This window comes from Paraglaciecola marina (assembly GCF_004360155.1).
GTDB classification, from domain to species: Bacteria; Pseudomonadota; Gammaproteobacteria; order Enterobacterales; family Alteromonadaceae; genus Paraglaciecola; species Paraglaciecola marina.
On the sequence record NZ_SAIS01000016.1, the window covers coordinates 1 to 98,730 of the forward strand.

At 39.7% G+C, this 98,730-nt stretch carries 93 protein-coding genes, 1 tRNA gene and 2 pseudogenes; 61 read left to right on the top strand and 35 right to left on the bottom strand.

The features are described 5' to 3' along the window. Positions 1-6: 6 nt before the first annotated feature. Positions 7-207, bottom strand: a complete 201-nt coding sequence (locus tag EOK74_RS21115) for a pyridoxamine 5'-phosphate oxidase family protein (protein WP_239024160.1) — start codon at positions 205-207, stop codon at positions 7-9. A gap of 479 nt (positions 208-686) precedes the next feature. Here EOK74_RS21115 and rpsF point away from each other — a divergent pair, with 479 nt between their 5' ends. From rpsF to rplI, 3 genes are read left to right on the top strand one after another with little or no spacing between them, the layout of a single operon-like run. After that, positions 687-1,100, top strand: a complete 414-nt coding sequence (gene rpsF / locus EOK74_RS17455; RefSeq protein ID WP_133471477.1) for a 30S ribosomal protein S6 — start codon at positions 687-689, stop codon at positions 1,098-1,100. Further along, positions 1,100-1,327 carry a 30S ribosomal protein S18 gene (rpsR, locus tag EOK74_RS17460; RefSeq protein WP_133471395.1) on the top strand — a complete coding sequence of 76 codons (228 nt, stop codon included), beginning with the start codon at positions 1,100-1,102 and terminating at the stop codon, positions 1,325-1,327. The genes rpsF and rpsR overlap by 1 nt, the downstream gene beginning before the upstream one ends. A gap of 15 nt (positions 1,328-1,342) precedes the next feature. Then, positions 1,343-1,795, top strand: a complete 453-nt coding sequence (gene rplI / locus EOK74_RS17465) for a 50S ribosomal protein L9 (RefSeq protein WP_133471396.1) — start codon at positions 1,343-1,345, stop codon at positions 1,793-1,795. A 65-nt stretch (positions 1,796-1,860) separates the two neighbouring features. On the opposite strand, the gene EOK74_RS17470 is transcribed toward rplI, so the two are convergent. Both EOK74_RS17470 and EOK74_RS17475 read right to left on the bottom strand, forming a co-directional pair. After that, entirely contained in the window at positions 1,861-2,499 is a 639-nt protein-coding gene (locus EOK74_RS17470) for an MOSC domain-containing protein (RefSeq protein WP_133471397.1), read from the bottom strand. Between the two features lie 45 nt (positions 2,500-2,544). Then, on the bottom strand, positions 2,545-3,075 hold the full coding sequence (locus EOK74_RS17475) for a DUF5655 domain-containing protein (RefSeq protein WP_133471398.1): 531 nt from the start codon (positions 3,073-3,075) through the stop codon (positions 2,545-2,547). Positions 3,076-3,235: 160 nt separating this feature from the next. Here EOK74_RS17475 and EOK74_RS17480 point away from each other — a divergent pair, with 160 nt between their 5' ends. From EOK74_RS17480 to EOK74_RS17490, 3 genes are read left to right on the top strand one after another with little or no spacing between them, the layout of a single operon-like run. After that, the gene (locus tag EOK74_RS17480; protein ID WP_133471399.1) at positions 3,236-3,802 is read left to right on the top strand and encodes an RNA polymerase sigma factor; all 567 of its coding nucleotides are present in this window, start codon (positions 3,236-3,238) and stop codon (positions 3,800-3,802) included. After that, on the top strand, positions 3,795-4,292 hold the full coding sequence (locus tag EOK74_RS17485) for a hypothetical protein (protein ID WP_133471400.1): 498 nt from the start codon (positions 3,795-3,797) through the stop codon (positions 4,290-4,292). The genes EOK74_RS17480 and EOK74_RS17485 overlap by 8 nt, the downstream gene beginning before the upstream one ends. A gap of 24 nt (positions 4,293-4,316) precedes the next feature. Continuing rightward, entirely contained in the window at positions 4,317-5,267 is a 951-nt protein-coding gene (locus tag EOK74_RS17490; protein ID WP_133471401.1) for a DUF4097 family beta strand repeat-containing protein, read from the top strand. 44 nt (positions 5,268-5,311) lie between these two features. On the opposite strand, the gene ispB is transcribed toward EOK74_RS17490, so the two are convergent. Beyond that, entirely contained in the window at positions 5,312-6,283 is a 972-nt protein-coding gene (ispB, locus tag EOK74_RS17495) for an octaprenyl diphosphate synthase (protein ID WP_133471402.1), read from the bottom strand. Between the two features lie 248 nt (positions 6,284-6,531). On the opposite strand from ispB, the gene rplU reads away from it, so the two are divergent. The 4 genes from rplU to folA all read left to right on the top strand — a co-directional run bounded on the left by rplU (position 6,532) and on the right by folA (position 9,040). Continuing rightward, entirely contained in the window at positions 6,532-6,843 is a 312-nt protein-coding gene (rplU, locus tag EOK74_RS17500; RefSeq protein WP_133471403.1) for a 50S ribosomal protein L21, read from the top strand. Positions 6,844-6,858: 15 nt separating this feature from the next. Continuing rightward, complete coding sequence (rpmA, locus tag EOK74_RS17505) at positions 6,859-7,116, top strand: 50S ribosomal protein L27 (protein ID WP_133471404.1); 258 nt, start codon at positions 6,859-6,861, stop codon at positions 7,114-7,116. A 140-nt stretch (positions 7,117-7,256) separates the two neighbouring features. Next, the gene (cgtA, locus tag EOK74_RS17510) at positions 7,257-8,426 is read left to right on the top strand and encodes an Obg family GTPase CgtA (RefSeq protein ID WP_133471405.1); all 1,170 of its coding nucleotides are present in this window, start codon (positions 7,257-7,259) and stop codon (positions 8,424-8,426) included. A gap of 86 nt (positions 8,427-8,512) precedes the next feature. After that, a complete protein-coding gene (folA, locus tag EOK74_RS17515; RefSeq protein WP_239024156.1) occupies positions 8,513-9,040 on the top strand; it encodes a type 3 dihydrofolate reductase in 528 nt (175 codons plus the stop codon). Here the strand turns inward: folA and EOK74_RS17520 are convergent. Beyond that, positions 9,009-9,539, bottom strand: a complete 531-nt coding sequence (locus EOK74_RS17520) for a hypothetical protein (RefSeq protein WP_205964690.1) — start codon at positions 9,537-9,539, stop codon at positions 9,009-9,011. The two genes, folA and EOK74_RS17520, sit on opposite strands and share 32 nt — an antisense overlap. 121 nt (positions 9,540-9,660) lie before the next feature. Here EOK74_RS17520 and tpx point away from each other — a divergent pair, with 121 nt between their 5' ends. Beyond that, positions 9,661-10,155 (top strand): thiol peroxidase, encoded by a 495-nt coding sequence (tpx, locus tag EOK74_RS17525; protein ID WP_133471406.1) that lies wholly within the window; start codon positions 9,661-9,663, stop codon positions 10,153-10,155. Positions 10,156-10,207: 52 nt separating this feature from the next. On the opposite strand, the gene rpoS is transcribed toward tpx, so the two are convergent. From rpoS to EOK74_RS17580, 11 genes are all read right to left on the bottom strand, one after another. Continuing rightward, entirely contained in the window at positions 10,208-11,179 is a 972-nt protein-coding gene (rpoS, locus tag EOK74_RS17530; protein ID WP_133471407.1) for an RNA polymerase sigma factor RpoS, read from the bottom strand. Between the two features lie 62 nt (positions 11,180-11,241). After that, complete coding sequence (locus tag EOK74_RS17535) at positions 11,242-12,093, bottom strand: peptidoglycan DD-metalloendopeptidase family protein (protein WP_133471408.1); 852 nt, start codon at positions 12,091-12,093, stop codon at positions 11,242-11,244. 3 nt (positions 12,094-12,096) lie between these two features. Then, positions 12,097-13,035, bottom strand: coding sequence for a polyprenyl-phosphate transporter (locus tag EOK74_RS17540; RefSeq protein ID WP_133471409.1), 939 nt, complete (start codon positions 13,033-13,035; stop codon positions 12,097-12,099). Next, positions 13,032-13,670, bottom strand: coding sequence for a protein-L-isoaspartate(D-aspartate) O-methyltransferase (locus tag EOK74_RS17545; protein WP_133471410.1), 639 nt, complete (start codon positions 13,668-13,670; stop codon positions 13,032-13,034). Before EOK74_RS17545 ends, EOK74_RS17540 begins: the two co-directional genes overlap by 4 nt. A 145-nt stretch (positions 13,671-13,815) precedes the next feature. Next, on the bottom strand, positions 13,816-14,862 hold the full coding sequence (truD, locus tag EOK74_RS17550; protein WP_133471411.1) for a tRNA pseudouridine(13) synthase TruD: 1,047 nt from the start codon (positions 14,860-14,862) through the stop codon (positions 13,816-13,818). Beyond that, positions 14,862-15,347 carry a 2-C-methyl-D-erythritol 2,4-cyclodiphosphate synthase gene (ispF, locus tag EOK74_RS17555; protein ID WP_205964692.1) on the bottom strand — a complete coding sequence of 162 codons (486 nt, stop codon included), beginning with the start codon at positions 15,345-15,347 and terminating at the stop codon, positions 14,862-14,864. The genes truD and ispF overlap by 1 nt, the downstream gene beginning before the upstream one ends. A 30-nt stretch (positions 15,348-15,377) precedes the next feature. Then, positions 15,378-16,088 carry a 2-C-methyl-D-erythritol 4-phosphate cytidylyltransferase gene (gene ispD, locus EOK74_RS17560; RefSeq protein WP_133471413.1) on the bottom strand — a complete coding sequence of 237 codons (711 nt, stop codon included), beginning with the start codon at positions 16,086-16,088 and terminating at the stop codon, positions 15,378-15,380. Positions 16,089-16,097: 9 nt separating this feature from the next. Further along, positions 16,098-16,376, bottom strand: a complete 279-nt coding sequence (ftsB, locus tag EOK74_RS17565; RefSeq protein WP_133471414.1) for a cell division protein FtsB — start codon at positions 16,374-16,376, stop codon at positions 16,098-16,100. An 84-nt stretch (positions 16,377-16,460) separates the two neighbouring features. Continuing rightward, positions 16,461-18,215 carry a TIGR03545 family protein gene (locus EOK74_RS17570; RefSeq protein WP_133471415.1) on the bottom strand — a complete coding sequence of 585 codons (1,755 nt, stop codon included), beginning with the start codon at positions 18,213-18,215 and terminating at the stop codon, positions 16,461-16,463. Positions 18,216-18,218: 3 nt separating this feature from the next. Further along, entirely contained in the window at positions 18,219-18,722 is a 504-nt protein-coding gene (locus tag EOK74_RS17575; RefSeq protein ID WP_133471416.1) for a TIGR03546 family protein, read from the bottom strand. Between the two features lie 101 nt (positions 18,723-18,823). Next, entirely contained in the window at positions 18,824-19,426 is a 603-nt protein-coding gene (locus EOK74_RS17580) for a TIGR04211 family SH3 domain-containing protein (RefSeq protein WP_133471417.1), read from the bottom strand. Between the two features lie 42 nt (positions 19,427-19,468). Between EOK74_RS17580 and EOK74_RS17585 the strand changes: the two genes are divergently transcribed. The 3 genes from EOK74_RS17585 to EOK74_RS17595 all read left to right on the top strand — a co-directional run bounded on the left by EOK74_RS17585 (position 19,469) and on the right by EOK74_RS17595 (position 23,987). Next, positions 19,469-20,647, top strand: a complete 1,179-nt coding sequence (locus EOK74_RS17585; RefSeq protein WP_166638798.1) for a CYTH domain-containing protein — start codon at positions 19,469-19,471, stop codon at positions 20,645-20,647. Positions 20,648-20,904: 257 nt separating this feature from the next. After that, entirely contained in the window at positions 20,905-22,545 is a 1,641-nt protein-coding gene (locus EOK74_RS17590; RefSeq protein WP_133471419.1) for an acetolactate synthase large subunit, read from the top strand. An 11-nt stretch (positions 22,546-22,556) separates the two neighbouring features. Further along, entirely contained in the window at positions 22,557-23,987 is a 1,431-nt protein-coding gene (locus EOK74_RS17595) for an aldehyde dehydrogenase family protein (protein WP_133471420.1), read from the top strand. Positions 23,988-24,100: 113 nt separating this feature from the next. On the opposite strand, the gene EOK74_RS17600 is transcribed toward EOK74_RS17595, so the two are convergent. After that, on the bottom strand, positions 24,101-24,850 hold the full coding sequence (locus EOK74_RS17600; protein ID WP_133471421.1) for a substrate-binding periplasmic protein: 750 nt from the start codon (positions 24,848-24,850) through the stop codon (positions 24,101-24,103). A gap of 169 nt (positions 24,851-25,019) precedes the next feature. Further along, the gene (gene mutH, locus EOK74_RS17605; RefSeq protein ID WP_133471422.1) at positions 25,020-25,700 is read right to left on the bottom strand and encodes a DNA mismatch repair endonuclease MutH; all 681 of its coding nucleotides are present in this window, start codon (positions 25,698-25,700) and stop codon (positions 25,020-25,022) included. Positions 25,701-25,802: 102 nt separating this feature from the next. On the opposite strand from mutH, the gene rppH reads away from it, so the two are divergent. The 7 genes from rppH to EOK74_RS17640 all read left to right on the top strand — a co-directional run bounded on the left by rppH (position 25,803) and on the right by EOK74_RS17640 (position 33,683). Then, positions 25,803-26,333 carry an RNA pyrophosphohydrolase gene (gene rppH / locus EOK74_RS17610; protein ID WP_133471423.1) on the top strand — a complete coding sequence of 177 codons (531 nt, stop codon included), beginning with the start codon at positions 25,803-25,805 and terminating at the stop codon, positions 26,331-26,333. 43 nt (positions 26,334-26,376) lie between these two features. After that, positions 26,377-28,665: a phosphoenolpyruvate--protein phosphotransferase gene (gene ptsP, locus EOK74_RS17615; protein WP_133471424.1), complete on the top strand. Its 2,289-nt coding sequence runs from the start codon at positions 26,377-26,379 to the stop codon at positions 28,663-28,665. 34 nt (positions 28,666-28,699) lie between these two features. Further along, positions 28,700-29,500 carry a sulfite exporter TauE/SafE family protein gene (locus EOK74_RS17620; RefSeq protein ID WP_133471425.1) on the top strand — a complete coding sequence of 267 codons (801 nt, stop codon included), beginning with the start codon at positions 28,700-28,702 and terminating at the stop codon, positions 29,498-29,500. A gap of 23 nt (positions 29,501-29,523) precedes the next feature. Next, entirely contained in the window at positions 29,524-30,357 is an 834-nt protein-coding gene (locus EOK74_RS17625) for a thymidylate synthase (protein WP_133471426.1), read from the top strand. Positions 30,358-30,395: 38 nt separating this feature from the next. After that, positions 30,396-31,409, top strand: coding sequence for a response regulator (locus EOK74_RS17630; protein ID WP_133471427.1), 1,014 nt, complete (start codon positions 30,396-30,398; stop codon positions 31,407-31,409). Between the two features lie 15 nt (positions 31,410-31,424). Then, positions 31,425-32,378, top strand: a complete 954-nt coding sequence (locus EOK74_RS17635) for a GGDEF domain-containing protein (RefSeq protein WP_133471428.1) — start codon at positions 31,425-31,427, stop codon at positions 32,376-32,378. Between the two features lie 90 nt (positions 32,379-32,468). Then, positions 32,469-33,683, top strand: coding sequence for an AmpG family muropeptide MFS transporter (locus tag EOK74_RS17640; RefSeq protein ID WP_133471429.1), 1,215 nt, complete (start codon positions 32,469-32,471; stop codon positions 33,681-33,683). Here EOK74_RS17640 and EOK74_RS21120 read toward each other — a convergent pair whose 3' ends face one another. The 4 genes from EOK74_RS21120 to rapA all read right to left on the bottom strand — a co-directional run bounded on the left by EOK74_RS21120 (position 33,684) and on the right by rapA (position 38,616). Then, positions 33,684-34,016: a hypothetical protein gene (locus EOK74_RS21120; protein ID WP_239024157.1), complete on the bottom strand. Its 333-nt coding sequence runs from the start codon at positions 34,014-34,016 to the stop codon at positions 33,684-33,686. A gap of 132 nt (positions 34,017-34,148) precedes the next feature. Then, complete coding sequence (locus tag EOK74_RS17650) at positions 34,149-35,057, bottom strand: DUF3530 family protein (protein ID WP_133471430.1); 909 nt, start codon at positions 35,055-35,057, stop codon at positions 34,149-34,151. 60 nt (positions 35,058-35,117) lie between these two features. After that, the gene (locus EOK74_RS17655; protein ID WP_133471431.1) at positions 35,118-35,774 is read right to left on the bottom strand and encodes an RluA family pseudouridine synthase; all 657 of its coding nucleotides are present in this window, start codon (positions 35,772-35,774) and stop codon (positions 35,118-35,120) included. A gap of 10 nt (positions 35,775-35,784) precedes the next feature. Beyond that, entirely contained in the window at positions 35,785-38,616 is a 2,832-nt protein-coding gene (gene rapA, locus EOK74_RS17660) for an RNA polymerase-associated protein RapA (RefSeq protein WP_133471432.1), read from the bottom strand. A gap of 304 nt (positions 38,617-38,920) precedes the next feature. On the opposite strand from rapA, the gene EOK74_RS17665 reads away from it, so the two are divergent. Beyond that, positions 38,921-40,318: a PhoH family protein gene (locus EOK74_RS17665; protein WP_133471433.1), complete on the top strand. Its 1,398-nt coding sequence runs from the start codon at positions 38,921-38,923 to the stop codon at positions 40,316-40,318. A 242-nt stretch (positions 40,319-40,560) separates the two neighbouring features. Here the strand turns inward: EOK74_RS17665 and EOK74_RS17670 are convergent, their stop codons facing one another. After that, positions 40,561-41,229, bottom strand: a complete 669-nt coding sequence (locus EOK74_RS17670) for a TetR/AcrR family transcriptional regulator (RefSeq protein WP_133471434.1) — start codon at positions 41,227-41,229, stop codon at positions 40,561-40,563. A 138-nt stretch (positions 41,230-41,367) separates the two neighbouring features. Between EOK74_RS17670 and EOK74_RS17675 the strand changes: the two genes are divergently transcribed. The 10 genes and pseudogenes from EOK74_RS17675 (at position 41,368) to dgcN (ending at position 49,861) form a co-directional block, all read left to right on the top strand. Continuing rightward, on the top strand, positions 41,368-43,617 hold the full coding sequence (locus EOK74_RS17675) for a TonB-dependent receptor (protein WP_133471435.1): 2,250 nt from the start codon (positions 41,368-41,370) through the stop codon (positions 43,615-43,617). 56 nt (positions 43,618-43,673) lie between these two features. Next, positions 43,674-44,828, top strand: coding sequence for an amine dehydrogenase large subunit (locus EOK74_RS17680; RefSeq protein ID WP_133471436.1), 1,155 nt, complete (start codon positions 43,674-43,676; stop codon positions 44,826-44,828). A gap of 2 nt (positions 44,829-44,830) precedes the next feature. Continuing rightward, complete coding sequence (locus EOK74_RS17685) at positions 44,831-45,394, top strand: MauE/DoxX family redox-associated membrane protein (protein WP_133471437.1); 564 nt, start codon at positions 44,831-44,833, stop codon at positions 45,392-45,394. Then, complete coding sequence (locus tag EOK74_RS17690; protein WP_133471438.1) at positions 45,387-45,989, top strand: thioredoxin domain-containing protein; 603 nt, start codon at positions 45,387-45,389, stop codon at positions 45,987-45,989. The genes EOK74_RS17685 and EOK74_RS17690 overlap by 8 nt, the downstream gene beginning before the upstream one ends. 10 nt (positions 45,990-45,999) lie before the next feature. Further along, on the top strand, positions 46,000-46,548 hold the full coding sequence (locus EOK74_RS17695) for a methylamine dehydrogenase light chain (protein WP_133471439.1): 549 nt from the start codon (positions 46,000-46,002) through the stop codon (positions 46,546-46,548). Further along, positions 46,541-47,023 (top strand): c-type cytochrome, encoded by a 483-nt coding sequence (locus tag EOK74_RS17700; RefSeq protein ID WP_133471440.1) that lies wholly within the window; start codon positions 46,541-46,543, stop codon positions 47,021-47,023. The genes EOK74_RS17695 and EOK74_RS17700 overlap by 8 nt, the downstream gene beginning before the upstream one ends. Before the next feature lie 34 nt (positions 47,024-47,057). Beyond that, positions 47,058-47,480, top strand: a complete 423-nt coding sequence (locus EOK74_RS17705) for a cytochrome c family protein (RefSeq protein ID WP_133471441.1) — start codon at positions 47,058-47,060, stop codon at positions 47,478-47,480. 153 nt (positions 47,481-47,633) lie between these two features. Then, a pseudogene (locus EOK74_RS21330) lies at positions 47,634-47,732 on the top strand (PhoH family protein); the annotation flags it as partial. Between the two features lie 117 nt (positions 47,733-47,849). After that, on the top strand, positions 47,850-48,734 hold the full coding sequence (locus EOK74_RS17710; protein WP_133471442.1) for a LysR family transcriptional regulator: 885 nt from the start codon (positions 47,850-47,852) through the stop codon (positions 48,732-48,734). 125 nt (positions 48,735-48,859) lie between these two features. Next, entirely contained in the window at positions 48,860-49,861 is a 1,002-nt protein-coding gene (gene dgcN, locus EOK74_RS17715) for an N-acetyltransferase DgcN (RefSeq protein WP_133471443.1), read from the top strand. 4 nt (positions 49,862-49,865) lie between these two features. Here dgcN and EOK74_RS17720 read toward each other — a convergent pair whose 3' ends face one another. Next, positions 49,866-50,822, bottom strand: coding sequence for a hypothetical protein (locus EOK74_RS17720; RefSeq protein WP_239024158.1), 957 nt, complete (start codon positions 50,820-50,822; stop codon positions 49,866-49,868). Positions 50,823-50,974: 152 nt separating this feature from the next. Here EOK74_RS17720 and EOK74_RS17725 point away from each other — a divergent pair, with 152 nt between their 5' ends. After that, positions 50,975-51,412 (top strand): DUF3010 family protein, encoded by a 438-nt coding sequence (locus tag EOK74_RS17725; protein WP_133471444.1) that lies wholly within the window; start codon positions 50,975-50,977, stop codon positions 51,410-51,412. Positions 51,413-51,521: 109 nt separating this feature from the next. On the opposite strand, the gene EOK74_RS17730 is transcribed toward EOK74_RS17725, so the two are convergent. From EOK74_RS17730 to EOK74_RS17750, 5 genes are all read right to left on the bottom strand, one after another. Further along, positions 51,522-53,318, bottom strand: coding sequence for a choice-of-anchor I family protein (locus EOK74_RS17730; RefSeq protein WP_133471482.1), 1,797 nt, complete (start codon positions 53,316-53,318; stop codon positions 51,522-51,524). Between the two features lie 147 nt (positions 53,319-53,465). Beyond that, on the bottom strand, positions 53,466-54,209 hold the full coding sequence (locus EOK74_RS17735) for a phytanoyl-CoA dioxygenase family protein (protein WP_133471445.1): 744 nt from the start codon (positions 54,207-54,209) through the stop codon (positions 53,466-53,468). A 13-nt stretch (positions 54,210-54,222) separates the two neighbouring features. Beyond that, on the bottom strand, positions 54,223-55,221 hold the full coding sequence (gene cydB, locus EOK74_RS17740) for a cytochrome d ubiquinol oxidase subunit II (protein WP_133471446.1): 999 nt from the start codon (positions 55,219-55,221) through the stop codon (positions 54,223-54,225). Positions 55,222-55,223: 2 nt separating this feature from the next. Then, complete coding sequence (locus tag EOK74_RS17745) at positions 55,224-56,600, bottom strand: cytochrome ubiquinol oxidase subunit I (protein ID WP_133471447.1); 1,377 nt, start codon at positions 56,598-56,600, stop codon at positions 55,224-55,226. 64 nt (positions 56,601-56,664) lie between these two features. Then, the gene (locus EOK74_RS17750; protein ID WP_133471448.1) at positions 56,665-57,216 is read right to left on the bottom strand and encodes a GbsR/MarR family transcriptional regulator; all 552 of its coding nucleotides are present in this window, start codon (positions 57,214-57,216) and stop codon (positions 56,665-56,667) included. A 407-nt stretch (positions 57,217-57,623) separates the two neighbouring features. Here EOK74_RS17750 and EOK74_RS17755 point away from each other — a divergent pair, with 407 nt between their 5' ends. Beyond that, positions 57,624-58,145, top strand: coding sequence for a hypothetical protein (locus EOK74_RS17755; RefSeq protein WP_133471449.1), 522 nt, complete (start codon positions 57,624-57,626; stop codon positions 58,143-58,145). A gap of 116 nt (positions 58,146-58,261) precedes the next feature. Further along, positions 58,262-58,606, top strand: a complete 345-nt coding sequence (locus tag EOK74_RS17760; RefSeq protein WP_133471450.1) for a zinc ribbon domain-containing protein YjdM — start codon at positions 58,262-58,264, stop codon at positions 58,604-58,606. A gap of 510 nt (positions 58,607-59,116) precedes the next feature. On the opposite strand, the pseudogene EOK74_RS17765 reads toward EOK74_RS17760, so the two are convergent. Next, a pseudogene (locus tag EOK74_RS17765) lies at positions 59,117-59,233 on the bottom strand (IS110 family transposase); the annotation flags it as partial. A 168-nt stretch (positions 59,234-59,401) separates the two neighbouring features. Between EOK74_RS17765 and EOK74_RS17770 the strand changes: the two are divergent. The 5 genes from EOK74_RS17770 to eutC all read left to right on the top strand — a co-directional run bounded on the left by EOK74_RS17770 (position 59,402) and on the right by eutC (position 65,064). Further along, a complete protein-coding gene (locus EOK74_RS17770) occupies positions 59,402-59,938 on the top strand; it encodes a cysteine hydrolase family protein (RefSeq protein WP_133471451.1) in 537 nt (178 codons plus the stop codon). A gap of 114 nt (positions 59,939-60,052) precedes the next feature. Further along, a complete protein-coding gene (locus EOK74_RS17775) occupies positions 60,053-60,883 on the top strand; it encodes an abortive infection family protein (protein WP_239024159.1) in 831 nt (276 codons plus the stop codon). 335 nt (positions 60,884-61,218) lie between these two features. Continuing rightward, positions 61,219-62,571, top strand: a complete 1,353-nt coding sequence (gene yegD, locus EOK74_RS17780) for a molecular chaperone (protein ID WP_133471452.1) — start codon at positions 61,219-61,221, stop codon at positions 62,569-62,571. A 177-nt stretch (positions 62,572-62,748) separates the two neighbouring features. Continuing rightward, on the top strand, positions 62,749-64,155 hold the full coding sequence (locus EOK74_RS17785) for an ethanolamine ammonia-lyase subunit EutB (protein ID WP_133471453.1): 1,407 nt from the start codon (positions 62,749-62,751) through the stop codon (positions 64,153-64,155). A 9-nt stretch (positions 64,156-64,164) separates the two neighbouring features. Next, positions 64,165-65,064 carry an ethanolamine ammonia-lyase subunit EutC gene (gene eutC, locus EOK74_RS17790; protein ID WP_133471454.1) on the top strand — a complete coding sequence of 300 codons (900 nt, stop codon included), beginning with the start codon at positions 64,165-64,167 and terminating at the stop codon, positions 65,062-65,064. A gap of 11 nt (positions 65,065-65,075) precedes the next feature. Here eutC and EOK74_RS17795 read toward each other — a convergent pair whose 3' ends face one another. After that, the gene (locus EOK74_RS17795; protein WP_133471484.1) at positions 65,076-66,815 is read right to left on the bottom strand and encodes a lysophospholipid acyltransferase family protein; all 1,740 of its coding nucleotides are present in this window, start codon (positions 66,813-66,815) and stop codon (positions 65,076-65,078) included. Positions 66,816-67,023: 208 nt separating this feature from the next. Between EOK74_RS17795 and pyrC the strand changes: the two genes are divergently transcribed. From pyrC to EOK74_RS17820, 5 genes are all read left to right on the top strand, one after another. After that, positions 67,024-68,055: a dihydroorotase gene (gene pyrC / locus EOK74_RS17800; RefSeq protein ID WP_133471485.1), complete on the top strand. Its 1,032-nt coding sequence runs from the start codon at positions 67,024-67,026 to the stop codon at positions 68,053-68,055. Positions 68,056-68,193: 138 nt separating this feature from the next. Continuing rightward, entirely contained in the window at positions 68,194-68,994 is an 801-nt protein-coding gene (locus EOK74_RS17805) for a substrate-binding periplasmic protein (RefSeq protein WP_166638799.1), read from the top strand. A gap of 140 nt (positions 68,995-69,134) precedes the next feature. Beyond that, positions 69,135-69,824, top strand: coding sequence for a crotonase/enoyl-CoA hydratase family protein (locus EOK74_RS17810; protein ID WP_133471456.1), 690 nt, complete (start codon positions 69,135-69,137; stop codon positions 69,822-69,824). A 29-nt stretch (positions 69,825-69,853) separates the two neighbouring features. Further along, positions 69,854-71,233: an ATP-dependent RNA helicase DbpA gene (dbpA, locus tag EOK74_RS17815; protein ID WP_133471457.1), complete on the top strand. Its 1,380-nt coding sequence runs from the start codon at positions 69,854-69,856 to the stop codon at positions 71,231-71,233. A 205-nt stretch (positions 71,234-71,438) separates the two neighbouring features. Beyond that, the gene (locus tag EOK74_RS17820; protein ID WP_133471458.1) at positions 71,439-71,918 is read left to right on the top strand and encodes a helix-turn-helix domain-containing protein; all 480 of its coding nucleotides are present in this window, start codon (positions 71,439-71,441) and stop codon (positions 71,916-71,918) included. A gap of 79 nt (positions 71,919-71,997) precedes the next feature. On the opposite strand, the gene EOK74_RS17825 is transcribed toward EOK74_RS17820, so the two are convergent. Then, positions 71,998-74,070, bottom strand: coding sequence for a M13 family metallopeptidase (locus EOK74_RS17825; protein WP_133471459.1), 2,073 nt, complete (start codon positions 74,068-74,070; stop codon positions 71,998-72,000). Positions 74,071-74,166: 96 nt separating this feature from the next. Further along, positions 74,167-77,187: a ligand-binding sensor domain-containing protein gene (locus EOK74_RS17830; RefSeq protein ID WP_166638800.1), complete on the bottom strand. Its 3,021-nt coding sequence runs from the start codon at positions 77,185-77,187 to the stop codon at positions 74,167-74,169. 269 nt (positions 77,188-77,456) lie between these two features. On the opposite strand from EOK74_RS17830, the gene EOK74_RS17835 reads away from it, so the two are divergent. From EOK74_RS17835 to EOK74_RS17850, 4 genes are all read left to right on the top strand, one after another. Further along, complete coding sequence (locus tag EOK74_RS17835) at positions 77,457-77,876, top strand: MAPEG family protein (protein ID WP_133471461.1); 420 nt, start codon at positions 77,457-77,459, stop codon at positions 77,874-77,876. A 4-nt stretch (positions 77,877-77,880) separates the two neighbouring features. Beyond that, the gene (locus tag EOK74_RS17840) at positions 77,881-78,507 is read left to right on the top strand and encodes an RraA family protein (protein WP_133471462.1); all 627 of its coding nucleotides are present in this window, start codon (positions 77,881-77,883) and stop codon (positions 78,505-78,507) included. A 73-nt stretch (positions 78,508-78,580) separates the two neighbouring features. Next, on the top strand, positions 78,581-80,422 hold the full coding sequence (locus tag EOK74_RS17845) for an ABC transporter ATP-binding protein (protein ID WP_133471463.1): 1,842 nt from the start codon (positions 78,581-78,583) through the stop codon (positions 80,420-80,422). Between the two features lie 35 nt (positions 80,423-80,457). Next, positions 80,458-81,132 (top strand): RluA family pseudouridine synthase, encoded by a 675-nt coding sequence (locus EOK74_RS17850; protein WP_133471464.1) that lies wholly within the window; start codon positions 80,458-80,460, stop codon positions 81,130-81,132. Positions 81,133-81,142: 10 nt separating this feature from the next. Here the strand turns inward: EOK74_RS17850 and EOK74_RS17855 are convergent, their stop codons facing one another. Continuing rightward, positions 81,143-81,844 (bottom strand): DUF445 domain-containing protein, encoded by a 702-nt coding sequence (locus EOK74_RS17855; RefSeq protein ID WP_133471465.1) that lies wholly within the window; start codon positions 81,842-81,844, stop codon positions 81,143-81,145. 152 nt (positions 81,845-81,996) lie between these two features. Further along, positions 81,997-82,527, bottom strand: coding sequence for a YgjV family protein (locus EOK74_RS17860; RefSeq protein WP_338047284.1), 531 nt, complete (start codon positions 82,525-82,527; stop codon positions 81,997-81,999). Between the two features lie 307 nt (positions 82,528-82,834). Here EOK74_RS17860 and EOK74_RS17865 point away from each other — a divergent pair. From EOK74_RS17865 to fusA, 12 genes are all read left to right on the top strand, one after another. Then, positions 82,835-82,911: transfer RNA gene (locus EOK74_RS17865), tRNA-Trp, on the top strand. Positions 82,912-83,165: 254 nt separating this feature from the next. Further along, the gene (gene secE, locus EOK74_RS17870; protein ID WP_133471467.1) at positions 83,166-83,543 is read left to right on the top strand and encodes a preprotein translocase subunit SecE; all 378 of its coding nucleotides are present in this window, start codon (positions 83,166-83,168) and stop codon (positions 83,541-83,543) included. A 3-nt stretch (positions 83,544-83,546) separates the two neighbouring features. Further along, positions 83,547-84,083 (top strand): transcription termination/antitermination protein NusG, encoded by a 537-nt coding sequence (nusG, locus tag EOK74_RS17875; RefSeq protein ID WP_133471468.1) that lies wholly within the window; start codon positions 83,547-83,549, stop codon positions 84,081-84,083. Between the two features lie 236 nt (positions 84,084-84,319). Then, positions 84,320-84,748, top strand: a complete 429-nt coding sequence (rplK, locus tag EOK74_RS17880; protein WP_133471469.1) for a 50S ribosomal protein L11 — start codon at positions 84,320-84,322, stop codon at positions 84,746-84,748. 3 nt (positions 84,749-84,751) lie between these two features. Beyond that, the gene (rplA, locus tag EOK74_RS17885; RefSeq protein WP_133471470.1) at positions 84,752-85,447 is read left to right on the top strand and encodes a 50S ribosomal protein L1; all 696 of its coding nucleotides are present in this window, start codon (positions 84,752-84,754) and stop codon (positions 85,445-85,447) included. Between the two features lie 380 nt (positions 85,448-85,827). Then, a complete protein-coding gene (rplJ, locus tag EOK74_RS17890; protein WP_133471471.1) occupies positions 85,828-86,346 on the top strand; it encodes a 50S ribosomal protein L10 in 519 nt (172 codons plus the stop codon). Positions 86,347-86,399: 53 nt separating this feature from the next. Beyond that, complete coding sequence (rplL, locus tag EOK74_RS17895; RefSeq protein ID WP_133471472.1) at positions 86,400-86,771, top strand: 50S ribosomal protein L7/L12; 372 nt, start codon at positions 86,400-86,402, stop codon at positions 86,769-86,771. 280 nt (positions 86,772-87,051) lie between these two features. Next, a complete protein-coding gene (gene rpoB, locus EOK74_RS17900) occupies positions 87,052-91,080 on the top strand; it encodes a DNA-directed RNA polymerase subunit beta (protein WP_133471473.1) in 4,029 nt (1,342 codons plus the stop codon). Between the two features lie 88 nt (positions 91,081-91,168). Then, positions 91,169-95,353, top strand: coding sequence for a DNA-directed RNA polymerase subunit beta' (gene rpoC / locus EOK74_RS17905; RefSeq protein ID WP_133471474.1), 4,185 nt, complete (start codon positions 91,169-91,171; stop codon positions 95,351-95,353). Positions 95,354-95,577: 224 nt separating this feature from the next. Further along, positions 95,578-95,952, top strand: coding sequence for a 30S ribosomal protein S12 (gene rpsL / locus EOK74_RS17910; protein ID WP_007623100.1), 375 nt, complete (start codon positions 95,578-95,580; stop codon positions 95,950-95,952). Positions 95,953-96,028: 76 nt separating this feature from the next. Then, positions 96,029-96,499 (top strand): 30S ribosomal protein S7, encoded by a 471-nt coding sequence (gene rpsG, locus EOK74_RS17915; RefSeq protein ID WP_133471475.1) that lies wholly within the window; start codon positions 96,029-96,031, stop codon positions 96,497-96,499. 12 nt (positions 96,500-96,511) lie between these two features. Continuing rightward, entirely contained in the window at positions 96,512-98,614 is a 2,103-nt protein-coding gene (fusA, locus tag EOK74_RS17920; RefSeq protein ID WP_133471476.1) for an elongation factor G, read from the top strand. Positions 98,615-98,730: the final 116 nt, after the last annotated feature.

The window sequence follows — 98,730 nt, forward strand, 5'->3', positions numbered from 1 at the left end:
TAAACGTTAAAATGCAATCTTTTGATGACCGCCCATTTCTGCAGGCGAGATAGTAGAGCCTGAGGCTAGCTTGAGCATTTCTACTACGCTGGGGGCAACTGCCCACATTTCAGCTGATTTTAGTTCAAAGCGCATCATCAGTAATGAGCGGTCATCTCGACCTTTCTCATACCATGCTTCAACAGGTTTTGACCAATAGCGGTTAATAACCTCTTGGTTGGTTTATTTAACCAGTAAGCCAGAAATACAAGCAAAAAAGTTATGGTCTAAGCTAGAGAACTGCGCCTCCTTCAGCAATTCTCCTATCGTTTTTGGTGTAAAAAATTGACGCCCTAAAGGATGATTTACAAATGAAAGCCCTTTATTGACTCAGTACCTGACATCAAAATTAGTTCTTACATTGATAACGCTAGAGTAACTTTATTACGACCCCAATTGATTCAAAAGTGACGTTGTCACAATTGTTGTGAGCGAAGCGAATGCTCATTGCCGTAGCGATGCCTTTCTTTGAGTTTTAAGCTTTTCGTCATGAAATGACATTTTTTAGGCTAGAACCTAAATAAACCTTGTGCCTAGCGCCCAGTTTATATACAATCCGCGCCGCTTAAAACAGTCACTAACTTTAGTTCCTTGTCTCTATATAGCTTGGCTGTGCTATCGAGACTACAACCGTGAGGAGCAATATGATGCGTCATTACGAAATCGTATTCATGGTTCACCCTGACCAGAGTGAACAAGTTCCAGGTATGATCGAGCGTTATACCGGAATTCTTACCCAAGAGGGTGGTCAAATTCATCGTTTAGAAGATTGGGGCCGTCGCCAGTTGGCTTACCCTATCGATAAACTTCATAAAGCACACTATGTTTTGATCAATGCTGAAGCAACTGCTGAAGCTGTTGAAGAACTAGAGACTGCTTTCCGTTTTAATGATGTTGTTTTGCGTAACCTTGTTATGCGTACCAAAGCTGCTGTTACTGAACAGTCGCCTATGGCTAAAGAAGAACGTCGTGAAAAGCGTGAAGAAAAATCATATGACAAACCTGCTGCCGCTGCTCCTGCTACAGAAGCTCCAGCTGCAGAAGAAAAAGGAGACGCATAATGGCTCGTTTTTTTAGACGTCGTAAGTTTTGTCGTTTTTCTGCAGAAGGTGCTGCTGAAATCGATTATAAAGACATCGCTATGTTAAAAAATTACATCACTGAAAGTGGTAAAATTGTACCTAGCCGTATCACTGGAACTAGCGCGAAATATCAGCGTCAGTTGTCAACTGCTATTAAGCGTGCGCGCTTCTTGGCGTTGCTTCCATATACTGATTCTCACAAGTAATCGTAGGTAGCAGAGATGGATATTATACTATTAGACAAGATCGCTAACCTAGGCGGCTTGGGTGACAAAGTCACTGTAAAATCAGGTTACGCGCGTAACTTCTTGTTCCCACAAGGTAAAGCAGTTCCCGCTACTAAAGTAAATGTAGAGAAATTTGAACAGCGCCGTGCTGAGTTGGAAGCGAAAATCGCTGAACAACACGCTACAGCACAAGCTCGTGCAGATAAAATCGCTGCTTTAGGTGAAGTGACTATCGCTTCTCCAGCTGGTGATGAAGGTAAATTGTTTGGTTCTGTCGGTACTCGCGACATTGCTGATGCAATTACTGCTGCTGGTGTTGAAGTAACTAAGTCTGAAGTTAAATTACCTGTAGGTACTTTACGTGAAACTGGCGAATTCGAAATCGATTTGCAAATTCACACAGACGTTACTGCCACTATCAAGTTGGTTATCATTCAAGAAGCTTAATTGCTACTTGTTGTAACGTATATAAAAACACCGCTAATTTAGCGGTGTTTTTTTATGTCTAATATTTAGGAGTTGGTTGCTTTTCTTTGTAGAGTTTCTTGCCATTCGGGATCTAACCCCTCGGCTTTACTGGCATTTTGTAAAGCATCTTTGGGAGCGGTTTTACCCCTGGCTAGTTTTAAAAAATCTGCAATGGTCAAGGTAGGATTTGGCCGAGAAATTAAAGCAACTTGGTCGTCAATTGCAAAGCTGCCTTCTGTTAGTATGCGGTAATACCAACCATGAATTCCGTGCTTAGCTATAAACTTGTCTAGGCCCGGTGTACTAAATTTTTCAGAGATTTTGAAACAGGGCATTCTTGGTCCAGAAACCTGAACTACGACCTTACCGATTTCATAGGTATCTCCAATACAAACATTCGACTCGTTCATTGTGCCAACACTAATATTCTCACCCATAGAGCCTATCTTGGCCTTTCTGTAAAGCAAAGGATAAGCTTTTATAATTTTTTCATAACTGCTCAGGGAATATTGATGAAGGGCTCTCTCTGGCCCACCGTGATATCGTTTGTCTACTTGAATATCGCCAACTATACCTAGCTTGTCGACTGTTGCTGTATTGGTGGGGTATTTGTAGATACCTGTTAATTCGCTTTTAGGGCCGATTCTTTTAAGCTGAGCTTTGTATAAACCAATAACCTTCATTACTATCCTTTTTCAATCATTAAAGTTTACGTTTTGGAAGAGGGTTTATTTAGCCTCTAGATAGGCTTCTTTAAGCCAGTTTAATAATTCGCTATCTATTTGTTCTGGTTGGGTTATTTGAACCCTATGTGTGCACATAGCGCCAAATGGCCCGGACGTTTCTAATCTTTGAGTGTTGGCTTTGTCATTAAATTTCAAACCTATATCAATCCGAGTTTTGGTGCTGGGTTGAATTAAAGCAAATTGGCGCTTTACTTTGTAGCTAACCGCAGATTTTTTTGGGGTGACTATAACGTCAGAGCCGAGTAATTTTATGTGTTGGTCGAGCTCGTTGAAAATATCTTTTAGGTTTTCTTTCTTTAAGTATTGGTTTGCAATTAGGTCTTCATTACTAAAGGATGCTGCATCGGCTTCACGAAACTTTAAGGTGATAAAATTCGCAAACCCATGGGTTACATTATGCTCTTTCTTTAAAAAGGTCATGTATTCCCCATGTTTATTGAAGGTTTGTTTGGCTAGTAATTGCTTCCACTCTTCTAAGGTTTTACCGGTCTTTTCTAATAGATTCTGTTCCATTATTTCACCTGTGGTTGTTTTTCCAGATACATAATTGGCTGGTTCATTAGTTGGTTCTATTTATATGAAATTTTAGTGTATTCTTTTTTACCTCGCCCTTTAAACTTTTACAACTTAGGCTGCGACTAATCTTTTAACCAAACAAGAGTAAACCTTTACATTGAATACACATGGAAACGTTGTTGCCGCTGAACATAAGTTTGCTACAAAAAGTGAGCTGGACTTAATTAAAGCAGTGCAGGGCGGAGATAAACAGGCTTATAACACTTTATATCACCAATATATTGGGCAGGTGTATGGGCTTTGTTATCGATTAACCGGTGAAAAAGCATTAGCTGAAGATGCAGCTCAAGAAGTGTTTATACAGTTATGGCGAAAAATCGGCAACTTTAGAGGGCAAAGTAAGTTTTCTACTTGGTTACACACAGTTACGTCTAATGTCACTATCTCTTATATTCGTAAGCAAAAGGGCTGGGTACAGAAAATGTTTAACATTGAAGATTCGGCTGCGATGAATGAAGAGGCTGATGCATCAAGTAGTAGTGTAGACCTCGAAAGTTATGTAGTTAGACTCCCTGAGAGAGCGAGAATAGTCTTTGTGTTGCACGCCATTGAAGGGTATCGCCACGAAGAAATCGCCACAATGACAAATATGGCAGTTGGTTCTAGTAAATCACAATTTCATAGAGCGAAACAACTGCTAGAGGAGTGGATGAAAGATGAGTAAGGCCAGAATTGAAGCCTCCCTTAATGAAAAAATTGCAGAGCTTAAAAAAGATAAACAACCTGAAAGAGATTTATGGCCGGGTATAGAGTTGGCCATTTCTAAAGAAGATTTTTCAGGACTACAGCATTCAAGGGTAGAGAGGCGTAAGAAATATTTAGCGGTAGCAGCGGTTGTCATGTTTGGTTTTATTGGGTGGTTCACCATTAGTCCGCAATTTGTGCTGTTAACTGGGGATGATTTGGTTGCTTCGTTAAGCGCACAACACGAAGCACAAAAACATGAGTTGTTGGTTAAGTTACGAAGCCAGCCAGCATTAACAGAGAATTGGCAAGACCAACTTGCAGAGTTAGATGATGCCGCAAATGCGATTAAATTGGCTTTAGAAAACGACCCAAATAATATGGCGCTATTAAAGATGTTACAAAGCGTGCATCAACAACAAATTAGTATTATTGAGCGAGTACATTCGCCCAAATGGTCACAAATTTAAGCTGTAAAGTTTAAGGAGTAATAAATGAATAAATTAGTTATAGGTGTAGTGGTCTATTGCTTAAGCATAACTGCTTGGGCTTCTGAGCAGGTAGACCGTATTGCAGATGTAGATGAAGATGCATTTATAAAAATTGAGCATGTTAATGGTGAGGCAATTATAAAAGCTTGGGATAAAAAGCAAGTAAGAGTAGTTGGCAAATTAGGCGATAACACTAAAGAATTTATATTTAGACATGACAGTGATGAAGTTTTGATTGAGGTTAAAGTAAAACAAAACTCAAAGTGGTCAAATTGGGGCGATGATCAGGGGGATGATTTAGAAATATATGTGCCACGGCAAAGTAAAGTTTATTACAGTGCTATAAATGCGGATGTTGCAGTTGAAGGTTTTCAAGGTGGAGCAAGTATTGATACGGTAAACGGAAGTATTAACAGTAGAGAATTAGCCGGGCGCATTCACTTAGAGTCAGTCAATGGTGATATTACCGCTAAAGAGCTTGAAGGCGATGTAAAAATAGAAACGGTAAATGGTGATATAAACTCCTTTAATTCTGGTGGGAATGGAGATAGTTACGATTCTGTGAACGGTGACATTAAAGTGACAAGTAATAGTCAAGAAATTAATGTTGGGACAGTTAATGGCGATATTGATTTAAAGCTTGGTGAGATTTCTCAACTTAATGTAAGTACTGTCAATGGTGACATTGACGCTAGTCTTAGTCTGAAAAAGAGCGGGGATATTGATGCCTATTCAGTTGATGGTGCTATTAATTTAAATTTCCAAAAGAAAGTATCAGCTCGATTTGATATTCAAGCGCATGCTGGTGGATCAATTAAGAATTTGCTGTCAGATGATAAAATGCAGAAAGCTAAGTATGGTCCAAGTCGTTGGCTAGAGTTTGCTGTTAATGGTGGCCATGCTGAAGTGGATATTTCTACAGTGAGTGGCAGAGTAAAACTAAGTACAAAGTAACTTAATAGACTAATTAGGAGTGAGTGATTAGCGGTGAGCTGTTGTTAAGCTGACCGCTGCACAGAGATTTTAGCTAAGCCTATTAAAGCATCTTTATAGTTAGAATCTGGTACGGGTTGTAACGCATTAATAGCTTGTTCTGATGCTTCAACGGCTAACTGTTTAGTATATTCTAAAGAGCCAGCTTGTTTCATTGCTGCCATTATTTCGTCAAAGTGTTGCATACCATCACCTGTTTCAATGGCTTGCTTTATCATAGTGGCTTGAGCATCGTTGCCATTCCACATTGCGTGTAACAGTGGCAAGGTTGGTTTACCTTCTGCTAGGTCATCACCCACATTTTTACCCATTTCTTCGGGGTCGGCGTCATAATCTAGTACATCATCTATAAGTTGAAAGGCAGTACCTAAGTATTTGCCATAGTTTTGCATAGCAATTTCAATTTCTTTGGGTTGGTCAGCTAGTACTGCGGCCAATAAAGTCGCCGCTTCAAATAAGCGTGCCGTTTTACTATATATAACCTGCATGTAACTTTCTTCCGTGGTGTCTGGATCATTGCAGTTCATTAACTGTAATACTTCACCTTCAGATATCACATTAGTGGCATCGGATAAAATTTCCATTACTCGAATTCTTTTTAGACTGACCATCATCTGAAAAGAGCGGGTGTATAAAAAGTCTCCTACAAGCACACTGGCTTGATTACCAAACACTGCATTGGCGGTTTCTTTACCACGGCGCATAGTGGATTCATCAACCACATCATCATGGAGTAAAGTTGCAGTGTGAATAAACTCGATTATTGTCGCTAACGTATGATGTTGTTGATTGGGAATGTTAACCGCATTTGCTGCAAGTACCGTTATCAATGGCCGTAAGCGTTTTCCACCACTATTAACTATATAAAAACCGAGTTGATTGATCAGTGAAACATCAGAGTTGACTTGCTGTTGAATTAACTCATTTACAGCCATCATATCTTGATGCGCTAGGTTATTGATGTCTTCTAGTTTCATGCCTTCACTTTTTTGATTAAGCTTAAGTATTCATACTGTTAAATTCGCAAACGGATTCTACAGAATTTTAGTAGGGTATCCAGTCACACTTAAACATATATGTCACAATAATGCAGGGGAAACGTAAAACGATTGTTATTTAATCAAATTAATTAAAAAATGGACTTGCTTGGTGATATAGCTTCACGTACAATTCGCGCCCTGTTTTTGAATATATAGTGTCAAGAGACACAGAGCGGAGTTTAATTATGTACGCGGTTTTCCAAAGTGGTGGCAAACAACACCGTGTGGCTGAAGGCCAAACCGTTCGCCTAGAAAAAATCGAAGTGGCTCCTGGTGAGTCAGTTGAATTCGATGATATTTTAATGGTGAGCAATGGTGACGATATTAAGATTGGTACACCTTTTGTTAATGGTGGAAAGGTTACTGCTGAAGTAGTAACTCATGGACGTGGCGAAAAAGTAAAAATCGTTAAGTTCCGTCGTCGTAAGCATTCACGTACCCAAATGGGTCACCGTCAGTGGTTCACAGAAGTGAAAATCACTGGCATTAGCGCTTAATAGGAGTAATTACAAATGGCACATAAAAAAGCTGGTGGTAGTACTAACAACGGCCGTGATTCAGAAAGCAAACGTTTAGGTGTTAAGCGTTACGGTGGTGAGTCTGTATTAGCTGGTAACATTATTGTTCGTCAACGTGGTACTAAATTCCACGCTGGTAATAATATGGGTATCGGTAAAGACCATACTTTATTTGCTTTATCTGATGGTAAAGTTCAATTTGAAGTTAAAGGTCCGAAAAATCGCAAATTTGTGAGCATTGTTGCTGAATAAGTAATAAGTGTATTATATTTAAAAGCCCCGCTTTATGCGGGGCTTTTTGTTTAACCCGTATAAATTATGTGCTACTTGTTTTAAAGTTTTACACTCTATACTGGTTTAAGTCGTTTTATTATCAAGGTGTTAAGTAAGTCATGAAATTTGTAGATGAAGCTGATATCCGCGTTGAAGCTGGAGATGGTGGCAACGGCGTTGTTGGTTTTCGCCGAGAAAAATATGTCCCTGATGGTGGTCCAGATGGCGGTGACGGTGGTGATGGTGGTAGTGTCTATTTAGTCGCTGACGAAAACTTAAACACCTTGATTGATTATCGTTTTGAACGGTTTCACCGCGCTGAGCGAGGTAAAAACGGTCAAAGTGCGAATTGTACAGGTAGAGGTGGCTCTGATTTGGAAGTTAAAGTACCAGTAGGTACACGTGCTACAGACAGTGACACTGGAGAACTATTAGGTGACTTGACCAAACACTTGCAACGCATGAAAGTTGCTCAAGGTGGCTATCATGGTTTAGGTAATGCGCGCTTTAAAACCAGTACTAACCGAGCTCCTAGACAAAAAACAAATGGTACTCCAGGCGAAATCAGAAACTTAAGATTAGAGTTAATGCTGTTGGCCGATGTTGGTTTGTTAGGTATGCCAAATGCGGGTAAGTCCACTTTTATTCGAAGTGTTTCTGCTGCTAAACCTAAAGTGGCCGACTATCCTTTTACAACCTTAGTACCTAATTTAGGGGTTGTTCGCTTGGATGCAATGAGTAGCTTTGTTATTGCTGATATTCCTGGGTTAATAGAAGGTGCGGCTGAAGGTGCTGGGCTTGGTATACAGTTTTTAAAACATTTAGAGCGTTGCCGAGTCTTGTTACATTTAGTTGATTTAATGCCTGCAAATGGAACTGATCCTGTTGATAACGCTAAGGCTATTGTTGCTGAGTTAGAAAAGTACAGCCCTAAATTGGCTGCTAAACCTCGTTGGCTAGTTTTTAATAAAGTTGACTTGATGTTAGAAGATGAGGCTGAAGCCGAGTGTGAACGTATAGCCAAGGCTATTGGTTGGGAAGGCGAGTATTACCAAATTTCAGCGTTTCAGAAACTCGGAACTCAAGAGCTATGTCATCATGCAATGGACTTTATTGATGCATTACCTGAAGAAGTAGAAGAAGCACCAACCGATGATGGTTTTAAGTGGGATACTCCGCAAAAGGATTCATTCGAAGAAGGTTATGCAAGTGGTGAAGACGATTTTGATGATGACGACGATAACTTTGATGGCGATGATGATTTCGAAGTGATTTATACTAAAGAATAACTCCTACCGAGTCCTTTAAGCAAAAGGGTTAGTTTATGTATAAATTAGCCCTTATATCCTGATAAATTCAAAAGTGTAAAATACTCATGATACAAGTTTCAATGATTGCCGCTATGGCTAATGATAGAGTGATAGGCTTTAATAATACTATGCCTTGGCACCTTCCCGCCGATCTTAAGCATTTCAAAAAAGTGACGCTAGGCAAACCTATAGTAATGGGTAGAAAAACTTATGAGTCGATTGGAAAAGCATTACCAGGGCGTTTGAATATTGTGGTGAGTTCAGATCCTGTTTTTACTTTACCCGACGCTACTGTCGTAAATAGTTGTGAGCAAGCTATAGAAGAGGCAAAGGGTCATAGTCAAGCTGAGGGAGTAACCAACCCAGAAGTCATGATTATAGGTGGCGGTACCATTTATCAGCATTTTTTACCTTTATGCCATCGCCTTTACTTAACCCATATTGATTTAGAGGTCGCAGGAGATACTTATTTCCCAGACTATAAAGCTAATTACTCATGGGTTGAGGAAAGTACAGAATCGTTCGACAGTGATGATAAAAATCTTTATTCATATCATTTCATTAATCTTGTGAAACAGGCTGAACTGGTTTAGATAGCAATAACGTAAACGTGTAAATATAACCATAGATAGCTGTAATGATTATACTAGGCGCCACTGTTAGCCATAAATTAGGTGTTTGGTTGACTATATTTACAGTAATAGCAATTGCACCTTGAATTCCTATGGGTAGTAATGGTGCGAAAGCTGCACCTGGTAAAGAATTATTGCTTAAATAGGTTGCCGACTTATCTAATATATTTTTGAATGTTTTAAATATAGCTACATTCTGTTTTGTTTTTGAATGGACAGTACAGATTATTGGAACGATAAAAACTAAAGAAACATAACTCTTTTCAAATTTCCCTACCGTTTTTTCTAAAATAAACGTAAAAAGTATCGTAATAGTGGCGCTGAGAGAGCCTTGAACAACTGCAGATCTTAAGAGTATCGCTACATTGTCGGTTACTAAACTATTTGCCCAGTATGACCATGAAAAATAAAATACAAAAGATATAATGGCTGAAAGCGCTAATCGGACATTTGACGACATTAATGTATTGCCTTTTATTCGAAGTAAGTGAGTATCTTACAATGGAAAATTGTGAACTAATACGATACATGACTGCATTTTGCGTTACACTTTTTGCTCATAATAAACTTGGAGTGTCTAAATGGCTAATGTGACTTTAAAAGGTAATGTTTTTCAAACTGTTGGTGAGCTGCCTTTAGTGGGGGAGCAAGCCCCTAATTTTACTTTGGTAGAAACTGATTTATCAGAAACATGCTTAGCAGATTATGCAGGTTCAAAATTGATTTTAAACATTTTTCCCTCTGTAGATACGGGGGTTTGCGCCACATCAATTCGCACATTTAATGAAAAGGCGACTGAGTTAGATGGCACTAAGGTGCTGTGTGTTTCTGCTGATTTACCGTTTGCTGGAGCAAGATTTTGCGGAGCTGAAGGTATTGAAAATGTTGCTACAGTTTCTAGCTTTAGAAGCGATTTTGGTACTGATTATGGAGTGACTTTTACTACTGGCCCATTAAGTGGTTTGTTATCTCGTAGTGTTGTTGTGATAGATGAGGAAGGTAAGGTTTTATATACCGAGCAGGTTGCTGAAACTACTGAAGAGCCAAATTACGAAGCTGCCATAGCTGTTCTATAGCTTTTTACAGTTATAAAAAAGCCTCATTTGAGGCTTTTTTATTGTCTTTTTGTTACGTCAGCTTGTTAAATATAGCTTCTAAGTTTAAACCTTGATGGCCCAGCATATCTTTTAGTCTTCGCAATGCTTCTACTTGAATTTGACGCACCCTTTCTCTTGTTAGGCCAATTTCTAATCCGACATTTTCTAAGGTAGATGGCTCATACCCTAATAATCCAAATCGCCTAGCTAGAACTTCTCTTTGTTTAGGGTTAAGTTCTTGCAACCATTTTACTATGTTTAGTTTCATTCCTGAATCTTGCAGACACTCTTCTGGCCCATCTGCTTTTTCATCTGCTATGAGATCGAGTAAAGCCTTGTCATTTTCCCCACCAATGGGTGAGTCGACAGAAGTAATCCTTTCATTTAAGCGCAGCATTTTTGTGACATCTTTGACTGGTTTATCTAGCGCTTCTGCGATTTCCTCAGCGGTAGGCTCATGATCTAATTTTTGGGATAACTCTCGAGCGGCTCTTAAGTAAACATTGAGTTCTTTGACAATGTGAATGGGTAATCGAATTGTTCTAGTTTGATTCATAATAGCCCGTTCAATTGTTTGTCTAATCCACCAAGTAGCATAAGTTGAAAACCTAAACCCTCTTTCTGGATCAAACTTCTCCACGGCACGTATTAGACCAAGGTTACCTTCTTCAACAAGATCGAGCAGAGCTAAGCCTCTATTGTTATAACGTCTTGAAATTTTTACTACTAATCGTAAATTACTGACTATCATACGTTTTCGAGCTGCTTCATCCCCTTTCAAGGCTCTCCTTGAAAAGTATACTTCTTCTTCAGCTGATAATAATGGTGAGAAACCAATTTCACCTAAATATAGCTGGGTAGCATCTAGGTTTTTTGGGGTATCTTCTAGGTTAACTAGTTCTTCTTGGACTTGCCCTTTACTACTTTTATGATTATCGGGTAGTTCGAGCTCTATATCAGCAACTGCATTTTCTTCAGCAGTATCTATTTGATCTTGTTTCATAATGTTGAATCCTCAATATTGTGTTTTGGTCTCCTTTTCTCAATTATTATTATTTATAGTTATTATCTCTTGGGTAGGTAACGCAAAGGATTAACAGATTTTCCTTTGTATCTCACTTCAAAATGAAGTTTGACCTTATCGGTCCCGCTCTTACCCATAGTGGCGATTTTATCGCCTAATTTTATCCATTGCTGTTCTTTAACCAAAATTGTGTCGTTGTGCGCATAGGCTGTTAAATAAGCTTCAGAGTGTTTAATTATGACTAACTTTCCGAAACCTCGTAAAGCATCGCCAGTGTAAACAACTTTTCCATCAGCTGCGGCTAAAATAGAAGCGCCATGCTTGCCATCAAAGTCTAAGCCTTTATTGCCTTCATCTTTAGATGAGAAACCTCTAGAGATAATACCTTTAGTTGGCCAAGACCAATTTTTCACTTGGTCAGGAAATTTACCGGCTAAAGATTGTGCTGAACTTCCGTTAACAATTTCTTCACTTTTACCATACGCTTGCTTTTTAGGTGGGTCAATAGCTTGTTTCTTAATTTTTTGTGGGGAAGTAGTCGTTATTTTATTAGTTTTGACTGGGTTTGTTTTTTTACCTTCGGTCAACAGTAAACGTTGGCCTGGATATATATTGTAGGGAGAGCTGATTTTATTTAGTTTAGCTAGATCTCTATAATCTTGGCCGCTATACCAAGCGATAGAGAATAGGGTGTCACCAGTTTGTACTTTGTAATATTTGCCTTCATACCCCTGTTTTTCAAAGTCTTTGTAGGTTTTACCTTGATATAACTCTACAACAGGTGCGGGTGTTTTTCTGCTACTACAGCCCCAAAGAAAAATACTACTAAAAAGCAATAGAGACCCCAGATTTGCATAACTGTATGTACGACGTTTAGTGGGAGTTTTTTTCATCGCTTAATCGTTATCTGGAGAGCCTATTTTTTCTAATAGAATGACTAAAAACATTCCAAACAGTGATAATACTATTGCATACCATAGGTAAGAAGGTTGACTATTTAATGATTCAAAGGCGATAGGTGAAATATTTTCTTGGACTAGCGGTACTTCTTTACCGTGGCGGTCAATTATAGATTCTATTGTTTCTTTCCAAGGCCATACTTTATTTAAGGAACCTAGCATAAATCCACCAAGCAGGGCTAAAGTCGTAGTTTTGTGGTGCTTAAACATCCAACTCAAAACATGTGAAAAACTAATAAGCCCAGTAGCACAGCCTGTCGCGAATATTGCTAAAGTGAAAAATTGAAGCTCTTTTATTGCCGTTAACATAGGCGCGTACATGCCCAAAAGAAGTAAAATAAAGCTCCCAGAAATCCCAGGGAGTATCATTGCACAAATGGCAATCATTCCTGATATAAAAATAATGAGTGGTGTAGATTCAATGCTGGTAGGGCTCATTATAGTAATATAGTAAGCACTTACTGCACCTGTGATGAATGTTGCAATAATAGACAAATTCCATTTTTTAATATGCCGTATCAATGACCATACAGCTGCTAAAATTAATCCAAAAAAGAAGGACCATAATAGTATTGGGTGATTATCTAAAAGGTACAGAACAACCCGTGAAACAGTTAATAGGCTTAGTAAAATACCACCAAAAACTGCTAATAAAAAATTGCCATTGATGTGCAGCCAAGTCGCTTTTATGCCTTGCTTAAAAAGCATTTGAAGAGCCGAAAGCCCACACTGCTTAAGTGAAAATATTAATTCTTCGTAGATACCTGTCATGAATGCAATGGTACCACCAGATACACCTGGCACAGCATCTGCTGCACCCATTAACATTCCTTTTAGGGTAAGTCCAACATAAGCTTTTGAATTTTTGGGTTTCAAATTATATCTCCAGCCACTAGTGGCACAAACCGTACTGCTTCTATAATCGATGAAGTAAACTCATCTTGTTGGCGTGTAATGCAATGTAATTGTTGGTTAGACTCTCCAACTGGAATAATTAATCTACCCCCATCGTTTAATTGTTGGTATAGCTTTTCAGGAACCGAGCTGGCGGCCGCTGTAACAATTATTGCATCGTAAGGTCCTTTGCTAGACCAACCTTGCCACCCATCACCATGTTTCATTTTAACATTGTGTAAATCCAATTGGTTCATACGACGCTTAGCTTGAAACTGTAGAGTTTTAATTCTTTCTACAGAGAAGACCTGTTTAAATAGTTGTGCCAAAACGGCCGTTTGATAACCAGAACCTGTGCCTATTTCTAATACATTTTCGGCATTGTTGTCAGATTCAAGTAATAACTCTGTCATTTTAGCCACTATGTAAGGTTGTGAAATGGTTTGGCCTTGCCCTATTGGTAAGGCTGTATTTTGATAAGCTTTATGTTTTAGTGCATCTGGCAGGAATATTTCTCTGGGGATGTTAGCGATAGCAGTCAATACTTTGGAGTTTATTATGCCTTCCTGATGTAAAAGTTGAGCTAGGTTTTCACCTTTGCGTGAGGTTGCTCTCATAACTTACCTATTTTTATTAATATATGGTTTTAATATTGTTCTTGTTTGTTTCCGCACATGTCTTAATTGCTGGTAAGCAAGTTACTTAATAGATATCGCGTCTAATTTATCATATCAATGACATGTTTTAATGTGCTAGCAAAATTTAACTTGTAACACTGTTTTTTTGGATATTAAGTAACTCACGAACTACTGAGGTAGCAAAAGCACCAGAAGGTAGAGAAAAATCAAGGGTTAAGTTGTTATTATTTATTGACCAATGCAAATCAGCTGGATACAAGTGAACAGTCCTTCTCTCCTGTTTTAATCCGATATTTTCAAGGGTTTCGGTTATATTTTTGTGCTTTGATGCGATGGCCTCCTCAAATTCTAATACTTTATGTTTGCTTGATAAGTGACCTGAGCCCCACATTGGCGCAGAAATAAATATATCTCTTTGTTTTAATCTGGTACTTAGATTGTTATCTATATCATCAACACAGAAAAAGCTATTACTTCCCGCAAGTTGCATCACGTCACCTAGTTGTGGTGTGTCTAGGGTATTGTTTTGGACTTTATGGTGGACCACCTCGTTAAAGAACCAGGAGCGTAACGCTGAAATTGCCATTGAGCGTTTATTACGATTACGAATTTCTTCACCTGCTATCATCTTTTCAGCTAGGACTAGATTGCCCCCCCTTGGATCGTATCGTGTATCGCCAAAACGTTGTTCACCAAAGTAATTTGGTACTCCTAGTGAAGCAATCTGCCGCAATCTATTATCCAAGCCAACCGTTGAACTAAGGTCTCTAATGGTAATTTTAAATTGATTAGCTTTAAGTACACCCGTTCTAAGTTTTTTATTATGACGAATTGAATTAAGTATTTCAGCGCCTTGCACTGCAAAATTGGACCAGTCTATGTCTTCTTTACCTGGCAAGTGTACACCAAACCATTGTTCAGTCTGAGCGTGTTTGTCCTTGCGGCCAGCATAGGTTACGGCGCGTAAAGGAAGTTTTGCATATTTAGCAATTTGCTCTGCTAGAAAAGCGGTATTCAATCCGGTTTTGCGTACCCATAAATATATGTGCTCACCTTCGCCAATTGGCGCATAGCCCAATAATTCTTTAACCTGAAAATCCTCGGGTATACTTTTAAATATCCCATCGATATTAAGCTTAGGGTATTGATAGCTCCAATGTTGTATTTGCATTAGCAACTAGCTTTTATTGCTGTCAATAATACTACCGCATGAGCTGCAATCCCTTCTTTTCGCCCGGCAAAGCCTAATTTTTCGGTTGTGGTTGCCTTTACATTTACTTGATTAATGTTTACCGATAGATCAGCCGCTATTCTCTCTCTCATTTCAAGGATATGAGGTGCCATTTTGGGAGCTTGTGCAATTATAGTCATGTCTAAGTTTGCTAAGTGATAGCCTTCTGCCGCAACTAATTTTTTAACATGCCTAAGTAGCTCTCTACTATCGACACCTGAAAGACTAGGGTCGGTATCTGGAAAGTGTTTACCAATGTCTCCTAAAGCGACGGCACCAAGTAATGCATCACACAATGCATGTATGGCCACATCTCCATCAGAGTGAGCTATCAGCCCTAATTCGTAATCAATGTTAACTCCAGCTATAACAATTGGGCCTTCTCCGCCAAATTTATGGACATCATAGCCATGACCAATACGCATATTCATTAAATGATCCTTGTTAATATTTGATTAAGCTTTTTTTTGTGAGAGATAGAACTCTGCTAATAATAGGTCTTCTGGCCGTGTTACTTTTATGTTGGAAGCGCTACCTTCGACTAACATAACTGTCTCTGATACATATTCAATTGCGGAAGCTTCATCTGTCACTTCAGCCCCTTCATCTATAGCCAAATTAAGAGCGTTTTTTAGTAAAGTTAATGGGAAAAATTGAGGGGTTAAGGCATGCCATAAATTATCTCTAGATTCGGTATGTTTCACACTGCTATGTCTTTTATTGATTATAGATGAGCCTCTTTTCATCGTGTCTCGTACCGGTGCCGCTAAGATCCCGCCATCTTTACCACTTGTAGCCAGGCTGAGCAAAGCACTCAAATCTGTGTGGTCTAGACAAGGTCTAGCCGCATCATGAACCAATACCCACTGCTCTGAAGTTGATAGGTGATTCAAACCAGCTAAAACTGAATCACATCGCTCTTTTCCACCAATGACTATATCTAGTTGTGGATGTGTGGAAATGGGCAACTCTTTAAAAGTTGTATCCTCGGGGTTTAACACTACCACTATGCTTTTTATTTGAGGGTGAGACAATAAATTATCGAGTGTGTGTTCAATTATTGATTTCCCAAGAATATGTAAATATTGCTTTGGGCAATCTGATTGCATACGTTTACCAATACCTGCGGCAGGGACAATGACTGAGTATCGAGTGGGTAATGGCATTAAGCGGTATTAATTCTCTGTAGGTAAAATACGATAAAAGGTCTCACCTTCTTTGATTAAGCCGAGTTCATTCCTTGCTCTTTCTTCTGCGGCTTCTAAACCAATTTTTAAGTCATGAATATCGGCTTTAAGAAGGTTGTTTCGTTGTCGTAGATTACTATTTAAGGTGACTTGAGTGTCGACTTCTTGCTTTAGTCTCACAAAATCTGTAATGCTGTTTTTACCAAACCATAAGCGATATTGGAGAGTAGCAAGCAATATAAGTAAAATTATGGTTACCCACTTCATTTTTCTGCTCACCAAAAGACTAAAAGGAGACTTATTATGCCGAGGTTTTGGCTATTCGGCTAGTCGTCCTGGCAGTTCTAGAGGTTAATTAAAAAGTTTATTTAAAAGTTTATCTTTAGCTTCATCTTTTTTCTGGTCAACAAGACTATCAAGTTTAGCTTCTAGTAAACTGTCGATTGAGCTTAAATCACCATCAGCTAACTTTTCCCAGTCGAGTAGTTGTTGATATTGATCATTCCCTTCGCCTAATACTTCCGATGTTTGCAAGTTTAGCTTTTGTTTAAGCTCATCTAGTTTTTCTTGTTGTTCAGTACTGACGTTGGCCAGTAATGCACCGCCAATTTGTTGGTTTAAATCTGAACCTATAGATAAGTCTAAGTCTCCCAATGTACCGGCAATATCTGTGGTTAGGGTAAGTTCTTTTAATTGGTTCAGTGTGTCGGCCACTATGTTAGTTATTTTGTTACTGCCAGTGGCATTTATGAGTAATTGTTGTAAGTCGACTAGGCCTTTTCCTGATAATACGTCGCCTGCTAGTGACATACTTCCTGTACTTGAAACTAAACCTGATTTGAGTTCACCACTAATTTTTTCTTGGTCTACTAAGCCTAAATCAGATAATGTTAAGCCATCTAATGCCCAAGTTTGTTGCGCTTTTGCTCCGTTAGCATCACTAAGCCAAAGCTCCCCATCAACTTTTAGTGAGTTCCACAGTTTGCTGGCACTAGAGTCAACAACAAAGGTTGTAGCTCTGCCTATAATGTCGTGTTGATAGGTTATGTCTGTCCAATAACTACTAATGTTTTCTTCTTGCCATTTTATAGATATTTCAGATTTGCGTATTAACAGATCTGGTAGACCTGCGTCGTTATCAAAATTTATCCATTTACCCTGGTAAGCTTGGGCCTCTTGTTCTGCTTCGCGACTACTTTTAAGCATAGGGCCTATTATTTCAAAGGCAGCTAACGTGTATTGGCTCCATTGTCCAATTTGTTCTCCGAATACAAGAGTGGTGACATCCTCAATTGCGTCTGCATCCCCCGCTAATAACGACTTAAGTTGCTCATAATCTTGGGTAGGCGCTGCTTTAAGGGCTGAAACTTTTGGTCCCAAATCTGCTTTGGCTGCATCAACAGAGGCCTTAAATTCTTCTAACTGTTTTTTATCTGCTTTGATTTCATCTTTTAGCTGGTCAAATTCTTCTTTAGCAGCTAAAAGTTTAGTGGCATCTTTATAGTCAGCCTCTGTTAACTTTTTAATCCGCTTTTGATAGTTTTCTAACTTTTCTTTACTGGGCAAAGCCTCGTATTGTGTTTGTAACTTGTCACTGTGTTTTTCGTAGGCGACTTCTACATCTTCAATCGCTAGTGTGGTTTTAAGGGGAGACTTAGCTAAAATTTCATCAACACTAGGGATGCCTTGGGTTTCAACAAATAGTTGTTCACTGTCAACTGTTTCGTCTTCTGCCTTCTCGTAAACATCGCCAGGGGAATCTCTAAGGGTTCCGAGCTCAACACCTGTGATTTTTAAATCGTCGATAATGAGTTTACGTAATAATAAAGGGGGTAAATCTATTGCGGCCGACACTGTTTGTGTTTCAAGCTGATTTGTATCAGGCGCACTAGGGTCCGTCAGCTGTACACGATTTAATGTAATACTAAAAGGAGAAAAAGTATGCTCAACAGACTCAATATTGACTTCAGCGCGATTAGCTAAGCCTAACGTTTTTTCTGCCGCCAGTTTAATCCAGAAGTCTAAAAACAAAATACTAATAGCTGTGAATAATCCAACTACAACAAAGAAAGCGACTAATCCAGGCCAGCGAATAATTGATTTCATAGCTTAATCCTTAATGGCTTGGTAAATTTGGAAGAATTTAGAACCTTTCAATATTTGTACGATACGCCACTGATTAACCCACTTCATGAAACGCTCTCGATATTGTTCAACTAATTTTTTACTTAATAATAAAATAATGGGAAATAAAATAACGCAAGCTATAAGGCTCCCCAAGGTAGTTGTGTGATAAAATTGCGTTAATTGGCCGATGAATGTTCCGTACAAGCCATTCCACAATGACTCCAAGGTAGAGCTTAATAATATTGATTCACCCAACGCCGAAAAACCATAACTGGCGGGAATTGCAATAACAGAAAACACGGTCCAAGCGATTAAAAAGCTACTAATATTGACTCGAAAAAACAGTACTGAGAAAATTAGTAATAGTGAATGTAACCCTACAAAAGGGGTTAATCCCATTACCATTCCCAATGCAAAGCCAAAAGCAAGCTGCCATGGTGATGCATCTGAATTAAGTGCTTTAAATAATTTTGCTAATAGGCCCATTGTTACTTCCCGGAAATTACGTCGTGAGCTATGTCAGACAAATGTTAAAATTAAAAACCTAAACTTGGACTCAATTTATTTAAAAATGTTCCTGTATGTGATTACATCCAGTTGTCATTTCTACGACGTTTTTTAGGTAAATAGGTGATTATAATCCCTAAAATCAAACTAATTACTGCCACAATACCACCTCGGGTAAACCATTCGATTTGAGCTGTTTGATCATGCTCATTAATAGTTTGGATCAGTTCTGCATTTTCTTTTTCAGCAGAGGTAATTTTGCTTTCTAATCTGTTGTTCTGTGACTTAATTGAAGCAAGCTCTTGCTGTAGTAGGTCAATATCACCCTGTTGCTGTTCAATTGTTTGATTAGCCTGTAACACTTGCTGCTGTAAACTTGGTACTAATTCTCTGACGCTCTGAGTTGTACTAATAAAATCAGACTCAACCCAACCTGTACGTTGTTTGCCATCGATGACTTCCGTAAAGTCGCCATCTTCTTGAAGAACTGTTACTCGAGTTCCCGCTATAACAGACCCTAAAATTCGAAAATTTCGACCTGGTCCTGAGTGTAAATAGGTGTATAGCTCATCGGAGATATAGCGAATATCACCCTCACTATCATTCGGTTCTTGGGCACCGAGTTGAAACCCTACTGAACAACATATAACCCATAAAAAACACTGTATTAATCGATTCTTCATATTTGAAAACTGGCCTTAAAAATCAGCCTTAAATGGTATGGGTTGAAACAACGAAAGGCAAGTGTTGATTCAATTGAAACAGCTTTTAAGCTAGTTCTGATAATTGATTCAGTTTGGTCATCGGGTTATGGTGATTCTGTTTACTTTATTAAAGAAGAATACATAGTGGAATTTGAAATTGAGCTTAAATTATTGACTAATAATGATGCCGGTGAAGTTATAGACAAAAAATTGTTGCCTAGCCTAAAAGGCAACGTCAAAAAGGAAGTAGTGACATTAACTAACTATTATTTTGATACGCAGGATCGTTTATTGAGAAAGCATGATATAGGCTTGCGTATTCGTAGTAATAATCAATATTGTGAACAGACATTAAAAACGTCAGGACAATCTATAGGGGGCTTACATAAGCGACCAGAATATAATGTTTCCTTAGATAGCTATGATAAAAAGAATATAGAGTTCCCTAACCTGAGCTTATTTGAATCTTCAGCTTGGCCTAATAACTTCGACTTAGAAGCGGTACAGAATAACCTTGAAACTATGTTTTCAACTAATTTTACTCGTCATGTTTATCAACTTGACAATGATACTTCTAGTATTGAATTGGTATGGGATTATGGTGAGGTGCGCTCAGGTGAGTTGACTTTACCTATCTGTGAAATAGAGCTGGAATTAAAAAAAGGTGGAGTAAAAGATTTATTTAATTTGGCTAAACAAATATCTTCCTTAATGCCGCTAGGTATTGGTGTACACAGTAAAGCGGCCAGAGGCTATAAATTGGCAGACGATGCAAAGATATCAAGCACTGCATTGCCAAAAATCTCCAACGATTCTTTATTAAGTGCTGAACAATGTGTTGAGTTGATCAATAAGGCATTGTCACACTTTCAGTTATATTCGACATTTTTCAGCTTCAACCATCAAAGCACTCATTCTCATGGAGTGTCTGATATATCAAAGGCACTCAATTTACTGACTTTTAGTTTGCAAAAGCTTTTTAATCTGACCTCTTGTAATGAGTTGTCTGAATTGTGTGATAAAGCTGTTAATTTAAAGTTTCATTGGTCATCAACAATCCAAGATATCGAAACTGATAAGGTAAACAATTGGGAAAATTTAGAGCAATTATCAGTTTTTTTAACTAATTCACAAACGATCGATTTTCAACTTGACCTAGTTCAAGTAATGTTAGAGAAGCCTTGGGTAATCCATAGTTAGCGGCTAAATTGCTACTTTAACTAAGACTAATATTTAATTGCTCCTGTTTTAGGCTATTTTGCGTGTTCTAATTATAAGCAATATAAAAATGATTTAGTTAATCGATTTTTTATGCTTTACCTAACCTTATAACAAAGTGGAATATATACCCATAACAATAAAAGGATAGATTCCAATAATAAATTAAATGCTTATTGCCATTATGAGTATTCGTAACGCTTAAGTATATTAACCCTACACTACATAAAGGAGCGCACATGAAAGCGTCAGACTTATTTATCAAGGCCCTCGAAGCTGAAGGCGTTGAGTATATCTTTGGTATCCCCGGAGAAGAAAATCTAGACTTGTTAGAATCAATGCGAGAGTCGGATATTAAACTAATTTTAACCCGTCACGAGCAAGGCGCTGGTTTTATGGCTGCTACCTATGGTCGCCTTACGGGTAAAGTTGGTGTTTGTCTTTCTACATTAGGCCCAGGTGCTACCAATTTAGTCACACCAGCAGCATATGCTCAATTGGGCGCTATGCCAATGCTAATGATTACAGGGCAAAAACCTGTAAAAACTAGTAAGCAAGGGCGTTTTCAGGTGATAGATGCAGTAGATATGATGCGTCCTATTACTAAATATACAACTCAATTAGTGAGTGGCGACCGCATTCCATCAGCTGTGCGTGAAGCATTCAGATTAGCTCATGATGAGCGTCCAGGTGCTACTCATATTGAATTACCAGAAGATATCGCTGCTGAAGATACTAGTATGCAGTTGCTAACCCCTAGCATTAGTCGTCGTCCAATCGCAGAATACAAAGCAATTAATAAAGCAGTAGAAATGATTGAAGCTGCTAAGTCTCCTTTATTGTTAATTGGTGCGGCAGCTAACCGTAAATTAACCTCTAAAATGTTAAAAGAATTAGTTGATAAAACAGGTATTCCTTATGTTACTACTCAGTTAGGTAAAGGTGTGTTGGACGAGCGTGATGACTTGTTCATGGGTAATACCGCTTTGTCTTCTGGTGATTTTGTTCACCGCGTAATCGACAGTGCTGATTTGATTATCAACGTGGGTCATGATGTTGTCGAAAAGCCGCCTTTCTTTATGAAGCATGGCGGTCGTCAAGTTATCCATGTTAACTTTGAGCCAGCTGCTGTTGACCCAGTATATTTCCCTCAGTTAGAAGTTGTGGGTGATATTGCAAACACAATCTGGCAGGTAAAAGAACAAGTTAACTCACAAGACAATTGGGACTTCAGCTTCTTCAAAAAAGTACACCAAGCTTATCTAGATCATAAGTCAGAAAGTGAAAATGATGACCGTTTCCCAATATTGCCAGAGCGCTTCGTTAAAGATATTCGTGAAGCAATGCCAGATGACGGTATCGTAACGTTAGATAATGGCGTATACAAAATTTGGTTTGCTCGTAACTACCCGGCAGCACTTCCAAATACATTGTTGTTAGATAATGCGCTTGCCACTATGGGAGCAGGTCTACCTTCAGCTATGGCCGCAAAAATGGTTCACCCTGACAAGCCTGTGATTACCGTTTGTGGTGATGGTGGATTCATGATGAATAGCCAAGAACTAGAAACAGCAGTGCGCCTTAACTTACATATAGTTGTCATTATTTTACGTGATGATGCTTACGGTATGATTAAGTGGAAACAAGCTAACATGGAGTTTGAGAACTTCGGGTTAGATTATGGCAACCCTGACTTCGTTAAATATGTTGAGAGTTACGGCGGCCATGGTTGGAGAGTTGACTCAGCTGAAGGGTTATTACCTCAAGTACAAAAATGTTTAGCTGAACCAGGCGTACATTTAATCGATGTTCCAGTGGACTACACTTTAAATGACAAAACATTGAATCAAACATTGCGTATACGCAGTGAAGCAGTTTAAGGAGCTATAGAATGTTAGCGAAAGCTTATCCCTATTTTTTAGCAAGCGAAGCCGTATTTGCTAATGAAGATTTAGAGATTACAAATAAGTACACCAATGAAGTGGCTACTCATGCTGCTTTGGCAGACGCTAAGGTTATTGACGAAGCGATTGCCGCTGCAGAAGCTAGTCAACCAGAATTGAATAAAATGGCGCCTTACCAGCGTCAGGATATTCTTAATTACTGTGTAAAACGTTTTGAAGAGCGCTTTGATGAGCTAGCTCATGCTTTGTGTATCGAAGCAGGTAAGCCTATTAAAGATGCCCGCGGAGAAGTAACACGTTTAATTGATACCTTCCGAATTGCTGCTGAAGAGTCTGTACGTATGCACGGTGAAGTTATCAACCTTGAGATAACTCCCAGGGCTAAAGGTTATACAGGTATGTACAAACGAGTGCCTATTGGTCCTTGTTCGTTTATTTCACCTTTTAACTTCCCATTAAACCTAGCGGCTCACAAAATTGCGCCAGCATTAGCGACAGGTTGTGCATTTGTACTCAAACCTGCTAGTCGTACTCCCTTAGGTGCATTGATAATCGGTGAAATTCTAGCTGAAACCGATTTGCCTAAAGGATCTTTTTCTATTTTACCTTGCAGCCGTGACGGTGCTGACTTGTTTACTACAGATGACCGATTTAAGTTACTTAGCTTTACGGGCTCACCTCAAGTAGGTTGGGATCTTAAAGCTAAAGCAGGCAAAAAGCCGGTTATTTTAGAGCTAGGTGGTAACGCTGCGTGTTTAGTTGATCACGATACTGATTTAGATGATGCCATTGAGCGCATTGTTTTTGGTGCTTATTACCAATCAGGTCAAAGTTGTATCAGTGTACAGCGTGTTATTGTACATGAGTCTATCTATGCTGACTTTAAACAACGTTACACAGACCGTGTTGCTAATCTAGTACATGGTGACCCGCTCAAAGAAGATACTTTTATTGGTCCAATGATTTCAGAATCTGAAGCTTCACGTTTGGATACTTGGGTACAAGAAGCAGTATCTGCGGGTGCAACTTTACTATGTGGTGGTAAGCGTGATGGTAATATGTTGCAAGCCACTTTACTTGAAAATGTACCTAACGATGCTGCTATCAATACAGAAGAAGCGTTTGGGCCTGTTTCTGTCCTTAGTTCATTTAGTGATTTCGACGAAGCACTAAAAGAAGTAAACAACAGCCAATTTGGTCTGCAAGCAGGTATCTTCACCCGAGATATCTATAAAGCTCATAAAGCATGGGACGAATTAGATGTTGGTGGTGTGGTAATTGGCGACGTGCCTAGCTGGCGTGTAGATAACATGCCTTATGGCGGTGTCAAAGAGTCAGGCTTAGGCCGTGAAGGTATTACCTTTGCTATGGAAGATATGACTGAAATACGCTTAATGGTGTTACGTACACCTAGTTAAGTGATTAAATTATTTACTGTAAAATGCCTCTCAACCGAGAGGCATTTTTGTTTTAGTCTAACTCCAAACGTAATAAAGTTCTAAATCCAAAATACCTGCTTTTGACTCAGAGTTTATTGATATTTAGGCGTCTCGTATTTAATAATAATGTTGTTAATTGTATTGTTGTCTTTAAGTTTTTTTGCGGATGATACTAATGCGGACATGGTTTGTTTATCTGCGATTTCTCTAGAATACATCAGATACATCCCCAGTTTATGAACCAATAAAGGTGTACTGAGGTCTTCGTGTGAATAATTTAAGTTTCTTAAGGCCCAGAAAATACTAGATTCAGGACCAAATAAAAAATCAATTCTATTACGCATTAACATTTCTATCATGTGCGTATATTTGCTACCTTCAACCTGCATAACCTTAATATCTTTAAGTGCTTTTGTAGCAGTTGGGGTTAATCTAAGGTAACCGACTGATTTTCCGTTGATATCGTTCAGACTATCAATTTTGGTGTCTTTTGTACCAACAACAATAAAGTTAACGTCTCGGATATACTCTATTGGGATAGCAACTTTGTTGGTTATTTCATTTGGTACTAATAGGGCGACACTGACTTCCCCTGTGTCAAGGTAACGCAACACTCTACCAAACGGCATTAATGTATTTTGATAGGTAAATCCGGCATCACTTACAATACTATTCACTATTTCATAGGAGCTTCCTTGAAATTGACCGTAGTCATCTATAAAACCTCGATTACTTGTTTCAACTGTTCCAATAGTGATTTCTTTTGAAGTGGTAAAATTACTAAATAGTGAGGCTAAGATCGCCATTATGAATAATAAGTTAAGCCTTCTTTTAGTTTGCATTATAAATGACCGTTTACCCTTATCTTATTGATATTTCTTGGTATAAAATTAAATCTTGCATTAAAAAAGTTTAAATGAATTTTTGGAACAGTACTATGACGATACTGTAGTTTAGGATCTTTAAAAATGATTTGATTGATTTTGATTCTCAGATAGGCTTTTTTTTAAACTAAAATCTATTATCTAAAATTTGTTGGGTGAAGTCCTTTTTGAGGTAAAAACCTCTGGGGCGTGTTTGAATACTTTGTCCATTTTTACCTACTGCAGTTGTAACAGCACTACCGTTAGCAGCTTTAGGTCGTAATTGTAGGTATTGGCCATGGCGTGCCGTTATCTCTTCAATATTTCCTAGGGCAATCATATCCATTAGCTCTTCCCAATCTTGTTGTAATTGCTTTTCTTGCTCATTGTTAAGAGCCCATAAGAAAGGTGTGCCAATAATTCGATTAGCGGGAGTTATGGTGCGCTCTCCTTGGATTGGTACCCATAATACCTGCTGAAGTTTGTTTTTTACATTGCTGTTAGACCACTCAATACCTGCTATTTGAGTTAGATGAGCGTAACAAACATAAGTTGTTTCTAGCGGGTGTCCATATTTATCTATCGGAATGGTTTTTAATTCCACTCCGATTTTTGCAAAGTCTTGTCGAGTTTTAGAGCCTGCGCTTGCGCCTAAACAGGTTTCTATAAGTTGCCCAGTCCAGCCTTTCTCACGTTTGAAGTTGCTTGGGACTTTAATATTAGCAATCTCAGCTACCTCTCCCAAAGTTAATCCCGCTAGGGTTTCAGCTCTAATTAGCAATTCATCTAGGGTATTAGGCTCTGATTTTAAAAGTTTAAATTGTTTCATTTAGTTTTCTATAAAGGTTCTATGCTTTTTTATTCCTTTGAATACGCATTAGTTTATGGAAGAATGCATGACATTAAAAGAATTGAGTTCTCGGGAGTCTAAGTGATTGATGCCGAAGGATTCCGCGCCAATGTTGGCATAGTGATTTGCAATGAGATAGGACAAGTTTTTTGGGCAAGGCGCTATGGGCAACATTCCTGGCAGTTTCCGCAAGGCGGAATCGATGAAGGTGAAACTGCCGAACAAACTATGTATCGCGAACTACATGAAGAAGTAGGTCTCAAACCAGAACATGTAAAAATTTTGGGAGTGACTAAAAATTGGTTACGTTACAAATTACCTAAACGCCTAGTTAGACAGGGTAGTAGTCCTGTATGCATTGGGCAGAAACAGAAGTGGTTTTTGTTGCAACTGGTTTGTAAAGAACATGATGTAGACTTATTACATTCAGGTCATCCTGAGTTTGATGACTGGCGTTGGGTCAGTTATTGGTACCCAGTACGTAATGTTGTGTCTTTTAAGCGCGATGTATATCGACGTGTAATGAAAGAGTTTTCGTTGACTGCTATGCCTGATAATGCTTTACAGAACCAAGGTAATTCACAGAAATCAAAACGCCGTCGTAAGGCATAACAGTGTCACCTGATGATACAAACCTGAGAGATAAATAAGCCTTATGCTGACTGCCCTCAAACGTATTGTTCAAGAAGTGAATCAAATTCCAGTGCTAGATGATGCGTTAAATTGTCTAGCGGATAGGTTAAGAGAGGCTTTAAAAGTAGACTCTTGTAGTATCTATTTAGCGGATTATGAACAACAACACTTTTTGTTATTTGCTACGGAGGGGTTGGCTAAGTCTGCTGTCGGGCAGGTTAGAATAGGCTTTTCAGAAGGGCTAGTTGGGTTAACAGCGCAACGTGAAGAGCCTATTAATATTAGTGATGCACATCATCATCCTCGCTTTAAACACTTCCCAGAAGTAAAAGAAGATGACTATCATGCTTTTCTAGGTGCGCCCATTATTCACCAAAGGAAAGTATTGGGAGTATTAACCTTACAGCAAAAGCTAAAACGACGCTTTAGTGAAGATGAAGAAGCCTTTTTGGTGACGCTTGCCATGCAGTTGGCGGTAGAAATAGCCAATGCTAAAGCAAGAGGCTCAATTAATTTATTACAGGAAAACATCCCTAAAGATTGGCAAAAAGCGGTTCAAGGTATACCTGGGTCTTCTGGGTTGGCTGTTGGTTTTGGGTATATTCAAAACTTGCTGGTTAATATTCGTAATCATCTACCCAAAAGAAGTAGTCACACTCAACAAGAAATTCAGCATTACAGACAAGCCGTTAAAAAAACCCAAGAGGATATGGCGGTATTATCAGATCGTGTACAAGGTGAAGTACCGGATGACGTACAAGCTATTTTTCAACTGTATCACCACTTATTGGATGCTAATAGTTTAGGCAGGGATGTAGAAAAAGAAATCAAAAAAGGCTGGGATGCTCCCACGTCTTTAAAAATGGTTATAGAAAGTTTTATTCGCCAATTTCAATGTATGAATGACGCGTATATGCGCGAAAGAGCTGTTGATATAGAAGACATGGGAAACCGAGTCTTGGCCAATATAATTGGTATTAGTGCCAATGAACCTATTTCTCGGGAGCCTCACGATCAAACTATTTTAATTGCCGAAGAAGTTACGGCTGTGATGTTGGCAGAATTTCCTAGTGAAAAGTTAGTGGGGATTATCTCTATACGCGGTTCAAACAACTCTCATGCTGCTATTATGGCGAGGGCGATGGGGGTGCCAGCTGTTATGGGGTTAGATAATGTCCCTATTGCTATGCTCCGAGATAAAGAAATTCTACTCGATGGATATACAGGTGACGTAATTGTTTCTCCCAATGGCACCATTCGTCATGAATTTGACCAACTAATACTTGAAGAAAAATTACTTTCTGAGCGCATTCATTCAGAAGATACCTTACCTGCGGTAACCAAAGACAATTGCACTATGAGTTTGCTCGTAAACTCAGGTTTATCTTTAGAAACAGAAGTAAGTACAAACCCTTTTTCTGATGGTGTAGGGCTGTTTCGAACCGAAATTCCATTTATGATGCGGCAACGCTTTCCAACAGAACAAGAGCAGGTAGAGCTATATAAAGGGCTACTAGAGTCTGAGCCCAACAAGCAATTTACTATGCGTACCTTAGATGTAGGGGGCGATAAACCTTTAGCCTATTTCCCAATTGTCGAAGAAAATCCATTTTTAGGGTGGCGAGGTATTCGATTAACTTTAGATCACCCTGAAATTTTCTTGGTACAAATTCGTGCGATGTTAAGGGCAAGCTTCGATCTTGATAATTTGAATATTATGCTCCCCATGATTACATCGGTTAGTGAGGTAAGTGAAGCTAAGCGACTAATACGCCAGGCATTTAATGAAGTAGAAGAAGAAGCTGAAGAGAAAGGCGTAAGGCTAACTATGCCGCAAATTGGTGTGATGTTAGAAGTGCCAGCTGTTTTGTATCAGCTACCACAGCTGGCTAAAATTGTGGATTTCTTTTCTGTAGGTAGTAATGATTTAACTCAGTATTTATTGGCAGTTGACCGAAATAATGCCCGTGTTGCTGGTTTGTATGATAGTTACCATCCAGCAGTTTTATCAGCTCTACATTCTATTGCCAAAACTTCTGATTCTTTACAGGTACCTGTAACAGTGTGTGGTGAATTAGCGGGTGAGCCAGGAGGTGTGGTTTTATTAGTTGCTATGGGGTATCGAAAACTCAGTATGAATACTCATAATTTATTAAAAGTGAAGTGGATCATACGTAATATCTATCAAAATGAAGCAGAGCAACTGCTCGCAAAAGTGGTTACATTGAATAATCCGGGAGACGTTCGTTCAGAAGTTAATTTGTTTCTAGAAACTTCAGGGCTAGGGGGCCTAGTAAGAGCAGGAAACTAATGTTTTTATATTTTAATTGGAGTAGTTATCCTTAATGGAACCTTTTGTCGTTATATTTTTATTTTGTTTGCTTATTGGCGCTGTAGTTGGTTTTTTAGCGGGGCTTTTAGGGATTGGTGGTGGTTTAATTATTGTTCCTATTTTACTTCACTTATTAATCACTGAGCTTAGTCTAGAGTTGACTCAAGCTATGCCAATGGCAATTGCTACTTCTTTGTTTACGATTATTTTAACGGGATTTTCAGCATCACGTACCCATTATAAGTTGGGTAATGTAGATTGGTTCATTACTGGCTGGAGTGGTTTAGGAATAGCGTTAGGGGCCGTTTTAGGTGCTCAGTTGGCAAGCAATATTCCAGGACAGATGTTGAAATCTATATTTGCATTTTTAGTATTCGGCATTGCTTGTTACATGCTATTTGGTAAACGTAAAGCATCAGAGCAAGAGGCAAGCAAATCACGGTTAACAGGAGTTGGCTTATTTGCTGGTTTTTTGTCATCTTTGATGGGGATTGGCGGAGGGTCTATCATGGTTCCGTCACTTGTATGGTTTAATATTTCAATTAAAAAAGCAATTGGTTGTGCCTCCGTTTGTGGGGTGGTTATTGCTATATTTGGTTCACTAAGTTTTGTGCAAGCAGGTTGGAATAACACTCAGTTACCGGACTATTCTTTTGGTTACGTTTATTTGCCCGCTGCCGTTGGTATTGTGATTACCTCTGTTTTAACTGCGGGGGTGGGGGCTAGAGTCAGTCAAAAATTAGATACAAGTGTGCTTAAAAAAGTATTTGCAGGGTTCTTGACTCTGGTTAGTTTGTTTATGTTATTTGGTTAATTCCAAAGTAAGAGTAATAAAAAATGCAACAATATTTAGATCTAATGCGCCATGTTTTAGAAAATGGTGTGAAAAAGGAAGACCGCACGGGAACGGGTACTATCAGTGTGTTTGGCTATCAAATGAGGTTTGATTTAAGCCAAGGATTTCCATTAGTTACGACTAAAAAATGCCATTTACGCTCTATTATTCATGAATTATTGTGGTTTCTCAAAGGAGAGACTAATACTCGATATTTAACAGAAAATAATGTCAAAATTTGGGATGAGTGGGCAACAGACGACGGTGAGTTAGGTCCTGTATATGGAAAGCAGTGGCGGAGCTGGGAAGGTGTTGATGGTCAAATTGTTGATCAAATTAGTGAATTGGTCGACCAGATTAAAACTAACCCTGATTCTAGGCGTTTGATCGTTAGTGCTTGGAATCCTGCGGTTTTGCCCGATACTAAATTTTCTCCTAAAGAAAACGCAGCGCAAGGCAGGCAAGCACTGCCCCCGTGTCATACTATGTTCCAGTTTTATGTACTGGAAGGTAAGTTGTCTTGTCAGCTATACCAAAGAAGTGGTGATATTTTCCTTGGTGTGCCGTTTAATATCGCTAGTTACGCGTTGTTGACTATGATGTTGGCTCAAGTGTGTGATTTACAGCTTGGTGACTTTGTGCATACTTTTGGTGACGCTCATTTGTATTCAAATCATTTGGAGCAAGCTAAATTACAGCTCTCAAGGAGTCCACATGATTTGCCAAAAATGGTTATTAATCCTAGTGTTAAAGATATTTTCTCTTTTGATATAAATGACTTTGAATTAAAAAACTATCAAGCTGACGCCCATATTAAAGCGCCTGTGGCTATTTAGTTCTGTCTCTTTAAACAACTATTAGGTGATATGTCGATATGGCTACTCCTGTTCTAATTTGTGACGATTCAAGCTTTGCACGTAAACAGATGCAAAGAGCGATTCCTGATGGCTGGGAAGTGGACATTACCTTTGCTGAAAACGGACTCCGAGCTTTGGAGATTATTCGTGAAGGGAAAGTAGAGGTAATGTTTTTAGATCTTAATATGCCTGTCATGGATGGTTATGAAACTATGCAAGCCATTAAGGAAGAAGAGCTTCCTATAATGGTAATTGTCGTGTCTGGGGATGTGCAACCCGAAGCTCGAGCGCGAATGCTTAGCTTAGGGGCATTGGACTTTATTAGAAAACCTACTGAAAACGCCAAGTTGGTTCAGGTACTGAGCCAATTTGGTTTATATTCAGGGGAAGCTTCTGCAGCTAAAAGAACTAAAGAAGTTGTACCAGCAGCAAGTGATTCAATTAGTGATAAATTAGATGCCTACCGTGAAATGGCAAACGTTGCCATGGGACAAGCCGGTGAAAGTTTAGCTAAGTTGTTAGGTGAATTTATTGATCTACCCATTCCTAACGTTAACTTAATCACCAATACTGAACTGCATATGGCTATTGCTGATATTCAAACTAATGAAAGTGTTTCTGCGGTATCTCAGGGGTTTATTAGTGCGGGTATAAACGGTGAAGCTTTAGTTATTTTTAATGATTCTAATTTTGGGAATATGGTGAAGTTACTCAAGTACACCGATGGTGACAGTGATGCTTCCTATGAATTAGAAGCTTTAATGGATGTATCTAATATTTTGATTGGAGCTTGTTTAAGAGCACTGTCTGCGCAGCTGCATTCTGTTTTTAGTCATAATCACCCTATTATTTTAGGAAGACATTGTGATTTAGATGAAGTGTTACAAACCACATCACATCGAGAAGAAGATATGCTAGCGATTGAGATTGCCTATTCGATTAAAAGCCAAGATATAAATTTCGACTTGTTGCTTTTATTCCCTAAAAAGTCTATTGGGCTTATGTTCGATAAGCTTGTAACAAATAATTAAGAAGGGTACTGAAAAATGGCAGTTGATAGTAGCTTGGCTGAAATGCATTGGAAACATGATCTTCTTGGGTCAATCGAGGTGGGGATTGTAGTTTTAGATAAAAACTACAATGTACAAGTGTGGAACCAATTTATGGAAAACCACAGCAGCATAGTGCCCGGTATGATCCAAGATAAAAATATATTTGAATATTTCCCTGAGATTGACGAAAAATGGTTTTGTCGTAAAGCAGAGCCGGCATTTACTCTTAAAAGCCCTGTTTTTATTATTTGGGAGCAAAGACCCTATTTATTTCGTTTTGACTGTAATCGCCCTATTACTGCTCAATCAGAAAGTATGTTTCAAAATATCACTATTTTCCCACTGGCTTCTTTAACTGGGCAAGTTGAACAAATTTGCTTGGTTATTTATGACGTTACCGACGAAGCGTTAGGGCGTTTACGTATTGAATCCTTAAATAAACAACTCGAAAGAATGAGTCGTCTTGATGGGTTAACAGAGCTTTACAATAGGCAATATTGGGGGGAACAGTTAGCCCTTGAATATAAGCGTGACAAGCGAACAGATGTCGCATCTGCACTAATTATGATGGATATCGATTACTTTAAAAAAATTAACGATACCTATGGGCACCTAGCAGGTGATAGTGTTATTAAGTCATTTGCTAATGTAATTAGAAAAGCTACCCGAGAAACTGACTTAGCTTGTCGTTATGGGGGGGAAGAGTTTGCGATCATTTTACCTGATACCCCGATTGAAAATGTAGAGTTCGTGGCTGAGCGAATTCGCCGTTTTGCAGAAAAGAAGTTTGTTATTCATGATGGTATTGAAGTGAGTTATACCGTAAGTATAGGTGTTGCAGGCTTTAAGTCCTCTTACAAAAGCCACACACAATGGTTAGATGCCGCAGATAAAGCACTATATAAGGCCAAGGAGTCAGGTAGAAATAAGGTTGTTTTGGCAGACTAAACAAAATTATCTTTAGTCAGAAAATTAATAATAAAAAATGTGACGCAATGAAAAAAAAAAAGCTTTAAAGAAGCCATTTTAAATAAACGAATGCTGGTGTGTATTACTACTGGCTTTTCATCTGGTTTACCCCTTTACCTGCTTATCCAATTTATACCTGCTTGGCTAAGATCTGCTGAAATTGATTTAGCGACCATAGGTTTAATCAATTTAGTTCTCTTTCCTTACACGTGGAAGTTTCTATGGTCTCCCGTGATGGATAGATTTGTATTGCCTTTCTTCGGGCGTCGTAGGGGCTGGATGTTTGTAACCCAATTGGGGCTAATTGCGCTTATGGGGTCACTATCTCTATTTGATCCTGCGACACAGTTGCGAGACATCATCATCATAGTATCTGCAATATCTTTCTTTAGTGCCAGTCAGGACATTGTTATTGATGCATACAGACGAGAGATCTTACCCGATGATGAATTAGGGGCTGGTAATGCGTTTTATGCACAAGCTTACCGTATATCATCATTTGTACCTGGGTCTTTAGCTATGATCCTTGCTGGTTTTTTCCCATGGTCTATAGCTCATTTATCCATTGCTGCTTTTATGCTGGTGGGCTTGGTAACTACGCTGTTAATTAAAGAGTCTTCTAAACCAGGAGAAGCCCCTGAGACTCTAAAGTCAGCCGTCATTGAACCATTTAAAGAGTTTTTCGAACGTAGTGGATGGTCAAATGCATTGTGGATTTTGTTTTTTATAATTCTATACAAGTTAGGCGATAGCATGGCAACAGCGTTAGAAACCCCATTTTTTATGGATATGGGCTTTACTACTGTAGAGATTGGATCGATAGCTAAAATATCTAAAACAATTGGTGCCACGGTTGGGACAATATTGGGTGGTTTAGCTATGGTTAAGTTAGGAATTAATCGCAGCCTCTGGGTTTTTGGTGCATTCCAAATTGTCTCTATTTTAGGATATGTTCTTCTATCAATAGTCGGTTACAACCATTTTGTTTTGGCGTTAGCGAGTGGTTTAGAATATCTTGGTGTCGGCTTGGGGTCGGTCGCATTAATAGCCTTTATGGCTAGTTCTACCAATAAACACTTTACAGCGACACAGTTTGCATTGTTATCAAGTATCGCAGTTATCCCTAGGACTTTTGTTAGTGCTACAACAGGATATATTATTGAATCTGTGGGTTATACACAGTTCTTTGTGATTTGTTTTTTTTGCGCAATACCAGGTATGCTGATGCTAGTAAAAATAGCGCCTTGGAATGAGAGTAAACTCAAATCAGAACTAGATAGCTAATTAAGGCCTAATGCCAATGCAATCTAGTGGCAGTGGGTACTTTCCTTGATTTTCTAAACAGTCTAGACAGGTTTCGAGTTCTCCTCGTAAAAAGGGGTCTTGTAACAGTACGTCTTTAGGCCAATAGTGAACTTGATGTAAAACATGCCAGAAAACATGCTCGGTATTCTCGTAAGCTTGTTGCTTACCCTTCTTAATTTGATGCCATTCTTCCATGGTATCCCAAAAATATAGATCTAATTCTGTGTAAGGGATTTTATAATTTAAAAAGCCTCTGACAAAAAATGCCAGTTGTCTGGATTTGATTTGAACAAATGAACTGACAGTTGACACGAGTAGAGTGAGACCTTTAGTTAAGAATTATATAGACTAAGGTCTAGTATAGATAAAAAATTTGCTTTAGGGAAAAATTATGAATTTTGCACAATATTTGCACATTTCAGTGCAGATATCTCCGAATATTTTTTACCATCCCATATAACTTGTCCAACCATATATTTCTTTACTTAGATAAAGACTACTATGATTTATATTGGTAAATCCAAGCATTTTTCTTTGACGATATTGTAACTTCAAAGCCTTAATAGCAGAAACTTCTCTGTGTTTAACTGTTTGTAGTGACCACTCATTATCACTCTCACTATATAAATCTAAGACTGGCATAGGCGTTTGGGCTATCAGGGTTGGCAGTGTGTCGTTTAATTTTCTATCTGGCCAAAAAGGGCTAATCGTTACTAAAGCATCTGGTGTCTCTAATCTTTTCTCAGCATAAATTTTAGTCATCCACGCTGCTGATGTCCCTTGGGCAATAACAAGAAAAAAACCAGGGTAGTTGGCAGCTCGTGTGGCTGACTCCTGTAACAATGCAATCAACTCTTCTTCATGTTTTAAGAAAGCAGCTTTATTCAATTGGCTTTCAACTGACCTGCTCCGATTTCTTGGAGGGGGAAACTCAGCTATTTCATCCTTAGCTGAAGTTGATTCAGTAACTTCTCCACCTGCTTGCTCCGCAGATTGTGGCGAATCAGGTTTCAATGGCTCTTGTAAAGAAGGTAGAAACGCAACGTCGGGAGCTGGCATTAAAATGGTTACCCATCCCAAATCATTGAGCTGTGTAGCAAGTGGTCTAAGACCATTTTGACCTATTACTGAAGTCCCGCTCTCTGCAATCATCACGGCTACTCCCAAAGTTATGGCCGTGGTATTTTCTTGCATGACATACAGAATATCTTGGTTATTCAAAACGAACTTTTCATATTGCTCTGAAAATAGGGTACGCTCTAAGTCCAGCCTTTTTAATAGTTGGGTATCGGGGGCGGCCTCACTAATAAATGATATAATTATCAGTGAGATAGTCGTTATATATTTGAAAATATTGTTGACTCAGAGTTAGGTGTATATAGGTTATCGGAACGTGGCGCAAAGTTCTTTAACTTAGAATGGGATAGGGGTTTTAAACTCTAGAGCTTGCTCTGTCAACGGATGCCGAAAGCTTAATGCAGCAGCATGTAAGTTAAGCCTTGGAGCCATCTTTAGAGCGTCTTTATGGGCGTACAACCTATCACCAATAATAGGATGATTCAGGCTAAGCATATGAACTCTTAATTGATGGGAGCGGCCTGTCACAGGCTTTAACTCGACACGAGTGCTTTGACTGTATCTCTCGATAACTCGCCAATGGGTAAGTGCCTTTTTCCCCCTCTCGTGATCTACCATTTGTTTAGGACGGTTTGGCCAATCACAAATGAGTGGCAAGTTAACGTCTCCTGTCTCTCCTTCAACTAGCCCGTACACTATTGCTTGATAGGTTTTTGACGTTTCTCTAAGTTCAAACTGTTTGGAAATATGACGATGGGCAGGCTTATTTAATGCCATTAACATTAAACCTGATGTTGCCATATCGAGTCGATGAACCACAGTTGCTGTTGGAAACACTGTTTGTACGCGAGTTTGTAGTGAATCGAAATGCTCTCTCGCTTTACCAGGCACACTTAAAATTTCACTTGGCTTATTCAAAAGCACTATGTCGTCATCTTGATAGACAATATCTAGATAGGGCTTGGTTGGGGGAGAGTAATTAACTATGGCCATAAGTAATCTACTAGGGGTTGTTCACAACAAAGCGAACAGCTTCTAAATGTAACTTAGCGTTAGACATAACTTTTTCTAAGTTAATGATTTGCTTGGCAACATGCTCTATTTCATCATCACGAATGGCAGGGTTAACCTGTTGTAAGCCTTCAAGCCTTGCCAGTTCATCACTCAACAGTTCATTCATTTGAGCGATTCGCTGTGACTTTATAGCCTGCGCACTTTTTTCTGCATGCTGGTGACTATGCTCTAAACACTTTTCAAGTTGAGACTTTAGAGCATTTATGAGTTGGTTACCCATTTTAGGTAATACTGGATCTAAACGAGTGAAGTGCTTATCTGTCAGTTGTAAATTCGCATCTACACATACCTTTATCGGAGTGGGTGGTAAAAATCGTGCGAGTTGCAAGCCTTTGTCTGCTTTGGCTGAAAGTACAAACAAGCATTCTAACCAGTAACTTCCGGCTGGTTTAGATTTATCTTGGCATAAGGCGACAGCGCTTTTTCCAGTGACATCGGTTGTTAAGATATCCATTGCATGTTGGATCATTGGGTGGTCCCAACTTAAAAAGTGTACATGCTCTAATAGAGTTGCTGTAGGTCTTTCATAGGTAACTGTCATGCCTTCTTCATCTAGCCCGGGTAAAGGCCCAATCATTTTTTCGGTAGGTTTTAGCAAGTAACAGCTTTCGTCATGTTCTTCTTGAAGAATTCCTAAACTATCAAATAACCGTGTCATAAATAACTCTAAGGTAGGCGAGTCTTCAGCGTCGCTAATTTGTGTCAAAAATTGTTCAACCCGCCCATGTCCAGAAGAGTTAAGTTCTAGTAGTTTGTCGCGGCCTTGTTCTAGACGCTTCTTTAATTCTTTATGAAGTAAGGCTGTTTGGTTTATTAGCTGAAAACACTTATCTGTATTCTCGGGATCTTTAATACATTCATGCAACAGCTCTTGGGTTTCTTCATAGACAGTCATACCTGTTGGGCAAGTATGCTCAAAAGCCCCTAATCCTTGGTGATACCAATCGAGTAAAACTTGCTGCGCGCTCATATCAAAATAAGGAACATGGATACACACATCATATTTTTGACCAATACGATCTAAACGTCCGATCCTTTGTTCTAATAAATCAGGCACTAAAGGTAAATCGAATAAAATTAGATGATGGGCAAATTGAAAGTTTCTGCCTTCACTGCCAATTTCACTACAAATAAGTACCTGTGCACCGTCATCAGATTGCGCAAAATAGTTTGCCGCTCTATCACGATCAACTATGCTCATGCCTTCGTGGAATACGGTAGAACGGGTGCCTGCTTTTATCCGTAAAGCTTCAGATAGTTGCAAAGCCGTACTCGCATTAGCGCATATAGTTAATACCTTTTTACCTTTTAATGACTTTAGCTGAGATATAAACCAGTCTACTCTTGGATCTATATCTGTCCAGATATTGACTAAGTCAGGGTGCCTTTCAGGGGCAAGCTGTAGTTGGATGTTTTCTGGTTCACTGGCAAGTAAAGTTGCATATTCTATTGGCAACCTTAAGCCATGGCTAAAGAGTTGGCGCTTCGGGAAGCCTTTCACCCCAGCTCGGCTGTTTCTAAATAGTAAACGCCCTGTACCATGGCGGTCTAATAAGGTGTGCAACAGTTTGTTTTTTTGTTTTGTAGATGCCGTATTGATGCCTTGTAGCATGTCCTTATCTGCAAACTGAGCGATAGCTTCGATATCTTCATCAGACAGCGACTCACCTGACAATAATGGGTTAATCGCTTGTGCTAACTGACTGTATTGTTTCTCTTCGTTTACAAAGCTGTGATAATCGTGAAAACGAGCGGGATCAAGTAGACGTAAACGTGCAAAATGACTTTCGTGGCCAAGCTGATCAGGTGTAGCTGTGAGTAGTAGCACCCCCTTGGTAACTTTAGCTAGGTCTTCAATCACTTGATACTCTTGAGAAGGCTGTCCTTCTGACCAGGTCAAATGATGGGCTTCATCTACAACCATTAAATCCCACTGCGCTTCTAATGCTTGCTGGTAGTAACGACTGTTGTGGGTCAGGAAATCTAAACTACAAATGATTAATTGTTCTGCTTCAAAGGGGTTGCAGGCATCTTCTGCCATGGCTTCACACCGCTCAGCATCAAACACTGAAAACGCCAAATTGACTCGGCGTAACATTTCTACTAACCACTGATGCACTAAACTTGAAGGTACAACAATTAATACTCTTTGGGCTCGCTCTGTAAGTAATTGTTGGTGAATAATTAGGGCTGCTTCAATGGTTTTCCCCAGCCCCACTTCGTCAGCCAATAACACTCTCGGTGCATGGCGGCGACCTATTTCGGATGCAATATGTAACTGGTGAGGGATAAGGTCGACTCTAGCACCAACAAAACCTAACAATGGCGAAGTGCTATGGTTGAATTGATGGGTTAAACATTGCTCTCTTAAATCAAACCATTTAGGGTCGTCGAATTGACCGTTAAGTAAGCGTTGCTCTGGTTGATTAAGTTGAAAATGATGATCTATGAAGGTTTCTTTTAGAATCGCCGCTTCTTGATTATCGGTGCGCTGGCCAACGTAAATAAGTTGTCCGTCGATTTCTTCAACATGCTCAACTACTAATTCCCAGCCTTCATGACTCTTTACTGTGTCATCAACAGCAAATTTTATACGGGTGAGTGGCGCGGTTTGTGAAGCATAAACACGACTTTCTCCAGTTGCTGGAAACAACACTGTCACAGTACGTGTCTCTATTAATACAATGGTCCCTAAGCCTAACTCAGCCTCAGTATCACTGAGCCATCTTTGTCCCAGTGCCAAATTATCTTGTTTTGCCATTTGTATCCTCACTCGTAAATTTGTTGGCCGCTAGGACTTTTTCAACCCCCAAAGCTAAACGGCGCGCATTGTAGCAAAAATAAAATTTTATACTGTTTAAAAGTAGATGATTGTCAGAAGAAAGTGGTTTATTGTTGGTTTCAACTAAAGTGACAATTAGTTAGGGTGATAGCCCAATCGTAAACCTGTAGTTAAATGTGTGTGTTTGGCATAGATAATTAAACTCAGTTGTTTACTACATCTAGTGCCAATCAAAAATACGGTTTAGCTGGCAGGCCTTTATCTGTAAATTTAGGAGCGCCGGATGCAAAAAAAAGCAGCATTAGATGAAAAAATTTATGTTTTAGATACCAATATTCTCCTCCACGAACCTCTCGCCTTTTTATCTTTTAAAGAACACGATGTTGTTGTTCCCATGACAGTCCTCGAAGAGCTCGATTACATTAAAGACAGCAAAAAAGACGTAGCCAGAGACGCTCGAGTTTCCATAAGAGCGATGGAAGACTTACTTCATGAAGCCACCCCTGAGGAGCTGATGCAAGGTGTTTCTATGAAGGGACTCGGAGCTGGCGAAACTGCCCCTACAGGTAAATTATCTATTTTTGTTGACCACGGTATGCCTGTATCTCAGCAGGTCTTTACCAGTAATGAAAATGATAACCGTATTATTAATAGCGCCCTTTATTTACAAAAATCACAACATCCGAAGCATATTGTTTTAGTCACTAAAGACATTAACATGAGGCTGAAAGCGAAAGGTGCCGGCCTAGCTCATGTTGAAGATTACCGTACCGATCAACTTGTTACCGACATCAAGTATTTATCAAAGGGCTATCACGAATTCCCAGGCAGTTTTTGGGATATGGTTAAGGCAGTGGATAGCCGAACCGAAGGCCGAGATACAATTCATACTATCGAGAAAAAAATACTGCCAGAAGCATACGTTAACGAGTTTTTAATTGACGAAAATAAGAGTTTTGCAGGTGTTGTTGAGTCTATTAATGGCGATTACCTTGAAGTACTAGATTTAGGGTTCGACAGATTAATGAGTCACAAGGCTTGGGGCATACACCCTAAAAATATTGGCCAAGCCATGGGGCTACATGCCTTGCTTGATCCGCATATTGATTTAGTGGTCCTGACAGGGCCAGCGGGAAGTGGTAAAACATTGCTAGCGTTAGCCGCAGCCTTAGAAATGGTTGTTGAGAAGAACATGTACGATAAGATTATTGTTACTCGAAGTACCCCTGAAATTGCTGAGTCTATTGGTTTCTTACCGGGTACCGAAGAGGAAAAAATGGCGCCTTGGCTCGCGGCGATTACTGATTCATTAGAGGTACTCCATAAAAATGATGAAAACACTAAAGGCTCTATGAGTTACATCATGGAAAAAGCCAATATACAGTTTAAGTCGGTTAATTTTATGCGTGGCCGTAGTATTCAAAATGCCATTGTTATTTTGGATGAGTCACAAAACCTGACAGCATCACAGCTGAAAACCATAATTACGCGCTGCGGCGAGGGCACTAAGTTAATTTGTAGTGGTAACTTGGCACAAATCGATAGCAATTACTTAAGTGCGGTTACTTCTGGTTTAACTTATTTGGTTGAGAAATTTAAAAACTTCTCTGGTAGCGCCACGATAAATCTAGACGGAGTGGTACGTAGTCGCTTGGCAGAGTTTGCTGAAGAGCAGTTGTAATATGGGCTGTTATTAAATTATTAGTTTGTGAATATTTTGATTTTTGTGAGGTTTTAAGGATTTTTTTAATTTTACTAGTCCAGAATTATTCAAATATAATTTTGGACTAATTTTTGTCGAACCGAATATAAAGTGTTGAGAGATACTCACTCTGATACTTATATCATTGAGAGCAAAATCCTTTAAACTTTATTGGTTGAAAATAGTGCAGTCGTACTATTTTGGTGAGGAGTATTATTCTTTTAAGTTAAATGTGCTTCTTTGATAATGTAAATAGCCGAAGCGTAAGTCATTTTAATCGTTTTATCACAACTGCTTGCGTACTTTTTATCGTGTCCAATAAAAATAGCGTGACCTTCAATAGTAGAAGAAATAAATAAAGCTATAGAATCGGCTGTTTCCTTATCTATTTTGGGGTTTATTTGTTGCGCGATTTCTGCATAAATTTTGCGATATTCTTCGTACATATGTTGTACTAGGGCGTCAACATTTTCGTCGTGATTTGATAGAGACCACAATTCAGGAAAGAACCGAGTTGTTTCGAAAGTGGTTAAGTCCTTAACAACATATTGAATAACCTCGTAGAGGTAATCTTCAGGGCATCCTACTGTGTATTTAAGAGATTCTATTGTAAGTAAGTATTCACCAATTACACTCTTTAGCATAGCGTCAAATAATTCATTCTTTGTGGCAAAATAGTGCTGTAAATTCCCAACGGATATACCAACTTTTTTAGCTACTTTGCGAAAAGAGAAGTTTGTATATCCCTCTTCAATAATTAGCATTCTAGTGGTATCAATTATTTTTTTTTGCTTTTCTACCCCAGCTTTATATGAGCCTCTTTTTTGGCCGTTGTTTTTGTTATCTATCATTAATTCAATTGTTATCCGGTTAATTGTTTTACTTAACATTTCATCCTAGTTTACAAGTCTAAATCTATAAAATAGTACAGTTGTATTGTTTTGGCCTAATGTTTGCTATTTGATTTGTGAAAGCGTGCAAAGCATCTTTTGGACTTCACATAAATAAACACACTTGGGGGCGACAAAATGAATAAAAATAATATTGTAGCAGCTCTTAGCTTGCTTATCTCTGGGCAAAGTTTAGCACAGGCTGAACAAGAGCAAGCCTCAGAAGGTGGGGCTGATTCCGTTTTTGAAGCAATAACAGTGGTTGCGCAAAAGCGTACGCAAAGTATACAAGATGTAGGGATTGCAATTACTGCTCTTAATGGTGACCAATTAGAGGCGTTAGGTTTTGACAATGCTCAACAAGTCACAGCAATGGCGCCTGGTGTGCAAACTGTACAACCTAATGGTGAGGCCAATTATTCTATTGGTATACGGGGAGTTACTAATTCAGATTTTACCACTAATGTTGAAAGCCCGGTGGCGTTATACACTGATGAGGTATACATAAGTCAAATGTCAGGCGCAGGTTTTAGTTTGTTTGATTTAGAACGAGTAGAAATACTGCGTGGACCTCAAGGCACTTTATTTGGTCGAAATGCCACTGGCGGTTTGGTGCATTATCTTACAAAAAAGCCAACTTTCTATCTTGATGGATATGCAAAATTAACATTAGGATCTCATAATCAGCGTACGTTAGAAGGAGCTATTAGTAACGAGATAACAGACAAATTAGCAGCTCGCGTATCTATCAACGCCAACTTTGCAGATGGTTATGTTGAAAACCGTTATACAGGTGACAAGCTGAATAACGCCAATGATAAGACTGCTAGGGTACAATTTCTTTATACCCCTACTGATGATGTTGAAGCTTTATTAAATTTTCGCTATTCAGTACAAGATATAGATACTGGTTTCTTTGAAAATGTAAGTTCAATAAGAACAGGGGAGCTAACCCCAGATGAGTTCAATCCAGTTTTAGAATACATAGATAATGACGGCGATGTGTATGCCGGTGACTATGATGACCCAGGCTTTAATGAGCTAGAAACAAACGGGGCAACTGCAACAGTAAAATGGGACATTAATGACGATCTAAAATTTGTTTCTATCACTGATGTATCAAACGTTGATCGGACTTATATTGAAGACAGTGATGCATCGCCTGTCCCCCTGTTTAATTTCTTTCTGACGACGGATGCTAAACAATTCTCTCAAGAGCTTAGGTTTGAAGGTACTGTAGATGACCTTTTATGGGTTGCCGGCGGATATTATTTAGATTTAGATATTAATGATTCAAATGGGGCCATTAGTGAGCCCTTTATTGGTGGTGGCGGTACCACTGTAGCTGGTAGTGAAGGTGGTTTATACAATCCCTATGTGTCTACCTTAGAGTCTACCTCTGCATTTGCTCAAATAGAATATCCGTTGAGTGAGCAACTTGAGTTAATTGCGGGCCTACGTTTTATTCGAGATGAGAAGTCATTTGATTTTAGCGTTAATGCAGTTGAATTTTTGGATCCTTCGTCAGAACCAGGCTTTGCTAGTGCAGATAATTTAGTTTTACAGGCCGAGTTAGGTGCTTATGAAGATACCCGTGAAGATACTGAGATCGCAGGACGATTACAGTTCAACTGGAAGGTCAATGATAGCACCCTTACTTATGCTAGCTGGAATCGTGGCGTGAAAGGTGGAGGGTACAACGCACCTATCTTTCCTTTAACAGCGCCAAATGGATATGACGACGCCACCTTGTCTTATGAGCCAGAACAATTAGACGCTTATGAGATTGGCTTGAAAATGGATGTAGCTGATTTAGGGCGTTTGAACCTTGCCGCTTATTACTATGATTATGAAGATTATCAAGTATTCAATATCATAGGCTTGGACTCTATCACCATCAACTCCCCAGAATCAACAGCAAGTGGTTTCGAGGCTGAATTTCAAGGGCAATTAACTGAAAACTTTGGTTTGTTATTAGGTGCGGCTTATAACGATGCAGAAGCGACACTTGCTGATGGCGTCACTACAACAAGACCAGTGCAATCACCAGAGTGGAACCTTAATGGTTTACTACGTTATGAGGTCCCTCTTAGTTCAGGTTATATCGCCATTCAAGGTGACTTTGTTTACCGAGATGACGTGAAGTTTTCACTTGTAGAAGCTGAAACTGTCCAACAACAAGCTTACACCCTGTTCAACGCCTCTATTTCTTACACCACTGATGATCAGCTTTGGCAGATAAGGGCTTTTGTTAACAACCTAACCGATGAAGAGTACATAGTTCAAGCATTTGACCTGTCTGGCACTGATGTATTTGGCATGACAGAGCAATACTACGGTAAGCCACGCTGGGCTGGTGTGTCTGTCAAATATAGTTTCATGGACTAATTAATTGTTGCGCACAAGTGTACGTGCCAACACCATTTTAAATAGGAGTGTAATAAATGAATAATAGACTGCTAAAAATAGTATCAGCGTTGGCCTTTGCGAGTTTGTCGTTGTTGGTAAATGCCGAGCTTAAACCAGAGCCTATACCGAGTGTCACTCAGTTACCTGCTGATTACCCCGATTCTTGGATTTTTGCTCACGATGCTAATTTTCATGCATTAATTTCCGGCAAAGTAGCCATTATAGATGTAGCAGCCGACACCAATGAATATAAGGGGTTTGTGGATGCGGCGATGATGGCGAGTTTTGTTGAATCAGAAAAGCGTTCAAAACTTTATGTAGGCGAAACATTTTATTCCCGTGGAACCCAAGGTGATAAAACTGATGTTTTGTCCATTTACGATAAATCCACCTTATTGAAAACCAAAGAGATTATTCTACCTAAGGCTAATCGCGGTCAGATGGTTTCAAGTAAGTATATGATGCAGTTGGTTAATGATGAGAAGTACTTATTATTATTGGCCTTCACGCCTGCTTCTTCTGTGATTGTAATAGACACCAAAACCGAAGAGATCATAAGCGAAATTCCTATTCCGGGTTGTAATTTAATTTACCCAGCAGGTAAGTCTGGTTTTGCTTCTCTGTGTGGTAATGGTGGTCTGAAATCCGTGCAATTCGATGAGAAGGGCGAAGTAATTGTTCGCTACGATATTGATTCATTCTTCAGTGTTGACGACGATCCACTCTTTGATAAGCCGGTTTACATAGGCTCTACCGCATACTTTATGTCATACAAGAGTCGTGTTCAGCCTATCGATATGTCAAAAGATAGGCCAATATTATTACCCGCATGGTCTCTTGTGACGGATGAAGAAATGAAAGAGAACTGGCGTCCGGGTGGTTGGCATTTCGCTGCGTCTGATAACAAGCGACTTCTGTATGTAGTTATGCATAAAAATGGTTATAACGGCAGCCATAAATTTGGTGGAGAAGAAGTCTGGGTATTTAACACCACTACTCATAAAAGAGTTAAGCGTATTATCCTGAAAAACAACGCGTTTTCAATTGAAGTCACAAAATCGAAAACGCCTTTATTAGTCGTCAACAACGTATCCATGACCTTAGATGTATACAGTGTCGACGGTGAATTCCAGCGTAATATTACCGTTAGTGATACAGCTATGCCGATTGTATTGCACAGTGGGAAATAACCATGGAAAACGAACTTCTAAATATTATTAACCTCGCAAGTATTAGTTTTTTACTGACATTGGTACTGGTTACTGCAGTACACAAAATCAAGCAGCCACATAAGTTTAAAAAAATACTCCTAGACTACGAGATTTTACCGGTTCAGTTAACGTTAAAACTAGCCAAGCTAGTACCTTTTGTTGAGTTGGGTGTAATAGCAACGACTATCATTGCTTTTGCTTTATCGCTGCCACTCGTCAGCTTTAGCGTATTACTAGTTTTATACGGCGCATATACCGGCATCATCCTTTTTGCATGGTTGAAAAAACGCTCATTACTGGATTGTGGATGTTCGATGAGCACTTCGGTAGTGGCAGTATCTCCGAAGTACTTATTGGTGCGTAATTTAGCGTTAATGCTGCTGGTTGGGGTGTATTACGTAACGGCACAACAAACGGCTTTTACATTGGGACAATGGCTAGTAGGACTTGCCATATCCTGTTTTGTATTTATCGCATATAGCAGCCTAGAAGGGCTGGTTGAGAATCAAAGTTTAATAAATAAATTGAAGGTGAAACATGACTAATTTACTAATTATTTCAAATATATTGCTGTGGGTGACTGTATTAATTTTCGCTGTCATCATATTTGCTCTTATCCGTCAAATTGGCGTCCTGTATGAGCGTATTGCTCCCGCAGGTGCATTGTCTGTAAACCAACAGTTGAAAGTTGGGCAGGTCGCTCCTGAATTAGATGTTATTAATCAATTGACCCAACAAAGTCTGCATATTGCAGGGACATCGTCGCTGCGTAAAAGCCAGCTTTTATTCTTTGTATCCCCTACTTGTCCCGTTTGTAAATCACTCATTCCTATTGCTAAGTCTATTAGTAAAGATGAGCAAAGTTGGGTTGACTTAATTTTTGCCTCAGACGGAGAAGAGTCAGCCATTTCATCTTTCATCGAGCAACAAAAACTCGAGCAAGCTAACTTCGTTAACTCCGAGTTACTTGGCAAAACATATGGTGTTGCCAAGCTGCCTTATGCCGTCCTGATTGATGAAGATGGTACGTTGCAAGCAATGGGAATTGTTAATTCTCGCGAACACATAGAAAGCTTGTTTAATGTCAAAGAGACTGGTTATGCCAGCCTTCAAGAATATATGCATAAAAACTTTGCTTAAGGAGAGTTAGATGAAATTTTTAGAGAAATTAATTGAGAAAAGCTCTCGAAAAGTAGCCCAGAATACATCTCGTCGGCACCTACTAACTCAGCTTTCCAAAGTCATGATTGGTGTCGCTGCGGTCCCATTATTACCTGTGGCTAGAGCAAGTGAGGGGCCTACAAATGGTTACCCTGGTGTGGGTAAACAAACTTCAGGGCTTGACGGAGATCCGGGCGACCCAACTAGCTGTGATTATTGGCGTTACTGCGCTATTGATGGGTTTTTATGTTCATGTTGCGGTGGAAGTGCCACAAGCTGTCCACCAGGTACAGAAATGTCGCCTATTACTTGGATAGGAACATGTCTGAATCCGGCTGACGGCAAGAACTACATCATTTCTTACAATGACTGTTGTGGTAAGACCAGTTGTGGACGCTGCTTATGTAACCGTAACGAGAACGATAAACCTATGTATCGGCCCCAAGCCAATAATGATATTAATTGGTGTTTAGGAACAAGCAGTTCTGTTTATACATGTTCTACGGGTGTCTTGTTGGGAGTTGCTGTTGATGAATAAGTTTTGCAAGGCATTATCTGTCGTTTTGGTTAATGCACTTGTCTGTGCTTCATTTCAATTGGCGGCACAGCCTACATCTGAGTTGGGGAAACAAACATTTAATACTTGCTCAGTTTGTCATTTACCCACTGGGGAAGGTGTGCCAGGTAGCTTTCCTACCCTAAGAAAAGTGACATTGGTTGCTGAGCAGGAAGGCGGTAAGGAATACCTGATGAGTGTAGTATTACAAGGTTTGAGTGGCCAAATTAAATCAAATGGTGCTACTTACTTTGGATACATGCAGGGGTTCGCCGCTTCTTTTACAGATAAGCAAGTTGCAGCGGTCCTTAATTATGTACTGACAGATCTTGCTGAAGAGAAACTCCAAAAAGAAGACGTTATCTCTGAGTCTGATGTAGCTATTGTCCGTAATAAAATTAAGGAAGGTCATTGGCCTAAAAGTAGTGTGCTCAGAAAAAATTTAGCCATGCCTTAACGGGCTGGTTATTTTCACCAAGAAGAGGTCATAAATGGATAAAATGAAACTGTTTGTTTTAGTTTGGATAGTAATCATATTAAGTTCAATCAGTGTTTGCGGTTTTAGTAACGAATATGCTGACGCGAAGACAAATTACATGCTGCAATGTCAAGGCTGTCATCAAGCAACGGGGACAGGTATGCCTCCTGTTACTCCCGATATTAGCGAATATGGAGAGGACTTTTTAAGTTTTGAAGATGGTCGAGCCTATTGGATAAGTGTTCCTGGCGCATCAAATTCCCCTCTTTCTGATAAAGCACTAGCTGGAGTACTTAATTACATGTCTCACGAGCTACTTGGTCTTGAAAGTGCAGTACTTTTTACTGAGCTAGAGGTAGCTAAGCACAGAGCAACGAAGGTTAGGGATGTTTATGAATTACGGTTAGCGTTAATAACTCAACTTGCTAATAAGTAAACTTTTTGTGGAGAGGTTATATTGTTAGGGCATATGAGTCCTGTGTAACTCGATGACGTTGGCTTTGTTAGCCTGATATAGATTTCGTGTTCTTTACTAGGTAACTGGGGGAGTGGTAGAGCATGACTTGCTGTAGCTGCCACATTATAAAAGGTGGTTGAGAAATTTAAAAACTTTTCAGGCAGTGCCACATTGAATTTAGATGGGGTGGTAAGAAGTAGATTAGCTGAGTTTGCTGAAGAACAATTATAGTTTACCCTACCAAAAATAAAGTCCGTTAACATAGCCAGCTGTGTTCTCGGGCCTTCTAATTGTCATTTTTAATTAATGACATTCACATTTACTCTGTAACGTCTTAAAGGTAATTATATGCGCTTGCGTCACATAGAAGTGTTTCATGCTATATATACAACGGGCTCCATTACAAATGCTGCTAATTTATTAAGTGTATCGCAACCTTCTGTCAGTAAAGTTTTGACCCACGCAGAACTACAGCTTGGTTTTAATTTATTTGAAAGAGTTAAAGGTAGGCTAATTCCAACAGATGAAGCTGAGATACTATTTAACGAAGTGGATAAAATTTATAAGCAAATTCATTCCATAAGAAACTTATCTCATAATATCAAAAAGTCTCAATTTGGTAATATCACTTTGGGCATTACTCCAGCATTGGGGTTTGATGTTATTCCTGATGTGATTGCAAATTATCACCGAGATTTTCCAAATGTAAGTTTTAACATTCAAACTATTCACAACAATGCAGTGATGCAATCTTTAGTAGAGTATAAATGCGACCTAGGAATATTATTTTCGCCGAGCACTATGCCTTCTATTGTCACCACTCCACTAGCTCAGTCTGAGTTAGTGATTGTTTACCCAAAGCAAGTATTCCCTGATTGTCCTGATAAACTAAGCCTTGCCGATGTGAGTAATATGGAATTTATTGATATAAGGGATAGTGGCCCATTAGGTGAGATGTTTTTGGCTCGAATATTAGAAGAAGATATTGAGTTTAAGTCTTCAATTAATGTGCAAACTTATTTTATTGCCGTTCGGCTAGTGGCCCGAGGATTAGGCGTTTGTGTGGTAGACCGTTCCACTGCACAAGGCAACTTAACCGATAACATATCTATCGCTTCATTTGACCCACCACTAACCTTCGACATTAAAGCTGTACATTTAGAAAGCCAAAACAAAACAAAATTAATCGATGAGTTTTTACCTTATTTATTACAAGGTATTTCAAATATTTAAAACGTTTAAACCCACCTATAGCCTTAAGTTATGAGCTACAAAAACTTTGTTACTTTTATTATCAAAGTGCTCCATTACACTGCATGCAAAACTTCAAGCCCTTCTCTTTTTCTTTGGACATTAATATGAAAATTGTTACTCCTTATTTACTATTCATTGGTGATGCAACCGATCAACTTGCTATAAAAATGGCTCGAGGTGTCGCTACTTGGAGGCCTGAGCTATGTATAGGTGAATTCAGTGTAAGTGGTTGCACTGTAACTACTGGCATGGAGCAAATGACAATTCAACAAGGAGCTGAAAATGGCGCTAAATCATTCATTTTGGGGTTCGCTAATAGTGGCGGAGTGCTAGATAAAAAGTGGGTGCCTTATATTTTAGAAGCCATGGACGCAGGTATGGATATTGTGTCTGGCTTACATCAAAAACTAAGTGATATTCCTGAGCTTGTTGAAAAATCACAGCTGACTAAAAGAGCACTTTTAGATATTCGTCATCCTCAACAGAACTTTGCCACTGGCACTGGTGTGAAACGTTCCGGTAAACGTCTACTTACTGTAGGGACAGACTGTTCTGTGGGAAAAATGTACACCTCGTTAAGTATCGAAAAATCAATGCAAAAATTAGGAGTTGATGTTGACTTTCGAGCTACTGGCCAATGCGGAATCTTGATTGCCGGTCAAGGCTTAGCGGTTGATTGCGTGATTTCAGACTTTATTTCTGGCGCTTCAGAGTCACTTTCGCCAGAGAATAGTGCAGACCATTGGGATGTAATTGAAGGGCAAGGATCATTGTCTCACCCTGCTTTTGCGGGCGTAAGTTTGGGGCTGCTACATGGGTCACAACCGGATGCGTTAGTGATATGTCATGCGTTAAATCGTAGTCATATGAGAGGGCTTCCAAGTAGTCAATTCCCGAGTATTGAGACAACCATAGCATTAAACCTGCAAGCCGCTAGATTGACTAATCCAGATGTTAAGGTGGTAGGTCTTGCGGTAAACACATCCAGCGTAAGTGAAGATGAGGGTAAACAAATATGTGCAGAGCTTAGCAAAAAGTTTGACTTACCTTGTGTTGATCCATTACGTGATGGTGCAGATAGTATTGTGCAAGCTTTATTGGTCTAAGTGTTTAAAGTACGACTTCATGGGTGAACATACGTGACGCTAAGTCTCTAGCACTACTAGTGGATATTTCTGAAAGCGGCATATTGGCAGGTCCAGTTGGTTCCATCAAAGTGTAATCAACCCCTTCAATTTCATAGGTTTTTTCTGATGGCCTAAAGGGGAGTTTTATTCCTAGTAGTGCATGGTTGGGGAGATAAACCATTACCATTTTTATATCTGGTAATAGTGCTCGTACCAAACTTCCCATGAGCACACTTTTGCTATCGCAATCTCCTTTATTATTCGCTATGACTGACAATGGGGGCAGGTAACCGGCTCCATTTGAAGTCATGCGGTCTTGAAGTTCGTCATAGGGAATACTTTGAACCCAGCTCAGTAACAAGCTGATGTAATCTCGTGAATCGCTATTCTCAGGCACCATTTCATAAATCGCCTGCGCAATGGGAAGTAGCGAGGCTTTATTTTCATTAATGTATCGCAAATGGTCTGGTTTAACAGCTTCTTGCCCTAAATATGACTGAAAGCGGCTGTAGTAATTATCATTGAGATATTGGTCAAATGCTGATTCTTGGCTTTTTGCCATAGACTGACGCCACTTTCTTAACAGTTTATCAGAGCGACTTTTTACATTTACCTGAATATCTTGACCTGTTTTTTTTATTTGAACCCGAGCCTCTCGTGGGTCAATTTTACGGGCTTCTTTATGTAATTCTATGTATACATATTGTTGTGCTAAGTCAGGAACAAAGCGTTTGTGATTCTTTACATTGAATTGTTTGGAGGCTAGCCTGAAGTTAATTTCAGAAGTTTGTTTTAATTCATCATCCCAGCGATAATGGAACAAAGTTTCAGCCCCATCTTTGGTTTTGCTAAATGCTGTTTGTTTACCATGCAAGGGCATAGAGAGAAATAATATAAGAATAAACAGGCTATTACCTAGTTTGTAAGTATCTTTACACATGTGTATTTTTCTTTGATTTACTGTCCTATAAATATCAGCATAGCAGCTCTCCTAAAATATGTTTGCTAGCCACCTATTAATTTAATCGTGAAAGCTGTGGTCAATTAAGTCTTTGGGGTATACTTGCTTCAACTAAGTTTGGGAGAGAAATAATGCGTGTATGTGGTGTTGAGTTAAGTGGAAATGATGCAAATGTTTGTTTGTTATCATTAGTTGATGAGGTGTTTCAAATTCCCGATTGCCGTGCTCGGAAGTTTACCTTACCTAAAGATGCCATCAGTAAAGATATACGTTACTTCCAAAAATCTTTTGCACAATTAGTAACTGATTATAAAATCGATAAAATTGTCATTCGTCAGCGTCCCATGAAAGGCAAGTTTGCTGGTGGTGCAGTAGGGTTTAAATTAGAAGCGGCATTAGAGTTATTGCAAGATGTAGAAGTAGAAGTCATTAGCCCGGTGGCGATTAAAGAGTCTTTAAAACGTAACCCCGTGCATGTTCCTATGGCAGAAACGGGTTTAAAAATGTTCCAAGAGGTGGCGTTTAATACCGCTTTTGCCTACTTGATGAAAGATAAATATGACTTATAAAAAGTAAGTTCAAAATAGAAAACAAAAACGCCGTTATTTTTGCAAATAACGGCGTTTTTTTATTTTATGTATGAACTAGTTCAATAAAAATAATTGCCTTGCGCCTAGCTTACTTTTCAGCTACTTGCCAAACAGATACAGTACCGCTAATTTCATTACCTATTATAACCAGAGCATTGCCAGTTGGGCTGGTATCAGCGTCTACAAACACCATACCTTCTGGGGCATTGTCACCAATCAAGTCGCCGCCTTCGGTAATATCTCGATTGATGACGTAATCAACAAATTCGGCATTATATGGGTTAGTTATATCGTAAACAAATATGCCTCCCATACGCTCAAGACCGATAAAGGCATAAGTTTTTTCGCCCACCACACCTATTGTTAAAGCTTCTGGTTCTGGCCCTTTGTTAGCAGACCGTGAGTCACCTTCATTTTCATCATTATTATTATTAAAAGCATCACCATGAATAGAAGCTGTGATACGTTCAAAGTCATCGCCCGAGTCAAATACAACTAAGCCATTAGCATCCCATATGGTGAAAGAACGGGCGCCGTAAGCGTATATTGCTTCGTATTCGCCATCGTCATCACTATCACCTAAAGCAGAAGTCACAGTTAAGCGTCCTAGTGGGTAACTTGTGAAGTCGTCATCTTCAGGATCATCACCTGCTATTGTTTCAAGGTTTGAACCAGGGGCATAATCTAAACGTCTAGCTTGGGTTTCATCTGTGTAAGATAAGCAACCGTCATCGTCATCAAAATCTACACCGCCAGCTGATTCACATAGGTCTTCGTCTTGCTCACCGTCAGTGTTTAATGTGTCGAAAAAATACTCTCGTGCATCGCCTTCGTTAGCAGAAACAATGAAAGTCGCGTCTTTCCACTCAAAAGAAGCAATAGTATCTGGCATGTACATGCCATAAACATCCTCATATTGGCCAAAACTAACGGTACCATCTTCCATACCATCTAGTTGATATTGGCTCCAATCTTTAAACCCTAAACCTACAATTTCAACACTGTAATCAGATAAGTCTACTATGGCTAAACCGTTGTTTTCTTGTAAGGCTACGTAGGCAAATTCATTTGTTGCAGTGATATATTCAGGCTCTAAATCTTGCGCAACGCTAATGTCTATTAGGGTACCGTTTATGGTTTCACCCGATGGGTTAGGGAAGTGCATGCCCTGTGCTTCAAGCGCTTCTTGTTGACCATTGAAGTCGGTGAAATCAATTGCAATTGCCGTATCTTCTGGTGTGCTATCTGTGATGGTAATGACAGAAATTGAGCCTTCTGGATCAATGTTATAATCACCGCTAGGCTCACCTTCGTTAGCAACTACAGCTTTTGAGCCATCAGGTGTGAAAGTCACCATGTCGGGTAAGTTACCCACTTCTACAGCTTTCATAAATGCCGGGGCATTAGTGTCAAGGCCGTTATAAAACAATACAAAACCGTTGCTGGCTTTATCGTCTGCAGGCACAGCGATAGCCATTAAATCACCAGATACCGCAACGCTAGTTGGTCCATCTAAATCTATACCATCTTGTGTAGTGGGTAGCACAAGTGCATTAGAGGTCATATTGTTGGCTGTGAGAGGGTTTGAAACCGCTTCAGCTGTAATTGAAGATGCATCGATGACTTCTACTGTAGGCTCATCAGCTGCACTATTGATAGCATAGATAGTATTGGTAGCTGCGTGGTATTGAACGATTTCAGCTGCACCTTCAGGGTCGTTTTCGTTAAGCTGAATACGGCCTACTAGGCTTAATTCTATTCCGGCATTTGCATCGGCACTGTCTGCTCCGTCTACACCATCAGCTCCTGTTTCTCCTTGGGCTCCAGCTACACCATCTGCACCATCATCGCCTTCTAGGGCGCATCCTGTCATTGATAACGTCATCGCTAAGGCGATAGCTGTTTTGCTATAAAATGTTGATATTGTCACTGGCTGTATCCCTATTTAGTTATAAATTTTTTGGTAAGGATATGAAAGTAGGGTGACAGTAACGTGAAGCTGGGATGACGGATTTATTACAATAAAGAGGACTTATAAAAATAGGTTTTGGTTTAATTTAGCCTGCATTGCAGCAGATGGTTGATGTTCTGGATTTATAAACTCAATGAGGTGTGTGGCTCTTTCACAATATAAAATATCTAGGCTAAGGCGGTTATTACCATACAATCCTCGATGGATCATATTGGCGGAAAACACTAACCCATCGCCATACTGTAACGGTAGTGTTTTACCCCTAGATAAGTGTTCTGCATTTGTATGGCCATTTTGTTGCAAGCGCACTTGCAACTCTTCCTCATTATCCCACTGCCTGTGGGAGCCCGGGATTAACTCAATACCAGGCTCATCTCTTAAGGGGATCCTGACGTGTAGTACTTCAGGGCCACTTAATGCGGCTTTTTGCTCTTCAGGTGATAAGTGATATTGAGGATCTCTATGCCAATAATTTGCTTGCTCAGCCGTAACTGGGTCAAAAAATAATTGTGTTCCCATAAACAAAGGGGCAGGGATAATTTGCTGCACAACATTGAGTATTGATGTATCACAAATTAGCTCGAAAAGGCTTAACCTCATTGCATCGTTTAGATATTGCTGCGATGTTAAGCCAGAGCTATTCACAGCTTGCTTGCTGTAAAACTCATAATTGTGCATGCACCACTTATGATGAAAAACATCCACTAGCTCACGTATGGGTGAAAGCTGCCCTTCGACGAATAGCTTAGGTAAGGTTACATAACCATATTCATCAAAGTGCTGTTTATGAGCGGATTTTATCATCTGACCTTAGGGGTTAATGGTATCGCAATTCCTCCACTTTACCCCAAAAAATGCGGTATGAGAAAACTGTATAGGCTAAAATACAAGGTATAACAACTAAGGCTCCGTACAGAATAAATCTAAGTGATTCAGGGGCGCTGGCCGCCTGCCATATGGTTAATTCACCTGGTACCACATAAGGATAAAAGCTGAATGCTAAGCCACAGAAACAAAATATATAGACAACCACAGTAATTAAAAAGGGTAGCCAACATGCGGTGTCATTTTCTAATGGCAACCTGTTCAGTACTAAATAACCTATCGTTAACAGGGTAAAGCAAACAAAAGGGATAAAGGCCACAAAATAAACCAAAGGTGCGCTGGTCCAACGGTCAAATACAAAGGAGTTTATGAGGGGGTTTACGATACACACCGCTAAGATACCCACAAAGCTAATTATCCCGGTTAATTTCGCCCACTTTATGGCACGTAATTGCAGTGAATCTGTGGTTTTCAAAATTAACCAAGTACTGCCTATTAATGCATATGCACAGGTTACGCCGAGTGCACTTAACACAGAAAACAAATTAGCAGCAACTGACGACTCAAACCCCATAACAAAACTACCCAGCATATAGCCTTGACTTAAACTGGCTATAAATGAGCCAAGCTTGAATACTTGGTTCCAGCGATGTTTATTAACTTGAGCTACTTTGGCACGAAAATCAAAGGCTACACCACGTAAAATAAGCCCAATCAACATAATTGCCGTTGGTATGTACAGGCTTTTAAGTATGGCGCTGTGTGCGGTAGGAAAGGCAATTAACAGTAATCCCACGGCCAGTACCAACCATGTTTCATTTGCATCCCAAAATGGTCCAATTGAAGCAATCATTTGATCCGCTTGCTGGTCGTTTTCTAGGGGGAGTAATATTCCAACCCCCAAATCGTATCCATCTAATATGGCATATACAATGACAGATAAAGCCATAAGTCCTGCAAAGATTATTGGCAAATTATGATCGGCAAACATAGTTATGCTCCTTGCTCTGCGAGTTTATTAACTGAATGATTAAACGGTGACTGTATTTCTTCATCAGGTTGCATCTCTTCAATTTCGACGGACTTTCTAGCCATTAAAAATAGGGTATGCAAATAAGCAATTAATAAAACCACATAAACCGACATGTACAGGATAAAACTAAATACCACGTTTTCTGGAGCGATATCGGTGACCGCATCTACGGTTTTGAGTACCCCTGAAACTAGGTAAGGTTGACGTCCAATTTCTGTTACATACCAGCCAGCTAGTGTGGCTATCCAGCCAGAGAAGGTCATGGCTAATAGGGCATAAAGAGGTATTGAACTAAGTTCTTTTTTGCGGATAAGTACAATGCTGCAATACCAGGCTACAACTAACATCAATACACCTATACCTACCATTACTCTAAATCCATAAAATACCGGAGCAACAGGTGGATGCTCACCCTTAAATTCATTTAAGCCTTTAATCTCACCCTCTGGGTCGTGGGTTAATATAAGACTTGCCAGATTAGGGATAGGTAGTTCAAAATGATTGGTACGATTTTTCTCATCAGGAATAGCAAACAATAGTAATGGCACGCCTTTTTCTGTGTCCCATATACCTTCCATTGCAGCTACTTTTTGAGGTTGATGTTCAAGGGTATTTAGCCCATGGGCATCACCAACAAAGATTTGTAGTGGCATCAAGATAGCTGCTGCAAACACTGCTGTTTTTAATGCAAGCCTAGGTGCTTTTTTATGGTCGCCACGTAAAATTCGGTATGCTGACAAACCAGCAATAAGAAATGAAGCCGTTAGCCCAGAAGCAAGTAATACATGCCCTAAGCGATAAGGAAAGGATGGATTAAATACAATTGCCCACCAGTCTACCGCATGTGCTACACCTTCACGCATTTCAAAGCCTGCTGGAGTTTGCATCCAAGAGTTCAGTACAATTATCCAAAACGCTGAAATGGTTGTCCCTAATGCCACAATTAGGATAGAAAGGGTATGCAGCCAATTAGGTACTTTGTGGATCCCAAACAACATTATGCCCAAAAAGGTGGCTTCTAAAAAGAAGGCTGTGAGCACTTCGTAACCGAGTAAGGGGCCAGCAATATTACCCACGGTTTCCATGTAGCCTGGCCAGTTAGTGCCAAACTGAAATGACATGGTAATACCGCTAACCACGCCCATAGCAAAGGTTAAAGCAAATACCTTGACCCAAAAACGGTAGATTCGCATCCATACAGGATGGCCGCTAATGTTAAATCTGAGTTTGAAATAGAATAAGAACCACCCCAAAGCGATACTGATGCTAGGGAATAAAATGTGAAAACTTATGTTGGCTGCAAATTGCAGGCGAGACAACAGGAAGACGTCGTCCATAGGGCACCTTTGTGTTTAATGTGGATGAATTAATTTATGTATTAATACATTTGCTAAGAAACGATTATTCGTTACTTCGCTTTAAGAGCTTTTCTTTGATATCTAGTACTTTTCCGACGCCGGATCCAAGCTTCATTAAGGTATCTAGCTTTTCAGGACTTAAACGTTGTAATTCGCTAGACCACTTTGTCACACCTTCTAGCAAGTCATGTACTTCTTGTAACTTTTCTTGGGCGTAAAGCTCGTTGTCATTGGCGGCAGTGTCGAGCAATATATCTCGTAGCAAAGAAAGTGTGGGGTCTATTTCACGCTTTCTCCGTTCTTCAAATACACGGTTGGCCATGTCCCAAATGCTGCCATTGGTTTGGTAATAATCCTTTCTGTCCCCAGCTTTATGATGAAGTTGTATAAGCTGCCATGATTGTAATTCCTTAATGCCCATACTAACGTTACCCCTTGATATACTTAGGGCTTCGGCTATTTGATTAGCGCTGACGGGATCTTTTGTGATAACAAGTAAGGCGTATATTTGGCCAACGGTTCTGTTAAAGCCCCAACGACTACCCATTTCGCCAAAATGCATAACAAAGGTTTCTATCATAGGAGTCATTTTCATAGCTTTCTCTAATTTCTAAAGTTTCAGTAATTATTGAAACTTTAGATCGAAACTTGATCTAGGTCAAGAATAATCATAGTTTTTGTGATGACAACTAGTTGGTAATTTGGTCGTTTGGGTCTTAAATATGCAACAAGTTCGCTACAAAAAGTGAATGATTTGTGATGAAAAGGATGATTGAGTTATGTAAGAATACCCGCATAATTTGCATTACTTTGGTGTAAAGCAATGATTTATCGAATAATATGTTTGTAACATAAGTGTATTAATTTAATAAATCCTATCCTGAATGGTCTTTTAAACAAAAGTTTAAATAGGTAATCTGGTAATGAAAGTTTTTACGATTGATCATGGTCATACCCGTGTCCGATTAAATTAATAACAAATACAAGTAAAACAGGTAGCTCATGCTCAACAATACAATCCCGCTAACAGGTCAAATAGAAACTGTTCAACAAGCTAAAGAGTTTTTATTAGGCATTACTGCTGAAGGCTATCAAAAGGTATTAAAGCCCCATTTTTCTAGTAGTGCAGGTGCACACATGCGCCACATACTAGATCATTATTTGGCTTTAAAAGATGGCATTGCATCTGGTGTTGTAAATTACAATAAACGTAATAGACATTCTAATGTTGAGTCTTGTATTACAACTGCTTTGTCTAAGTGGGCTGAAATTGAGCTTTGGTTAGAAGAGGTGAGTGAGCTTGATGCTGATCTACCTATCAGTATTATTTGTGAAACCTCTGTGAATGAGACTCAAAACACCCAAACTCAATCAACCTTAGCCAGAGAGCTAGTGTTTGTATCAAGCCATGCCATTCATCATTTTTCATTGCTTGGTGTTATAAACTCTTTACTAGGCAATGGTAGTTTATCTGGATTTGGTGTGGCGCCAAGCACGGCCTCTTATCTTAGGAAGCAGGCCTAATCATCTGTAGGTTTGATATTATTCTGTTGTTGCTACCAAGTTGTAAGGTATAGCATTTATACCTTAAAGGGAGGATAATTAGCGTCATTATATGATTTTTTAGGATCCCCTCTACAATGAGTGATTTACCAGCCTGCCCTGAATGCAATTCAACTTACACCTACGAAGACCGTGATATGTACGTTTGCCCAGAATGTGCTCACGAATGGTCTCAAGCTGGTGAGCAAGATGACGATGCAATACTCATCAAAGACGCCAATGGCGCTTTATTGTCAGATGGCGATAAAGTGACTGTGATTAAAGATTTAAAAATTAAAGGTAGCTCACAGGTTATCAAGATTGGAACTAAAGCCTTAGTCAGAAGAGTATTTGATAAAAAAGACCATGAATTAGACTGCAAAGTGGATGGCATTGGCGAAATGATGGTAACGGCTAAGTTTGTGAAAAAGCAATCCGCTTAAACCTTAGCCAAGCAGTGCGCCACTGCTAAACTCCCAAAGTAAAATATTTTTAAAACTCTAGGGGCTTAATGAATCAACTCGTTAAGCCCCTTGAGTTTTTTTGTAAATGGACTTTTTAACATCATAAATTAAGAAATTGTTTAGCGGAGTCATAGCCACTGAACTGGGAGTGAAAGGAAGATAAGTTGCTACATAGGTAAATCTGAAGTTTCAACTGCTCTAACCCCGCAAGTTTTCATCACTCTTAATAGAGCCAGGGGGACGTTTTTGATGAAAATGGATGAAAGAAGCAGTCCATTTTTAGCTGTGTATTTATACAAGTTTTGTGGTTTTCCTCAAAAGTCAAAAAATGAGGCAAATTGCCTCTTTTCATTACAAATTATGATTAGCGAATAAGCCGGAGAATAACACTTGGTAAAGGCTGGATAAATTTGATACAAATGGTAGAAGGATAAAAAGAGGCAAACTTACGTAGGTTAAAAAGCTAACAAGAGACTATGGCGTCAATAGTTAATTTATGGTCTTTGGCGCTTCCCACATTGTCGAATCTCGTAGCATCGAATTTAAGATAACAACCATCTTTCTAATGCAGGCAATAATAGCCACCTTTTTGGATATTCCTGCTGCTTAATACAGAAAAACACTCTATGGGCTTCGCCAAAAACGTTCATGTTTTCTGTTTAGCTTAGGGTTAGGTCTCCTCGAAGAAAAGTAAAAAGTACCAATTGTTTGCTGTTACTATCTCCTCAAAAAATTGAAAGAACTACAAGATAATCAGTTTTAAAGGTATTTATCATGGAACAAGAAAAAAGCGCACTTATAGTTATTGATTTACAGAATGACTTTACTCTAAAAAATGGCAAAGCTCATGCTTGTACGTCTCAAGCAGATATTACAATTCCTAAAATTAATGAATTAATCAAAAGCTTTGAGAATAAAAATATTGAGGTAGTATATTTTAAAACAGAATGGAAGAGTCTAATTATAAAATTACTTACAAAGAACTCCGTCAAACCAGGAAGTCATGGTGCGGAGTTAGATAAGAGATTAACTAGCTTAAAAAAAAACATATTTGTTAAGAATAATAAAAATATTTTTTCTAACAGGGAATTTGTGGAATTTCTTAAAAAAAATAATATTAATAAATTATATTTATCTGGACTTGCAGTAGAGCATTGTATAAATACTTCATTCAAAGAAGCACAAAATCTCAACATTGACACTGATATTATTAGTGACGCTATTATTAGTTATAAATGTACAGAACTAACCCCTTTGTTAAATAAGTACTTTCCTAGTAAAAATCTAGTGATAAGTAGTAGTCTTAGTTAATTTAATCGCTAGTCTATATATAATAACCTAACAAATTGTTGCATCGGAAAAACTACTCGCTCACGCTCACATTTTTCCGCTGAGCAAAGTGTTATTTAGTCAATGTTTCGAGGTATGATGAAAAAAGAAATCCCAGCTCCAATTATCGCAGTTGTTTCTCAAAACCTTCCCGATATAGAAACGCACGCAAGCCTTGACAATTTGTTCTTATATGCGGATGCCCCTGGCGATCCACCAGAAGGTTCAAAAGCAGTAAAGGTCCAATCGTGGCTTAGAATAATCAATAAAGAATGTGATTATCCGTTAAAGGTACTAGGGAAATTAATTGAGACTCACATGGAGTTACCCGAGCAAGATGAACAAGACCAAATCTTGTGGGGACATAATGTAACTAATCATAAAAAAGAGTTTAAAGAAAAATTATTATCAATTTTTAAACAATGCAATCTTACGTATACTTCTGGAGGGCATTTATCCGATGGTAGTTCCGCGCCAAGTAAAGCTTTATCCGAACTTATTAAAGGACGTGATATTCCATCAATTGATGCTGAATTTAATAGAGCATTGGCTAACGTTAATTCTGAACCAAGAGAAGCCGTTTCAGCTGCATGTAATATATTAGAGTCAATGTTTAAAGTTTACATAGCTGATGAAGGGCTAAGTAAACCACAAAAACAAGACCTACAAAATGTCTGGAAAATCGTCCGCGGTGATTTAGGTTTCGATACTAAATTAGTTCAAGATGATGACCTTAAAAGAGTTCTAAGTGGGATTATGTCAATAGTCGATGGAATTGGTGCATTCCGCACGCATGCAAGTTCTGCTCATGGTGAAGGTCGTAAAGTTTATAACCTTAAGCCAAGGCATGCTCGTTTAGCGATCAACTCCGCGCATACCGTTGCTCTCTTTGTTCTAGAAACTTGGGATGAACGGTGTAAAAAATAGCTAACAAGTTTAAAAAGGGTCAGATCCAATTTAAATGGAATGTGTCATTTTCCCCGTCTACTTAGCCAAGGTATTCAGTACACTTTGGGCTGAAAACTTACCTTAATCCAGACTCTCAGATAATTCTAATATGTCTGCCAATCGTTCACCTAGTGTGCAAGCCTTCACTTAGTTTTAATAGCCAGAGGACACAGGTACTCATCTTTCAGCCAAGCCGTCATGTCTTTTCTTTGTGTTCTCTGTAAAATATAAGCTCAGCATTTCCTTGCTGTTCACAGAGTCGTTTAATTTAGAGCTCAATTAGTCAGCTAGATACAATCTTTTAAGAGGTAATAATGGCCGTTGGTTTTGATTTCGGTACCGCCACATGTTCCGTTGCACACATAGTTAATAATAAGGTTCAGTCCATCCCATTAAATGACGGTGAGGTGTTACTTTCATCTACCTTGTGTGCGCCTAATAGAGAATCTGTCACTGAATATCTATATCGACACCTAAACATTTTACCTATCAGTAATGTGGGTAAAACCTTGCTACAAAGTTCGATTAATACCAATAAAAGAGAAGGCATAGATTTGGTGCCTGATGATATTCGTTTTGGGAAGCAAGCCACGGCTTTGTATTTAGAGGACCCAACTGATTATTACTATGTGAAATCACCAAAGTCATTTTTAGGCTTGTTGGGCTTAGATGAAATTCGTTACACCATATTTGAAGATATTGTGTGTGCCATGATGGCCAATATAAAGCAAAAAGTTGAAGCGTCATTAAATAAACAGGTAGATGAAACGGTAATAGGCCGGCCAATTAATTTCCATAATAAAGGTGGCGAGCAAGCTAACATTCAGGCTGAGGATATTTTACGCCGAGCCGCCACCAGAGCTGGGTTTAAGCATATCGAATTTCAGTTTGAGCCAGTGGCTGCAGGGTTAGAATATGAAGCGAGTCTAACTTCTGACAAAAATGTACTGGTGGTGGATATTGGTGGCGGTACCTCAGATTGCTCTCTTATACGCATGGGGCCTAGTTGGGTAGGCAAAGAGCAACGTGCGGAATCTTTGTTAGGACATGCAGGCAGTTTTGTTGGTGGGAATGACTTAGATATCCACCTAGCTAGCAAAAGCTTTATGCAAGAATTTGGTAAAGACACCGAGGCTAAATCTGGCTTACCTATGCCCAATATGCCATTTTGGGAATGTATTGCTATTAACGATGTGATTGCCCAAAAAACCTTTTATTCACGGGCTAATTATCGAGAGCTGAAGAGTATGCAGTCTTCGGCTAAGCAGCCAGATAAGCTAGCTAGATTGATAGAGGTGTACGACAATACCCTAGGTCACAGCATTGTAGCTGAGGCAGAAAGAACAAAAGTTGCCTTGTCTAGCAAGGATAGTTTTACCGCGAATTTGCAGCTTGCTTCTGAGAATATCGCTATTCCGGTTTCTGCCCAGCAGCTAGAAAAATCCATATACCGCCCAGTGCTTAAAATCCAAAAACTAGTGCAAGAGACTCTCGCTCAAACGCATGTACAGCCGGATGAGATATTTATCACAGGTGGTTCTGCCCGTTCCCCGCTTTTAAGAGCAGCGATAAAATCTGTGGTGGGTAACATACCTATTGCCAATGGGGATTACGAAGGGTCGGTTACCTCTGGTTTAGCAAGATGGGCTGATTTGTGTTTTAAGTGATGCACCACATTTTATATGGGTACCTAATGAGCTTTGCTATGGCCTATGAAGTGGTGGCGTAAACTCATTAGCATTAAAGGTGGGACAAGGCCAGTACACCTAGCTGTAATGAAACTTAAATCCTTATGTGTTAAAAACAAGTAGGGTTTTTGATTTTACTCATTCTTGGAAAGTACTATGCCTGCCACTTACCAACATATTTTAGGTAGCAAAGTCTATCACTTCAAAAGTTTAGCTGAGTTGATGGCAAAGGCGACACCTGCTCGCTCTGGAGACCGTTTAGCTGGTGTGGCAGCGGCTACCGACGAAGAGCGTGTTGTTGCGCAAATGACATTAGCTGAGGTACCACTCAAGACATTCTTAAATGATGTTTTAGTACCCTATGAGCTAGATGAGGTGACTCGTTTGATTATTGACGAGCATGACAGCGTGGCTTTTCAGGCTATCTCACACTTAACTGTCGGCGACTTTCGTAATTGGCTACTTAGCGATAATGTAGGTACTGCTGAGTTACGTAATGTATCCCAAGGTATTACTCCCGAAATGGCAGCAGCGGTGAGTAAAATCATGCGTAACCAAGATCTCATCTTAGTGGCTAAAAAATGCCAAGTTACCAGTGCTTTTCGAAACACTATCGGTCTATCAGGTAGGTTATCAACCCGCCTGCAGCCCAATCACCCTACTGATGACATCAACGGTATTGCTGCGAGTATTTTAGACGGCTTGTTGTATGGTAGCGGTGATGCGGTAATGGGTATAAACCCCGCCACCGATAATGTGCAGCAAGCCATTAAGTTAATGCATTTAATGGATGAGGTGATCCAGAAATACCAAATACCTACCCAGTCTTGTGTTTTAACTCATGTCACGAATACCATTGAAGCCATAGAGGCCGGCGCTCCTGTTGATTTAGTGTTCCAATCTATTGGTGGCACTCAAGCTACTAATACTAGTTTTGGCGTGGATTTATCGCTACTTGCTGAAGCGCAGCAGGCAGCCCTGTCGTTAGATCGTGGCACTGTTGGGCAAAATGTTATGTATTTTGAAACCGGGCAGGGCAGCGCTTTATCTGCCAATGCTCATTTTGGAATAGACCAACAAAGCTGCGAAGCCCGTGCTTATGCTGTAGCAAGAAAGTTTAATCCTTTATTGGTCAATACAGTGGTGGGGTTTATAGGGCCTGAGTATTTGTTTGATGGCAAAGAGATTATTCGTGCAGGTTTAGAAGACCACTTTTGCGGTAAATTGTTAGGTTTACCTATGGGCTGTGATGTGTGTTACACCAATCATGCTGAAGCCGATCAAAATGATATGGATAATCTATTAACCTTACTTGGGGTCGCGGGTTGTTCGTTTATTATGGGGGTCCCCGGTGCTGATGACATCATGCTTAACTACCAAACCACCTCTTTTCATGATGCTTTGTATGCGAGAAGCGTGTTGGGATTAAAGCCTGCGCCAGAGTTTGAAGTGTGGTTACATAAAATGAATATATTTACTGATGAAAAACGCCCCTCCTTAACTTCATCTATACCTGACTCTTTTGCCCATAGTTTGGCGCCATTCTCAGGCTCTGGTGTTTAAGGATTAATCATGACAGATAAAAAATCACACAAGGCTAACGTATTAGAGGACGTTGAACTTAGCGCTTCAGAATTAGTTACTCACAACCCTTGGCGCATTCTACAAAACTTTACCGATGCTCGTATCGGTTTAGGTCGAGCCGGTATTAGTTTACCAACTAATGAATTACTGGCTTTTCAATTAGCACACGCACAGGCCCGAGATGCGGTGCATTTACCATTAGATGTGCAAACTTTAGCTGATGATATACGGAGTTTGAGTCTGCCAGTTGTGCCGCAATCACCTATCATTTTGCATAGCCTTGCAGAAAACCGAGTTACCTATTTACAGCGTCCTGACCTTGGCCGCAGGCTTAATGAGGTGTCTCAGCAGCAAATTATTAAGCTGCAACAATCTGGTGAAGTTAGCTGCAAAGAGTATGACTTGGCTATTGTGGTTGTGGATGGTTTGTCATCTTGTGCCATTCAAGATAATGCTGCTGCACTTATTAACGCCCTCGCCAATGAATTGCGTGATGACAGCAATAGGCTAGGTCAAGATTGGCGACTAGCCCCCATAACTATAGTTCAGCAGGGACGGGTAGCTGTTGGTGACGAGGTGGCCTCTTTGTTAAATGCTAATGCTGTTTTAGTGCTGGTGGGTGAAAGGCCTGGACTGAGCTCTCCAGACAGCCTAGGTATGTATTTAACCTGGGCACCAAAACTGGGCTTAACGGATGTATCTCGCAATTGTATTTCTAATGTAAGACCAGCAGGTATGAGCTTTATGGAGGCAAGTCATAAAGCCATGTACCTATTGCGAGAGTCCAGAGACAAAAAGATTTCTGGAGTGGCGTTAAAAGACCGAACTAACACCCATGATACTGATCAGGTCACGAGCTCCGCAAATTTTCTGTTAGCTAAGCCGTAGTTTTCAATAACTTATTCTGACGCTAAATACTCTTTGTAGTCTTCGGCCAAATAAAGCTTTAATAGTTTTTCTGGCGCTGAGGGTAAGTCAACACTCAATAACAAGCCTGGCGTATCATTGAAGCTTCTATCAACACCTAAGCTATGGAACACAGCCCCAAGCTTATTGTAATGCTTTAATAAAACAGGTACATCTTTGCCATCTGGCTCTACTGTTTTTAATAGCGAAGTAATGTGATCTTTAAGACCATACTTTTTAGCAAAGTCTGCAAACTCTGGGTGAAAGTTGTAGGTGTATGGGTATCTGCGAGCCACGTTATTTGTAGTGGTTACCATTGCCTGTTCGATGACAGCGACACTGCGCATATCGTATAATTTGCTAATGGATACTGTTCCATACAAAGTGCGATACTTAGGGTATTTACAAACATAAGCGCCTATACCTCTCCAAAGTAAAAATAACCCTTGAAAGCTTCGTTGATATTCTGGAATAAGGAAAGAGCGCCCCATTTCTAAACATGGCTTTTGACGGTTTACAAACTCGGGTCCAAAATCAAACATTCGATTTAGGTATAGGTTTTCAAGGTTACCGTCTGCCAGTAGCTTGTCTGTTTGCCCCATTCGATAGGCACCAATAATTTGCCCTGTGTCTTTTTTAGTAACAAAAAGCTGGATATAGGTTGCATCAAACTTGTCGGTATCTCTTGGCTCTCCACTGCCTTCGTTATGCTCTCGAAATACTAGCTCTCGTAAACGCGCTATTTCATCTACTGTTTTTGGGAGCTGATTTTGATAACCAAAATATACAGAGAAGTCTTTGTGATCAAATAGATGCTGTTCAGCTGGTAATGCTGCTAGTTCGGCTTGAATTTCGTGGTATGGGATTTCATCTGCTAGGGGCTGCATGTCGGTAACTGGATCGGCAGGCCAAGACTTTTGATATTCAGGTGAAATTAGGTAACTTTGGGCTCTTAATAGCTCTGTACGACATATTAGATCCGAATCTTTAGCGTAGTGCTTTTCTTCTATGGGAAAGCCAGCTGTGACTTTAATTTTTGCGTTTTGCTTATTTGTTAGTTCGCGAGCTAACATAAGAAGTCGTAAACGGTAATAAATTCTGCCTAATCGGTAAAAAAGAGGGCTGTTTAAGCCACTTACAAATACAGGAACATAAGGCGCATTTGCTCGGCTGGCAATACTGGCAACAATTCTATTCCAACTGTGATCTGCTATTCGTTTTCTATCTTTATGGTAATAACTGACTCGACCCGCTGGAAAAAGGAGTAGCGCACCTCCTGATTTTACATGCTTTAAGCATTGGCGAATTGATGGCGCATTCTTAGGGTCTTTTTCTGATAGCGGATTAGTAAAAATGAAGTAGTCTTGTAATTCAGGAAATATTTTTAGCCCTTGATTCGCCATGACTTTAATGTCGGGGCGAACTTGCTCAATAGCCCAGGCTAAAATAACCCCTTCAATTCCACCAAAGGGGTGATTGCTAGCAATCACAACAGGCCCTTCTTTGGGGATCTTGTCTTGAAGATCTGCTATTCCCTCTAGTTGAATATTCAGCGTATCCAATAGACCTTTAGCAAAAGTAGTTCTATCCACCCCTTGAAGGCGGCTTTTTATATAAAGCTCGTTTAATTGGGAAATACCTAAAGCTTTATCTAGGGTTTTGACGATAATTGTTTTGGGTGGGTTTAATTTATCTTTGGGGATAAGATTAAGCAGGCTAATGGCTGCAGGCATAACACCAGCTCCATAATTGATAGTGATTATAATTCGCATATTTTGCTTTAATTTACTTTAAAAATCAGCAATTTATTCTAACTTCAGGTGGCTTTATATTTATCTTTCTTTTTTTATACAAAAAAGACTCGATTACCAACGGTTTTGAGCGGCAAATTAAGGCATAATGGCTGGATTAATTGAAGCGCTATTTATTTTAGGTAACCCCATGCAAAAACTTACGATTACCACCCCAGACGATTGGCATCTACATTTTAGAGATGACGATATGTTAGGCGAAACTGTGCCTGCTACCGCTAGGTGTTTTGCAAGGGCGATTGTGATGCCTAATATAGTGCCGCCAGTTGTTAATGCTAAATTGGCTTTGGAATATAAACAAAGAATTTTAGCTGCTCGTACCCAAGGTAGTACTTTTGAGCCTTTGATGACCTTGTATTTGACTAACCAAACGTCAAAACAAGACATCATTGATGCCAAAGAGGCTGGGGTTGTTGCAGCAAAATTGTATCCTGCTGGGGCAACCACAAATTCAGCACAAGCGGTTAAAGGTATAGAGGCCTTGTATCCAGTGTTTGAAGAAATGCAAAAACAAGGACTGTTGCTGCTTATTCATGGTGAAGTAACAGAAAGCCATATAGATATTTTTGACCGTGAAAAAGTATTTATTGATAAATATATGAGCAAGATAGTTGATGATTTTCCTGCTTTAAAAGTTGTGTTTGAGCACATCACAACAGGAGATGCTGCTGAATTTGTTTCAGCTGGCTCTGATAATCTAGCAGCAACCATCACGCCACAACATTTATTATTAAACCGCAATGATTTACTCGTGGGAGGCGTCAAACCTCATAATTATTGCTTGCCGGTTTTGAAGCGAGGGACCCATCAGCAAGCATTACGTCAAGCAGTCGCCAGCGGTTCCTCTAAGTTTTTCTTAGGCACAGATTCAGCTCCTCACGCTAGGCATGCTAAAGAAAATGCCTGTGGTTGCGCGGGTTGTTACAGCGCTTGGAGTGCGTTAGAGCTTTACGCACAAGTATTTGATGAGTTAGATGTACTAGATAAACTTGAAGGGTTTGCTAGCTTCCATGGTGCAGATTTCTACGGTTTACCTCGCAACACAACTAAAGTGACACTAGTGAAAGAGGCTTGGTCAGTGCCTGACACTGTGACGTTACCCAATGGCGAAGCGATTGTGCCTTTCTTTGCGGGTCAATCTGTAGCTTGGAAATTAAGTTAGATTTTTCTTAGTACTAACCATTAAACTAATTTATTAACAAGCCAGACGTTATTTTAGGCCAAACTTACATCAAAACATCAGGGAGATAACAGTTGAATTTAGCAATAATATTGCAGTACATATTCAGCAGAAATGGATATGAGTAAATATATTCTCCGAGTTCGTAGTTGGGCATTAGTTTACAGCATTTTAGCAATGTTGAGTGCTGTTGATGTGTTTGCTAGCAGTAACGAAAATGTCTTTAAAGTGGGGGTTCTTCATGCTCAAGAGCCTCCTTTTGTGTACTTTAATCCTAGTGATGAACATTATTTAGGCATTTTGATAGATTTGTCTGAAGAGCTTGGCAGGCGCATGGGGTTAGAAGTTGAATTTATTTCTACACCCAGAAATAAACTAGAAGCCAATATCTTAAACGGTACTTACAACGCCACTTTTTTAGCTAAGAGTTGGGTGTCGATCCCAGAGAAGGTATTATTTAGTGAGTATTTCTATGTCTACGCTGAATATTTATACTCTACCCATCCTTTTGAAAGCACAGGCTCTTTAAGTAATTGGGTTGAAGGTAGAACTGTGTGTACAAGAGATAACTTTGTACACCCTGTTATTGAACCTTTTATGGAGCAAAAAACATTAAAAAGACTTAATGTTTCCTTAGGTGCACCTATTATCAGAATTATGATGAAAGACAGATGTGATCTAGCTTTGGTTGATGATTTTAGAAAGGAATGGTTACGAAATAATATTGCTGATATGAATGTTTTGTATCGTACGCCAGACTATGTCGCACAGGAATATATTTCGCTTATGTTAAGTAAGGATTGGCTACAAAAACTGCCTGAATTTAATTTGCATATAAGTGACATGAAACAGTCTGGTGTGGTCGATGAGATTGTTAAACGACACTCTACTCGAAAGTTAACCTGGCTTGCCCCCCAATAAGTAAGTGGCCACTACTGTTAATTAAAATGATAGTTTGATATGAATATTTATGAGTTGTTCTTTAAGCTCTATTTGCTTCCCATATGTACGTATCAATTTAGCCTTTTAAGACATTAACCATTTAACTATGAGAGAGTATTATGAGCAACTTAGTTACATGCTACATAGAGAACCATATAGCCACAATCACACTTCAGAATGGCAAAGTGAATGCCATTTCACACCAAGTTATTGATGAGTTAAATCAAGCATTAGATCAAGCCGAACAAGATAAAGCTGTAGTTTTATTAACGGGGCAGCCGGGTATGTTATCTGGCGGATATGATTTAAAAGTCATGGGTGAGAGTATGGAAGCTGCCATGGCTTTAGTCGCTAAAGGCTCTAGCCTCACAAGACGCATGTTGTCTTTTCCGTTTCCTGTTTTGGTAGCGTGCAGTGGCCATGCAGTAGCTAAAGGAGCATTCTTATTATTAGCTGCTGACTACCGTATTGGAGTAGAAGGTCCGTTTAAAATTGGCTTAAATGAGGTGGCTATTGGTATGACTATGCATCATGCTGGGGTAGAATTAGCGAGAGGCCGGTTAGCGCCAGTATTTTTTAATAGGTCTGTAATTTTAGCCGAAATGGTATCTCCTCAAGAAGCTGTGACAGCAGGGTTTTTAGATAAAGTGGTTGCGCAGCAGGAGCTGCTACCTACTGCTAATGCTATCGCACAGGCTATGACTAAACTAGATATGAAGGCCCACTACCAAACTAAATTGAAAGCCCGTGCAGAATTACTGCAAGTGCTAGATGAAAGTATTGAAAAAGATCGCCACAGCAGTTTGTAATTGAAAACTGTGTAACCAAAGAGAATATTTTGAATAAAGAATTTGCTTCACTAGGCTTAAATAATGCCTTACTAGATAACTTAGAAACCATGGGTTTCAAAGAGATGACTGATATACAGGCAATGAGCTTACCAGCCATCATAGAAGGTAAAGATGTGGTAGCTAAAGCGAAAACTGGGAGCGGTAAAACCGCTGCCTTCGGCTTAGGCTTGTTACATAATCTTAAGGTGAAGCGGTTTAGAGTCCAAGCTTTGGTGATGTGCCCTACACGAGAACTGGCTGAACAGGTAGCGTTAGAGATCCGTAAGCTGGGACGTGGTATTCATAATATCAAAGTGCTCACTTTATGCGGCGGTACTCCTATGGGCCCCCAGATAGGCTCGTTAGAACATGGAGCGCATATTATTGTGGGCACACCTGGGCGAATTATGGATCACCTTTTTCGCCAGCGTTTGGATTTGAGTGAAGTGAACACGCTGGTGCTTGATGAAGCCGACCGTATGTTAGATATGGGATTTGAAGTTGAAATGGCAAAGGTCATTGATGCTGTTCCCCTTGATAGGCAAACATTATTATTTTCAGCTACTTATCCAGATACAATTGCGCAAATTAGTCAAGATGTGCAGCGTAACCCCGTTGAGGTAAGTGTTGAGGCGACTCATGAAACTAGCAAAATTGAACAGCTATTTTTTGAAGTAGAAGAAGCTCATAGAACAAAAGCGGTGGCCGCCATGTTGAGTCATTATCAACCAGAGTCAGCGATCATTTTTTGCAATACCAAAATTGCTTGCCAAGAAGTGTATGATGAACTTAGGGAGCTGGGGGTATCAGCCCTTGCTCTGCATGGTGATTTAGAACAACGAGAGCGTACCCAAGTTCTAACTCGTTTTGCTAATCGAAGTGTATCTGTATTAATTGCGACCGATGTGGCATCTCGAGGTTTAGATATAAAAGAAGTGAACGCGGTAATAAGTTACCAAGTTACGCCAGACCCTGAAGTGCACATTCACCGTATTGGCCGAACGGGGAGGGCAGATGCGAAAGGTTTAGCATTAACTATATGTTCGCCCAAAGAAGTACATCGAGCCAATGCTATCGAGGATTATCAAAAATCTAAAATCAAATGGACGGGCATTCAGGCTTTGCGTTTTCATGCTAATCGGTTGATCCAACCCGAATACGAAACCATTTGCATTGATGGTGGTAAAAAGAGCAAACTTCGCCCAGGTGATATTATAGGAGCCTTGACTAAAGACGCTGACATTGTGTTTGATGATATTGGTAAAATCAATGTTACCGCAATGCACACATATGTCGCGGTGAAAACTCGTAGTGTAAAGCGTGCATTAAAACAATTTAATGAAGGGAAGTTAAAAGGCCGTAAGTTTAAAGCAAGGAAGTTATCTTAGGCACCACGACTTTGCGTGATTCAGTGAGCATGAAATAGCAGGGGAAATAAAATTTAATACAACGGAAGTTGATATTGGGCCAGAGGTGTAGACCTGAAATGAATAGTGTAACCCTGCACTGTCGGATAAATGTCGTGTTAAGTTCCTAACCGACACCATTAAAATAGACGAATACTAGTGACTCTTAAGCACATAGGTGGATTTAATGATTCTTAAAGAACTACGTCTTAGCCGCTACCTTTCGCAAGAGCAATTGGCTCAAATGTCTGGTTTAAATGTTAGAACTATTCAGCGTATTGAATGTGGTCATAATGCTAGCCTAGAGAGTCTTAAATGTATCGCTGCTGCGCTTGATGTTGATATATCAACCTTGGACCAGGAGACGTTTATGATAGACAAGAATTCAGATAATTGGCAAAAATTACCAATGATATTGAAGTGTTGGTTTATTTTTAATTTTTTACAAACTAGACCTAATAGGAAATCAGCTTCTCGAGTGGAAGGTATTGGACACTTTAGCGGTTTCACGTTTTGCTGTTTAGGCTTTATAAATGAGGCTGCTTTGGTTGGAGGTTTGTTCATGCTCACTACGGCTTATCTTTACCATTGGCTGAAACTACAAGGGGACAAGTACGGTATTTGGTATGATCATGAGCCGGCTAAACGCTGCCAACAGAAGATGTAAAAACAAGGTGTGAGTAAGCTATTAAAAAACGGAGCCAATTGGCTCCGTTGTTATTTTTCACTAAACATTAGTTGGGTGATCACCAAATTTTTACTCGCTCTTCTGGAGCAAGATAAAGGGCGTCGGTTTCTTTTACGTTAAAGGCTTCGTAAAATTCTGGAACATTAGGTACCGAACCATTTGCTCTGAATGGGCTAGGTGAGTGTGGGTCGGTTTCGATTTGATTTCGGAGAGCTTCGTCGCGATATTTATTGGCCCAAATTTGACCAAACCCTAAAAATACCCTTTGGTCACCAGTAAATCCGTCTAAGACTGATGCTTCTTTTCCTTCAAGAGACAAGTGATAGGCTTTAAGAGCAATACTAATTCCGCCTAAATCACCAATATTTTCGCCTAAGGTAAATTCACCATTTACATGTAATCCTTCTAAAGCTTCAAAGCTGTCATATTGAGCAATGAGTTTGGCGGTACGGGCTTTAAACTCGGCCTTATCTTTATCTGTCCACCAATCTCTAAGCACGCCGTCTCCGTCAAAAGTGCTACCTGAATCATCAAAACCATGACCGATTTCATGACCTATAACGGCTCCTATTCCACCATAATTCACGGCGTCTTCAGCGTCCATATTAAAAAACGGAGGTTGTAGAATTGCTGCTGGGAACACAATTTCATTCATCGGAGGGTTGTAATAGGCGTTTACGGTTTGTGGGTTCATACCCCACTCGTGTTTCTGTACTGGGCCGCCTTGTTTATCGAGCATTTGTTTATATTGGGCTTCTGCTGAGCGTTGTAAGTTACCAAACAAATCTTCTTTATCTACAGTTAATAGTGAATAATCTCGCCACTTATCAGGGTAACCAATTTTGGGCGTGAATTTAGAAAGCTTGTCTAAAGCTTGAACCTTAGTTTCTTCAGACATCCAATCTAAATCTTTAATGCTGATTTCGTAGGCTTTTAGTAAGTTATTAACCATTTCTAGCATTCGTTCTTTCGCTTCAGGAGGAAAATGTTGTTTTACATACACCTTACCTATTATTTCTCCTACTGTACCGTTCACTAATGATACTGCCCGCCTCCATTGGGGGAGTTGCTCTTCAACGCCACGCAAAACTTTGCTATAGAATTCAAAATTGGCTTGGTCGAGTTCAGATGTTAGACGGGAAGCAGAAGCGTTAATGAGCCCCCATTGTAAAAATATCTTCCAGTTATCTATGCTGGTTGTTGGAATAATTTGGCCTAATGCCTTCATGTAATCTAGTTGGGTAACCACTAAACCGTCTAGGGTCGATAATTGTGCTTCTTTTAGATATTCGTCCCAATTAAAGTTAGGCATTAACTCAGCTAATTCTGTTTGCGATAATTTGTTGTAGAGAGCTACCATGTTTCTGGTTTGTTCTTTCTTCATATGTTGTTTAGCTAGGGTACTTTCTAGTTCCATAATTAAATCAGCATTAGATTCAGCGTTATTGAGGCCAGCTAAATTAAACATTTTAGCGATATGTTTAACGTAGGCCTCTCGGATAGTTTGATTAGCTTCACCTTCTTTGAAATAAAATTCCCGATCTGGCAAACCTAATCCACTTTGCCAGCTATGTATCATGTAACTATCGGGCTTTTTGAAGTCGACATATTGGCCAATAATAAATGGTGTTCCCAGTCCATATTTGCTTGCTCGAGCAAAATAAATCGCTAAATCATCGTAGTTTTCAATAGCTGAAATACGCTCTAATTCAGGTTTTATGGGGGTTGTTCCTAAAGCGTTACGCTTTTCCATATTCATATAAGAGCTATACAGGCCCCCAACTTTTTGTTCATCACTTCCTTCAGTAAAGTCACCTTCAGCAGAAGAGCGAATAATATCCATCACATCTTCTTGAGCTTCATCTCTGAGGACTGAGAAGCCGCCATAATTAGACTTGTCTGCGGGAATTTTTGTTGTTTTCAGCCAATTACCATTGACGTATTTGAAAAAATCATCACCAGGTCTAATTGTTAAGTCCATATTGTCTAACATTATTCCTGATATTTTTGGCGAGCTTATTTGGGCGGAGACCGAATTTGTTGTGTGAGGCTGTTTTACAACATTTTGAGCAGGGCTGCAGGCATTTAATGTAATGACACAGGTTATTAAAATTAATTTCGAATATTTCAATGTAGCTTCCTTGTAAGTTGTACGAAATTTGTACCTTGACGGATTAAGTTCAAAAATAACTTATTGCCAAGTTGTATTATTTTATTGGTGATTTATCTAAGTAGAGAGTGGCTGATCAGCTACAACTCTATTTCTGCCGTCATTTTTACCTAGGTAAAGGTTTTTATCGGCGCGATTTATACAGGCATCTAGCTCTTCACCTGTATAAATTTGACTTACTCCTATGGTAATAGAAACACAGATTTCTTGTTCTTCGTATTCCACTATATTTTTAGCCACGGCTAGTCGGATTTTCTCAGCGATTTGTGCTCCTTGTTTAGTATCTGTATCTACTATCATCATGATGAATTCCTCTCCGCCCCAGCGAGCTAGAAAATCTTGCTGTCTAATGTGGCTTTGCATAACTTGGGCTGTTTCAATGAGCACTTTGTCACCGCATGTATGTCCGTTAACATCATTTACCTGTTTAAAATAATCAATGTCAATTAGCAAAATACAAAATGGTTCTCCACCTCGTTTAAACCGTGATAACTCTTGTAAGGCGTTATTTCTAAAATCCCTGCGGTTTCTTAGGCCAGTTAAATCATCGATAGTTGATAACCTTAGTAGCTTTTTATTCATAGCCTCTAACTCAGCAGTTCGTTCTTCTACCTGAATAGACAATAGGTCTGAGCGTTTCTTCAATGCATAAACTCTTCTTCGATAAAAGCCAATCAACAAAGTTACAATTATGCTTATCCAAAGTACTTTTGCCCAAGTAGTCAGCCACCATGGTGGAATAACTGTAATGGTTATTTCACCAACTTGGTCACTCCAGATTCCATCCTTGTTGGTTCCCTTAACTATTAATGTATAACTACCGGCATCTAGGTTTGTATATGTTGCAACTCTATTTGTAGAGCTTGTTGTATTCCAAGTTGTATCAAACCCATTTAATTTATATTTGTATTGATTAAACGTAGGAGCGGATAGGTCAAGTGCACTAAATTCAATACTAAATACAAGGTCTTCAGGTTGTAATACTATTTCTTTAGCCTGATATATAGGAAGCTGATGAGTGGAGGGCTCGTTTTGAGTATTGGCACTTCGATTGCCTAATATTGATAATTTAGTGAATACAATAGCAGGGCTCCACTTTGATTGAGAAGCGTCTTCTGGACTAAAATAGGTGAGACCCACAGGGCTTCCAAAAAATATTTTTGAATCTATATTAGTTAAACTGTGATTGATGTAATACCCTTCTATTTTTACACCATGACTATCGTTAAAGTATTCTGGATTTTCTAAACTTGGGCCTAGTTTAGCTATTCCTTCAATGGTGCTGGCCCAAAGGTTTCCCTTGCTGTCTTCCTCTATTCCGCCTATCGCTAGAGTAGATAAGTGTGATCCCGGGGCGACTTGTTGAAATATAAAGTCATCTGTTTTTTCATCATAACTTAACTTTAGAATGCCAGAGCCTTGAGCTCCTAGCCAATAGTGTTGTCCATTTTTTGATTTCGAAATCCAAGTAACTATACGGGGACTGCGATTGGCTGGGGACCTGTTAGCTGCATACAAATCTAGGACTTCTCCAGTGTGTTTATTTATCCTTAGCAACCCTTCCATTGTGCCGACCCAGACAAAGCCATCAGCATCTAATAAAATTTTAGTAACACTTCCCATTGGCCACTGTTTTTTTATTTTGTGACTTTTTCCATCTACATAAATTAAACCGTTATTAAAGCCCCCTAGCCAAAGGTCTCCTATTTCGTCTGCGGTTAAAGTGTAAATTCTCGCTCCCTGAATAGTTTCAGCGTGCTTTAAATACTTCTGGTTTTTCTTAAGGTAAGCTAACCCAGACCTTGTGCCAATCCAGATTGTATCTGAGGATTCGGAGTAGGCTAAAGATGAGATCATGTTTGACTCTAAAAATTCTACGTTATTTTGTTTATTTTCAAATGTCCAAGGGCCAGCGATTTGTCCAGACATATCTCTTTTCCATAAACCTTCTGGGGTTCCAAACCAAACATTGCCTTGGTTGTCCTTTGTCATTCCTCTGGTTGATTTATCATTACCAGCAAGTAGGGTTTTAAATTGTAAACTGCTAGGGTCAAACTTAGAAAACCCCGATCGCCATGTTCCTTGCCAAATCAATCCTGATTGGCTTTCAAAGGTACGACTCATTTGATGGCCACTAAGTAAGTTATTTTTTTCTTTCTTGTGGTTCAGATTTATGATTTCAGCATTGTTCTCTGAGCGGGTAATTGTTAAACCTCCTAATGTGCTTATCCATATATCACCATTGCGGATTTGCTTAATTGAAGAGACAGAAGGGCTTGAAAGTTCTGAAGATAGGCCCTGCAATGGTTTAATAATGTGGCGTAAATCTGTAGTGTCTTGCTTTGCGTAAATGCCTTTACCATTGGTTGAAAACCATATTTGATTTTTGTTGATAAGTTCGATATCTGAAACTTCTATACCCTCTAATTCAGGTATCGTATATAAGGGCCTATCTTCCTTAAATGCATATAATCCTTGGCTGGTAGCAAGCCAAATTACACCATTTATATCTTGTTCAATGTCTTGTATTCGAAATTTAGCACTTTGATTTAATTCAACGTGAATAAATGAATCTGAGTTTGGGTTGTATTCAAATAGTCCTAGGTTGGTGCCCGCCCATAATTTTCCCGTTCTGTCGTATACAACTGTTGCTACAAAATGATGTTGGATGCCTGCGGAGTCAATTAAAGGGTAATGAACAAATAGTTCATGTTTTTGGTCATAGCGGCTCAATCCCCTAGAGCTTGCGGCCCAAAGATCTCCAGTAGTTTTATTAAGGGCCATCTTATACACGTAGTCGCCCATAGGTCCTGAGCCGTCGAGGTTTTGGTCTTTTTTATAATTTACAAAATTGTAACCATCATATCGATTGAGACCATTTTGAGTGGAGAACCACATAAAGCCAATATTATCCTCAATAATATCGGATACTGTCACCTGAGATAAACCATCTTGAACTGATAGATGTGTGAAATGGGTTGGGACAACTGGAGCAGCCACTACGAAAGTATTTAAAATGAATATGAGCAGAATAGCAAAACAGTAATTGAGTTTTGTACCTACGGTAAAGATTCTCACAATAATAGTCATACTCCTTCAAGGACCCAGTCATAATAATGTAAACTGAATTAACTTTAAATCAAGTATTGATGAAGCTGAAGGCAAGTCATTTTAATTGAACTTCGATATATTTTAAGAGTGAACCTTGTATGTTTATGTGAAAAATTTTAATTTTTTATAGAACTCGTTTTTAAACAGCCATTTTAGTTTGGTTACTTTTTAAGTGTGTTGGCTAATTGTAATCGCTAAGTTACAGTACTATTTGTTTTTTGGGAGAAATGCTGCTTATGAATGACACTATTTTATCCTTGTTAGGTTACATATCTTGGATCTTATTTCTTGTGATTTTTATTGCTGTCTACCGCACCTCACTAGTAATGAAAAAACAAAAGGCTCCGAATGGATTCAAATCAGATGGTTCGGATTCACCTCCTTTTGGTGAACGTTTAAGCCGTGCAATGGGAAATTGTGTAGAGAGTTTTGCATTTATCGGTGGCTTAATGTTATTGGCATTAGCTACAAACTCTGCTGTTATTACCAATGGGCTTGCTCTTGTTTTACTTGCTGCAAGGTTAGGGCAATCTGTTACTCATCTAATTTCAACGAGCGTGTTAGCTGTGCAGATCCGCTTTGTGTTTTTCTTGATTCAAGTTGGAATATGTTGTGTTTGGCTGGTGAAGTTCTTTATTAAATTTTTAGGAGCTTAACTCTATGACTAAGCCAAGTATTGATAAGTTGTTGGCAATCTCTCCCTGTGAATACTCAGAGGGACTATCTAGTGAGCAATTTATATCTCCGGCTATTAGAGCCATGTGGCCACAAATCCCTCGCATTGCAGGGCCAGCGTTTACAGTCAAATGTGGTAAAGGTGATCACTTAAGTTTACATGCTGCTATTTATCGTGCGCAGCCCGGTGACATTATTGTTGTTGAGGCCGATCCTAAGGTTGCTAGCTCGGGTGGTAATGTTTGTGCCGTTGCTCAAAATAGGGGGATAATTGGCTTTATTATCGACGGTGCTATTAGGGATATAGCAGAAGTCCGAGCTTTGAAGTTTCCGGTATATGCACGTCATACAATGCCTAAGCCAGCTGCAAAAGAACAAATATTTCCATTTAATCAACCTATTTATTGTGGTGGTGTAACGGTTAATGCCGGGGACTATATTATTGCAGATGAAGAGGGAATTGCGGTTATTCCAAAGTCTCAACTTGAGAAAGTCTATAGTTTAGCTAAGGCAAGAACCGATAAAGATGCCCAGATGAGCTTGGCAGAATGGCAAGCTCAGCATTCAAAAAAAGTTGAGTCGAAATTAGAAGAATTAGGGTATTCTGATTAGTATCATGTATTAATAGCGCTTATTCGGTTAAGTCCAATGATAAGTTTTTGTCACTCCAAGGTTTAATATCTCCATGTTTGCATTTTTTGAACGGTTAACTAATCCGTTTCCGGCAGCTCATCCAGAGCAACCACCTCAAACCATTTTCGCTTTTTGTCGTTATTATACTCAAGGCATGTGGCCAGTTATTTTTTGTGTATCGTTTTTATCAGCCGCTATTGCAGCCCTTGAAGTCTCTCTATTTGGTTTTTTAGGCCAGTTAGTTGACTGGCTAGCAGCAAGCGACAGAGACACCTTTATTGAAACAGAAAAGGGTAATTTGATTTGGATGGGGCTGTTGGTGCTCCTTGTATTGCCTACTTTGGTTATTACTCAATCTTTATTATCGCATCAAGGTTTGATGGGAAATTTCCCTATGAAAATTCGCTGGCAGGCGCACAGATATGTAATAGGACAAAGCTTAGGTTTTTTTCAAAATGAATTTGCAGGAAGAGTGGCAACTAAAGTCATGCAGACTGCGCTGGCTGTCCGTGAAACTGTAATGAAAACCTTAGATATTTTGGTTTATGTCAGTGTTTATTTCATCAGTATAGTGTTTTTGGTATTTACTGCAGATTGGCGCTTAAGCGCACCATTGATTGTTTGGTTTTTCGTATATGTGGTGATTTTACGCACCTTGATACCAAGGCTTAAGTGTGTCTCTCAAAAGCAGGCAGATGCACGTTCTATGATGACCGGAAGGATTGTGGATAGTTATACTAATATCACCACAGTTAAGTTGTTTGCTCATACCAGTCGCGAGGCTGAATATGCTAAAGAAGGTATGTTAGGTTTTTTGAAAAGTGTTTATCCACAAATGCGACTCGTAACTGTGTTGTATGCTTGTGTTTGGTTTAGTAATGCCTTGTTGGTCTTTAGTATAAGTGCTTTGGCCATTTACTTGTGGATGTTAGAGCTGGTTACTCCAGGTGAAATTGCGATAACTGTTAGTTTATGTCTAAGACTTAATGGTATGTCTCAGTGGGTTATGTGGGAAGTCTCATCACTGTTTGAAAATATCGGCACTGTACAAGACGGTATTAATAGTTTGTCTGTGCCTGTAGCGGTGAAAGATATTCCCGATGCAAAGCCACTTAAAATGAAAGGCGGCGAAATTCATTTTGATATGGTTAACTTTGGTTACCAAGGTGCTAATGACTTACCCATAAGTGTATTTAAAGATTTAGATATTAGAATTAAAGCAGGAGAAAAAGTGGGCTTGGTTGGGCGCTCAGGCGCTGGTAAATCAACGTTAGTGAACCTGTTGTTACGCTTTTACGATATTCAAAGTGGCAGTATTAAAATTGATGGTCAGGATATTAGCCAACTACAACAAGAAACCTTACGAGCAAACATCAGTATGGTGACGCAAGATACCTCGCTACTTCATCGTTCTGTGAGAGATAATATATTGTATGGTCGTTTAGACGCGAGCGAAGAGGATATGCTCAAGGCCGCTGAACAAGCTGAGTCACATGAATTCATCCAAAACTTAACGGATTTACAAGGCAGGGTAGGTTATGACGCCCATGTTGGTGAGCGTGGTGTTAAATTATCTGGTGGTCAGCGTCAACGTATCGCCATAGCTAGAGTTATGTTGAAAGATGCCCCAATTCTTATTTTGGATGAAGCAACCTCAGCACTTGATTCAGAAGTAGAGGTGGCGATTCAACAGTGCCTAGATAAGGTAATGGAAAATAAAACTGTGTTGGCTATTGCCCATAGGTTATCGACTATTGCTCAAATGGATAGGCTTTTAGTGTTGGATGAAGGGCGTATAGTCGAGCAAGGTTCACATAATGAATTAATTGCTAAAAAAGGAATTTATGCCAAGTTATGGGAGCACCAAACCGGTGGCTTTATTGGAATTGACTAAAAAAGTTAGCTATCGATGGTGGAGAGCAAGCTGGTTTGGATAAAAATATCATTGATAATTTTGTGGCTCCTCCTTGCTCTGAAAAAATTGAAATTTTGTATGAAGATGAGTACATGTTAGTTATCAATAAACCGAGTGGTTTGTTGAGTTTGTCTGGTAAAAACCCTAAAAATAAAGATTCTGTTCATTATCGCTTAGTTAAAGATTATCCAACGGTCACCTTAGCTCATCGTTTGGATTTTGGGACCTCAGGTGTCATGTTATTAGCTAAAAATAAACAAGTTAACGCCAAGTTGACTCAGCAATTTCAAGCTCGCTCGGTCAATAAAGGTTATGAGTCAATTTTAGCGGGGCATTTGCGCAATGAAGAAGGCGTGATTGATTTACCTATTGCAAAAGATGCGGCCTTGTTTCCAAGGCTAAAAATTTGCAATCAAGAAGGGAAGGAGGCTAGATCTAAATACAAGGTTCTTGAAAGGTTAACCGGGCCATCAAGAACTAGAGTGAAATTTACCCCTTTGACGGGGCGAACACATCAATTAAGACTTCATAGCCAGGCTATTGGGCATCCCATTTTAGGGTGTGATTTGTATGGCTCAGTTGAGACTCAAGGTTTAGCTTCAAGGCTGTTGCTTCATGCTTTGGATATCACAATTAAACACCCGCACTCTCAGAAGTTAATTACATTTACCAGCCCAAGTCCCTTCTGAATAGCCAAGATTAAATATTTAACAATGCTGCTATTAAGCCTATTAGACCACCAAATACGCCGCCCCAAACCACTAGCCAGCCTAGGTGCTGTTTAATCATTCCTTGCACTATGTCTTTGACAATTGCTGGTGTTAATTCATTCAATCTTTGCGTAACAACTGTCGCAATGTTCTGTTGTATATTTTGTTGTGTGTCAGATTGCGTTAGGTGTGCCTGTAATAAATCTTTAAAATTATCTGATTGAGTGATTTTCACAACAGCCTCTGACATTTTTTCTACAAAGGGTTGGCGCATTGGCTCTAATGCTTCAGTACCGCCAAACATTCCTAGCATTTGCCCAAAAGAGGACGCTTGCACTACTTCTATTAATGAGTCGAAGGTTGGTGATAAATCAATTTTTGCAATGATTGGCGATAGATTTATATCACTTGCTCCTTTATTAGTGGTAAACCGCTCAATGTTAGATTGTGTAAAAAACTCAGTCATAATCAAATTATGAATACTCTGCTTAAATTCTTCAAAGCGATTAGGGATAACACCAGAGCCATACAAGCCAGGTACTTTTTCAAATAACATATGTACCGCTAGCCAATTGGTTATTGCCCCAGATAGAGCAAAGATACCTATGTTTTTTAATAAGCTGTAATTGGTGAAAATTCCCACTAGCAGTATAGATAATGCTACCAAATTAGTTATTAAGCTTTTATTCAAAATACAGACTCCTTTGAAATGAAAGATTATTAATTGAGAAAACAAAAAACGGAAAGGTTTATATCAATTAAAATATTTGTGTCAACGAAAAGATTAACTGAACTTACTTAATCGAACCCAACCTATAGAAAACCTGCAACTAGGTGTTTGAATTAAATACCCTTGTTAAGTTGGCTTAGTTTAAACATAGTGTGGGCATTAATAATTAAAAATAAGGATTCTACCAAAACCCCTCCAATTGAAAATACTAGGTAGTTATGAGTTAACCAGCATAATGTTCCCATTGACATGAAAAGGCGTAACTTTATACCGTGCATTCTAAATACCGCTAGTGTGCCAAAGGTAGTCGCTATTACAGGTAGCATATGCACCAAACTTTCCATGTTAGGTATGGCTAGTAACCAAGCTACAAATATAAATCCGTACATCACTTTTAAGCTATTAGTTCTGCTGGATGCATAATTTCTAAGGCTACCTAAAAATGCCATTAACGCCCCTGGCCATTGACCTAGCATTAAAAAATGCACTGTCATAAAAAGTGTAAAAACAGTTAAAAAATAACGTAATTTTTGGTCGTCCTTTTGAAAGAAAGCACTGACGCCAATGCATAGTGCTACCAATCCTATACTTTGTGCGACAGGATCTTGCCAAAATAAATGGTTTAATGAATCGATTATAATGATGAGAAAATAAACCTAGAGAGAACTTGATACGCTATTGTAAGCTTTTTGAAGGTGATGTAATTTTAAATTCACTAAAATTTAAGTTATTGATTAAACTGCACTGCGTTTAGTTTTTTGTGGTTAATTTTACTTCTCGTTAAGTTAGGTTGCTTTTTCTTCTTGAATCCCCTTCGTCAATAAGTATAATACGCCACCCTCCCGTTTGTGATTCTAAATTTTTCCTGAAAAAATCTATGTTTCAACAAAGGTAGTGTGACTAAAATTTGTGTTGCCGCTAAGTGAATTTGCGGTAAGACATGAATATTTTAGGGGTGTAGTTCCAATTGGTAGAACGGCGGTCTCCAAAACCGACGGTTGGGGGTTCGAATCCCTCCACCCCTGCCATATAAGTGCAAATACAATCGTAAGTTTTAGGTTGTAAATTAAAAAATAGTTGTAGAGGTGGAGGGTGAGAACTCCCACGGGTTTGACAAGTCGTATGGAACGATTTGAACCGCGCCAGCGCCGCTTGCGGTCAGTTACAGGGATGTAACTGAGATCATTCCTTCACTCCTGCCATTTTTAACACGTACAAGTTGTTGAATTAGATAAGCCTACTTGGGAAAAACAAGTAAGGCATAACAGAATTAGGGTTTAGCATGAGCGAAAATACAGAAAGCAGTTCCAATTCTCTAGATATGTTGAAGTGGCTGTTGGTCTTCGGTTTGTTGGCTGGCGTTGTTGCTTTCAACCATTTCTTTCCAGAGCTTTCGGTGCTGTATATTGCACTTGTAGCTGTTGCCGGCGTCGGTATCGCAGGGTTTATTGCTTCAACAACTGTTAAAGGTAGTACTTTCTTAGCTTTTGCGAAAGACTCTCGTACAGAAGTAAGAAAGGTTGTTTGGCCAACTCGCCAAGAAACCACTACAACAACTATGATAGTGTTGGCAGCAACTGTTGTTATGTCTCTCATTTTATGGGGATTAGACGGGATTATTGTTGAAGTTGTCTCCTTTATAACCGGATTAGGAATTTAAACTATGTCAGACAAAAAATGGTACGTGGTTCAAGCGTTTTCTGGTTACGAAGGCCGTGTTCAAAAAACATTACTTGAACATATTAAAATGCATGAAATGGAAGACTCTTTTGGTGAGATTTTAGTACCAACTGAGGAAGTTGTTGAAATGCGTGCGGGACAACAACGTAAAAGTGAACGTAAGTTTTTCCCAGGCTACGTATTGGTACAAATGGATATGAATGAAGACTCATGGCATTTGGTTAAAAGTGTTCCTCGTGTGCTAGGCTTTATCGGTGGAACGTCTGACCGACCTGCACCAATCACAACTAAAGAAGCGAACGCTATTCTTAACCGTCTTGAAGAAGGCGTGGATAAGCCAAAACCAAAAACATTATTCGAGCCAGGCGAAGTGGTACGTGTTACCGATGGTCCATTTGCAGACTTCAATGGTGTAGTGGAAGAAGTCGACTACGAAAAAAGCCGCTTGAAAGTATCTGTTTTGATCTTTGGCCGTTCAACTCCGGTAGAGCTAGAGTTTGGACAGGTAGAGAAAGGCTAACGTTAGATTCTTTAAGTGCTCAGCCAGATGTTAAAAGTAAAAAAGGATGCTATGGCATCCTTTTTAGTTTGTGGTCTTTAAGTAAACATAAATATTTAAATTCTATATCATTTAACCTTGCGCCTGTTTAAAACTTCATCTATAATGCGCGACCCGATTTTATTGAAAGGGAAGCCGTTAGAGTGAGCATTCTCAATGTTTACAAGGCGTTATACCCAAATTAGAGAGTATTAATCATGGCGAAAAAAGTCACTGGCTTAATTAAGCTACAAGTAGCGGCAGGTGCTGCTAACCCAAGTCCACCAGTTGGTCCTGCACTAGGTCAACACGGTGTTAATATCATGGAATTCTGTAAAGCGTTTAACGCAAAAACAGAATCTCAAGAAAAAGGCGCTCCAGTACCAGTAGAGATTACTGTTTACGAAGATCGTTCTTTTACCTTCGAAACTAAAACTCCACCTGCATCTTACTTGCTTAAGAAAGCTGCTGGTATTAAGAGTGGTTCTGGCCGTCCTAACACTGAGAAAGTGGGTAAAGTGACACGCGCGCAATTAGAAGATATTGCTAAAGCGAAAGAACCTGATTTGACTGCAGCAAGTTTAGATGCAGCAGTAAACACCATCGCTGGCTCTGCACGCAGCATGGGCTTGGTAGTAGAGGGATAAGACATGGCTAAATTATCAAAAAAAGCTCGCCTAATTGCCGAGAAAGTAGATTCAACTAAAGAATACGAATTTAACGAAGCGGTTACTTTGTTAAAAGAATTAGCGACGGCTAAATTTGCTGAAAGCATTGATGTTTCAATCAATCTTGGCATAGACGCTAAAAAATCTGATCAAAACGTTCGTGGTGCTACTGTATTACCAAATGGTACAGGTAAAGACGTACGTGTTGCTGTTTTCACTCAAGGTGCAAACGCTGAAGCTGCTAAAGAAGCGGGTGCTGATATCGTTGGTATGGACGATTTAGCTGCTCAAGTGAAAAAAGGCGAAATGGACTTTGACGTTGTTGTTGCTTCTCCTGATGCAATGCGCGTTGTTGGTCAATTAGGTCAAATATTAGGTCCACGTGGACTTATGCCTAACCCTAAAACGGGTACGGTTACTCCAGATGTAGCGACAGCAGTTAAAAATGCTAAAGCTGGTCAGGTTCGTTATCGTAACGACAAAAACGGTATTATCCATGCAAGCATTGGTAAAATCGCTTTTGAAGCAAATCAAATTCAAGAAAACCTAGCAGCATTATTAGAAGCGCTTAACAAAGCTAAGCCTTCTTCAGCTAAAGGTACTTACATCAAGAAAGTAAGTCTTAGCACAACTATGGGTGCAGGTGTTTCTGTAGACCAAGCTTCTTTAGGCGCTTAAGCTTAATTAGTTTGGTTTCGGCAAGTAATCAATGTTGATTATTTGTTTCTCTGTAAAGGTTATGGGTTGGAGTCTGAGTTAGGCTTGTTGCAAGATAAGTTTAACCACAGACTCCCGTCCTAGACCGCAGGCGTAAGTTGGTGGATGAAGTAAGAGAGCATTCGCCTAGATTGTAATTTTTATATTACACATCGCAAACAACTTACTTAAAAAACGAGCCTGCGCAGACGGTGGTTTCGACTCAGACTCTCTGGGATTAACGAACACCGTAGAGCGGTGGATTTACCTAGGTTAACCCCTTAGTAATGATATCAATCTGTGAATCCTGAAGCGGATATTTCATAAAGAAATGAAGTTTCAGACTTTAAGAGGTGAACTCAGTGGCATTAGGCTTAGCAGCAAAAAAAGAGATCGTAGCAGAAATTAACGATGTTGCGTCTCGAGCTCTATCTGTTGCCGTCGCTGAATACCGTGGCATGGAAGTAGCAGAATTAACTGACCTTCGTGTTAAAGCACGTGAGCAAGGTGTTTACTTACGAGTAGTTCGTAACACTTTAGCAAAACGCGCTCTAGCTGATAGTAAGTTTTCTGATATGGACAGTGCGTTAACTGGTCAATTGATTTATGGTTTTTCTATTGAAGCACCTGGTGGTGCTGCTCGTCTTTTTAAAGACTATGCAAAAACTAATGACAAGCTAAACGTAACTGCACTTTCTATTGGCAGTGGTTTATTGGGTCCAGAAAAACTGGATGCAGTAGCGTCACTACCTACCCGCGACGAAGCGTTGGCAAAATTACTTGCTACCTTCAAAGCACCTGCCGAGAAATTCGTTCGTACTATCAACGAAGTTCCAGGCAAATTTGTGCGTGTATTGGCGGCGATCAAAGACGAAAAATAGTTTTCGTTTTTGTACATTTAAATTTTTAACATTAAACCCAGGAGTTTAGAGAAATGGCTCTAACTAAAGATGATATTTTAAACGCTATTGCTGAAATGCCAGTAATGGAACTAGTTGAACTAATTGAAGCGGCTGAAGAAAAATTCAACGTTTCTGCTGCTGCAGCTGTTGCTGTTGCCGGTCCTGCTGTTGCTGCTGAAGCTGCTGCAGAACAAACTGAATTTGATGTTGTTATGACATCTTTCGGTGGTAACAAAGTTGCTGTAATCAAAGCTGTACGTGGCGCAACTGGTCTAGGTCTTAAAGAAGCTAAAGAAGTAGTTGAATCTGCTCCTAAAGCTATCAAAGAAGGCGTATCGAAAGAAGAAGCTGAAGAACTTAAGAAGACGCTTGAAGAAGCTGGCGCTGAAGTTGAGCTTAAATAATCTGCCTAAACACAGATTGTTAGCCTGAAATGGCATAGGCTGGTGACTTTTTAGTCACCAGCCTTTTTGCGCTGTAGGATTTGGTATTTTCATCCTTTTATATGGATCCTAGTAATAAAGTGCAAAATGTATTTTAAATCTAATAAAACCAATAAGTTAAGTAAGCCTCTTAATGAATTTGGAAAAGATTTGAAGTACAAACTTAAAGGATAGCGGAAGTTTGTTTAATGAGTGCACTCCTTAAACAAGTTGGGTCAAAAATCGGCAGGCTGAGGAACCCATGGTTTACTCCTATAGCGAAAAGAAACGTATCCGTAAGGATTTTGGCAAACGCCCACAGGTATTGGAAATACCGTATCTACTTTCAATCCAGTTAGATTCTTTTAAGAAGTTTATTGACCTCGATGAAGAAGGTCAACATGGACTGGAAGCAGCATTTAGATCAGTTTTTCCAATCAAAAGTTACTCTGGTAACGCTGAATTACAATATGTAAGTTACCGTTTAGGTGAGCCAGTATTTGACGTAAAAGAATGTCAGATACGTGGTGTTACATATTCAGCCCCTCTACGTGTGAAATTGCGTTTAGTGTTGTTCGATAGAGAAGCAGCACCAGGCACAGTAAAAGACATTAAAGAGCAAGAAGTCTACATGGGTGAAATTCCACTCATGACAGATAACGGAACTTTCGTTATCAATGGGACTGAGCGTGTTATTGTGTCGCAATTACATCGTTCACCAGGCGTGTTCTTCGATCACGATAAAGGGAAGACTCACTCATCCGGTAAAGTGTTGTATAACGCTCGTGTTATCCCATACCGTGGTTCGTGGTTAGACTTTGAATTTGACCCTAAAGATAACTTATTTGTACGTATAGATAGACGTCGTAAATTACCGGCTACTATTATCTTACGTGCATTAGAAATGACCACAGAAGAGATTCTTGATTTATTCTTTGAGAAAAATCAGGTTCGAATTGATGGTGATAAATATTTATCAGATATAGTACCAGACCGCCTACGAGGTGAGACTGCACAGTTTGATATTCTAGATGCGAAAGGTAAGGTTCTTGTTGAAGCGGGTCGCCGTATTTCAGCTCGTCATACTAGAGCATTAGAAAAAGCAAAAATAACTGAATTAGAAGTTCCTGCTGAATACTTAGTTGGCCGTGTCTTTGCTCGTGACTTCATCAATGAAGAAACTGGCGAAGTTATAGTTAGTGCCAATGATGAACTAACGTTAGAAAACTTAGCAGAACTTACTGAAGCAGGTGTTACCACTTTCGATACTCTTTATATTAATGAGTTAGATCATGGTGCTTATATATCAGATACCTTGCGTATAGATAATTCAACTAACAAGCTAGAAGCTTTAGTTGAAATTTACCGCATGATGCGTCCTGGTGAGCCACCCACTAAAGATGCCGCTGAAACCTTGTTTACTAACTTATTCTTCTCTGATGACAGATATGACTTGTCGTCTGTTGGACGGATGAAGTTTAATCGTCGTTTAGGACGTGAAGAATCAACAGGTTCTGGCACTTTAGGTAATGATGATATCGTTTCAGTAATGAAGCAACTTATCACTATCCGTGATGGTAAAGATGAAGTTGATGATATCGATCACTTAGGTAACAGACGTATTCGTTCTGTTGGTGAAATGGCTGAAAACCAATTCCGTGTTGGTTTAGTACGTGTTGAACGTGCCGTTAAAGAACGTCTAAGTTTAGGCGACCTTGATGCTGTTATGCCACAAGATTTGATTAACGCTAAGCCTATTTCTGCTGCTGTAAAAGAGTTCTTTGGTTCAAGCCAATTATCTCAGTTTATGGACCAGAATAACCCGTTGTCAGAAGTGACGCATAAGCGTCGTATTTCTGCATTAGGCCCAGGCGGCTTGACACGTGAAAGAGCTGGATTTGAAGTACGTGACGTACATCCAACTCACTACGGTCGTGTTTGTCCAATCGAAACACCTGAAGGACCAAACATCGGTTTGATCAACTCTTTATCAAGTTTTGCTCGAACAAACGATTTTGGATTCTTAGAAACACCTTATCGTAAAATTGTTGATGGTGTTGTAACCGACGAAATCGATTATTTATCAGCTATCGAAGAAGGCCAATTTGCGATTGCACAGGCAAATGTCGTCCTAGATGACGACGGCAAATTAGCTGAAGAATTGATCCCTTGTCGTTTCCGTGGTGAAACCACGTTAATGCCAGTAGATGACATCAAATACATGGATGTCTCTCCACAGCAAATCGTTTCTGTTGCAGCGAGTATTATTCCGTTCCTAGAACACGATGATGCTAACCGTGCATTGATGGGTGCCAACATGCAACGTCAAGCTGTTCCAACACTAATAGCTGAAAAGCCACTAGTTGGAACCGGTATGGAGAAAACTGTAGCAGTTGACTCTGGTGTAACGGTAGTTGCTAAACGCGGTGGTTCAGTTGATTACGTAGACGCAAGTCGTATCGTTGTTAAAGTGAACGAGTCAGAAATGACAGCTGGTGAAGCAGGTATTGATATTTACAACCTGACTAAATACACCCGTTCAAACCAAAATACATGTATTAACCAAAAACCAACATGTAATGTTGGTGAACCAGTAGTTGCTGGTGATGTATTAGCTGATGGTCCATCTACAGATATGGGTGACTTAGCACTAGGGCAAAATATGCGTATCGCATTCATGCCTTGGAATGGTTATAACTTCGAAGATTCAATCTTAATTTCTGAGCGTGTCGCTCAAGAAGATAGATTTACATCTATTCACATCCAAGAACTAAGCTGTATTGCTCGTGATACTAAGCTTGGTCCAGAAGAAATTAGTGCTGATATCCCGAATGTGGGTGAGTCTGCCTTAGGAAAACTGGATGATTCTGGTGTTGTTTATATCGGTGCTGAAGTTAAAGGTGGCGATATCTTAGTAGGTAAAGTGACACCTAAAGGTGAAACTCAACTTACGCCAGAAGAAAAACTTTTAAGAGCAATCTTTGGTGAGAAAGCGTCTGATGTTAAAGATACATCATTACGTGTTCCAAATAGTGTTCACGGTACAGTTATCGATGTTCAAGTATTCACCCGTGATGGTGTTGAAAAAGACAAGCGTGCTCGTGAAATCGAAGATATGCAATTGCGTGAAGTTAAGAAAGACTTAGGCGATGAGTTTGGAATTTTAGCGGATGGCATTTTTGCCAGAGCTAGTAACTTGTTACTTAAATCTGGAATTGACCAAGATAAGCTTAATAGTTTACCTCGCGATAAGTGGTTTGACTTAACCTTAAGTGATGAAGACGCACAAGCCGAGCTTGATCAAATTGCTGAACAGCATAGTGAAATCAAAGCTGACTTTGACACTAAATTTGAAGTTAAGCGTCGTAAGATCACTCAAGGTGATGATTTACAACCAGGTGTACTCAAGATTGTTAAGGTTTACCTTGCAGTTAAACGTCATATTCAGCCTGGTGATAAAATGGCGGGACGTCACGGTAACAAAGGTGTTATTTCAACTATTCAACCAGTTGAAGACATGCCTTATGACGAGAACGGAACCCCTGTTGATATCGTATTGAACCCACTTGGTGTACCTTCGCGTATGAACATCGGTCAGATTCTTGAAACTCACTTAGGTATGGCTGCAAGCGGTATCGGTGTGAAAATAGACCGTATGTTAAAAGAACACGAAGAGATGGCCAAGCTACGTAACTTCTTAAAAGAAGTTTATAGTGCAGGGAAATCGCATCAAGTTGTTGATATTGATAACTTTACTGATGATGAAGTCACCCGTTTAGCCGGTAACTTACGTAAAGGTGTGCCAATGGCTACACCAGTATTTGACGGTGCTACGGAAGCTGAAATAAAGCATATGTTAACGTTAGCCGACATTCCTGAAAGTGGTCAAATCACTTTGTTTGACGGTCGTACAGGTCGCGCATTTGAGCGCCCAGTGACAGTAGGTTACATGTACATGCTGAAACTTAACCATTTGGTTGATGACAAAATGCATGCTCGTTCTACTGGTTCATATAGCTTAGTTACACAGCAACCGTTAGGCGGTAAAGCTCAGTTCGGTGGTCAGCGTTTCGGAGAGATGGAAGTATGGGCACTAGAAGCATATGGTGCTGCATATACCTTACAAGAAATGCTAACCGTTAAGTCCGATGACGTGAATGGCCGTACTAAAATGTATAAAAACATTGTTGATGGCGATCATCGTATGGAACCTGGTATGCCGGAATCATTCAACGTATTGTTGAAAGAAATCCGTTCACTAGGTATCAATATCGAACTAGAAGAGCAATAGACGCTCAGATATAGCTTGTAGACCGATTGTCCTGTTAGTGTGATTAATACTAACAGGATCTTTGCAACTAACTCCGCTGGAGAGAAATGTGAAAGATTTATTAAAGTTTCTTAAGCAACAACATAAGACTGAAGAGTTCGATAATATTCGAATTGGCTTAGCTGCTCCGGATATGATCCGCTCGTGGTCTTTTGGTGAAGTTAAGAAACCAGAAACGATTAACTATCGTACTTTTAAACCTGAACGTGATGGTTTGTTCTGTGCTCGTATATTTGGGCCAGTAAAAGATTACGAATGTTTATGTGGTAAATACAAACGCCTTAAACACCGTGGTGTTATATGTGAAAAATGTGGAGTTGAAGTTACTTTAACTAAAGTACGTCGTGAGCGTATGGGACACATTGAACTGGCAAGCCCAGTAGCACATATCTGGTTCCTTAAATCACTACCCTCTCGTATTGGCTTAATGTTAGATATGACATTACGTGATATTGAGCGTGTTCTTTATTTTGAATCATATGTGGTTTCTGAACCAGGTATGACGACCTTAGAGCGTAGCCAACTTTTAACTGAAGAAGAGTATTTGGATGCGTTAGAAGAACATGGTGACGAATTTGAAGCAAAAATGGGCGCTGAAGCAGTATTCGAATTGCTTAAAGCCTTAGATGTTGATGCTGACGTAGTTGCTATGCGTGAAGAGTTACCTACCATTAACTCTGAAACTAAGCGTAAGAAAATCACTAAACGTTTGAAATTATTAGAATCTTTCCAACTATCTGGTAATAAGCCAGAGTGGATGATTTTAACAGTTCTTCCTGTTTTACCACCAGATTTACGTCCATTAGTACCACTAGATGGCGGCCGTTTCGCGACTTCTGATCTAAACGATTTGTATCGTCGTGTTATTAACCGTAATAACCGTCTTAAGCGTCTTCTAGACCTAGCTGCACCAGACATCATAGTACGTAACGAAAAACGTATGTTACAAGAAGCGGTAGATGCTCTTCTTGATAATGGTCGTCGTGGTCGTGCTATTACGGGTTCTAACAAGCGTCCTCTTAAATCTTTGGCTGATATGATCAAAGGTAAGCAAGGTCGTTTCCGTCAGAACTTGCTAGGTAAGCGTGTTGATTACTCAGGTCGTTCTGTAATCACAGTTGGTCCTACTTTACGTTTACATCAATGTGGTCTTCCTAAGAAAATGGCACTTGAGTTATTCAAGCCGTTTATCTACGGAAAATTAGAAGGTCGTGGTTTAGCTACTACTATTAAAGCAGCTAAAAAATTAGTTGAGCGTGAAGATCCAGAAGTTTGGGATGTACTTGATGAAGTAATCCGTGAACATCCGGTAATGCTTAACCGTGCACCAACACTTCACAGACTAGGTATTCAAGCATTTGAACCTATCCTAATTGAAGGTAAAGCTATTCAGTTACACCCATTGGTTTGTGCGGCATATAACGCCGACTTCGATGGTGACCAAATGGCGGTACACGTACCATTGACTATCGAAGCACAGCTAGAAGCTCGTGCGTTGATGATGTCTACCAACAACATTCTTTCACCTGCCAACGGTGAGCCAATTATCGTACCTTCACAGGACGTTGTAATGGGCTTGTACTATATGACACGTGATCGTGTTAACGGTAAAGGCGAAGGCATGGTATTCACTAGTCCTAAGGAAGCTGAAAAAGCTTACCGTACAGAAACTGCTGAATTACATGCTCGCGTTAAAGTTCGTATTACTGAATATGAAGTTGCTGAAGATGGAACTAAGACCGAAAAGGTTACCTTAACTGATACTACAGTTGGTCGAGCTATTTTCTCTGAAGTATTACCTAAAGGTGTACCTTTTGAGATTATTAACCAAGCCATGGGTAAAAAGCAGATTTCTAAGTTATTGAATGCTTGTTACCGTTCACTTGGTTTGAAAGATACAGTTATCGCAGCTGACCAAATCATGTATACCGGTTTTCACTATGCAATGATTGCTGGTGCATCTGTTGGTATAGATGACATGGTTATTCCTGACGCGAAGAAAGACATCATTGAAGGTGCCGAAGCTGAAGTCTACGAAATCCAAGAGCAATTCCAATCTGGTCTTGTTACCGCGGGTGAACGTTACAACAAAGTTATCGATATCTGGTCAAACGCGAACGAAAAAGTCGCTAAAGCTATGATGGAAAACTTATCTAAAGAATCAATTTTAAATCGTGATGGTGAAATGGAAGAACAAGCTTCTTTCAACTCAGTCTTTATGATGGCCGATTCTGGTGCTCGTGGTAGTGCCGCTCAGATTCGTCAGCTAGCTGGTATGCGTGGTTTGATGGCAAAACCAGATGGTTCAATCATCGAAACACCTATTACTGCAAACTTCCGTGAAGGTTTGAACGTACTTCAGTACTTCATCTCTACTCACGGTGCTCGTAAAGGTTTGGCCGATACGGCATTGAAAACAGCTAACTCGGGTTATTTGACTCGTCGTCTAGTAGATGTTGCACAAGATTTAGTTATTAACAACGATGATTGTGGCACCTATGAAGGTGTTAAAATGACTCCGCTTATCGAAGGTGGTGACGTTGTTGAGCCGCTTCGTGAACGTGTACTAGGTCGTACAGTAGCTGAAGACGTATTGAAGCCTGGTACTAACGAAGTGCTAGTAGAGCGTAACGTTCTATTAGACGAAGCGCTAGTAGACATGCTTGAAGAAAACTCAGTTGACCAAATTATGGTTCGCTCCGTTATTACCTGTGAAAACGACTTTGGTGTTTGTGCTAAATGTTACGGACGTGACTTGGCTCGTGGACACATGGTTGGTCATGGTGAAGCTGTTGGTGTTATTGCCGCACAGTCAATCGGTGAACCTGGTACACAGTTAACAATGCGTACTTTCCACATTGGTGGTGCTGCATCTAGAGCGTCTGCTGAAAACAGTGTACAAGTTAAGACAACGGGTACATTGAAACTCCACAACGCTAAGTTCGTACGTAATACAGATGATAAGGTAGTAATTGTTTCTCGTTCAACTGAGATCACTATCATAGATGATCAAGGTCGTGAGAAAGAGCGTTATAAAGTGCCTTACGGTGCAATCTTAACAATTGATGACAATACAAAAGTTGAAGCGGGTGAAGTGGTTGCTAACTGGGACCCACATTCACATCCAATCGTTACAGAGCGTGCGGCTAAAATTAGCTTTGCTGATGTTGATGATAGTAATACTGAAATGCAACAAGATGAGTTGACTGGTTTAACTCGTATCGTTGTAAATGACCTATCTAAAGCAAATGCTAAAGAGCCTAAGCTAATCCTTGAAAGTGCAGAGTTTGGCTTACAAGAGATTCGTTTACCAAGCTTTACTACTATCGAAGCTACAGATGGTATGGAAGCTAAACCTGGTGACGTATTAGCACGTATACCGCAAGAAAGCTCGAAAACTCGTGATATTACCGGTGGTCTTCCACGTGTTGCTGACTTGTTTGAAGCCCGTAAGCCTAAAGAGCCAGCTATCCTAGCTGAAGTTTCAGGTATGATTGGCTTTGGTAAAGAAACTAAAGGTAAGAAACGTTTAACCATCACGCCTAAAGGTGAAGACCACTACGAAGAGATGATCCCTAAATGGCGTCAACTTAACGTGTTTGAAGGTGAGTCGGTTGAGAAAGGTGAAGTTATTGCCGATGGTCCTGAGTCTCCGCATGACATATTACGTCTACGTGGAATCAGTGCTGTATCTAACTATATCGTTAATGAAGTACAAGAAGTTTACCGCCTACAAGGGGTAAAAATTAACGATAAGCATATCGAAGTAGTTATTCGTCAAATGTTGCGTAAGTGTTTAATCACTCATGCAGGTGACAGTAACTTCCTAGAAGGCGAACAGTTAGAAGTATCTAACGTGAAGATAGCTAACCGTGAATTGGAAAAGCAAGGCAAAATCCCTGCTCAGTACGAAACACAGTTACTGGGTATCACTAAAGCGTCATTGTCTACTGAGTCGTTTATCTCAGCTGCATCTTTCCAAGAAACAACTCGTGTTCTTACTGAAGCAGCAGTGCAAGGTAAAGAAGATGAACTACGTGGCTTGAAAGAAAACGTAATAGTTGGACGCTTGATACCAGCTGGTACCGGCTTCTCGTATCATCAAAAACGTACTGCTAGAAAACTAGCAGAGCTACAGGAACTAGAAGAACCTTCAGTTTCTGCATCTGAAGCAGAGTTAGCATTAACCGAAGCATTGAATGCTGAAGTAAGTGATAGCCCAGCTGACGAGTAAAAAATACGATCAAATATGATCTGAAATAGTAAAAATTGTCGCTAAACCTATATAAAATACAGTTTAGCGATACTCTTACTTGACAGCTCAGCTATTGATCATTAGACTTCCGCGACCCGAAATTTGGTGATGATTTCATCACTTAATTAAGGCTCGCGGATTTTTCGCGTTTTACGCCCTAATAAAAAGGGCAAACAGTCGTAATTTTAATCAGGAGCTTGTTAATGGCAACAGTTAACCAGTTAGTGCGCAAGCCACGCAAACAACCTGCGACGAAGAGCAACGTCGCGGCTTTGCAGGCCTGTCCACAACGTCGTGGAGTATGTACTCGTGTATATACAACCACACCAAAGAAGCCGAACTCTGCATTACGTAAAGTATGTCGTGTTCGTTTAACCAACGGTTTTGAAGTATCTTCATATATCGGTGGAGAAGGTCACAACCTACAAGAGCACAGTGTTGTTCTTATTCGTGGTGGTCGTGTTAAAGATTTACCAGGTGTTCGTTATCACACAGTACGCGGTACATTAGATTGTGCTGGTGTAAGTGATCGTCGCGCTGGCCGTTCTAAGTACGGCGCAAAAAGGCCTAAGTCTTAACGGTTCTCCGTTAGTAAGGCCAAACTATAGTATTAATTGAGTTTTGGGAATCCCCTGAATTCTACGGAGAATTGAGATGCCAAGAAGAAGAGTCGTAGGACAACGTAAAATCCTACCAGATCCTAAGTTCGGATCAGAGTTATTAGCTAAATTTATGAATGTCGTGATGTTAGACGGCAAGAAATCGACTGCTGAAAAAATCGTTTACGGTGCGCTAGATATTGTTGCTTCTAAAGCTGACAAAGCACACTTAGACATATTTGAAGATGCGTTGGACAATATCCGCCCTACGGTAGAGGTTAAATCTCGTCGTGTTGGTGGTTCTACTTATCAAGTACCAGTAGAAGTACGTCCAGTTCGTCGAAATGCTCTAGGTATGCGTTGGTTAGTTGACGCTGCCCGTAAGCGTGGTGAAAAATCAATGGCTCAACGCCTTGCAGCTGAAATGCTCGACGCTGCTGAAAACAAAGGTTCTGCGGTTAAGAAACGTGAAGACGTTCACCGTATGGCTGAAGCTAACAAAGCATTCGCTCACTACCGTTGGTAATAAGAGAAAGCTATGGCTCGTAAAACGCCCCTTGAGCGTTACCGAAATATTGGTATTGTCGCCCACGTTGATGCTGGTAAAACTACCACCACTGAACGTGTTCTTTTCTACACAGGTCTTTCTCATAAGATCGGTGAGGTCCATGATGGCGCAGCCACCATGGATTGGATGGAACAAGAACAAGAGCGCGGCATAACCATTACTTCGGCTGCCACGACCTGTTTCTGGTCGGGTATGAACAAGCAATATGACCAACACCGTATCAATATTATTGATACTCCAGGGCACGTTGACTTTACTATTGAAGTAGAACGTTCTTTACGAGTATTAGATGGTGCGGTTGTGGTTTTTTGTGGTTCCTCAGGTGTAGAACCTCAATCTGAAACTGTTTGGCGCCAAGCTGACAAATACCGCGTTCCACGTATGGTATTTGTTAATAAAATGGACCGTGCAGGTGCAGATTTTGAGCGTGTTGTTAATCAAATAAGAACTCGTTTAGGGGCTAATTGTGTTCCTATTCATTTGAATATTGGTGCTGAAGAAACCTTCAAAGGTGTGGTTGACCTAATCAAGATGAAAGCCATTAATTGGAATGAGTCTGACCAAGGTATGACATTCACCTATGAAGATATTCCTGCTGATTTAATAGACCGTGCGGAAGAACTTCGTACCGAATTAGTTGAAGCCGCAGCAGAAGCGACTGATGAGTTGATGGATAAGTATTTGGAAGGCGAAGAGCTTACCGAAGACGAAATCAAATTTGGTTTGCGCAAACGTACACTTGCTAATGAAATTGTGCTTGCAACCTGTGGTTCTGCATTCAAAAACAAAGGTGTTCAGGCTGTACTTGATTCTGTTATCGAGTTCCTACCTGCGCCAATGGATGTACCAGCAATTACAGGTGTACTAAACGACAAAGATGAGACAGAGGCCGAACGTCCTGCGGACGACAACGAACCTTTTGCTGCTTTAGCATTTAAAATTGCTACAGACCCCTTTGTTGGAACGTTAACTTTCTTCCGCTGTTATTCTGGCGTAGTTAACTCAGGTGATGCCGTTTACAACCCTGTAAAAGGTAAGCGTGAGCGCTTTGGACGTATAGTTCAAATGCATGCTAAAGATAGAGAAGAGCTTAAAGAAGTACGAGCAGGAGACATAGCTGCAGCTATAGGGCTAAAAGATGTGACTACGGGGGACACTTTGTGTGATCCTAATCATATTATTACCCTAGAGCGTATGGAATTTCCAGAACCGGTTATTTCTATTGCAGTAGAACCTAGATCTCAACCAGACCAAGAAAAGATGGCGATTGCCCTTAGTAAGCTAGCGGCAGAAGATCCATCATTCAAGGTACATACTGATGAAGAAACTGCGCAAACAATAATATCTGGTATGGGTGAACTGCACTTAGATATCATTGTTGACAGAATGAAGCGTGAGTTTGGTGTTGATTGTAACGTAGGTAAACCACAAGTTGCTTACCGAGAAACCATTCGCTCTAGCGTTGAAGTTGAAGGTAAGTTTGTTCGTCAATCAGGCGGAAAAGGCCAATATGGTCACGTTTGGTTGAAGCTCGAACCTAATGAAGAAGGTGCTGGTTATGAATTTATCAATGAAGTGGTTGGGGGAGTCGTTCCAAAAGAATTCATCCCAGCTGTTGATAAAGGTATTCAGCAACAAATGCAAAGTGGTGTCGTAGCCGGGTATCCAGTGCTTGATGTAAAAGTAACTTTATATGACGGTTCGTATCATGATGTTGACTCTTCAGAAATGGCGTTTAAAATCGCAGGGTCGATGGGATTCAAGAAAGGGGCTGCAGAAGCAAACCCTGTTTTACTTGAGCCAACTATGAAAGTTGAAGTCACCACTCCAGAAGACTGGATGGGTGACGTAGTCGGTGACCTTAATAGGCGCCGTGGTATGATAGAAGGCATGGATGATGGTGTTGCAGGTATTAAAATAATACATGCGAAAGTACCTTTATCAGAAATGTTTGGTTATGCTACTGATTTGCGTAGCGCAACTCAGGGTAGAGCCTCATACTCTATGGAATTTTTTAATTACGCAGAAGCGTCGAGTGCGGTAGCAAAAGCTATCTCCGAGTCGCGACTGTAAATCTTAATGAAGGTCTGGTCCGGTTATCTACTCCATATAGGATAGGGGCCGGACTTTTAACTAGGAAACCAGTAAAATGGCAAAAGAAAAGTTTGAACGTACTAAACCGCATGTAA

Coding starts and splice junctions, on each gene's coding strand:
- rpsF (WP_133471477.1), top strand. CDS start 687: ATGCGTCATTACGAAATCGTATTCATGGTTCACCCTGACCAGAGTGAA.
- rpsR (WP_133471395.1), top strand. CDS start 1,100: ATGGCTCGTTTTTTTAGACGTCGTAAGTTTTGTCGTTTTTCTGCAGAA.
- rplI (WP_133471396.1), top strand. CDS start 1,343: ATGGATATTATACTATTAGACAAGATCGCTAACCTAGGCGGCTTGGGT.
- EOK74_RS17470 (WP_133471397.1), bottom strand. CDS start 2,499: ATGAAGGTTATTGGTTTATACAAAGCTCAGCTTAAAAGAATCGGCCCT.
- EOK74_RS17475 (WP_133471398.1), bottom strand. CDS start 3,075: ATGGAACAGAATCTATTAGAAAAGACCGGTAAAACCTTAGAAGAGTGG.
- EOK74_RS17485 (WP_133471400.1), top strand. CDS start 3,795: ATGAGTAAGGCCAGAATTGAAGCCTCCCTTAATGAAAAAATTGCAGAG.
- EOK74_RS17490 (WP_133471401.1), top strand. CDS start 4,317: ATGAATAAATTAGTTATAGGTGTAGTGGTCTATTGCTTAAGCATAACT.
- ispB (WP_133471402.1), bottom strand. CDS start 6,283: ATGAAACTAGAAGACATCAATAACCTAGCGCATCAAGATATGATGGCT.
- rplU (WP_133471403.1), top strand. CDS start 6,532: ATGTACGCGGTTTTCCAAAGTGGTGGCAAACAACACCGTGTGGCTGAA.
- rpmA (WP_133471404.1), top strand. CDS start 6,859: ATGGCACATAAAAAAGCTGGTGGTAGTACTAACAACGGCCGTGATTCA.
- cgtA (WP_133471405.1), top strand. CDS start 7,257: ATGAAATTTGTAGATGAAGCTGATATCCGCGTTGAAGCTGGAGATGGT.
- folA (WP_239024156.1), top strand. CDS start 8,513: ATGATACAAGTTTCAATGATTGCCGCTATGGCTAATGATAGAGTGATA.
- EOK74_RS17520 (WP_205964690.1), bottom strand. CDS start 9,539: ATGTCGTCAAATGTCCGATTAGCGCTTTCAGCCATTATATCTTTTGTA.
- tpx (WP_133471406.1), top strand. CDS start 9,661: ATGGCTAATGTGACTTTAAAAGGTAATGTTTTTCAAACTGTTGGTGAG.
- rpoS (WP_133471407.1), bottom strand. CDS start 11,179: ATGAAACAAGATCAAATAGATACTGCTGAAGAAAATGCAGTTGCTGAT.
- EOK74_RS17535 (WP_133471408.1), bottom strand. CDS start 12,093: ATGAAAAAAACTCCCACTAAACGTCGTACATACAGTTATGCAAATCTG.
- EOK74_RS17545 (WP_133471410.1), bottom strand. CDS start 13,670: ATGAGAGCAACCTCACGCAAAGGTGAAAACCTAGCTCAACTTTTACAT.
- truD (WP_133471411.1), bottom strand. CDS start 14,862: ATGCAAATACAACATTGGAGCTATCAATACCCTAAGCTTAATATCGAT.
- ispF (WP_205964692.1), bottom strand. CDS start 15,347: ATGCGTATTGGTCATGGCTATGATGTCCATAAATTTGGCGGAGAAGGC.
- ispD (WP_133471413.1), bottom strand. CDS start 16,088: ATGCCATTACCCACTCGATACTCAGTCATTGTCCCTGCCGCAGGTATT.
- ftsB (WP_133471414.1), bottom strand. CDS start 16,376: ATGAAGTGGGTAACCATAATTTTACTTATATTGCTTGCTACTCTCCAA.
- EOK74_RS17570 (WP_133471415.1), bottom strand. CDS start 18,215: ATGAAATCAATTATTCGCTGGCCTGGATTAGTCGCTTTCTTTGTTGTA.
- EOK74_RS17575 (WP_133471416.1), bottom strand. CDS start 18,722: ATGGGCCTATTAGCAAAATTATTTAAAGCACTTAATTCAGATGCATCA.
- EOK74_RS17580 (WP_133471417.1), bottom strand. CDS start 19,426: ATGAAGAATCGATTAATACAGTGTTTTTTATGGGTTATATGTTGTTCA.
- EOK74_RS17590 (WP_133471419.1), top strand. CDS start 20,905: ATGAAAGCGTCAGACTTATTTATCAAGGCCCTCGAAGCTGAAGGCGTT.
- EOK74_RS17595 (WP_133471420.1), top strand. CDS start 22,557: ATGTTAGCGAAAGCTTATCCCTATTTTTTAGCAAGCGAAGCCGTATTT.
- EOK74_RS17600 (WP_133471421.1), bottom strand. CDS start 24,850: ATGCAAACTAAAAGAAGGCTTAACTTATTATTCATAATGGCGATCTTA.
- mutH (WP_133471422.1), bottom strand. CDS start 25,700: ATGAAACAATTTAAACTTTTAAAATCAGAGCCTAATACCCTAGATGAA.
- ptsP (WP_133471424.1), top strand. CDS start 26,377: ATGCTGACTGCCCTCAAACGTATTGTTCAAGAAGTGAATCAAATTCCA.
- EOK74_RS17620 (WP_133471425.1), top strand. CDS start 28,700: ATGGAACCTTTTGTCGTTATATTTTTATTTTGTTTGCTTATTGGCGCT.
- EOK74_RS17625 (WP_133471426.1), top strand. CDS start 29,524: ATGCAACAATATTTAGATCTAATGCGCCATGTTTTAGAAAATGGTGTG.
- EOK74_RS17630 (WP_133471427.1), top strand. CDS start 30,396: ATGGCTACTCCTGTTCTAATTTGTGACGATTCAAGCTTTGCACGTAAA.
- EOK74_RS17635 (WP_133471428.1), top strand. CDS start 31,425: ATGGCAGTTGATAGTAGCTTGGCTGAAATGCATTGGAAACATGATCTT.
- EOK74_RS17640 (WP_133471429.1), top strand. CDS start 32,469: ATGCTGGTGTGTATTACTACTGGCTTTTCATCTGGTTTACCCCTTTAC.
- EOK74_RS17655 (WP_133471431.1), bottom strand. CDS start 35,774: ATGGCCATAGTTAATTACTCTCCCCCAACCAAGCCCTATCTAGATATT.
- rapA (WP_133471432.1), bottom strand. CDS start 38,616: ATGGCAAAACAAGATAATTTGGCACTGGGACAAAGATGGCTCAGTGAT.
- EOK74_RS17665 (WP_133471433.1), top strand. CDS start 38,921: ATGCAAAAAAAAGCAGCATTAGATGAAAAAATTTATGTTTTAGATACC.
- EOK74_RS17670 (WP_133471434.1), bottom strand. CDS start 41,229: ATGTTAAGTAAAACAATTAACCGGATAACAATTGAATTAATGATAGAT.
- EOK74_RS17675 (WP_133471435.1), top strand. CDS start 41,368: ATGAATAAAAATAATATTGTAGCAGCTCTTAGCTTGCTTATCTCTGGG.
- EOK74_RS17680 (WP_133471436.1), top strand. CDS start 43,674: ATGAATAATAGACTGCTAAAAATAGTATCAGCGTTGGCCTTTGCGAGT.
- EOK74_RS17685 (WP_133471437.1), top strand. CDS start 44,831: ATGGAAAACGAACTTCTAAATATTATTAACCTCGCAAGTATTAGTTTT.
- EOK74_RS17690 (WP_133471438.1), top strand. CDS start 45,387: ATGACTAATTTACTAATTATTTCAAATATATTGCTGTGGGTGACTGTA.
- EOK74_RS17695 (WP_133471439.1), top strand. CDS start 46,000: ATGAAATTTTTAGAGAAATTAATTGAGAAAAGCTCTCGAAAAGTAGCC.
- EOK74_RS17700 (WP_133471440.1), top strand. CDS start 46,541: ATGAATAAGTTTTGCAAGGCATTATCTGTCGTTTTGGTTAATGCACTT.
- EOK74_RS17705 (WP_133471441.1), top strand. CDS start 47,058: ATGGATAAAATGAAACTGTTTGTTTTAGTTTGGATAGTAATCATATTA.
- EOK74_RS17710 (WP_133471442.1), top strand. CDS start 47,850: ATGCGCTTGCGTCACATAGAAGTGTTTCATGCTATATATACAACGGGC.
- dgcN (WP_133471443.1), top strand. CDS start 48,860: ATGAAAATTGTTACTCCTTATTTACTATTCATTGGTGATGCAACCGAT.
- EOK74_RS17720 (WP_239024158.1), bottom strand. CDS start 50,822: ATGTGTAAAGATACTTACAAACTAGGTAATAGCCTGTTTATTCTTATA.
- EOK74_RS17725 (WP_133471444.1), top strand. CDS start 50,975: ATGCGTGTATGTGGTGTTGAGTTAAGTGGAAATGATGCAAATGTTTGT.
- EOK74_RS17730 (WP_133471482.1), bottom strand. CDS start 53,318: ATGACGTTATCAATGACAGGATGCGCCCTAGAAGGCGATGATGGTGCA.
- EOK74_RS17735 (WP_133471445.1), bottom strand. CDS start 54,209: ATGATAAAATCCGCTCATAAACAGCACTTTGATGAATATGGTTATGTA.
- cydB (WP_133471446.1), bottom strand. CDS start 55,221: ATGTTTGCCGATCATAATTTGCCAATAATCTTTGCAGGACTTATGGCT.
- EOK74_RS17745 (WP_133471447.1), bottom strand. CDS start 56,600: ATGGACGACGTCTTCCTGTTGTCTCGCCTGCAATTTGCAGCCAACATA.
- EOK74_RS17750 (WP_133471448.1), bottom strand. CDS start 57,216: ATGAAAATGACTCCTATGATAGAAACCTTTGTTATGCATTTTGGCGAA.
- EOK74_RS17755 (WP_133471449.1), top strand. CDS start 57,624: ATGCTCAACAATACAATCCCGCTAACAGGTCAAATAGAAACTGTTCAA.
- EOK74_RS17760 (WP_133471450.1), top strand. CDS start 58,262: ATGAGTGATTTACCAGCCTGCCCTGAATGCAATTCAACTTACACCTAC.
- EOK74_RS17770 (WP_133471451.1), top strand. CDS start 59,402: ATGGAACAAGAAAAAAGCGCACTTATAGTTATTGATTTACAGAATGAC.
- EOK74_RS17775 (WP_239024159.1), top strand. CDS start 60,053: ATGATGAAAAAAGAAATCCCAGCTCCAATTATCGCAGTTGTTTCTCAA.
- yegD (WP_133471452.1), top strand. CDS start 61,219: ATGGCCGTTGGTTTTGATTTCGGTACCGCCACATGTTCCGTTGCACAC.
- EOK74_RS17785 (WP_133471453.1), top strand. CDS start 62,749: ATGCCTGCCACTTACCAACATATTTTAGGTAGCAAAGTCTATCACTTC.
- eutC (WP_133471454.1), top strand. CDS start 64,165: ATGACAGATAAAAAATCACACAAGGCTAACGTATTAGAGGACGTTGAA.
- EOK74_RS17795 (WP_133471484.1), bottom strand. CDS start 66,815: ATGCCTGCAGCCATTAGCCTGCTTAATCTTATCCCCAAAGATAAATTA.
- pyrC (WP_133471485.1), top strand. CDS start 67,024: ATGCAAAAACTTACGATTACCACCCCAGACGATTGGCATCTACATTTT.
- EOK74_RS17805 (WP_166638799.1), top strand. CDS start 68,194: ATGAGTAAATATATTCTCCGAGTTCGTAGTTGGGCATTAGTTTACAGC.
- EOK74_RS17810 (WP_133471456.1), top strand. CDS start 69,135: ATGAGCAACTTAGTTACATGCTACATAGAGAACCATATAGCCACAATC.
- EOK74_RS17820 (WP_133471458.1), top strand. CDS start 71,439: ATGATTCTTAAAGAACTACGTCTTAGCCGCTACCTTTCGCAAGAGCAA.
- EOK74_RS17835 (WP_133471461.1), top strand. CDS start 77,457: ATGAATGACACTATTTTATCCTTGTTAGGTTACATATCTTGGATCTTA.
- EOK74_RS17840 (WP_133471462.1), top strand. CDS start 77,881: ATGACTAAGCCAAGTATTGATAAGTTGTTGGCAATCTCTCCCTGTGAA.
- EOK74_RS17845 (WP_133471463.1), top strand. CDS start 78,581: ATGTTTGCATTTTTTGAACGGTTAACTAATCCGTTTCCGGCAGCTCAT.
- secE (WP_133471467.1), top strand. CDS start 83,166: ATGAGCGAAAATACAGAAAGCAGTTCCAATTCTCTAGATATGTTGAAG.
- nusG (WP_133471468.1), top strand. CDS start 83,547: ATGTCAGACAAAAAATGGTACGTGGTTCAAGCGTTTTCTGGTTACGAA.
- rplK (WP_133471469.1), top strand. CDS start 84,320: ATGGCGAAAAAAGTCACTGGCTTAATTAAGCTACAAGTAGCGGCAGGT.
- rplA (WP_133471470.1), top strand. CDS start 84,752: ATGGCTAAATTATCAAAAAAAGCTCGCCTAATTGCCGAGAAAGTAGAT.
- rplL (WP_133471472.1), top strand. CDS start 86,400: ATGGCTCTAACTAAAGATGATATTTTAAACGCTATTGCTGAAATGCCA.
- rpoB (WP_133471473.1), top strand. CDS start 87,052: ATGGTTTACTCCTATAGCGAAAAGAAACGTATCCGTAAGGATTTTGGC.
- rpsL (WP_007623100.1), top strand. CDS start 95,578: ATGGCAACAGTTAACCAGTTAGTGCGCAAGCCACGCAAACAACCTGCG.
- rpsG (WP_133471475.1), top strand. CDS start 96,029: ATGCCAAGAAGAAGAGTCGTAGGACAACGTAAAATCCTACCAGATCCT.
- fusA (WP_133471476.1), top strand. CDS start 96,512: ATGGCTCGTAAAACGCCCCTTGAGCGTTACCGAAATATTGGTATTGTC.